The sequence below is a fragment of the Sphingosinicella sp. genome (assembly GCF_013911755.1).
GTDB lineage: Bacteria > Pseudomonadota > Alphaproteobacteria > Sphingomonadales > Sphingomonadaceae > Sphingosinicella.
Genome location: NZ_JACESP010000006.1, coordinates 56,015 through 157,194, shown reverse-complemented (window position 1 = coordinate 157,194; position 101,180 = coordinate 56,015). Strand labels below are relative to the sequence as shown.

The 101,180-nt window shown below is 65.8% G+C and carries 102 protein-coding genes, 1 tRNA gene and 2 riboswitches (1 of these 105 cut by a window edge); of the genes, 57 read left to right on the top strand and 46 right to left on the bottom strand.

From position 1 onward, the window contains the following. The coding region (locus H2052_RS06630; RefSeq protein ID WP_293779380.1) for an amidohydrolase at nt 1-1,220 on the bottom strand (1,220 nt) is incomplete at its 3' end. Nucleotides 1,221-1,363: 143 nt separating this feature from the next. Here H2052_RS06630 and H2052_RS06625 point away from each other — a divergent pair. Beyond that, nucleotides 1,364-2,368 (top strand): beta-eliminating lyase-related protein, encoded by a 1,005-nt coding sequence (locus tag H2052_RS06625; protein WP_293779378.1) that lies wholly within the window; start codon nt 1,364-1,366, stop codon nt 2,366-2,368. Continuing rightward, nucleotides 2,365-3,300, top strand: coding sequence for a DMT family transporter (locus H2052_RS06620; RefSeq protein WP_293779376.1), 936 nt, complete (start codon nt 2,365-2,367; stop codon nt 3,298-3,300). Before H2052_RS06625 ends, H2052_RS06620 begins: the two co-directional genes overlap by 4 nt. Here H2052_RS06620 and H2052_RS06615 read toward each other — a convergent pair. The 3 genes from H2052_RS06615 to H2052_RS06605 all read right to left on the bottom strand — a co-directional run bounded on the left by H2052_RS06615 (nt 3,297) and on the right by H2052_RS06605 (nt 8,090). After that, complete coding sequence (locus tag H2052_RS06615) at nt 3,297-4,961, bottom strand: MFS transporter (RefSeq protein WP_293779402.1); 1,665 nt, start codon at nt 4,959-4,961, stop codon at nt 3,297-3,299. The genes H2052_RS06620 and H2052_RS06615 overlap by 4 nt on opposite strands. Before the next feature lie 61 nt (nt 4,962-5,022). Next, on the bottom strand, nt 5,023-7,296 hold the full coding sequence (locus tag H2052_RS06610; RefSeq protein WP_293779374.1) for a xanthine dehydrogenase family protein molybdopterin-binding subunit: 2,274 nt from the start codon (nt 7,294-7,296) through the stop codon (nt 5,023-5,025). Then, nucleotides 7,293-8,090: an SDR family NAD(P)-dependent oxidoreductase gene (locus tag H2052_RS06605; RefSeq protein ID WP_293779400.1), complete on the bottom strand. Its 798-nt coding sequence runs from the start codon at nt 8,088-8,090 to the stop codon at nt 7,293-7,295. The genes H2052_RS06610 and H2052_RS06605 overlap by 4 nt, the downstream gene beginning before the upstream one ends. Nucleotides 8,091-8,264: 174 nt before the next feature. Between H2052_RS06605 and pepN the strand changes: the two genes are divergently transcribed. Further along, nucleotides 8,265-10,856: an aminopeptidase N gene (pepN, locus tag H2052_RS06600; protein ID WP_293779372.1), complete on the top strand. Its 2,592-nt coding sequence runs from the start codon at nt 8,265-8,267 to the stop codon at nt 10,854-10,856. On the opposite strand, the gene H2052_RS06595 is transcribed toward pepN, so the two are convergent. Further along, nucleotides 10,853-11,680: a methyltransferase gene (locus H2052_RS06595; protein ID WP_293779371.1), complete on the bottom strand. Its 828-nt coding sequence runs from the start codon at nt 11,678-11,680 to the stop codon at nt 10,853-10,855. The genes pepN and H2052_RS06595 overlap by 4 nt on opposite strands. 23 nt (nt 11,681-11,703) lie before the next feature. Between H2052_RS06595 and H2052_RS06590 the strand changes: the two genes are divergently transcribed. After that, entirely contained in the window at nt 11,704-11,934 is a 231-nt protein-coding gene (locus H2052_RS06590; protein ID WP_293779369.1) for a hypothetical protein, read from the top strand. A 4-nt stretch (nt 11,935-11,938) separates the two neighbouring features. Here H2052_RS06590 and H2052_RS06585 read toward each other — a convergent pair whose 3' ends face one another. The 5 genes from H2052_RS06585 to H2052_RS06565 form a co-directional block, all read right to left on the bottom strand. Continuing rightward, nucleotides 11,939-12,193: a hypothetical protein gene (locus H2052_RS06585; RefSeq protein ID WP_126494480.1), complete on the bottom strand. Its 255-nt coding sequence runs from the start codon at nt 12,191-12,193 to the stop codon at nt 11,939-11,941. Then, nucleotides 12,190-13,704, bottom strand: coding sequence for a CpaF family protein (locus H2052_RS06580; RefSeq protein ID WP_293779363.1), 1,515 nt, complete (start codon nt 13,702-13,704; stop codon nt 12,190-12,192). The genes H2052_RS06585 and H2052_RS06580 overlap by 4 nt, the downstream gene beginning before the upstream one ends. 69 nt (nt 13,705-13,773) lie before the next feature. Then, nucleotides 13,774-14,193 (bottom strand): acyl-CoA thioesterase, encoded by a 420-nt coding sequence (locus H2052_RS06575; protein WP_293779398.1) that lies wholly within the window; start codon nt 14,191-14,193, stop codon nt 13,774-13,776. Further along, nucleotides 14,193-16,247: a S9 family peptidase gene (locus H2052_RS06570; protein WP_293779361.1), complete on the bottom strand. Its 2,055-nt coding sequence runs from the start codon at nt 16,245-16,247 to the stop codon at nt 14,193-14,195. The genes H2052_RS06575 and H2052_RS06570 overlap by 1 nt, the downstream gene beginning before the upstream one ends. Before the next feature lie 67 nt (nt 16,248-16,314). Beyond that, nucleotides 16,315-18,693, bottom strand: coding sequence for an EAL domain-containing protein (locus H2052_RS06565; RefSeq protein ID WP_293779359.1), 2,379 nt, complete (start codon nt 18,691-18,693; stop codon nt 16,315-16,317). Between the two features lie 110 nt (nt 18,694-18,803). Between H2052_RS06565 and H2052_RS06560 the strand changes: the two genes are divergently transcribed. Both H2052_RS06560 and H2052_RS06555 read left to right on the top strand, forming a co-directional pair. Continuing rightward, complete coding sequence (locus H2052_RS06560; RefSeq protein WP_293779357.1) at nt 18,804-20,591, top strand: aminopeptidase P family protein; 1,788 nt, start codon at nt 18,804-18,806, stop codon at nt 20,589-20,591. Nucleotides 20,592-20,829: 238 nt separating this feature from the next. Next, nucleotides 20,830-20,904: transfer RNA gene (locus H2052_RS06555), tRNA-Thr, on the top strand. A 162-nt stretch (nt 20,905-21,066) separates the two neighbouring features. On the opposite strand, the gene H2052_RS06550 is transcribed toward H2052_RS06555, so the two are convergent. Next, complete coding sequence (locus H2052_RS06550) at nt 21,067-21,579, bottom strand: nuclear transport factor 2 family protein (RefSeq protein ID WP_293779355.1); 513 nt, start codon at nt 21,577-21,579, stop codon at nt 21,067-21,069. A 370-nt stretch (nt 21,580-21,949) separates the two neighbouring features. Between H2052_RS06550 and H2052_RS06545 the strand changes: the two genes are divergently transcribed. Beyond that, nucleotides 21,950-23,869: an NAD(P)-binding protein gene (locus H2052_RS06545; RefSeq protein ID WP_293779353.1), complete on the top strand. Its 1,920-nt coding sequence runs from the start codon at nt 21,950-21,952 to the stop codon at nt 23,867-23,869. Between the two features lie 86 nt (nt 23,870-23,955). Here the strand turns inward: H2052_RS06545 and H2052_RS06540 are convergent, their stop codons facing one another. Next, nucleotides 23,956-24,615 (bottom strand): TetR/AcrR family transcriptional regulator, encoded by a 660-nt coding sequence (locus tag H2052_RS06540; protein ID WP_293779351.1) that lies wholly within the window; start codon nt 24,613-24,615, stop codon nt 23,956-23,958. A gap of 419 nt (nt 24,616-25,034) precedes the next feature. Between H2052_RS06540 and H2052_RS06535 the strand changes: the two genes are divergently transcribed. The 3 genes from H2052_RS06535 to H2052_RS06525 all read left to right on the top strand — a co-directional run bounded on the left by H2052_RS06535 (nt 25,035) and on the right by H2052_RS06525 (nt 26,609). Then, a complete protein-coding gene (locus tag H2052_RS06535) occupies nt 25,035-25,385 on the top strand; it encodes a hypothetical protein (protein ID WP_293779349.1) in 351 nt (116 codons plus the stop codon). 91 nt (nt 25,386-25,476) lie between these two features. Continuing rightward, on the top strand, nt 25,477-26,352 hold the full coding sequence (locus tag H2052_RS06530) for a hypothetical protein (protein ID WP_293779347.1): 876 nt from the start codon (nt 25,477-25,479) through the stop codon (nt 26,350-26,352). 2 nt (nt 26,353-26,354) lie between these two features. Further along, on the top strand, nt 26,355-26,609 hold the full coding sequence (locus H2052_RS06525; protein WP_293779345.1) for a sulfurtransferase TusA family protein: 255 nt from the start codon (nt 26,355-26,357) through the stop codon (nt 26,607-26,609). Here the strand turns inward: H2052_RS06525 and H2052_RS06520 are convergent. After that, entirely contained in the window at nt 26,563-26,940 is a 378-nt protein-coding gene (locus tag H2052_RS06520; RefSeq protein WP_293779343.1) for a VOC family protein, read from the bottom strand. The two genes, H2052_RS06525 and H2052_RS06520, sit on opposite strands and share 47 nt — an antisense overlap. A gap of 50 nt (nt 26,941-26,990) precedes the next feature. Between H2052_RS06520 and H2052_RS06515 the strand changes: the two genes are divergently transcribed. From H2052_RS06515 to H2052_RS06495, 5 genes are all read left to right on the top strand, one after another. After that, nucleotides 26,991-28,919, top strand: coding sequence for an alkyl sulfatase dimerization domain-containing protein (locus H2052_RS06515; protein ID WP_293779341.1), 1,929 nt, complete (start codon nt 26,991-26,993; stop codon nt 28,917-28,919). Nucleotides 28,920-29,011: 92 nt separating this feature from the next. After that, on the top strand, nt 29,012-29,455 hold the full coding sequence (locus H2052_RS06510; protein ID WP_366484303.1) for an Hpt domain-containing protein: 444 nt from the start codon (nt 29,012-29,014) through the stop codon (nt 29,453-29,455). A gap of 55 nt (nt 29,456-29,510) precedes the next feature. Beyond that, nucleotides 29,511-30,179: a hypothetical protein gene (locus tag H2052_RS06505; protein ID WP_293779339.1), complete on the top strand. Its 669-nt coding sequence runs from the start codon at nt 29,511-29,513 to the stop codon at nt 30,177-30,179. Between the two features lie 86 nt (nt 30,180-30,265). Next, nucleotides 30,266-31,468, top strand: a complete 1,203-nt coding sequence (locus tag H2052_RS06500) for a P1 family peptidase (RefSeq protein ID WP_293779337.1) — start codon at nt 30,266-30,268, stop codon at nt 31,466-31,468. A gap of 50 nt (nt 31,469-31,518) precedes the next feature. After that, entirely contained in the window at nt 31,519-32,793 is a 1,275-nt protein-coding gene (locus tag H2052_RS06495) for a DUF5677 domain-containing protein (protein ID WP_293779335.1), read from the top strand. A gap of 110 nt (nt 32,794-32,903) precedes the next feature. Here the strand turns inward: H2052_RS06495 and purL are convergent, their stop codons facing one another. Together purL and H2052_RS06485 are read right to left on the bottom strand one after the other, a co-directional pair. Continuing rightward, on the bottom strand, nt 32,904-35,078 hold the full coding sequence (gene purL / locus H2052_RS06490; RefSeq protein WP_293779333.1) for a phosphoribosylformylglycinamidine synthase subunit PurL: 2,175 nt from the start codon (nt 35,076-35,078) through the stop codon (nt 32,904-32,906). A 28-nt stretch (nt 35,079-35,106) separates the two neighbouring features. Then, entirely contained in the window at nt 35,107-36,369 is a 1,263-nt protein-coding gene (locus H2052_RS06485) for a type VI secretion protein ImpB (protein ID WP_293779331.1), read from the bottom strand. Nucleotides 36,370-36,396: 27 nt separating this feature from the next. Here H2052_RS06485 and H2052_RS06480 point away from each other — a divergent pair, with 27 nt between their 5' ends. Genes H2052_RS06480 through H2052_RS06470 form a run of 3 tightly spaced genes read left to right on the top strand, consistent with a single transcriptional unit; the run spans nt 36,397 to nt 38,714 of the window. Beyond that, entirely contained in the window at nt 36,397-37,143 is a 747-nt protein-coding gene (locus H2052_RS06480; protein ID WP_293779394.1) for a queuosine precursor transporter, read from the top strand. 24 nt (nt 37,144-37,167) lie between these two features. Next, on the top strand, nt 37,168-37,671 hold the full coding sequence (locus H2052_RS06475; RefSeq protein WP_293779329.1) for a MarR family transcriptional regulator: 504 nt from the start codon (nt 37,168-37,170) through the stop codon (nt 37,669-37,671). A gap of 26 nt (nt 37,672-37,697) precedes the next feature. Continuing rightward, nucleotides 37,698-38,714, top strand: a complete 1,017-nt coding sequence (locus H2052_RS06470; RefSeq protein WP_293779327.1) for an aminoglycoside phosphotransferase family protein — start codon at nt 37,698-37,700, stop codon at nt 38,712-38,714. Nucleotides 38,715-38,748: 34 nt separating this feature from the next. Here the strand turns inward: H2052_RS06470 and purQ are convergent, their stop codons facing one another. Beyond that, complete coding sequence (gene purQ, locus H2052_RS06465) at nt 38,749-39,417, bottom strand: phosphoribosylformylglycinamidine synthase subunit PurQ (protein WP_293779325.1); 669 nt, start codon at nt 39,415-39,417, stop codon at nt 38,749-38,751. Nucleotide 39,418: 1 nt separating this feature from the next. Beyond that, nucleotides 39,419-39,649 (bottom strand): phosphoribosylformylglycinamidine synthase subunit PurS, encoded by a 231-nt coding sequence (gene purS, locus H2052_RS06460; RefSeq protein WP_293779323.1) that lies wholly within the window; start codon nt 39,647-39,649, stop codon nt 39,419-39,421. Between the two features lie 10 nt (nt 39,650-39,659). Between purS and H2052_RS06455 the strand changes: the two genes are divergently transcribed. Beyond that, on the top strand, nt 39,660-39,947 hold the full coding sequence (locus H2052_RS06455) for a hypothetical protein (protein WP_293779321.1): 288 nt from the start codon (nt 39,660-39,662) through the stop codon (nt 39,945-39,947). Continuing rightward, on the top strand, nt 39,947-40,111 hold the full coding sequence (locus H2052_RS06450) for a hypothetical protein (protein WP_293779319.1): 165 nt from the start codon (nt 39,947-39,949) through the stop codon (nt 40,109-40,111). Before H2052_RS06455 ends, H2052_RS06450 begins: the two co-directional genes overlap by 1 nt. Before the next feature lie 156 nt (nt 40,112-40,267). Here the strand turns inward: H2052_RS06450 and purC are convergent, their stop codons facing one another. Next, on the bottom strand, nt 40,268-41,056 hold the full coding sequence (purC, locus tag H2052_RS06445) for a phosphoribosylaminoimidazolesuccinocarboxamide synthase (RefSeq protein WP_293779317.1): 789 nt from the start codon (nt 41,054-41,056) through the stop codon (nt 40,268-40,270). A 158-nt stretch (nt 41,057-41,214) separates the two neighbouring features. Next, nucleotides 41,215-42,360, bottom strand: a complete 1,146-nt coding sequence (locus H2052_RS06440; protein ID WP_293779315.1) for a DUF3667 domain-containing protein — start codon at nt 42,358-42,360, stop codon at nt 41,215-41,217. A 157-nt stretch (nt 42,361-42,517) separates the two neighbouring features. Here H2052_RS06440 and H2052_RS06435 point away from each other — a divergent pair, with 157 nt between their 5' ends. The 4 genes from H2052_RS06435 to H2052_RS06420 are packed head-to-tail and all read left to right on the top strand — an operon-like array spanning nt 42,518 to nt 44,187. Next, nucleotides 42,518-42,841, top strand: a complete 324-nt coding sequence (locus tag H2052_RS06435) for a DUF1476 domain-containing protein (RefSeq protein ID WP_293779313.1) — start codon at nt 42,518-42,520, stop codon at nt 42,839-42,841. Nucleotides 42,842-42,851: 10 nt separating this feature from the next. Continuing rightward, nucleotides 42,852-43,085: a BolA family protein gene (locus H2052_RS06430; protein WP_293779311.1), complete on the top strand. Its 234-nt coding sequence runs from the start codon at nt 42,852-42,854 to the stop codon at nt 43,083-43,085. 21 nt (nt 43,086-43,106) lie between these two features. Continuing rightward, on the top strand, nt 43,107-43,436 hold the full coding sequence (gene grxD / locus H2052_RS06425; protein ID WP_293779309.1) for a Grx4 family monothiol glutaredoxin: 330 nt from the start codon (nt 43,107-43,109) through the stop codon (nt 43,434-43,436). Nucleotides 43,437-43,467: 31 nt separating this feature from the next. After that, nucleotides 43,468-44,187, top strand: coding sequence for a hypothetical protein (locus H2052_RS06420; RefSeq protein ID WP_293779307.1), 720 nt, complete (start codon nt 43,468-43,470; stop codon nt 44,185-44,187). On the opposite strand, the gene hemF is transcribed toward H2052_RS06420, so the two are convergent. Both hemF and H2052_RS06410 read right to left on the bottom strand, forming a co-directional pair. After that, nucleotides 44,184-45,038: an oxygen-dependent coproporphyrinogen oxidase gene (gene hemF / locus H2052_RS06415; RefSeq protein ID WP_293779305.1), complete on the bottom strand. Its 855-nt coding sequence runs from the start codon at nt 45,036-45,038 to the stop codon at nt 44,184-44,186. The genes H2052_RS06420 and hemF overlap by 4 nt on opposite strands. Beyond that, entirely contained in the window at nt 45,035-45,484 is a 450-nt protein-coding gene (locus H2052_RS06410; protein WP_293779303.1) for a tRNA (cytidine(34)-2'-O)-methyltransferase, read from the bottom strand. The genes hemF and H2052_RS06410 overlap by 4 nt, the downstream gene beginning before the upstream one ends. Nucleotides 45,485-45,642: 158 nt before the next feature. Between H2052_RS06410 and petA the strand changes: the two genes are divergently transcribed. Genes petA through H2052_RS06385 form a run of 5 tightly spaced genes read left to right on the top strand, consistent with a single transcriptional unit; the run spans nt 45,643 to nt 49,767 of the window. Continuing rightward, entirely contained in the window at nt 45,643-46,206 is a 564-nt protein-coding gene (gene petA / locus H2052_RS06405) for a ubiquinol-cytochrome c reductase iron-sulfur subunit (protein WP_293779301.1), read from the top strand. Nucleotides 46,207-46,212: 6 nt separating this feature from the next. Beyond that, nucleotides 46,213-47,502: a cytochrome b/b6 gene (locus H2052_RS06400; RefSeq protein WP_293779299.1), complete on the top strand. Its 1,290-nt coding sequence runs from the start codon at nt 46,213-46,215 to the stop codon at nt 47,500-47,502. 13 nt (nt 47,503-47,515) lie between these two features. Then, complete coding sequence (locus tag H2052_RS06395) at nt 47,516-48,349, top strand: cytochrome c1 (RefSeq protein ID WP_293779297.1); 834 nt, start codon at nt 47,516-47,518, stop codon at nt 48,347-48,349. Between the two features lie 15 nt (nt 48,350-48,364). Further along, nucleotides 48,365-49,231 (top strand): S-methyl-5'-thioadenosine phosphorylase, encoded by an 867-nt coding sequence (gene mtnP, locus H2052_RS06390; protein ID WP_293779295.1) that lies wholly within the window; start codon nt 48,365-48,367, stop codon nt 49,229-49,231. Further along, entirely contained in the window at nt 49,228-49,767 is a 540-nt protein-coding gene (locus H2052_RS06385) for an adenine phosphoribosyltransferase (protein WP_293779293.1), read from the top strand. The genes mtnP and H2052_RS06385 overlap by 4 nt, the downstream gene beginning before the upstream one ends. A gap of 4 nt (nt 49,768-49,771) precedes the next feature. Here the strand turns inward: H2052_RS06385 and H2052_RS06380 are convergent, their stop codons facing one another. The 6 genes from H2052_RS06380 to H2052_RS06355 all read right to left on the bottom strand — a co-directional run bounded on the left by H2052_RS06380 (nt 49,772) and on the right by H2052_RS06355 (nt 54,946). Next, entirely contained in the window at nt 49,772-50,218 is a 447-nt protein-coding gene (locus H2052_RS06380; protein WP_293779392.1) for a MaoC family dehydratase, read from the bottom strand. Between the two features lie 53 nt (nt 50,219-50,271). Further along, nucleotides 50,272-51,516, bottom strand: a complete 1,245-nt coding sequence (locus H2052_RS06375; protein WP_293779390.1) for an ectonucleotide pyrophosphatase/phosphodiesterase — start codon at nt 51,514-51,516, stop codon at nt 50,272-50,274. 37 nt (nt 51,517-51,553) lie between these two features. After that, on the bottom strand, nt 51,554-52,654 hold the full coding sequence (ychF, locus tag H2052_RS06370) for a redox-regulated ATPase YchF (RefSeq protein WP_293779291.1): 1,101 nt from the start codon (nt 52,652-52,654) through the stop codon (nt 51,554-51,556). Nucleotides 52,655-52,658: 4 nt separating this feature from the next. Further along, the gene (pth, locus tag H2052_RS06365; protein WP_293779290.1) at nt 52,659-53,240 is read right to left on the bottom strand and encodes an aminoacyl-tRNA hydrolase; all 582 of its coding nucleotides are present in this window, start codon (nt 53,238-53,240) and stop codon (nt 52,659-52,661) included. A 42-nt stretch (nt 53,241-53,282) separates the two neighbouring features. Further along, complete coding sequence (locus tag H2052_RS06360) at nt 53,283-53,900, bottom strand: 50S ribosomal protein L25/general stress protein Ctc (RefSeq protein ID WP_293779288.1); 618 nt, start codon at nt 53,898-53,900, stop codon at nt 53,283-53,285. A gap of 119 nt (nt 53,901-54,019) precedes the next feature. Further along, a complete protein-coding gene (locus tag H2052_RS06355; protein ID WP_293779286.1) occupies nt 54,020-54,946 on the bottom strand; it encodes a TraB/GumN family protein in 927 nt (308 codons plus the stop codon). Nucleotides 54,947-55,138: 192 nt separating this feature from the next. Between H2052_RS06355 and H2052_RS06350 the strand changes: the two genes are divergently transcribed. Beyond that, a complete protein-coding gene (locus H2052_RS06350; RefSeq protein WP_293779284.1) occupies nt 55,139-55,915 on the top strand; it encodes a PEP-CTERM sorting domain-containing protein in 777 nt (258 codons plus the stop codon). 50 nt (nt 55,916-55,965) lie between these two features. On the opposite strand, the gene H2052_RS06345 is transcribed toward H2052_RS06350, so the two are convergent. Further along, nucleotides 55,966-57,480, bottom strand: coding sequence for an AMP-binding protein (locus tag H2052_RS06345; protein WP_293779282.1), 1,515 nt, complete (start codon nt 57,478-57,480; stop codon nt 55,966-55,968). Nucleotides 57,481-57,716: 236 nt separating this feature from the next. On the opposite strand from H2052_RS06345, the gene H2052_RS06340 reads away from it, so the two are divergent. From H2052_RS06340 to H2052_RS06315, 6 genes are all read left to right on the top strand, one after another. Further along, entirely contained in the window at nt 57,717-60,842 is a 3,126-nt protein-coding gene (locus H2052_RS06340; protein WP_293779280.1) for an autotransporter domain-containing protein, read from the top strand. A gap of 79 nt (nt 60,843-60,921) precedes the next feature. Beyond that, nucleotides 60,922-61,788 carry a glycine--tRNA ligase subunit alpha gene (locus H2052_RS06335; RefSeq protein WP_293779278.1) on the top strand — a complete coding sequence of 289 codons (867 nt, stop codon included), beginning with the start codon at nt 60,922-60,924 and terminating at the stop codon, nt 61,786-61,788. Then, nucleotides 61,788-64,067 (top strand): glycine--tRNA ligase subunit beta, encoded by a 2,280-nt coding sequence (glyS, locus tag H2052_RS06330; RefSeq protein ID WP_293779388.1) that lies wholly within the window; start codon nt 61,788-61,790, stop codon nt 64,065-64,067. The genes H2052_RS06335 and glyS overlap by 1 nt, the downstream gene beginning before the upstream one ends. Nucleotides 64,068-64,116: 49 nt before the next feature. Further along, nucleotides 64,117-66,783 carry a pyruvate, phosphate dikinase gene (gene ppdK / locus H2052_RS06325; protein ID WP_293779277.1) on the top strand — a complete coding sequence of 889 codons (2,667 nt, stop codon included), beginning with the start codon at nt 64,117-64,119 and terminating at the stop codon, nt 66,781-66,783. 40 nt (nt 66,784-66,823) lie between these two features. After that, a complete protein-coding gene (locus H2052_RS06320) occupies nt 66,824-67,399 on the top strand; it encodes a DUF1214 domain-containing protein (protein WP_293779275.1) in 576 nt (191 codons plus the stop codon). Then, nucleotides 67,396-67,890 (top strand): DUF1254 domain-containing protein, encoded by a 495-nt coding sequence (locus H2052_RS06315; protein ID WP_293779273.1) that lies wholly within the window; start codon nt 67,396-67,398, stop codon nt 67,888-67,890. Before H2052_RS06320 ends, H2052_RS06315 begins: the two co-directional genes overlap by 4 nt. On the opposite strand, the gene H2052_RS06310 is transcribed toward H2052_RS06315, so the two are convergent. From H2052_RS06310 to H2052_RS06300, 3 genes are read right to left on the bottom strand one after another with little or no spacing between them, the layout of a single operon-like run. Then, the gene (locus H2052_RS06310; RefSeq protein WP_293779271.1) at nt 67,891-68,520 is read right to left on the bottom strand and encodes a glutathione S-transferase family protein; all 630 of its coding nucleotides are present in this window, start codon (nt 68,518-68,520) and stop codon (nt 67,891-67,893) included. Nucleotides 68,521-68,524: 4 nt separating this feature from the next. Beyond that, a complete protein-coding gene (locus H2052_RS06305; RefSeq protein ID WP_293779269.1) occupies nt 68,525-68,926 on the bottom strand; it encodes a hypothetical protein in 402 nt (133 codons plus the stop codon). After that, nucleotides 68,926-69,549 carry a hypothetical protein gene (locus H2052_RS06300; RefSeq protein WP_293779267.1) on the bottom strand — a complete coding sequence of 208 codons (624 nt, stop codon included), beginning with the start codon at nt 69,547-69,549 and terminating at the stop codon, nt 68,926-68,928. The genes H2052_RS06305 and H2052_RS06300 overlap by 1 nt, the downstream gene beginning before the upstream one ends. Nucleotides 69,550-69,623: 74 nt before the next feature. Between H2052_RS06300 and H2052_RS06295 the strand changes: the two genes are divergently transcribed. After that, nucleotides 69,624-70,844, top strand: a complete 1,221-nt coding sequence (locus H2052_RS06295; RefSeq protein WP_293779265.1) for a CaiB/BaiF CoA-transferase family protein — start codon at nt 69,624-69,626, stop codon at nt 70,842-70,844. 7 nt (nt 70,845-70,851) lie between these two features. Here H2052_RS06295 and H2052_RS06290 read toward each other — a convergent pair whose 3' ends face one another. Genes H2052_RS06290 through H2052_RS06255 form a run of 8 tightly spaced genes read right to left on the bottom strand, consistent with a single transcriptional unit; the run spans nt 70,852 to nt 79,427 of the window. Beyond that, a complete protein-coding gene (locus tag H2052_RS06290; protein ID WP_293779263.1) occupies nt 70,852-71,832 on the bottom strand; it encodes a type II secretion system F family protein in 981 nt (326 codons plus the stop codon). Then, nucleotides 71,832-72,806, bottom strand: coding sequence for a type II secretion system F family protein (locus H2052_RS06285; RefSeq protein ID WP_293779261.1), 975 nt, complete (start codon nt 72,804-72,806; stop codon nt 71,832-71,834). Before H2052_RS06285 ends, H2052_RS06290 begins: the two co-directional genes overlap by 1 nt. Beyond that, complete coding sequence (locus H2052_RS06280; protein WP_293779259.1) at nt 72,803-74,506, bottom strand: CpaF family protein; 1,704 nt, start codon at nt 74,504-74,506, stop codon at nt 72,803-72,805. The genes H2052_RS06285 and H2052_RS06280 overlap by 4 nt, the downstream gene beginning before the upstream one ends. A gap of 53 nt (nt 74,507-74,559) precedes the next feature. Beyond that, nucleotides 74,560-75,825: a pilus assembly protein CpaE gene (locus H2052_RS06275; protein ID WP_293779257.1), complete on the bottom strand. Its 1,266-nt coding sequence runs from the start codon at nt 75,823-75,825 to the stop codon at nt 74,560-74,562. A 16-nt stretch (nt 75,826-75,841) separates the two neighbouring features. Next, nucleotides 75,842-76,498, bottom strand: coding sequence for a CpaD family pilus assembly lipoprotein (locus H2052_RS06270; protein ID WP_293779255.1), 657 nt, complete (start codon nt 76,496-76,498; stop codon nt 75,842-75,844). 14 nt (nt 76,499-76,512) lie between these two features. Beyond that, the gene (locus H2052_RS06265) at nt 76,513-77,931 is read right to left on the bottom strand and encodes a type II and III secretion system protein family protein (RefSeq protein WP_293779253.1); all 1,419 of its coding nucleotides are present in this window, start codon (nt 77,929-77,931) and stop codon (nt 76,513-76,515) included. A 1-nt stretch (nt 77,932) separates the two neighbouring features. Further along, the gene (gene cpaB / locus H2052_RS06260) at nt 77,933-78,916 is read right to left on the bottom strand and encodes a Flp pilus assembly protein CpaB (RefSeq protein WP_293779251.1); all 984 of its coding nucleotides are present in this window, start codon (nt 78,914-78,916) and stop codon (nt 77,933-77,935) included. A 37-nt stretch (nt 78,917-78,953) separates the two neighbouring features. Beyond that, nucleotides 78,954-79,427: a prepilin peptidase gene (locus tag H2052_RS06255; protein ID WP_293779249.1), complete on the bottom strand. Its 474-nt coding sequence runs from the start codon at nt 79,425-79,427 to the stop codon at nt 78,954-78,956. Between the two features lie 49 nt (nt 79,428-79,476). On the opposite strand from H2052_RS06255, the gene H2052_RS06250 reads away from it, so the two are divergent. After that, entirely contained in the window at nt 79,477-80,418 is a 942-nt protein-coding gene (locus H2052_RS06250) for an alpha/beta hydrolase (RefSeq protein ID WP_293779248.1), read from the top strand. Beyond that, complete coding sequence (locus tag H2052_RS06245; RefSeq protein WP_293779246.1) at nt 80,415-81,527, top strand: FAD-binding oxidoreductase; 1,113 nt, start codon at nt 80,415-80,417, stop codon at nt 81,525-81,527. The genes H2052_RS06250 and H2052_RS06245 overlap by 4 nt, the downstream gene beginning before the upstream one ends. 3 nt (nt 81,528-81,530) lie before the next feature. On the opposite strand, the gene H2052_RS06240 is transcribed toward H2052_RS06245, so the two are convergent. The 4 genes from H2052_RS06240 to ispH all read right to left on the bottom strand — a co-directional run bounded on the left by H2052_RS06240 (nt 81,531) and on the right by ispH (nt 84,829). Beyond that, nucleotides 81,531-82,337, bottom strand: a complete 807-nt coding sequence (locus H2052_RS06240) for a PEP-CTERM sorting domain-containing protein (protein ID WP_293779244.1) — start codon at nt 82,335-82,337, stop codon at nt 81,531-81,533. A 138-nt stretch (nt 82,338-82,475) separates the two neighbouring features. Then, nucleotides 82,476-82,928, bottom strand: coding sequence for a ribonuclease HI (gene rnhA / locus H2052_RS06235; RefSeq protein ID WP_293779242.1), 453 nt, complete (start codon nt 82,926-82,928; stop codon nt 82,476-82,478). Next, the gene (thrB, locus tag H2052_RS06230; RefSeq protein WP_293779240.1) at nt 82,925-83,866 is read right to left on the bottom strand and encodes a homoserine kinase; all 942 of its coding nucleotides are present in this window, start codon (nt 83,864-83,866) and stop codon (nt 82,925-82,927) included. The genes rnhA and thrB overlap by 4 nt, the downstream gene beginning before the upstream one ends. A gap of 3 nt (nt 83,867-83,869) precedes the next feature. Continuing rightward, nucleotides 83,870-84,829 carry a 4-hydroxy-3-methylbut-2-enyl diphosphate reductase gene (ispH, locus tag H2052_RS06225; RefSeq protein WP_293779238.1) on the bottom strand — a complete coding sequence of 320 codons (960 nt, stop codon included), beginning with the start codon at nt 84,827-84,829 and terminating at the stop codon, nt 83,870-83,872. Between the two features lie 113 nt (nt 84,830-84,942). Between ispH and H2052_RS06220 the strand changes: the two genes are divergently transcribed. The 8 genes from H2052_RS06220 to H2052_RS06185 all read left to right on the top strand — a co-directional run bounded on the left by H2052_RS06220 (nt 84,943) and on the right by H2052_RS06185 (nt 92,097). Beyond that, complete coding sequence (locus H2052_RS06220) at nt 84,943-85,560, top strand: hypothetical protein (protein WP_293779236.1); 618 nt, start codon at nt 84,943-84,945, stop codon at nt 85,558-85,560. Between the two features lie 236 nt (nt 85,561-85,796). Continuing rightward, nucleotides 85,797-86,186 carry a hypothetical protein gene (locus tag H2052_RS06215; RefSeq protein WP_293779234.1) on the top strand — a complete coding sequence of 130 codons (390 nt, stop codon included), beginning with the start codon at nt 85,797-85,799 and terminating at the stop codon, nt 86,184-86,186. Between the two features lie 138 nt (nt 86,187-86,324). Beyond that, nucleotides 86,325-86,419: riboswitch (glycine riboswitch) on the top strand. A 2-nt stretch (nt 86,420-86,421) separates the two neighbouring features. Beyond that, a riboswitch (glycine riboswitch) is annotated at nt 86,422-86,529 on the top strand. Nucleotides 86,530-86,577: 48 nt separating this feature from the next. Further along, a complete protein-coding gene (gcvT, locus tag H2052_RS06210) occupies nt 86,578-87,693 on the top strand; it encodes a glycine cleavage system aminomethyltransferase GcvT (protein WP_293779232.1) in 1,116 nt (371 codons plus the stop codon). Next, on the top strand, nt 87,693-88,064 hold the full coding sequence (gene gcvH / locus H2052_RS06205) for a glycine cleavage system protein GcvH (protein ID WP_293779230.1): 372 nt from the start codon (nt 87,693-87,695) through the stop codon (nt 88,062-88,064). The genes gcvT and gcvH overlap by 1 nt, the downstream gene beginning before the upstream one ends. Nucleotides 88,065-88,068: 4 nt before the next feature. After that, nucleotides 88,069-88,830 (top strand): class I SAM-dependent methyltransferase, encoded by a 762-nt coding sequence (locus H2052_RS06200; RefSeq protein ID WP_293779228.1) that lies wholly within the window; start codon nt 88,069-88,071, stop codon nt 88,828-88,830. 3 nt (nt 88,831-88,833) lie between these two features. Continuing rightward, complete coding sequence (gene gcvPA / locus H2052_RS06195; protein WP_293779226.1) at nt 88,834-90,204, top strand: aminomethyl-transferring glycine dehydrogenase subunit GcvPA; 1,371 nt, start codon at nt 88,834-88,836, stop codon at nt 90,202-90,204. Continuing rightward, a complete protein-coding gene (gene gcvPB / locus H2052_RS06190; RefSeq protein WP_293779224.1) occupies nt 90,198-91,763 on the top strand; it encodes an aminomethyl-transferring glycine dehydrogenase subunit GcvPB in 1,566 nt (521 codons plus the stop codon). The genes gcvPA and gcvPB overlap by 7 nt, the downstream gene beginning before the upstream one ends. Nucleotides 91,764-91,803: 40 nt before the next feature. Then, nucleotides 91,804-92,097 carry a DUF1294 domain-containing protein gene (locus H2052_RS06185; protein ID WP_293779222.1) on the top strand — a complete coding sequence of 98 codons (294 nt, stop codon included), beginning with the start codon at nt 91,804-91,806 and terminating at the stop codon, nt 92,095-92,097. Here the strand turns inward: H2052_RS06185 and H2052_RS06180 are convergent. Continuing rightward, on the bottom strand, nt 92,094-92,927 hold the full coding sequence (locus H2052_RS06180) for a hypothetical protein (protein ID WP_293779220.1): 834 nt from the start codon (nt 92,925-92,927) through the stop codon (nt 92,094-92,096). The two genes, H2052_RS06185 and H2052_RS06180, sit on opposite strands and share 4 nt — an antisense overlap. 126 nt (nt 92,928-93,053) lie before the next feature. Between H2052_RS06180 and H2052_RS06175 the strand changes: the two genes are divergently transcribed. From H2052_RS06175 to H2052_RS06140, 8 genes are all read left to right on the top strand, one after another. Then, entirely contained in the window at nt 93,054-93,305 is a 252-nt protein-coding gene (locus H2052_RS06175) for an exodeoxyribonuclease VII small subunit (protein ID WP_293779218.1), read from the top strand. Nucleotides 93,306-93,313: 8 nt separating this feature from the next. Beyond that, nucleotides 93,314-94,210: a polyprenyl synthetase family protein gene (locus H2052_RS06170; protein WP_293779216.1), complete on the top strand. Its 897-nt coding sequence runs from the start codon at nt 93,314-93,316 to the stop codon at nt 94,208-94,210. A 23-nt stretch (nt 94,211-94,233) separates the two neighbouring features. Next, complete coding sequence (gene coaD, locus H2052_RS06165) at nt 94,234-94,728, top strand: pantetheine-phosphate adenylyltransferase (RefSeq protein WP_293779214.1); 495 nt, start codon at nt 94,234-94,236, stop codon at nt 94,726-94,728. Between the two features lie 80 nt (nt 94,729-94,808). Then, complete coding sequence (locus H2052_RS06160; RefSeq protein WP_293779212.1) at nt 94,809-95,522, top strand: peptidylprolyl isomerase; 714 nt, start codon at nt 94,809-94,811, stop codon at nt 95,520-95,522. A gap of 1 nt (nt 95,523) precedes the next feature. After that, nucleotides 95,524-96,549, top strand: a complete 1,026-nt coding sequence (gene queA, locus H2052_RS06155) for a tRNA preQ1(34) S-adenosylmethionine ribosyltransferase-isomerase QueA (protein ID WP_293779210.1) — start codon at nt 95,524-95,526, stop codon at nt 96,547-96,549. A 47-nt stretch (nt 96,550-96,596) separates the two neighbouring features. Next, nucleotides 96,597-97,130 (top strand): hypothetical protein, encoded by a 534-nt coding sequence (locus tag H2052_RS06150; protein ID WP_293779208.1) that lies wholly within the window; start codon nt 96,597-96,599, stop codon nt 97,128-97,130. 39 nt (nt 97,131-97,169) lie between these two features. Further along, nucleotides 97,170-98,294, top strand: a complete 1,125-nt coding sequence (gene tgt, locus H2052_RS06145; RefSeq protein ID WP_293779207.1) for a tRNA guanosine(34) transglycosylase Tgt — start codon at nt 97,170-97,172, stop codon at nt 98,292-98,294. Then, the gene (locus H2052_RS06140; protein ID WP_366484296.1) at nt 98,294-99,076 is read left to right on the top strand and encodes an enoyl-CoA hydratase; all 783 of its coding nucleotides are present in this window, start codon (nt 98,294-98,296) and stop codon (nt 99,074-99,076) included. The genes tgt and H2052_RS06140 overlap by 1 nt, the downstream gene beginning before the upstream one ends. Here the strand turns inward: H2052_RS06140 and H2052_RS06135 are convergent. Further along, nucleotides 99,063-99,875 carry an enoyl-CoA hydratase-related protein gene (locus H2052_RS06135; RefSeq protein ID WP_293779205.1) on the bottom strand — a complete coding sequence of 271 codons (813 nt, stop codon included), beginning with the start codon at nt 99,873-99,875 and terminating at the stop codon, nt 99,063-99,065. The genes H2052_RS06140 and H2052_RS06135 overlap by 14 nt on opposite strands. 101 nt (nt 99,876-99,976) lie before the next feature. After that, nucleotides 99,977-100,231 (bottom strand): PepSY domain-containing protein, encoded by a 255-nt coding sequence (locus H2052_RS06130; RefSeq protein WP_293779203.1) that lies wholly within the window; start codon nt 100,229-100,231, stop codon nt 99,977-99,979. Nucleotides 100,232-100,340: 109 nt separating this feature from the next. Between H2052_RS06130 and H2052_RS06125 the strand changes: the two genes are divergently transcribed. Together H2052_RS06125 and H2052_RS06120 are read left to right on the top strand one after the other, a co-directional pair. Beyond that, complete coding sequence (locus H2052_RS06125) at nt 100,341-100,688, top strand: PepSY domain-containing protein (protein ID WP_293779201.1); 348 nt, start codon at nt 100,341-100,343, stop codon at nt 100,686-100,688. Continuing rightward, nucleotides 100,688-101,180, top strand: the 5' portion of a protein-coding gene (locus H2052_RS06120) for a response regulator transcription factor (RefSeq protein WP_293779199.1). It continues 170 nt past the right edge of the window; 493 of the gene's 663 nt are visible here — the first part of the coding sequence; the start codon lies at nt 100,688-100,690; its stop codon lies beyond the right edge, outside the window. The genes H2052_RS06125 and H2052_RS06120 overlap by 1 nt, the downstream gene beginning before the upstream one ends.

Genomic DNA, 101,180 nt, shown 5'->3' with positions numbered 1-101,180 from the left:
ACCGCCTGCCAGCTGTGCGCGGGGGTGCCCGGCACCCATGTCGCGGTGGAGAAGCCTGCGGTGGGCACCGTCCATGACACGTCGCCCACATCAGTGGAGCCCGCGCCGTGGTCTTCCTTCATCGGTTCGACGATGGCGGCGTCGGAGAGCTTCGCCTTCGTCTGGCCGAGCGTCGGGATGATCTTCTGCGCGAACGCAGTGTCCTCGGTCGTGTAGAGCACGCCGCCGACCTGGCTCAGCTTCGCGTGGACGAGCGTTTGCAGCGTGCGGTTCGGGAGCAGCGGCAGCGCGCCGTGGATCACTTCGTAATCCACCGTGGTGCCCGTGCCGAGCGCGGCGCCTTCTGCTGTCTTCACCAGCCGCTCAAAGGTTTCGCGCACCACTTCGGCGTCCGGGTTGCGCACGTAGTAGAAGGATTCGGCGAAATCCGGCACCACGTTCGGCGCATTGCCGCCCGCTGTGATGACATAATGCATCCGCGACTTTTCGGGCATGTGCTCGTGCATCATGTTCGCCATCATGTTCATCGCTTCGACGCCGTCGAGCGCCGAGCGGCCGCGTTCGGGCGCGCCCGCGGCGTGCGCGGAGATGCCGTGGAAACGGAACTTGCCGGACTTGTTGCTGTTCGTGGTCGCAATGTCGGCGCTGTTTTCGGCGGCCGGATGCCAGTGCAGCGCGATGTCGACATCGTTGAAGAGGCCGTCCCGCACCATGTAGACCTTGCCCGCGCCGCCTTCCTCGGCGGGCGTGCCGTAGAAGCGGATCGTGCCCTTCGTGCCTGTCGCCTTCATCCAGTCCCGAACCGCGATCGCGGCGGAGGCGGAGGCGACGCCGAACAAATGGTGCCCGCAGCCGTGCCCGGCGGAGACATCGGTTCGTATGGTTTTGGCGGGGTCGGCGGTCTGGCTGAGGCCGGGGAGCGCGTCGTATTCGCCCATGATGCCGATCACCGGGCCCGCGCCGTTCGTCCAGGTCGCCGTGAAGGCGGTGGGGGCTTTCGCGACCCCGGCTTTCACGTCGAAGCCCGCGTCTTTCAACCGCTTTTGCAGCAGCGCGGACGAGCGCGCTTCCTGATAGCCGACCTCGGCAAAGCCCCAGATCGCCTTCGCGGCGGCTTCGTTGGCGGCGCGGTCGGCATCGATGCGGGCGAGCGCCGTGTTGGTTTCGGCGTAGGCGGGCGTGGCGGCGAGGAGTGCGGCGGCGAGGATCGGTTTCAGCATGGCTTTCCTTTTCTGGTCAGCGCCAGATTTCAATTTTGAATTCATATTCTATTTCATTTTTGGTTGCCGAACGCGACCATAATCGACTGGCTGGGGAGTGCCAGTGTTGACCGAGCGCAAAGAGCGGCTTAGCCGCTCGGAGCATGTATTTCGTCTCCGACAACGCCGCTGCCGCCTGCCCCGAGGTGATCGAAGCCGTCCTCGCCGCCAACAGCGGCATCGAGGGGACATATGACAACGATACGCTGACGCAGCGCCTCGACGGCGTGTTCGGCGACTTCTTCGGACGTGAATGCCGCGTCTTTGCCGTGGGATCGGGAACCGCGGCGAACTGCCTCGGCCTTGCCGCGATGGTGCCGCCGTGGGGGGCGATCGTCTGCCACCGCGAGGCGCATATCCAGGTCGACGAGGCCGGGGCGCCCACCTTCTTCAGCGGCGGCGCAGCGCTGATCCTCGCCGAGGGAGACGCCGCCAAGCTGACGGTCGAGGGCGTGCGCGCGGCGGTGGCCGAGATGCGCGGCGACGTGCATCAGGTCGTCCCTTCCGCGCTTTCGATGACGCAGGCGACCGAATACGGCTGCGTTTACACGCCCGCCGAGGTCGCGGCGCTTGGCGATGAAGCGAAGCGGCGGGGGTGGCGCCTGCAGATGGACGGCGCCCGCTTCGCCAATGCGCTCGTGCATCTTGGCTGCGCGCCCGCCGACATCACATGGCGCGCGGGTGTCGATATGCTGAGCTTCGGCTTCATCAAGAACGGCGGCATGTCGACGGAGGCGATCGTGGTGTTCGATCCCGCGCTCGCCGAAACGCTGCCGCACAGGAAGAAGCGCGCGGGGCAGATGCCTTCGAAGGGGCGCTATGCCGCCGCGCAGCTGCTCGCCATGATCGAGACGGGCGCGTGGGAGCGCAACGCCCGCGCCGCGAACGCTGCCGCATCGCGTGTCGGCGCAGCGGCGGGCGACCGGCTCATCTATCCCGTGGAGGCGAACGAGGTGTTCGTGCGCGCTTCGCCCGAGGACTCCGCTGCGCTGCGCCAGAAAGGCTTCCAGTTCTACGACTGGGCGCCGGGCGAGATCCGGCTGGTGACGGCGTGGGACACGCCCGAGACGCATGTGCAGGCGCTCACCGCCGCACTCGCCGGGCTGTGACGCGCGCCGGCGTTTTCCGCGTCGTCCTGCCGTTCGCGGCGGTCACGCTGATCTGGGGGACGACCTGGTATGTGATCAAGACGCAGCTTGGCGTCGTGCCGCCGCAATGGTCCGTCACCTACCGGTTCGCCGTTGCCAGCCTGCTGATGTTCGGGGCCTGCCTCGTCATGCGGCGGACGCTGCGTTTCCCGCTGTCCGCGCACGGATTTTTCCTTCTGCTCGGCCTCCTTCAATTCGCGGGCAATTTCAACTTCGTCTACCAGGCAAGCCGCAGCATCACCTCGGGGCTGATCGCGGTCGTCTTCGCGCTGCTGGTGGTGCCGAATACGCTGTTCGCGTGGCTGTTCCTGAAACAGCCGATCAGCGGCCGTTTCATGATCGGCGCGGGGCTCGGCATCGTTGGCGTCGCGCTGCTGTTCGAGCGGGAACTGACGGAAACGGGCTGGAGCGGCGCATTCACGACCGGCCTCGTGCTTACCGGCTGCGCCGTCATCGTCGCTTCGATTTCGAACGTCATGCAGGGGACCGTGCGTGCACGCAGCTATGACATGTTCGGAATGCTCGCGTTTGCGATGGCCTATGGCACGATCATCGATGCGGCCGCTGCCTGGGCGACGAGCGGGCCGCCCGTCGTGGAATGGACGCCCGTCTATCTCGGCGGCGTCTTCTACCTCGCGGCCTTCGCCTCGGCGCTTGCGTTCGTGCTCTATTTCAACGTCATCCGCATCATCGGGCCGGCGTGGGCCGGTTATACGAACGTGCTCGTCCCGTTTATCGCAATGACGATCTCGACGTTTCTGGAAGGCTACAGCTGGACGCCGGTTGCCGGGGCGGGGGCAGTGCTCACCGTCATCGGCCTTGTCATCGCGCTTGGGGCACGCAGCGTGCCTGCAGGGACCGCCGCGGCGGGCGGCACGACGGGGCGTAGTTAGCCCGACTGCGATGGGTCCGTGATCGGCCCGGCGAGTTCGCGTGCGCTCGGCAGGCGGAGACCGGGCAGAACGGCGGTCTGGCGCTCGATCATGCGGCGCACTCGCGGGGGTTCCGCGCCCGTGTGCAGCGCGCGCAGGCGATGGAAATTGTCAGCATCCGCATTCGTGCGGCGCTGGTTGTGGCGGATGTAATCGAGCCATGTCGGCACGTGATAGCGCTCGATCCAGAGTTCAGGATCGGCGAGATCGCGCAGCAGCGTCCAGTGCCGGGCGCCGTCGCGCATACGGATGCGCCGCCGCTCGTTCATCACGGTAAGGAATGCGGGGATGCTCGCCTCGGGAATGCGATAGTCGATCGTCACCACCACCGGGCCGGTGCGGGGCTCGACCGGCACCGCGACTTCCGGTTCCGTCCAGCGCGCGATGGGATCGAGATCGAGGTCTTTCACCTCGGGAAGCGGGCGTGCCCAGCCGAGGAGGAGGCCGAGAAGGAGGAGCATCGCGGAAACCATCAGCGACGTGCGCACGTCCGCCATTCCGGCGAGCTCGCCGAACATCCAGCTCCCGATCGCCATGCCGCCGAACGCCCACATCTGATAAAGCGCGAGCGCGCGCGCCACGACCCAGCGCGGCGCCGACATCTGCACGGTGACGTTGAACGTCGACAGCGCGAGCACCCATCCGCCGCCGGCGAGGAACAGCCCCACCATGGTGAGCGGCATCGCCGGGCTGAATGCGGTGATCGCCGTTCCGGCCGCAAACGCGGCGATGGCGATGCGGACGATCCATTCGCTCGAATGCGTGCGGCGCAGGCGCCCGGTCGAAAGCCCGCCGCCGATCGCGCCGATGCCGAAGGCGCCAAGCAAAAGCCCGTAGGTGAAGGCGCCGCCCGAAATCAGGTGACGCGCGACGACGGGCATCAGCGCGGGAATGGCGCTCGCCGCGAGCCCGAACACCGCTGCGCGCAGCAGCACGGCGCGCAGCGTGGGCGACATGGCGACGTAGCGGATGCCCGCCGCCATCGCGTCGACCAGCCCTTCGCGCGGCAACGTTCGTGGCGGACGCTGCGGCCGCCAGCGGGCCAGCACGGTGATGAGGCCGATATAGCTGAGCGCGTTCACGGCGAAGGCGGCCGCTGCGCCTGCCGCCGCGACGATCGCACCGCCGATCGCGGGGCCGAGGCTGCGTGCGATGTTGAAGTTCATCGCATTGAGCGCGATCGCACCGGGAAGCGCGGCGCGCGGCACCATGTCGCCGACCGAAGCCTGCCATGCCGGGCCGTTCAGCGCCGTGCCGCACCCGATGAGGAAGGTGAAGCCGAGCAGCAGCCACGGCGTGATGAGGCCCGCCCATGTGCAGACGGCGAGGCCGACGGACACGACGAGCATGAAACCCTGCGCAACAAGCATCACAAGCCGCCGGTCGCGATTGTCGGCGATCGCGCCTGCCGCGAGCGACAGCAGTACGATCGGCAGCGTTACCGACGACTGCACGAGCGCGACCAGCGCGGGGGAGGTGGTGAGCGTCGTCATCATCCACGACGCGCCGACCGACTGGATCATGCCGCCGAAATTGGACACGATGCTCGCGATCCATACCGTCCGATAGATCGGAACGGCGAACGGGCGCGCGGCGGTTGGATCGTCGAGATTGTCAGGCATGATGCTGGGCGCGACCACTATGGACGCCTAACGCATGTGCCGACAATGTCTAAGTGCGTGATCAGGCCGCCGTACGGTGGCTGAGTTCGCGACAGATGCGCCAGAGCTTTTCGGGGGTGGCGGGCATGTCGATGTGGGTGCCGTCCAGCGCGTCGACGATGGCGTTCATGACGGAAGGCATGGCGCCGATCGTGCCCGCTTCGCCGCAGCCCTTGGCGCCGAGCGGGTTGTTCGGGTTCGGTACGGGCTGCGAGGCGAAGGCGATGTTGCGCGGCATGTCGTCGGCGCGCGGGATGCCGTAGTCCATGAAGCTGCCCGTGAGGAGCTGGGCGTTTTCGTCGTAGACGACGTTTTCGAGAAGCGCCTGCCCCAGTCCCTGCGCGATACCGCCGTGGACCTGGCCTTCGACGAGCAGCGGGTTCACCAGCGTGCCGAAATCATCGACGATGCTGTAGCGCGCGACACGCACGCGGCCGGTATCGGGATCGATTTCGACCTCGGCGACGTGGCAGCCGTTGGGGAAGGTCGGCGCAGGCTTTTCCTTCGCGTAGCGGGCGCGTGTGTCGAGCGACTGCGGGTGGCGCGCGGCGAGTTCGGCGAGGCTCATCGTCGTATTCGAGCCGCGTGCCCGCAAAACGCCCGCGTCGAAATCGACATCCTCGCCGAGATCGGCGCGGGCGAGATCGCGCGCCTTCTCGATGATCGTGTCCGCCGCTTCTATGAGCGCGCCGCCGCCCCACACCATCGAGCGCGATCCGCCGGTGCCGCGCCCGACCTCCAGCCGCGCCGTGTCGCCCTGCACGATGCGCACCTGCTCCATCGGCACGCCAAGCCGTTCGGCGAGCACCTGCGCATACGATGTCTCATGGCCCTGCCCGTTGGACTGGGTGCCGACTGCCGCTTCGATGGTTCCATCGGCGAGGAAGCGCACGTCCGCGAATTCATCAAGATCGCCGCCGCCCGCGATCTCGACATAATAAGCCGCGCCGCGTCCATAGCGCAGCCCGCGCGCCTCCGCTGCCGCGCGGCGGGCGGGAAAACCGGTCCAATCGGCCTTTTCGAGCGCGGCATCGAGCAGCGCCGGGAAATTGCCGACATCAAAGGTGAGGCCGAGACCGTTGGCGTGAGGCAGCTCGTCAGGGCGCAGAAGATTGCGGCGTCGCAGCGCGCCCGCGTCGCGGCCGGTCTCCCGCGCCGCCGTTTCGATGAGACGCTCGACCAGATACGTCGCCTCGGGGCGCCCGGCGCCGCGATAGGCATCGACGGGCGCGGTGTTGGTGACGACGCCGTGGACGTGGTTGTGGATCGCCGGGATGCGATAGACGCCGCCGATGATTCGCCCGCCCGCCATCGTCTGGATCGCCGGGCCGAACTGCGCCTGATAGGCGCCGAGATCGGCCCAGCTTTCGACCGCGAGCGCGAGGAAATTGCCCTCGGCATCGAGCGCCAGCGCGGCCTCCGAAACGACGGCGCGGCCGTGCGAATCGGTCTGGAACGCATCGGAGCGCTCACCGGTCCACTTCACCGGGCGTTTCAGATGTTCGGCGGCGTGGAGGACGAGGCCATATTCGGGGTAGAGGAAGACCTTGAGCCCGAAGCCGCCGCCGACATCGCCGGTGATGACGCGCAGCCGCTCCGGCGGGCACTTCAGGATCTCGCGGCTGAGCGTCTTGTGCATGGCGGCGACGCCCTGACTGCCGACGGTGAGCGTGAGGCCGCTCTCGTCCGACCATTCGGCGAGCGCTGCGCGGACCTCCATCGAGGTGGGGGCGACGCGGTTCTGCACGAGCCGCAGGCGCGTGACGTGGGCGGCAGACGCGATGGCCGCGCGCGCGCCGTGTTCATCCCCGACACGCCAGTCGAAAACGCGATTGCCCGGGGCGTTTTCCCAGATCGCGGGCGCACCGGGTGCGAGCGCGGCGTCGATTGTCGCGGCGGCGGGCAACTCCTCGTAATCGACGACGACGGCCTCAGCAGCGGCGCGCGCGGCCGCGCGCGTTTCGGCGACCACGAACGCGACGCCATCGCCGACGAAGCGCACGACGTCCTTCGTCAGCAGCGCCCGGTGCGTTTCTATGCGGCCGGGGAGGGGTACGAGGCAGGGGATCGGGCCATACTGCGCGATGTCTTCCGCGGTGTAGACCGCGAGCACGCCGGGCATGGCGCGCGCGTCGGCGGTGTCGATGCCGAGGATGCGCGCATGGCCGTAGGGCGATCGCACCGTTACGCCATAGGTCGTGCCCTCGGGCTGGAAATCGTCGGTGTAGCGGCCGCGCCCGGTGAGCAGCCGTTCGTCTTCCACCCTGCGAGGCGATTGGCCGACGCCGAATTTCATGGGCACTCCTCCCGAAGACAGGCGCGAAGGCCGGATCGATAATCAGGATAGCGAAGCCGGAGACCGAGGTCGCGCTTCATCTTGCCGTTCGCGACGCGACGGCTTTCCGAATAGAAGGCGCGCGCCTGCGGCGAGAGTGCGGCCCCGGCGAGCGGCACGAGCGGCGGTAGCGGCGCGCCCGCGAGCGCACAGGCGAACGCGGTGACGGCGTGGCCGGGCGCGGGTTCGTCGTCCGCGATGTTCCACACGCCGGGCGGGGCAGCGAACGCGGCGATGACGCCGGCCACGATGTCGTCGACATGGATGCGGCTGAACACCTGTTCTCCCGCGTCGATGCGCTGTGCCTTGCCCTCACGCACGCGGCCCAGCGCCGAGCGGCCTGGGCCGTAGATGCCGGGCAGGCGCAGCACGCGTGCGCCGATCTTCTGCCACGCAAGATCGGCGGCGGTGCGCGCGCTGCGGCGGCCATGTCCGACGGGCGCGGTTTCATCCACCCACGCGCCGCCGGTGTCGCCGTAGACGCCGGTGGAGGAGAGGTAGCCGAGCCACGCGCCGGAGGCGGCGAGCGCCGCGCCGTGCCGCGCGAGCACCGGGTCGTGATCGGCTTCGGGAGGCACGGAGGACAGGATGTGCGTTGCGGTGGCGATGGCGTCCGCCACGCGCGCGTCATCCGCCGCGAGAATGCCGGGCCGTGCGGTGCGCGCCGTGCCGGTCACGGTCCAGCCTTCGCGCTCAAGCGCCGTGCGCAGGCGCGATCCGGTGTAACCCTGGCCGAGGATCAGGAGGTGAGGCATCGCGTGTATCATGGCGGGGATCATGTCGGCTGTCATCGGGTTGTGCGTCCCTCGACTTCGCTCGGGATGCTGATCGTCGCGCGAAAAGGGTTTTCATCCAGAGCGGAGTCGAGGGACGCACGACACACGCGAACCTGCTGGCGATTCGCCTTTCCGCTCACTATGTCGGCTCCCATGGAAGCACGAAGCGAAACCCCCACGATCACCCGCCGCGAGGATTATGCACCGCCCGCGTGGCGCATCCCCGACATCAGCCTTGCCTTCGATCTCGATGCGGACCGCACGCGCGTTCGCGCGGTGTTGAAGGTGGAGCGCGCGGGCGACGGACCGCTCGTGCTCGACGGCGACGACCTTGATCTGAAATCCGTTGCCGTGGACGGGCGGGTGCTCGGGGTGGCCGATTACACGCTGGCGGACGGCAAGCTCGTGATTCCGATCTCGGGCGATACCGCGACTGTGGAAACGCTCGTGGAAATCGCGCCTGCCGCGAACACCAAGCTGATGGGTCTCTATGCCTCGGGCGGCAATCTCTGCACGCAGTGCGAGGCGGAAGGCTTCCGGCGTATCACCTTCTTCCCGGATCGGCCCGACGTGCTCAGCCGCTATTCGGTGGAACTGAAGGCGGACAAGGCGCGCTATCCGGTGCTGCTTTCGAACGGCAATCCGGTCGCGGCGGGCGATCTTGCCGACGGCCGCCACTTCGCGCGGTGGGACGATCCGTTTCCGAAGCCCTGCTATCTGTTCGCGGTCGTCGCGGGCGATCTCAGCGCGCTTGAAGACAGTTTCGAGACGATGTCCGGCCGTCACGTGAAGCTCGGCATCTGGGTTCGCCCGGGCGATGTGGAAAAGTGCCGCCACGCGATGCAGGCGCTGAAGGATTCGATGCGCTGGGACGAGGTTCACTACGGGCGCGAATATGATCTTGATGTGTTCAACATCGTTGCCGTCGACGATTTCAATTTCGGCGCGATGGAGAACAAGGGCCTCAACGTCTTCAATTCGAAATACATCCTCGCCGACGCCGAAACCGCGACCGACGCGGATTTCGATGCCGTCGCGGCGGTGGTGGCGCACGAGTATTTCCACAACTGGACCGGCAACCGCATCACCTGCCGTGACTGGTTCCAGCTGAGCCTCAAGGAAGGCCTCACCGTCTTCCGCGACCAGAGCTTCAGCGCCGACATGGGCAGCCCCGCGGTGAAGCGCATCGAGGACGTGCGCGCGCTGCGCGCCGCGCAGTTCCAGGAGGACGCCGGGCCGCTTGCGCATCCGGTGCGGCCTGAGAGCTACATCGAGATTTCGAACTTCTACACGGCGACCGTCTACAACAAGGGCGCCGAAGTGATCCGCATGGCGGCGACGCTGCTGGGGCCGGAGAATTATCGGAAAGGCACCGACCTTTATTTCGCGCGCCATGACGGCGAGGCGGCGACGGTCGAGGACTGGGTGAAGGCGCTGGAAGATGGCGGCGGCACCGATTTCGGACAATTCCGCCTGTGGTATTCGCAGGCGGGGACGCCGACCGTGACGGCGGACCTTGCCTATGATGTGGCGGCGAAATCCGCGACGCTGACGCTTTCGCAGACTGTGCCCGATACGCCCGGCCAATCGAAGAAGGCGCCGATGCACATTCCGCTGAAGATCGCGCTGTTCGGGCGGGAGTCGGGGTCGCTGCTCGGGCCTGAGCAGCTCTTCCAGCTCCGCTCGGCGAGCGCGACGATGACGTTCGAGAATATTGCCGAGCCGCCGGTGCTCTCGATCAACCGGGGCTTTTCGGCGCCGGTGACGGTCGAGACGAAGCGGAGCGCCGCCGATTTCGCGTTCCTCTCCGCGCACGACGACGATCCGTTCGCGCGCTACGAGGCGATGCAGCAGCTGATGATGGACCGGCTGGTGGATGCCGTGCGGAACGGGCGCACCGATGCCGCGCCGCTTGTCGAAGCGGTGAGCCGGACGATCAGGAACCAGGCGCTCGATCATGCCTTCATCGGCGAATCGATCCTGCTGCCGACGGAGACGATGGTCGCGGAGCGGCTGTCGGCGAATGTTGACCCCGATGCCGTGCATATCGCGCGCGAGGGGTTGCGCCGCGCGCTTCTGGAGGGCGTTGGCCGCCAGACGTGGGCAGCACTGCACGCCAGCCTTTCGGACGGCGTCTACGACCTGTCGGCCGACGGCAAGGGTCGGCGTCGCCTGAAGAACGTCGCGCTCGGCTATTTGTTCGCCGATGCGGACGATGCCGCGGTCGCGGCGGCGGAGGCGCAATATCAGGCAGCGACGAACATGACGGATCGCATCGCCGCGCTCGGCCTGCTCGTCTATACGGATGCCCCGGCGCGGAAACGCGTGCTGCAGGACTTCTACGATCGCTTCAAGGGCGATGCGCTGGTGCTCGACAAGTGGTTCACGGCGCAGGCGTTGGCGACGGGGGACGGCGCACTTGAAAAGACTATCGCACTTGCCGCGCATCCGGACTTCACGATCCGCAACCCGAACCGCTTCCGATCACTCGTCGGCGCGCTTGCGATGAACCAGTTCGTGTTCCACCGGAAAGATGGCGCCGGCTATCGCTTCGTGGCGGACAAGCTGCTGGAGGTGGATGCGATCAATCCGCAGACGGCGGCGCGCTTCATCGCGCCGTTCGGTCGCTGGCGGCGCATGGAAGACGCGCGCGCCGCGCTGATGCGCGCCGAACTCGAACGCATCGTCGCGGCGCCGGGCGTCTCGCGCGATACGTTCGAGATGGCGTCGAAGAGCCTCGCTTAAGACGCAGGCTTCACGAACTTGAGCGTCATGCGGTCGGATTCGCCGATCGCCGTGTATTTGGCGCGGGTCTCGTCGCCCTCGCGGAAATTGGGCGGCAGCGTCCACACGCCCTTCGGCCAGTCGGCGCTGTCCTTCGGGTTGGCATTCACGTCGGATTCGCCGGCGAGTTTGAAGCCCGCAGCTTCGGCAAGCGCGACGATAGTCGAGCGCTTCATGTAGCCGGAGGACTTCATCGCCTCGTCGGGCCGATCTTCGGGCAGGCGATGCTCGACGACGCCGAGCACGCCGCCGGGCTTCAGCGCCTTGTAGAACGCCTTGAAGGCATCGCCCGCGAAATCGCCCATGTACCAGTTATGGACATTGCGGAAGGTGAGCACCATGTCGGCGCTGCCCGCGGGCGCGAGGCCGTCGTAGTGGCCCTTGCCGAACTTCGTGACTTCAACAGCCTTGTAGATCGGGTCCGACGCCAGCTTTGCCTGATATGCCGCGAGCGACTTCGCGGCATATTCGCTCGCTTCGGGGATGCCGTGCGCGGCGTAGAGCTTGCCGTGACCTGAAAGGATCGGGGCGAGAACCTCCGTATACCAGCCGCCGCCGGGCGCGACCTCGACCACGGTCATGCCCGGCTGGAGGCCGAAGAAGGCAAGCGTTTCGGCCGGGTGGCGATACGGATCGCGCGCACGGTTCGCCTCGCTGCGGTGCACGCCTGCGAGCGCGGCGGCATAGTTCGGCGCGGCATGTGCGGCGTGGTGGCTGTGGTCTTGTGCGATTGCGGGAACCGCGATCGCCGATACCAGAGCGGCGGCAAGAATGGTGCGGATCATTGGATTCTCCCTCGTTGGCCCACATGGACCTGTTCTATACGCAGGCGACGCACTATCTGCCCCGCATGACATTCGAGATCACGCTGAAGATGATGCTGGTCGCACTTGCGTTCGGCCTCCTCAGCCTCTGGCAAGTGCGGCGCAAACGCAAGCCCGGGGTGCTGCCCTGGGTGCCGTGGCACGGTGTGATGTTTCTGGCGCTGCTCGCGCTGATCGCAGGCGCGGCGCACCTGCCGGCGGTCTGGCCGGCTTAAGAGCTCAGTCTTCGAGCGGTCGGCAGGCGGCGATCTTGAGCTTGGCGACGATCAGCATCGTGCCGTCGGACTGCAGGAAGGGGAGGAACGGCCGCGCGTCGTTCAGGCATTCGAGCACGCGCTCGTCAGGCCCCACGAACATGTGGCCGGCAAGGCTGGTGCCGTCCTCCAGAACGAGCTCCACCGCCGCCTTGCGCTTGGTGCGCAGGCGCGATTTCACCAGCGGCGGCGTTACAGGGATGAGAGCTTCCACGGTCACAGGCAGGCCTCCAGCAAGGCCTGGTCGAAGCCGAAGGCCTTGGCTTTTTCGAACGTGTGCGGGCGCAGGCCCATAGAACGGTATTCACCGATGATGCGGCCGTCTTCGGCCTCGTCGAGATACTCGAACTTGAACAGTTCCTGCGTCACGATCACCGGGCCTTCCATGCCGACGACCTCGGTGATGTTCGTCACGCGGCGCGAACCGTCGCGCAGGCGCTTCACCTGCACGATCATGTCGACCGAATCGGCGATCTGACGGCTGATGGCTTCCTTGGGGATCTTGATGTCGCCCATCATCACCATGTTCTCCATACGCGCGAGGCATTCGCGCGGAGAGTTCGAGTGGAGCGTCGCCATCGATCCGTCGTGGCCGGTGTTCATGGCGGCGAGCAGGTCGAAACACTCCTGCCCGCGGATTTCGCCGAGGATGATGCGATCCGGGCGCATACGCAGCGCGTTGATGACGAGGTCGCGAATGGTGATCGCGCCCTTGCCTTCAAGGTTCGCGGGGCGGGTTTCCAGCGTCAGCACGTGCGGTTGCTGGAGCTGAAGCTCGGCCGCGTCCTCGATGGTGATGACGCGCTCGCCGGGGTCGATCATCTTCGACATGGCGTTCAGCATCGTCGTCTTGCCCGAACCCGTACCGCCCGAGATGACGACGTTGAAGCGGCAGGCGCCGGCGATCTTCAGGACCGTCGCCATCTTCTCCGACATCGACTCGCCCTTTTGCATCATGTCGATGGTGATGGGCTTGGCGGAGAATTTACGAATCGAGATGGCCGTGCCGCGCAGGCTGAGCGGGGGCACGATCACGTTGACGCGGCTGCCGTCGGGCAGGCGGGCGTCAGCGAGCGGCGTGGTCTGGTCGATGCGGCGACCGACACGGTTCACGATGCGCTGCGCGATCTGGAACAGGTGCTCCTCGTCGCGGAACACGATGCTCGCGAGCTCGAGCTTGCCCTTGCGTTCGATGAAGGTCTGGTTGGGGCCGTTCACCATGATGTCGGAGACGGCCGGATCGGCGAGCAGCACTTCGAGCGGCCCGAGGCCGAGGAGCTCGTCGACGAGAACCTTTTCGAGCGCGATCTGCTCGCGGCGGTTGAGCGTCAGTTTCAGCTCGGCGAGCACCTCGCCGATGATCGGCCGGAATTCCTCGCTGAGCTCGTCCTTGGAAAGCGTCGCGGCGGCTTCCGGATCGACACGTTCCAGAAGACGCGGGAGCACCTGTTCCTTGATCTTGTGGATCGAGGCTTCGAAGCCTTCCTGCTGGGAGTTTACCGAACCGGCAGCGCCGCGCTCGCGCGCGCTGAGGCGCTGCATCGCATCCTGGACGCGGTCGCCCGTGAGTTCGAGCGCGGGCTCGGCGCTCTCCGGTACGTCTTCAATTTCGGGAAGCGGCTCCACGGCCGGGGCGCTGCGCGGTCCGCGCATCGGCGCCGCGTTGCCGAAGCCCCGACGCGGCGCGCTCAGTGCTGCCCCAATTCCAGCCTTTTTGCCGAATGCACTCATCATGATCCCCTCGGCCGAAACCGTCGGCCGCTGAGGGAAACTAGCGCGGCAAGCTTAGCAAACTCCTAACTATACCGACTTTTTCGGAACGAAAGGCGCGGTGAATTCCGCCGTGACCCGCATCGGGCGGCGGCTTTCGCGGTCGAGAAGCGCCCATGTCGTGAGCGCGCGCACGCGCACCTTGCCGTCCGGGCCGACCACTTCGACGAAGCGGTCGTAGCGCGCCCCCTTGGGCGCATCGCCGACCCATGTCCGCAGCGTCAGCGTTTCGCCGAGGTGGCTCGGCGCGCGGTAGTCGATCTCGTGACGGACGACGACCCATACGACGTTCGCTGCGAGATCGGCGGGCGCTACAGAATACCAGTGCGCCACCGCGATATCCTGAATCCAGCGGACGTACACGGCGTTGTTGACGTGCCCCAGCTCGTCGATGTCCTCCGGCGCTGGGGCTTTCTGCTGCGTGAAGACGGAAATCTGCGCCTCCGCCATCATCGGCCGATCTGACTGATCAGGAACGCATATTCCTCGGCGTCTTCCTCCAGTGAGACATAACGCCCCGACTTGCCGCCGTGGCCCGCGCCCATGTTGGTCTTTAGGAGGAGGACATTGTCGTCGGTTTTCGCCGCGCGCAGCTTTGCCGCCCACTTCGCAGGCTCCCAGTAGGTGACGCGCGGATCATTGAGCCCGCCGGTGATGAGCATGGCGGGATAGGCCTGAGCCTTCACGTTGTCGTAGGGGCTGTAGCTGCGGATAAGCTCGAATGCGGCCTTGTCCGCGATCGGATTGCCCCATTCGGGCCATTCGCCGGGGGTGAGCGGCAGCGTGTCATCCAGCATCGTGTTCAGCACGTCGACGAACGGCACGTGCGCGGCGACCGCGCCGTAAAGCTCCGGCGCCTGGTTGACGATCGCACCCATCAGCTCGCCGCCCGCCGAACCGCCGGACGCGGTCACTCGGCCAGGGGACGCGAAGCCCTGATCGATCAGAAAGCGGGTGACATCTATGAAATCGTTGAAGGTGTTGGCGCGCTTCTGCAGCTTGCCGTCGAGATACCACTGGTAGCCCAGATCGTCGCCGCCGCGAATGTGCGCGATGGCGTAGGCGAAGCCGCGATCGAGCAGCGAGAGGCGATTCGCCGAGAAGCCCGGCGGGAAGGCGAAGCCATAGGCGCCGTAGGCATAGACGTGGAGCGGCCCGCGCCCGTCTTTCACGAAATCCCGGCGGTAGACGACGGACACGGGAACCAGCGTGCCGTCGCGCGCGGGCGCCATCAGCCGCTCGGTCGCGTACTGCGAGGGGTCGTAACCGCTCGGAATCTCGCGCACCTTTAGGGTTTCCAGCCGGTCGTCTGCGAGGTGGTAGTCGTACACCGTGTTGGGCGTGACCATCGACTGGTAGTCGATGCGCAGGCGGTCGACGTGGTATTCCGGATTGGTGGAGAGGTTCACGACGAAGCTGGCTTCCGGGAAGGCGATGTAGCGCTCGCTGCCATCTTCATAGCGGTGCAGCCGGATTTGCGAGAGACCCTCGACGCGCTCCTCAATGGTGAGGAGGTTTTCGAAGCTGGTGAGTGACTGGAGGTAGTGCCGGTCGCTGCCCGCAACCAGTTCGCTCCACGCGTCTGGCGCCGAAACGGGCGCGGTGACGATGCGGAAATTCGGGTGCGTGTCGTTGACGCGGATGTAGAGCGTGCCTTCGCGCTCATCGACGTCGTATTGCCGGTCGGCCTTGCGCGGCGACACCAGCATTGGCTCCGCAGCGAAATCGTCCGTCGGCAACAGGCGCACCTCGCTTGTCGCGTGGTCTCCGGTTTGGAGCACCGCGTATTTGCGCGATTGCGTGCGGCCGAGCTGGACGCCGAATTCTTCGGCCTCCTCGGTGTAGACGGCGCGATCGGCGGACTGCGCGTCGCCGAGCCTGTGATGCCAGATTACCTTGGAGCGCCAGTTCTCGTCGGCATCGGTATAGAGGAAACTCTGCGAATCGGCGGCCCAGACGAGGCCATAGCGCCAGTTTTCGATCACGTCGGGAAGTTCCGCGCCGGTTTCGAGGTCGCGCACGCGCAGCACATAGCGCTCGGAGCCGTTCGTATCGACGGCATAGGCGAGCAGGCGGCCGTTCGGGCTGACGGCAAGGCCGCCGAGCCGGAAATAAGCGTGGCCTTCAGCGAGCTTCGGCTCATCGACGATTACGCTGTCCTCGCCGCCCGCAACGGGCCGGCGATACCACTTGCGGTATTCGGCACCCGCATCGAAGGCGTACCAGTAGAGGAAGTCGCCGTCGCGCTGCGGAACGCTCGAATCGTCGTCCTTCACGCGGCCCTTCATCTCGGTGAAGATCGTTTCAATGAGCCCCTTCTGCGGGGCCATCACCGCCTCGAAATAGGCATTTTCAGCATTGAGGTAGGCGAGGACGTCGGTGTCCGTCACCTCCGGATAGCCGGGATCGCGAAGCCACGCATACGGGTCTTCGATCGTGACACCGTGGTGCGTGAAACTGTGCGGCTTCAGGGCAGCAACGGGCGGCTTCGGAATCTCGGTCATGGCACTCCGGTCGATCTGGGCGAAGGTCCGGTGTGTTTGCGCGAGCGGCAGCGCCGCGGTCAACCGTTCAGGAGGCCTGCGCGACCTGGTCGTCCTCAAGCCCCGGCACGCCGGGGTTCGACGGTGTCACGAGGCCGGCGTGCATATCGATGTGCTCGGGGCGGCCGATCAGGAAGCCCTGCACCTGATCGCAGCCTTCGCGGCGCAGGAATTCGAGCTGCGTTTCGGTCTCGACGCCTTCGGCGGTGATCGGCACGCCAAGGCTGTGGCCGAGGCTGACGATGGCGCGAACGATCTTTTCGGCCTGCGGCGAGCGGCTGATCTCATCGACGAAGCTGCGATCGATCTTGATGCGGTCGAACGGGAAGGCGTTCAGCGTGGAGAGCGACGAATAGCCGGTACCGAAGTCGTCCATCGCGATGCGCACGCCGAGTGCCTTGAGGCGGCGCAGGTTCGAAAGCGCGCGCGCCTGATCAAGGAACAGCGCCGATTCGGTGATCTCTATTTCAAGCCGCGCCGGCGAAAGCCCGCTGTTGACGAGGATTTCGTGCACGCGGCTGACGAGCGAATTGTCCTGCAGATGCAGCGCCGAAAGGTTCACGGCGACGCGGAACGGACGTTCCCATTTCGCAGCCTCGAAACACGCCTGCTTCAGCACCCAGTTGCCGAGCGCGATGATGAGGCCGTTTTCCTCGGCGACGAGGATGAAGTCGTCGGGCTGCAACAGGCCCCTTACCGGATGCTGCCAGCGTACCAGCGCCTCGAAGCCGACGATGCGGCCGTCCGCCATCGCGGCGAGCGGTTGATAGCTGAGCCGAAGCTCGCCCGCATCGATGCCCTTCTTGAGATCGCGTGCGAGGCGGCGGCGGTCGCGGATCGCTTCGTCCATGTCGCGGCTGAAGAAGCAGGCGGCGTTGCGCCCGCCGCGCTTCGCCCGATAAAGCGCCATGTCGGCAAAGGCGACGAGGTCGGACGCGTTGCCCGCGTCCGCCGGATAAAGGCTGATGCCGACACTGCCGGAAATCTCGACCTTGTGCTCCTCGTAAGGCACGGGTTCGAGCAGCTTTTCAAGCAGGCTGTGCGCGCATTGCGCAGCTTCGGTCGGCTGCGTGCCGCCGTAGAGCGCGATGACGAACTCGTCGCCGCCGATGCGCCCCAGAAGGCTCGATCCCTTGGCCATGCCGCGAAGGCGATTGGCGACCTCGGCGATCACGAGATCGCCGGCACGGTGGCCGTGGACGTCGTTGATGTGCTTGAAGAGATCGAGATCGATGAACAGCAAGGCGACCGGCTCGCCCTCCTGCGCGGCGCGCTCCAGCAGTGCGTCGAGACGCGCCATGAAGGCGTTGCGATTGAGAAGGCGCGTAGCGCTGTCGTGCTGCGCGAGGTAGCGGATTTCTTCCTCCGCCTTGCGCTGCGCGCGCAGGTCGCGGATCGCGTAAACCGCCTCAGCCTTGTCGTCGGACAGGCTGCGCGTGCGGACTTCGACCGGGATCGCCTCGCCGTGATCGAACGGAGAGAGCAGCGCGTCTTCGTTGCCCGACTGGCTGTAGCCGCGCTCGAGGAGGTTCTTGTCGACCGAGCGGCCGACGACATCGTCATGGTCGGCGCGGACGAGGTTGAGGAAGCTGGTGTTCGCGTCGACGATCTTGCCGTGCGCGGTGATCACGATGCCCTCGAAGGCGCCGTTCGCGAGCCGGCGCAGGCGCTCGACCGCGCGCTCGGCGCCTTTGGCGTCGACCAGCGCGGCGCCGAGGCCGGTTGCGATGACGATCAGCGTGACGGCGGCGATGGCGCCCGCGATGGCGAACTCCGAGATGATGAGGCTGTCCGTTTCGCCCTTGCCCGGAACGATGGTGAGCGCGGCCATGGCAATGAAATGGAAGGTCGAAACCGCAAGACCAAGGGCGATGCCGCCGATGGCCTGTCGCGGCACTGTGCGCGCCGGACCGGTAATCGCGAAGCCCGCTCCCGCAAGCAGCGCGCAGGCGATGAAGGCCACGGCCACGAGGTCGCGGTCGACATTGAACACGCCGTCGACACGGAAATCCTTGAGGCTGGAGAAGTGCATTACCGTCACCGCGAAGGTTAGGATGACGCCGCCGAAGCCCGGGCGCACCCAGCCGTCGAGGTTCGCGGCGGCATAGAAGGCCGCGATCGCCATCGGCAGCACGAGGATCAGCGACGTGAGCAGCCCGACCGGGCCATGCCCGGTCGGCACGCCCGGGTTATAGGCCAGCATGGCGAGGAAATGCATCGCCCACGCGCCGAAGCCGGCGGAGATGCCTGCAAGCAGCAGCCACGTGGGCCGCGCCTCGCCGCGCGCCACGAAGCCACGGGAGAAAAGCCGCACGGCGGTAAGCATCGACATCACGCAAATGATTACGGCAAGTGCCGTGAAATTCGGGTCGAACTGGCCGCCCAGTGCCAGTATGCGGTCCATCATTGCGATTGTTCCAGTCTCGATCACGCGCCATATTGGCACGCGAAATTTAACAAAGCCTTGGCGCAGCGGCACAGAAGCGGCCGCAAGGACCGCCTTTTGAGGAGTTTTCGATGTCGACTTACCGCGATCGGCTGGCTGCGCTGCGCCGCACGCTGGCGGAAAACCGATACGACGGCTTCGTCGTGCCGCTCACCGACGAGCATATGAGCGAATATGTCGGTAGCTACGCGCAGCGGCTGGCGTGGCTCACGGGTTTCGAGGGTTCTGCGGGGTCCGCGGTGGTGCTCAGCAGGGAGGCCGGCATATTTGTCGACGGGCGCTACACGCTGCAGGTCCGCGATCAGGTGGATGGGACGCTTTACCAGCACCTCGGCGTGCCCAAGGTGCAGATCGCCGACTGGTTGGAGGAAAAGGTCGGGCCGGGGCAACGCATCGGCTTCGATCCGTGGCTCCACACGCGCGGCTGGGTGGAGGCGACGGGAAAGCGGCTCGCGGCGAAGGGCGCCGAACTCGTTCCGGTGCCGGAAAACCCCGTCGATCGTGTCTGGACCGATCGCCCTGCTCCCTCCGCCGAGCGCTTCGAGGTGCATGGTGAGGAACTGGCGGGGCGGTCCTCTGCGGAAAAGCGCGCTGAAATTGCGCGATGGCTCGGTGAGAAGAAGGCGGACTGCGTGGTGATCGCCGCGCTCGATTCGATCGCATGGCTGTTCAACGTGCGTGGGCGCGACGTTTCACGCACGCCCGTCGCGCTCGCCTTCGCGATCGTTTCGGCGGACGGCAAGGCGCAGCTGTTCACCGCGCCTGCGAAGATCACGCCCGAAGTCGCCGCCCATCTGGGGCCGGATGTGGCGATCCTGCCCCCGGAGGCGTTCGTGGAGGCGCTCACGGCGCTCGGCAAGGCTGGCAAGACCGTGGCGGCCGACCCGGCAACGTGTGTAGCGGCGATCTTCCAGGCGTTGGAGGCCGGGGGCGCCCGCATTGTCGAGGCCCGTGACCCCTGCATCCTTGCAAAGGCGATCAAGAACCCGGTCGAGATCGCGGGCACGAAGGCCGCACACGTGCGCGACGGCGCGGCGCTTTCAAGGTTCCTCGGCTGGTTCGATGGCGAGGCGCCCAAAGACACGCTCGACGAAATTACTGTCGCCGAAAAGCTCGAGGATTTCCGCCGCGAATCCAACCTGCTGAAGGATCTGTCGTTCGATACGATCTCGGGCGCGGGGCCGAACGGGGCGATCGTCCACTACCGCGTTTCGCCCGAAACCAACCGCAAGGTGGAGCAGGACAGCATCTTCCTGCTCGATTCGGGCGGCCAGTATCTCGATGGCACCACCGACGTGACGCGCACGATGATCGTCGGCACGCCGAGCGCGGAGATGAAAGACCGCTTCACGCGCGTGCTGAAGGGCCATATCGCGCTTGCAACGGCGCGCTTCCCGGCCGGCACGCGCGGCAGCCAGCTCGATGTGCTCGCACGCCAGTTCCTCTGGCAGGCGGGGCTCGACTATGCGCACGGCACCGGCCACGGCGTCGGCAGCTTCCTCTCGGTCCACGAAGGCCCGCAGCGCATCGCCACCTTCGGCGGCGGCGACGAGCCTCTTGCGGCGGGTATGATCGTTTCGAACGAGCCCGGCTATTACAAGACCGGCGAATACGGCATCCGCATCGAAAACCTCGTGCTGGTCGTGCCGGTCGAGGTGGAGGGCGCGGAACAATCGCTGCTCGGATTCGAAACACTGACGCTGGCGCCGATCGACCTCCGCCTCGTCGACATTGGGCTGCTTGGCGATGAGGAACGGGCCTGGCTGAACGCCTACCACGCCCGCGTCCGCGAGACGCTGACGCCGATCGTACCCGAAGATGTGCGCGGCTGGCTCGCCGAGGCGACGCGCGCGATCTAGGCTGGGTCCGGTTCGGGTTCCGGCGTGGGCTTGTCCGGTACTTGCCCCTCAGCACGGGCAGCTGCCTTCCGGCGACGTAGATTCTGCCGCAGCGCCGCGGCGAGGCGGGCCTTGCGGGCGTCGGCGGGCGTGCTGGTCATCGGCCGATCTCTATCGGGTTTCATGCGCTTTCGCCAAGCACCTTGCTTGACAAGGCGCCGCGTGCTCGCCCATAGGACGCCGCCCGCATGAATGGCAGGCTGCCGTAGCTCAGTGGTAGAGCGCATCCTTGGTAAGGCTGAGGTCGTGAGTTCAATCCTCACCGGCAGCACCATTCAGTCTTAGGCTCCCTGGCCTGAGAACGGGTTTCGCTCCGAGCCTGTGAGAATCCTGCGTTTCCGCGCCATTTTCGGGGAGGGCGAGCGGAAACCGCGCGCCACAAAATCCGAAGTGCGATGGCGAAGCGCGGGAAAATCTCCGCGCTTCGCCATCGATATCAACGGCTCGGGCTAAACTCGCCCACCGTGTAGGCATCGCCGCCCGACACCCACTGGCCGTCCTTTTTCGCGAAAACGAACAGCATGATGAAGGTGAAGGGTTTCTGGGTTTTATCCTTCGGGAAAGCGCGAAAGTTGACCCATTCCCAGCCGGCATCCTTGCCCACGTGCGTGGCGACCGGTTCCACCTTCACGGTCGCGATCTTCACGATGTTGCGATAGTCCTCGCGAAAAGCGTCGCGTCCGATGACGGGCTTGCCTTCCGGCCCGAACGTGATCGCGTCGCGCGTGTAGAAGCGGTCGACGATCGTATCCGCATCTTCTTTCGCGAAGGCCTCCTCCTTCATCCGGTACAGCGCATCGACCTGGCGGCGGAACTCGGCAAGATCGGCGGCTTCGGCCTGGGGCAGGTCGCCGACCGCAGGAGCGGGCGCGGCCGCGACCACGGGCGACGCCGCGACGGCGGAAAAGCCCAGCATCACGGACGCCAGCAAAGCAACGGTTTTGGACATCTTCTTCCTCTCTCCTTGGGGGGCCATTTGTAGAAAGAGATCGGCGCCACCCGATTTCTCTGATCGTTTCTCGAATTGAATCGAGTATCTATCGCCCGTTGCCCCGTGTCAATCATGCGGAGCGGCGATACTGGGGCGGCGCTAATTCACCACGAGGTTCGCCTGCCATCGTGTTAAACTGCCGTAAATGTTGCCGCCAACCGTATAAACCACGAGAAAGCCGAGTGAATTAGATAGTCAATCTCAATCGAGAATCTCGATTGCCAGTGGCTCCAAGCTTTGGCACTGTGCCAGCGTGACCGGCGACGAGCCGGGCAGGGAGGAACGACCGAAAATGAACGAGAATGGGGACGACAAAGCCGTACCATCAGTGACACGCCGCGACTTCGTAGGCGGGACGATGATCGGTTCGGGCGCGGCGTTGCTGACCATGGCCGCCCCAAGCATGACGTCGAGCGCCGGGGCGCAGACGGTTCCCAGCCCGCTCACGGATCTTGGTCCCGACTGGACCGGCCCCGGCGGGGTGGGGGACTATGCCGGCAAGAACGGCAACACCCACGAGGTCGTTAACGCGTCGCATGGCCATATCCGCAACGGCGACCTCGACAAGCGCGTTGCCAACGCCCCGCTGGTCGACGATCTCTATGACGTGATCATCGTCGGTGCAGGTATTTCCGGTCTTACCTCCGCCTTCGTCACCGCCCGTGACAATCCCTCCGCGAAAATCCTGATTCTCGACCAGCATGCCATCTTCGGCGGAGAGGCCAAGCAGAACGAGTTCGAAGTCGATGGCTATCGCCTCACAGCGCCTCAGGGATCGACCGGCATCGTCGTTCCCTTCGCCCCGGCCGAGAAGTTCGGGTTCGGCAGCCCTTTCCTGAAGGAACTCGGCTATCCTGAGGAGTTTGTCTATCAGGAGCCGAAGAACCTGTCCCAGCCGATCCTGGTGCCGCGCGATGCCTGGGGCCCCATGCACATATCTTGGGAGATGGCCGATACTGCCTTCTATTATGAGGGCAAGGGCATGGTGAAGAATCCGTGGCGAGACGGCTTCCGCGACGCCCCCATTCCGGAAAAGGTCAAGAAGGCGCTGGTAGACCTCGAGCTCTATCGCACCCCACCGGTCCGCGACGACTGGGCCGAATGGCTCGACACAATGACCTACAAGGAATTCCTGCTCAACGTCTGCGAAGTGCCGGCCGACTGCATCGACAGCGTGCTCGACGTGCTCAGCCCGGTGATGGCCAGCATGGGCTGCGGCCAGGGCGGCGATGTTATTTCGGCTTACTCTGCCTATAATTATCTGATGCCGGGCGTGATCGGCTATTATCGCTACCAGCATGGCGGCGCTGACCCGACCGACACCATCTATCTGGCGACTTTCCCCGGCGGCAACACGGTCGCCGCGAAGCGTTTCCTGAAGCTCGCCAAGCCGGAGGCGCTCGACGGCGATGAAAGCCTTTACGGACTGATGGAAAGCAATGTCCGTTGGGACCAGCTCGACCTGCCGGGCCAGAAGGTGCGGCTACGCCTGTCGAGCACGGTCCTCTCTGTGGTCCATGAGGGCAAGCCCGCGAAGGCGAAGGCGGTGCGCGTCACCTATGACAAGGACGGGCGGTTGGTGAGCGTACGCGGCAAGGCCGTGATCTGCGCGGGGCAGCAGCATGCCAATCGCCGCATCTGCCACGATGTCGACGCCACCTATCGCACGGCGATGCAGGAGTTCCACCATGCGCCCATGCTGGTCATCAACGTGGCGCTCAGGAACTGGAAGTTCCTGGACAAGCTGGGCGTGGCGGGCGTCCGCTGGTTCGAAGGGCTCGGCTGGTGGACGAGTCTCCGCCGCAACCTCGTCGTCGACGGCCATGATCCACAGCCGCTCGATCCGAACAAGCCGGTGGTGCTCACCCAATATATCCCCTTCCTGCTGCCGGGCGTCGCATGGCCCGACCAATGCACGCAGGCGCGGATGATGCTCTTCTCCATGTCCTATGCCGATATCGAGGCGCAGGTCCGCGATCAGTTCACCAAGATGTTCGGCCCTTATGGTTTCGACGCCGACAAAGACATCGCCGGCATCATTACCAACCGACAGGGCCACGCCTACATGGTCGCCCCGCCCGGTTTCCATTTCGGCCGCGAAGGCAGGAAGGCGGGCAAGGACGTCCTGCGCGATCCTTACCATCGCATCGCCTTCAGCCATTCCGAACTGTCGGGCGCGCAGATGTGGGAGACCGCCGTGATGGAGGGGGAGCGCGCGGCGAAGCAGATCCTGGCCATGAAGCTTTGAATCCGTTCGGCGATAGGGATCATTGGACCCCCTTCTCCCCGATCACCGATCGAGGGCGCCGGTGCCACGCTTTCGGAGATCAATGATCAGCGGCTGCGCTTGGACTGCAGGACAGGCGGCAGGTAATTGCCGAGATAGGCGGTGGCGCCGCGAACCGCTTCATCCAGCATGTGGCGCGTGATTACGCCGTCCTCCAGCACCGACAAGGCGAAGAAAGCGTCGGCGATGACGATCGCGCGGTAGAAGATGGCGACCGGCTCGGCCAGTGAGGGCAGGTGGAAACGCTCGCTTAGCGCCGCGTGGAGCTGCACGCCAAAGCGGAAATCATCATGGCACCCGGCTTGCCGGATGTCGGGTGTCGTGCGTGGGCCCAGGATAAGTTGCCGGGCCGAGGCGTCGGCGTTGAAATAGTCAGCCGAGGCGGAGAGGAAGGTGCCGATGATCGCCTGCCATGAGGCGTCGGCGTCGATGACGGGCTCTCTGCTTACCATCTCATTGGAGATCGTCCGCGCCAGTTCCTTGAAGAGCTCCCGCAGGTCTGGAAAGAAATGATAGGTCGAGCTCGACGGAATGCCGGCCGTTTCCGACACCATCGGCAGGGTGATATCGTCGATCCCGCGCTCTTGAAGTAACTCGCGCGCTGCCTGAAGCAACGCCTCGCGCCGCGCACGACCCCGCGCCTGCGTATACCGACGCGGTTCAGGGGTGAGTACGATCGTTTGAGACTCGTTGGTGCGGTCGTTCACTGAGATGAATTGTCCTGTTCGAACGGATTGGGACCAATATGGTCGACGATCTTGTCAGCTGCCGTTTCCGTTATAACAGCTTCCATTTGTCATGTCGTTTATGTTGCCGACACGCCGGCGACCGCCCGAAGCGACGTTTGCAAAGTCGCGAAACGCCATGCCTGTCGATCATATGCTCGTCGACAAGGCAGCGCCATAGCCGTTCGCGCTCTCGGGAGGCTGTATCTGCTGCACTTACTCGAAAACCATCGCCATATGCTTTGCGATCGACAAGAAAGATCGCGCTTGAGACAGCAATGCGATACGAGAGCCATCCCATGCGAACGGCCCGTCGTGTTTGTCGCCCGGGAGATCGGAGGGGGGGCTTATCCGCGTGCGGCGGTAGCCTTATCTGACCGAAGTATCCATTGGGGGCGCGTATGAGTTCCGAAGCATTTGCCGATCAGATCAACGCCATGGTGCTGGCCGGAACGCTTCTCACAAGGCGCGCGGATGTGATCCTGCAGGCGACCTCGCAGGCGCACGTCACCGACCCTGACGCGTTCAATGCCATCGTGAAGGCGATTTCCGAGGGGCAGCTCTCGGAAGATCAACTGCGCGTCCTTACCGAACGGGCGCCCGCCCTCGTCGATATGCTGCGCACGGGCCTGCGCCCCCTTCTCGGCCCCGCGACCGAGGCGCGGCTCGTCGGGCTTGCGCGGCATGGACACATCACCACGTCAATTCTGGACCGGGCGCTCTGCAACGTGCTGCGGGCGAAAGCAGCCTAGGCGCGGCTTACTCTCGCGTATCGTTGCTGTTCCGTGCTGACAGAGGGCTGCGGCATCGGTATCTATCAGCGCCATGCCATCTGCGGTTCTCTTGACGATTGCGCTGATGCTCGCGCCGACTGTGGCGACGGGCGAGCCTCCGGTCGTTCCCGAAGCCGTGCTGGATGGTGACCCGGAGACGCTGGAACCCGCGCAGCCTGCCGGGCCCGCCGCGGAAACCCAGCCGGACCCCAGCCTCCTTGCGCTGCAGCCTGCAACGACGCGGCTTTTCCATGCGCTGAAAGGCGGAGCCGCGGACGAGGAACTCGAAAAGCTTGTTTCGGCGACGGTTATCGAACTCGACGTGAACTGCCCGCGTGTTCGCGAGTATCAGGTGTTCCGCTCGTCGGCGCGCGCGCGGACGCTCAAGGTGAAATGCACCGAGCGGCCGCTCTATGCGATCACGGTGGGCGCGTCGGGCGAGGGCTTCGTATCGGGCGGCGACGGCACGATCGATCAGATGCGCCTCGCGGACGGCCCGATCAAGCCGGTGATGGGGCTTCGCGTCGAGGAGTATCTGGCGCACGAACAGGCCGAAGCGCGCGGAGCGCAAAACCCCGAGGACGAGGAAGAGGCGCTGCCCGACGAGCCGGTCGCCGCGCCGCGCGAGGTGGAAACGCACGAGGGCCGTCAGTGGCTCGCGGGCCTTGCGATGGGTGTCGGCCTTGCGGCAGGCGGCGGGCTGCTCTGGCTGGTGGTGCGCGAGCGGCGTCGGCAGCGCCGCATCTACTCGCGCTGGCGCGGGCTCGACAGTGCCGCGAAGGACCAGCTCGTCGAAGAATCCGAAGAGGTCTATCCCAACCTCTACAGGCATCCCGAGGGCGTGTTCATCGCGCGTGGACGGCGCGGCAAGCGTCGTCTCTTTTCCTCGCTCGTCCTCGCCTATCTCTACGCGAGCCGGAGCATCAAGCTGTTCGAGATCCGCTGAGCGTGACCGACGCGGCGGTCGTGCGGGTGGATGCGCGCGGGATGCGCTGCCCACTGCCCGTGCTCAGGCTCGCGCGGGCGCTCCGCGAGCATCCCGAGGCAGCCGATTTCGAGCTTTTCGCCGACGATCCCGCTGCGGCGCGCGACGTGCCGGCCTTTGCGGGCGAGCAGGGCGTCGTGGCCGAGGAAACGGGCCCGCTCGAATGGCGGATCAGGCGGGCGGTGCCGGGCCAATCTGTTCCCAAAGCTCGATCTTGATGCCGTTGGGGTCGATCACCCACGCGAACTTGCCGTAGTCCTCGTCCTTGCGTTCGACAGCGACGCCGCCCGCTTCCAGATGTGCCTGCAGCCCGTCGAGATCATCGACGCGCAGGTTGATCATGATGCCGTGTGGGGAGGGGTCGAGGTAGGCCGTGTCCGCCTTGAACGCACTGACGATCGCGAAGGCCTCGTCGCCGGCATCGGCGTAGCGAAGCACGCCGCCGAAATCGCCCATGTCGAGGCCGAGCTTGTCGCGATACCAGGCCTGCGTCGCGGCGACGTCCGTCGCCTTGAAGAACACACCGCCGATCCCTGTCACCTTCGCCATTTGCGCCGCCTCCCGATTCGTGCAGCATAACGCAAAACGGGGAGGAATGGATGATGCGCCTTTGGATTCTGGCGGCGCTCGCGGTAGCGCACCCTGCGGCGGCGGAAGCACCGAGTGCACCGACAAAGGCCGCGAACAGCGCGGCGGCGGCGGCCTTGCCGTTCGGCGATACCGAGGATTTCGCGTTTGCGCGGCGGGGCCTCCTTGCACGGCCGGATGGCGACGTGATGGGGCCTGATGGCCGCGCGATCCGATCGTTCGCCGACGATGCGAAGGTCGCTGGCCCTGCGCCCGATACGGTGAACCCCGGCCTGTGGCGGAATGCGCAGCTCGTGAGCGAGGCGGGGCTGTTCGAAGTGGTGCCCGGCATCTGGCAAGTGCGCGGCTTCGACCTTGCGAACATGACGCTGATCCGCGGCAAGGCCGGGCTCATCGTCGTCGATCCGCTGACGACCGTGGAAACCGCGCGCGCGGCGATGGCGCTGGCGCGCAAACAGATCGGCGACCTGCCGGTGACGGCGGTGATCTACACGCACAGCCATATCGACCACTTCGGCGGGGTGCGCGGCATCGTGGACGAGGCGGACGTGAAGGCCGGGAAAGTGCGGATCTATGCGCCGGACGGGTTCATGGAACATGCCACCTCCGAGAACGTGATCGCGGGCGCTGCGATGAGCCGGCGGGCGGCGTTCATGTTCGGCAGCATGCTGGAACGCGGTCCCGAAGGGATCGTCTCTGCCGGGATCGGCCCGGTGGTGGCGGGGGGGACGTATAGCCTGATCGCGCCGACGGACGTGATCCACGCTGGCGGCGAGGCCGTGCGGATCGACGGGCTCGCCTTCGAATTCCAGCTGACGCCCGGCACCGAGGCGCCTGCCGAGATGAACTTCTACCTACCGCACCTGCGCGCGCTCTGCCTTGCCGAGAACGCGAACGGGGCGATGCACAACGTGCTGACGCCGCGCGGGGCGCTGGTGCGCGACGCGAAGGTGTGGGCGGACTATCTGACGGAGGCGCTCACGCGGTTCGGACCGAACAGCGATGTGGTGTTCACCTCGCACTTCTGGCCGCGCTGGGGCGGCGAGACGCTGCGGCGCTATATGGCGCTCCACCGCGACGCCTACAAATACCTGCACGACCAGAGCGTGCGCATGATGAACGCCGGGCTGACCGGAAATGAGATCGCCGAGGCGATCCAGCTTCCGCCCGAGCTTGGGCAGGCGTGGTTCAACCGGCCCCATTACGGATCGCTCAAATTCAACGCTCGCGCCGTCTACCAGCGCTACATGGGCCATTACGACGGCAACCCCGCGCACCTCGATCCACTGCCCGACATCGAACGCGGCAAGCGCCTCGTGGCGGCGATGGGCGGCGCCAAAAAGGTGCTCGCCGAGGCCGCGAAAGCGCGCAAAGCGGGCGACGAGCGCTGGGCGGCGGAACTCCTCTCCCACCTCGTGATGGCGGAGCCCGAGAACGCGCGGGCGCGTGAGCTGCTCGCCGCCAGCTTCGAGCAGATGGCATGGCAGACGGAAACCGCGCCGTGGCGCAACATCTACCTGTCCGGCGCCCGCGAGCTGCGCGGGCTCGCCACGAGCGGGGGCGGCGCGAACACATCCGAAATCGCGATGTCGACACCGCTTGCCGACCTGCTCGACCTGATGGCGGTGCGCCTGTCGCCCGAAAAGGCGGCGGGCGCGGAGCTTTCCATCGGCATCGTCCTTGCCGACAGCGGCGAGCGCCGCCTCGTGAGCGTGCAAAACCGTGTGCTCGTGCATCAGCCGTGGATGGAAGGCGCGGCCCCGGCGGTGACGCTCACCAGCCCGCGCCGCGTGTTCCTCGGTCTGGTCGGCGGACAGGTGAAGGCGGCGGAGGCCGTTCAGAAGGGCGTGCTCAGGATCGACGGCGACGCCGCGCAATTGCAGCGCTTTACCGGCCTTTTCGAGCCCCCGCCGGCGAGCTTCGGCCTCGCGCTTCCATAGCCATCGTAACCCCTCGGCAAGCATTGGCGGAAACCAAAACTTTACCCGCGTGGCTGATGATCCTCGCGCAGAGTAAGGTAAGGATCGCGCGCGTGGAAAAGCTGGACATCACCGACCCCGGTTTGCCGGTCGTCGACATCGAGGTCTTCGAGAAGACGCGGGCCACGATGGGTGCCGGATTCATCAAGATCATCACCTATTTCGGCGAAGACGGTGGCAAGGCCGTCGCCGAGATCGAGGCCGCGCAGCGCGAAGGCAATGCCGCGCGCATGGTGATGCCCGCGCACACGATGAAATCCGAAGCCCGCCAGTTCGGCGCGATGACGCTTGGCGAGCTGACCGAACGCATCGAGATGGGCGCGCGCCGCTGCGTGGAGCATCAGGAGGCGCCCGATGAACTGCTCGTGCTCGTTGCGCGGCTGAAGCCGCTGTTCCGCCGCACGATGGAGGTGCTGGAGCGTGAGACGAATCCGCTCGTGCAGCGCCGCGGCGAGGTGCGCACCGCTGCGGGCAACCAGAGCTTCGGGCGCATCTGACCGCGAGACGCACGACTCTGCGCGTGCTAATCTGCAAGCGATGGGGAAACGGGGCATGATCCGGTCGTCGCTGCTTTGCGCAGCGCTTTTGCTCGTGGCCGCGCCTGCGATGGCCGAAGGGCCTTTGTGCGACACGAGCATCCGCGTGCGCGGCTGCCGGGCTGAACTGCTGACCGAGGGCAGTACGCTCACCATCCGCGCCGCGACCGAGCAGTGCGCGGTGGTGGACTGGACGCTGGACGGCGCGCCGCGCTCCACGATGGTGACCGACGGCGAGGCGAAGATCGACCTTGGCGCGCCGGGAGGCACGGCCGTGCTGAAACAGTGCGGCATCGTGAAAGACCTGCGCGGCGTCGCGGCGCGCGAATTCGGCACCAGCGATGCGAGCGTGATCGGCAAGCCCCCCGAAGGCGGCGGTGAGACGATTGCCTGCAAGACCCTGCGTGAAGCGGCGGTCGCGGCGCAGCAGCGCACGGTGGCGGTCTCCAATTTCGACACGCGCAAGGCCTATCCCGACAAGCAAACCGCCTGCACGGAGATGCTGGCGAATTTCGATGCGCTGAACGCCGTGCTGCCTTCCTTCATGGATGCGGCGCTGAACTACGCCCGCCAATGTCAGCCCCCCGGACGCGCCGACGCGCTGCGCACCGAATTCTCCCGCCGCGAGAGCGCCACGCGTGCGCAGCACGAGAAGGTGCGGCGGGCGTGTATCAACGGCAGCTAGCCGCCGCACACCAGAGGGCAGCGATCCGGTTTCCTTCCGCGATCAAGGCGTTATGCTCTGCCCGTATCGAGGGCGGGGGAAGCGACATGCACTATCGGCGATTTGCGGCGATCATCGCGGCGGGCTTGGCTCTGGCAGGTGCACCGAGCGCTGCGGCGAGCGCGGACACCGTGCGCGCGCGCGACCTCGGCGTGCCGTTCGCGGGGAAACCGGGGGCGAACAACGCGATCACGGACGTCGCGGGCGTCGAGGTCGGATACGTCAGCCTGATTTCGGGCGAAGGCAAGCTCGAGCGGGGCAAGGGGCCGGTGCGCACAGGCGTCACCGCCGTGCTGCCGCGCGGCAAGGATTCGCGCACGCCGGTTTACGCGGGCTGGGAAACCAGCAATGCCGCCGGGGAGATGACCGGCACGGTGTGGCTGGAGGAGCGCGGCTATTTCGATGGGCCGGTGATGATCACCAACACGCACAGCGTCGGCGTGGTGCGCGACGCGGTGGTGGGGTGGCTTGCGGACGTGAAATGGCCGGGGGCGTGGTTCACGCCGGTGGTGGCCGAAACCTACGACGGGATGCTGAACGACATCAACGGCTTCCACGTGAAGCCCGAGCACGCGATGCGCGCGATCCAGACCGCCGCAAGCGGCCCGGTGGCCGAAGGCAATGTCGGCGGCGGTGTCGGGATGCAGTGCTTCGGCTTCAAGGGCGGCACGGGCACGGCCTCGCGCGTTATCGAGATGGATGGGAAGAGCTACACAGTCGGCGTGCTCGTGCAGTGCAACTTCGGCATGAGGCCGTGGTTGCGCGTGGCGGGCGCGCCCGTGGGCGAGGAACTCGCAGGCAAATATCTGCCCGAAACACGCGGGACGCAAACGGCGGCGACGAACACCGGCGTCGCGCCGGGCGACGGCTCGATCATCGTGGTGATGGCGACGGATGCACCGATGCTGCCACACCAGCTGAAACGCCTCGCCAAGCGCGCGGCGGCGGGCATGGGCCGCACGGGCGATGCGGGCAGCAACGGCTCGGGCGACATCTTCGTCGCCTTCTCGACCGCGAACGCGAATGTGCAAAGCGTGGGCGGCACTGTGATCAGCGTCGAAACGATGCCCAACGACAAGCTGACGGTGATCTTCGAAGCGGCGACGCAGGCGACCGAAGAGGCCATCACCAACGTGCTGGTTGCGGCCGACACGCTGACCGGCGTCAACGGCTACACCATCCAGCGCCTGCCGCACGCGGAGCTGCGGGCGATCTTGAAGAAGTATGGGCGGTTGGTTGCGGCGAAGTGAGATGACGCAGAATCAGAATTTAGTGCGGGCTCAAAATGAGAGGGCGAAACATGGGCGCGCTACATCAGTCATTCGAAGACAGCTTAGAAAAATTTCCTCTATTAGTAATCGAGAACATCATCGCCGAAAAGCTCGCGGCGGTTAACGTCGATGATCCCGTACTTGTGCGCCAAATCGCCGAGGCGCTTATGGCAAATGAAGGGAAAATAATAACTATCAAATCTCCGGTCGGCAGAAGCCTCGACTTCACCGAGGAAGACATGAAGCAGTTTGAGAAGGCCATGTCGGGCTTCATGGACGAGCTCCCCGACTTTGTAGACAAAGTCGCCGAAATGGCTGCCCAACAGCTGGTTGAAGAATATCGGAGTCAATGGAAGGATAGCCAGCCTTCCGTCGATGAGGCCGCCAAAATCCAAACGCGGATTGCCAAAACGTGGGGCGGCGCACTCGATGCTTTGCGCCTAGTTGTCGCACTTTGCTGTGAGGAGGGTGAGACCTTCAACTTCGCGCAGATGAAATCGAATCTGAAGCGCGATGCTGCGCGCAATGTGGCACTCGCCCGCTTGCATATTCGAGCCTGCCGGATAGCTGAAGAGATTATCCTGCTCGTCTCGAACGGCCATACCGAAGGAGCGCAAGGCCGATGGCGCACGTTGCATGAGGTGGCAGTGACCGCAACGCTGATCGCGGCAGGAGGGGATGCGATAGCCGAGCGTTATTTCGCACATGAGGCGATCGAGCGTAAGAAAGCGCTGAATGATTATCGCCGTGCGGCGGCCACCCTCGGCGTTGCCAAAGTTTCGGGCAAAGAAGCAGACACGATTGAACGTGAATGTGATGCGGCTGTTCGCAGGTACGGCCGCCATTTCCAAAGTCCGTATGGCTGGGCTGGTGGGATGTTGGGTCTTCCGGATGCGCCGCAATTTCACAATTTGCAGGAAGTAGCCGGTAAGCTTGGTGAAAAGCTTCGGTTTCGCCTTGCCTGCTTCGACACCCATGCCAGTCCGCAAGCACTGCGTCAGCCAATTCACGGCTGGGACCCGACGACGCATATCTCCGGCATGTTTTCGGCGGGTTTTGAGGCGCCAATAGGCGACACAGCGCAAAGCATTGTCCAGATTACATTACTGTTGTTTCGTGAGCCTTGGAATCTCGATCGGATCGCATGGGTACTGACTTTGGCGCGGCTCCGGGATGACCTGATCGACGACGTCGATCGGATCGCGCGACGCATTGAGAAGGACGAGCAGCGTTCAATTGAGCGCGCGATGCGGCGCCCAGGGCGTACATTCGGCTATGTGAAGCCGCGACCGATTCGGCGATAGCTGGATGACTATGCGCCTCACGGGGTGAGGGCGACTGACAAACGCGAGTGATGAAAACCCGCTTATCAGGATACCGTGACTCTTCGTCAAAGATTGGCGAACGGAAACCTCTATGTGTCCCGCCCCATCAGCGTTGGGAAGAAGCCCTCGTAGGCGTCGCGGAGCGCGGCGAGGGTGACGGAGGTGCTGCCCACGGTGACGGCGTCGCCGCCGGTCGTGCCGATGCGCTTCACTGGCACCGCCGCGCCACCCAGCGCGCCCTCGGGTGCCGTGATGACGTAGAGGCCCTGGTCCTCGCCGAAGGCTTCGGCGGTGGTGAGGGCTTCGAGCTTCGCGCCCGTGCCGCCTGCGAGCGCCATTTCGGCGATGGTGACGAGGAGGCCGCCGTCGGAGATATCGTGGACGGCGGTTGCCTTGCCGTCTGCGATCAGGCTGCGGACGTATTCGCCCGCTGCGCGCTCGGCGGTGAGGTCCACCGGGGGCGGGGGGCCGTCTTCGCGGCCGTGGATTTCGCGGAGCCAGATCGACTGGCCGAGGTGGCCGTCACCGCTACGCGTGCCGACGAGCCAGATCGGCTCGCCTGCGCCCTTGAAGGCGATCGTCGCGCTTTTCGTGTAGTCCTTCAGCAAGCCCACACCGCCGATTGCGGGGGTGGGGAGGATGCCGACGCCGTTCGTTTCGTTGTAGAGGCTGACGTTGCCCGAGACGACGGGGAAGTCGAGCGCCTTCGACGCCGCGCCCATGCCGGAGACGCAGCCGACGAACTGGCCCATGATCTCGGGACGCTGCGGATTGCCGAAGTTGAGGCAGTTGGTGATGGCGAGCGGCGTCGCGCCGACCGCCGAGAGGTTGCGATAGGCTTCGGCGACCGCCTGCTTGCCACCCTCGAACGGGTCCGCGAAGCAGTAGCGCGGCGTGCAGTCCGTCGTGATGGCGAGGCCCTTTTGGGTTCCGTGCACGCGCACGACGGCGGCGTCTCCGCCCGGGCGCTGCACGGTGTCGGCGCCGACCATGTGGTCGTACTGCTCCCACACCCAGCGGCGGCTGGCGATGTCCGGCGAGCCGATGAGCCTCACGAGATCGGCGGCGAGGTCGGTGCTTTCGGGCACGTTCGTCAGCGGTGCGCGCTTCGGAGTCTCGACGTGCGGACGGTCGTAGAGCGGCGCCTTGTCGGCAAGCGGCGCGAGCGGGATGTCGGCGGCGGTCTCGCCCTTGAACTTGAGGACGAGGCGGCCGGTTTCCGTGACCGTGCCGATCACAGCGAAATCGAGCTCCCACTTGCGGAAGATCGCTTCAGCCTCGGCCTCGCGGCCGGGCTTCAGGATCATGAGCATCCGCTCCTGGCTTTCGGAGAGCATCATCTCGTAGGGGATCATGCCGGTTTCGCGGCAGGGCACGGCATCGAGGTTGAGTTCGAGGCCGACGCCGCCCTTCGAGGCCATCTCGACTGACGAGGAGGTGAGGCCGGCCGCGCCCATGTCCTGAATCGCGACGATGGCGTCGGACGCCATCAGTTCGAGGCAGGCTTCGATGAGGAGCTTTTCGGTGAAGGGGTCGCCGACCTGAACGGTGGGGCGCTTCTCCTCCGAGTCGTCGGTGAATTCGGCGCTCGCCATCGTGGCGCCGTGGATGCCGTCGCGGCCGGTCTTGGAGCCGACGTAGACCACCGGATTGCCGATGCCAGCGGCGGCGGAATAGAAGATCTTGTCGGTCTTCGCGACGCCGACCGTCATGGCGTTCACGAGGATGTTGCCGTTGTAGGCCGGGTGGAAGTTCACTTCGCCGCCTACCGTGGGCACGCCCACGCAGTTGCCGTAGCCGCCGATGCCGTGGACGACGCCCGCAACGAGGTGGCGGGTCTTGGGGTGGTCCGGCGCGCCAAAGCGCAGCGCGTTCATGTTTGCGACCGGGCGCGCGCCCATGGTGAAGACGTCGCGCAGGATGCCGCCGACGCCTGTCGCCGCGCCCTGATAGGGCTCGATGAACGAGGGGTGGTTGTGGCTTTCCATCTTGAAGATGGCGGCGTCGCCGTCGCCGATATCGATGATGCCCGCGTTCTCGCCCGGGCCGCAGATCACCCACGGTGCCTCGGTCGGCAACGTCTTCAGGTGGATGCGGCTCGATTTGTAGGAGCAGTGCTCCGACCACATCACCGAGAAGATGCCGAGCTCGGTGCGGTTGGGCGTGCGGCCCATCGCGGCGAGGATGGTTTCGTACTCGTCTGGCGTCAGGCCGTGCTCGGCGACGATCTCGGGCGTGATGATATCGGTCATGGCCGCGCTCATAGCGAGGCGGCGCGCGCGGTTCCAGCGCCTATTCGTGGAACTCCGCCATGTCGGGGATGCGGTGGAAGGCGATCTTCGCGCCCACCTGGTCGATGCGGCCGCCGATCAGCGGCCCGAGCGTGACGGCGTTGCGGCCGAACTTTGCGTTTGCCTTGTCCATCGCCTCGCTGAGGCGGAGGCCGCGCGCCTCGCGAGCGAGCGCGTGGTCGATGTCGTCGCGGTCGAAGAGGGCGCCCTGTTCGTGCCCGGCGGGCGCAATCTCGGCGAGCGTGACGCCGACCATGCGGATGCGCTGTTTCTGTGCCGCGAGGCGGGGCCAGAGCGCATCGAGTTCGCGCAGGAAGCTGAAACTGTCCTGCGTCAGCGGCAGGCGCTGGTGCGCGGCGAATTTGCCGCCGTCCTCCAGCCGGGCGTGGAGCAGCAGGCTGCGCGCGGCATAGCCTTCGCGGCGCAGGCGACTCGCGGCCTTCAGGCACAGGCGCCGCGCGGTGGCGAGCGCGGCGGCGGGATCGCGCTTCGAAGGCGAGAGCACCTGGCTGTGGCCGATTGAGCGGTGCTGCGTTTCCACGTCCGGTACCTCGTGGCCCGTTAGCGACCACCACAGCCGGTCTCCGTTCACCGCGCCCCATGCCTCGCCCGCACGCTTGGGGCCGCGCGCGATGAGGTCGCGGATCGTGAGCACGCCCTTTATGGCGAGGCGGCGCTCCATCTTACGGCCGATGCCGGGGATGTCGGTGAGCTTCAGCACGTAGAGCCGCTCCGGCAGCTCGTGCGCCTCGATGACGGTGAGGCCGTCGGGCTTCTGCATGTCGCAGGCGATCTTGGCGACGAGGCGCGTCGGCGCGACGCCGATCGAGCATTTCAGATATTCGCCGACGTTCGCGGCGATCCCCGCCTTGATGCGCCGCGCGAGGTCGCGGACGAACGCTGGGTCGTTTTCATTGTCCATCAGGCGGCAGGCGACCTCGTCGATCGAGCAGACCTTCGTGACGGGGATATGCCGGTCCACCTCCGCGACGATGCGGTTGTGGTAGTCCACATAGGCGCCGTGGCGCGCGGGGGTGACGATGAGGTCGCGGCAGAGGCGCTTTGCCTCCCAAATGGGCGTGCCCGTGCGGATCCCGAAGGCCTTCGCCTCGTAGCTCGCGGCAATCGCGCTCGTTGTGTCCGTGTCCACGGGCGAGACGACGACGGGCTTCCCGCGCAGCGCCGGCTGCAACTGCTGCTCGACACTGGCGAAATAGCTGTTCAGATCGAGAAACAGCCAGCGGAGCGGCGAATCGGAGCGCATGGGGGGAGTGTAGCGCATGGAGAACAAATTGTGAACAACGCGCACACACCCCGCGCCGTGGAGGCGGAGTCGCTGCACGGCCGGCCGCTGCGCTACTTCGATTTCGTGATGGCGGCATTCGTCACCATCCTGCTGCTCTCGAACGTGCTCGGTGCGGGCAAGGTGGCGGTGGTGGACCTGCCCGGCATAGGCGACTGGCCGTTCGGCGCAGGCATATTGTTCTTCCCCGTCGGATATGTGCTCGGCGACGTGCTGACCGAGGTTTACGGATATGCGCGGGCGCGGCGCTGCATCTGGGCGGGGTTCGCCGCGCTCGTTTTCATGGCGTTCATGGCGTGGGTGGTGGTTGCGTTGCCGCCCGCCGCCGACTGGACCGGGCAGGCGAGCTACGAGGCGGTGTTCGGGCAGGTGCCGCGCATCGTCTTCGCCAGCATCGTCGCCTTCTGGGCAGGCGAATTCACCAACTCCTACGTGATGGCGAAGATGAAGGTGTGGACGGGGGGCAAGCACCTCTGGACGCGCACGATCGGCAGCACGGTGGCGGGGCAGGGTGTAGACAGTCTGATCTTCTACCCGCTGGCGTTTCTTGGCGCGGCGGGCTGGACGAACGATCTTGTGCTGAAGGTGCTGATCACGCAGTGGGTGCTGAAGGTGAGCTGGGAGGCGATCCTCACGCCGGTGACCTATGCGGTGGTCGGCTTCCTGAAGCGTCGCGAAGGCCTCGACGTCTACGACCGCAAGACCGATTTCACGCCGTTCAAGGCGAGCGTGTAGAGCCGGCACAGGGAGAGTTTTACGGTGTCGAAATCCAAAGCCACGCGTCAGCCCGCAGCGTATTACAGGCTGCCGGAGAACAGCATCGGCTATCTTTCCCGGGTGATGTTTCGCTCTTTTTCGCGCGCGCTTGAGCGGCGCACGCTGGAGCACGGCGTTTCGGCGGGGCAGTGGCGCTTCCTGCGGCAGCTCTGGCGGGAGGACGGCATCACGCAGCGCGAACTCAGCGCGCGCGTGGGGATGCGCGAGCCGACCACGGTGGTTGCGCTGAAAAGCCTAGAGGCGGCGGGTCTGGTGCGGCGCGAAAAGAGCAAGATCGATCGCCGCAAGATCTATATTCACCTCACGGATCATGCGAAGGCGCTCGAAGACGTTCTCGTGCCGATGAATGCGGAGGTGCATGATCTCGCGACGGCGGGACTGTCCGACGCGGAGGTGGACGCACTGCAATCGCTGCTGCGCCGCGTGATCGCCAATCTGGCCGAGGAAGCGAAGGACGCGCCGACGTTGAGCGACGTTAGAGCTTAGTGCCCGTGAAAGGACGCCTGGGCGCCGTGCAAGACGAAGCCGTTATCGAACACCTGCGCGCCTGCGGACTTGTCGCACCCGGAGAGACGCCAAAAATGACGCCGCTGTCGGGCGGCGTGTCGTGTGATGTGTGGCGCGTCGATACGGCGGGCGGGCCGATTGCCGTGAAGCGCGCGCTTCCCAAGCTGCGCGTGCAGGCGGAATGGTTCGCGCCCGTCGAGCGCGCCGAGAGCGAGGTGCGCTGGCTGCGGCGCGTCGGCGCGTTCGCGCCCGGAATCGTCCCCACGATCGTCGCCGAAGTGCCCGAAGAGCACCTCTTCGCAATGCGCTTTCTGGAGCCGGCGCAGCACCCGGTCTGGAAGGACGAACTCATCGCCGGGCGTGTCGATCCGGGCTTCGCCGCGAAGGTCGGCAAAGCGCTCGTCGGCATTCACGCCGCGACGGCAAACGACCCAGCCATCGCGCGCGATTTCGATACGGGCGCGATGTTTCATGCGCTCCGCGTGGAACCGTTCTTGCTCCATGTCGCACAGCACGATGCGGAGGTCGCGCCGCGCCTCAGGGCGCTCGCGGCCGATCTTGAAGCGCGGCATGTCGCGCTCGTCCACGGCGATGTCAGCCCGAAGAACATCCTCGTCGGTCCCGGCGGCCCCGTGTTCCTGGACGCCGAATGCGCGGTGTACGGCGATCCGGCATTCGACCTTGCGTTCTGCACCACGCATCTTCTGCTGAAGGCGGTGTGGCTGAGGCCGCACGCCGCCGCGCTGACGGCGTCCGCCACGCGCATGGCGGAGGCCTATCGCGCGGGCGTCGTCTGGGAGGATGCCAATGCGCTGATGCGGCGCGCAGGGGCGCTCACGGGAGCGCTACTGCTGGCGCGCATCGACGGCAAGTCACCCGCGCCGTATCTGACGGACGCGGCGCACCGCACCGAGATTCGCACGCGTGCGAAGCGTTTGCTCACGGGTCCGGACGCAGAACTATGCGCGGGACTGGAACAGCTGATTGCCGGATGGCAGGGGCGCCCGAGCGGCGGTCAGTAGCCGAACAGCTTGCCGACGCCGGAACCCGCCGCGTTCACGCGTCGATGAAAGCCTGCACGAGCCCTTCGAACAGGCGGCGACCGTCGGTGCCGCCCTGCGCCGCCTCGATGGCGCGCTCCGGGTGCGGCATCATGCCGAGTACGTTGCCGGTTTCGTTGACGATGCCCGCGATGCGGCGCTGCGCGCCATTCACGTCCTCGGCGTAGCGGAAGACGACGCGGCCCTCGCCCTCGATCCGGTCGAGCGTGGTGGCATCGGCGAAGTAGTTGCCGTCGTGGTGCGCGACCGGAATGCGGATCGTCTCGCCCGCCGTGTAGGCCGACGTGAACGCGGTCTGCGTGTTCTCGACCGTCAGCGGCACGTCGCGGCACACGAAATCGAGCCCGGCGTTGCGCATCAGCGCGCCCGGCAGCAGCCCGGTTTCGGTGAGAACCTGGAAGCCGTTGCAGACGCCGAGGACAAAGCGGCCCTGCTCGGCGGCACGCTTCACCGCCGCCATGATCGGCGACTGCGCCGAAATCGCGCCGGTGCGCAGATAGTCGCCGTAGGAAAAGCCGCCCGGAAGCGCGATGACGTCGACGTCGGGCAGCGCGGTTTCGCGGTGCCAGACCATCGCGGGTGCGCGGCCCGTTACCTCGCGGAGCGCAACCGCCATGTCGCGGTCGCAGTTGCTGCCGGGGAAGACGATGACCGCGCTCTTCATCTCAGGCGATCTCGATCCGGTAGTTTTCGATCACGGTGTTGGCGAGCAGTTTGCGGCACATCTCCTCGATGCGCGCCTCGCTGGTGCCGTCGGCGAGTTCAAGCTCGATGAACTTGCCCTGCCGCACGTCCTGCGCTTCGCCGAACCCGAGGGATTCGAGCGCGTGGCAGATCGCCCTGCCCTGCGGATCGAGGACGCCGTTTTTCAGCGTGACATAGACTTTGGCTTTCATGGCGCGCCTTATGGCGTTCCCTGCGCCGCGCCGCAACGCCCAAATGGCGCACGCCCGGGCGCATGTGAGGGTTTTGTTAAGCCTGCGCGCCTATGGTTATGCCGGGTCATTCTCAGTTCGGGGTCTGGGGCACGTGGACTATCTTGCCATTGCCTTGTTCGTGGTGCTGTTCGCGACCGCCGAGAATTTCGTCGGCGGGTACATCTTTCCGTGGCTGACACACGATCAGGAAATACAGCTCGCGCTTGTCGCGTCGTTCCTGTTCGGCATCATTTCCGCTTGGCGAAAGGACGGCTGATGGGGCTTATCGCCGCCTCCATGTTCGTGGCGCTGTTCGTCTATTACGAGGACATCCTCGGCCAGATGCGCGGCTCGAACCTGCACATCGCGCTGTTCTGCGCGTTCCTTTTCGGCATCATCTGCGGCTATCAGGTAAAAAAGAAGCGCGCCAAGCGCCGCTGAACGGGCCCTGTTTTTCGCTTAGACCGGGCTGCAAACGGCGGCTTTCTGCGCCCCCCAGTGCTCAGGTACCTTTAGGTACGCTTCCGCGCCGGTTCTCGAAATCCACCATTTTCGCCACGGCCTGACCGAAAATCAGACCCGTTCAGGGGTACGCCGTCAGCTGTCTTTCTTGCCGCGGGCCTTGCGGTGCTCGTCGAGGTCCAGGACCGTGGAGACGGAGCCTTCGGGGAGCAGGCCGAAGCGGCGGGCGACTTCCTGGTAGGCTTCCACCTCGCCGCCGAGATCGCGGCGGAAGCGGTCCTTGTCCAGCTTCTCGTTCGTGGTGCTGTCCCACAGGCGGCAGCCGTCTGGGCTGATCTCGTCGGCAAGGATGATGCGGCTGTAGTCGCCGTCCCACAGGCGGCCGAACTCCAGCTTGAAATCGATCAGGCGGATGCCGACACCCGCAAACAGGCCGCACATGAAGTCGTTGATGCGGATCGCCATGTCGGCGACGTCGTGCATCTCTTCCTGCGTCGCCCAGCCGAAGCAGGCGATGTGCTCGTCGGTGATCATCGGATCGCCAAGTGCGTCGTCCTTGTAATAATACTCAAGGATCGTGCGGGGCAGCGGCGTGCCTTCCTCGATACCGAGACGCTTCGAGATCGAGCCGGCGGCGACGTTGCGCACAACGACCTCGACCGGGATGATCTCCACCTGCCGCACCAGCTGCTCGCGCATGTTTAGGCGGCGGATGAAGTGCGTGGGGATGCCGATCTGGCCGAGCAGCGTGAAAATATGCTCGGAAATCCGGTTGTTGAGCACGCCCTTGCCGCTGATAGTGCCCTTCTTCTGGGCATTGAACGCGGTCGCGTCGTCCTTGAAATACTGGATGATGGTGCCGGGTTCGGGCCCTTCGTACAGGATCTTGGCCTTGCCTTCGTAGATCTGGCGGCGGCGGGACATCGGCGGACCTTCTCGATTCGGAGTTCTTAAAAAAGCACCGCCCCGGTTCGCACCGGGGACTGGCGCGTGCCCGAGGCGGGGAAACACACCACCCGCCATAGCGGAAGCCTGACGGGCTGACAATGCAAGCACTCGGGGGAAGCGCCGGGTGGAAGCGGTCACACCGCGCCGAGCGCAACGATGATGACCGTGAACAGGCTGAGCACGATGACCGCGAAGATGGAGAGCAGGAAGGTCCGCGCGAGCGCGCCGGCGACGGTGAGCCCGTAGGCGCCCTTCAGCTGCGCGAACATGTGGATGGGCGGCACGAACATGCTGATCATCATGGCGTTGCTGAAGCTGATGAGGCCGAAGCGGGCGAGCAGAACGGCAACTACAAACAAAAGCGACATGAACGACAGCGAATAGAGCGTGAATACCGCGTGATCATAAAGGTGCGTGCTGCGCCGAAAGGGGAACAGCAGCCACACGAACGGCAGCGACAGCGGCACCAGCAGGAACGAGAACTTATAAGCGGACTGCTGCATCTTGTAGAACAACAGTTCAGGGTTCTTGAGCGCCTTGCTGAGCTTCGCATTGAGACCCGGATTGCCGGTATCCACGTCGAGCGAATTCTTGTCGGCCGCCTTCGCAAGCGCCTCGCGCCAGTCCGGCGGCTGCGGCGCGTCGGGATTTTCGGGATCGCGCGGCACCACGCCCATCGTTCCGAGCGTCGCCTTCATGATGCCGATCTCGGTGCGCAGTTCGGTGATCTGCCCTTTGATCTCCGCGGCCTCGCCGGGCACGGGCACCGGCTTTGCCTTCGCCGCGGCGAGCTTCGCCTCGAGTGTTTTCAATCTTTCGGTTTCGGCGACGAGTTCCTGCTGCGCCGCCTCGACGCTCTTGGGATCGAGCTGCACTGCGTCCGCGAGGTTCACGTCGGGCCCGCCGACCATGGCGAAGGTGAAATACATCAGGAATACGGTGAACAGGAACATCGGGAAGGGGGCGACGTAGCGGGCGCGCTTACCCTCCACATAATCTCGGGTCAGCGTGCCGGGGCGCGTCACCAGCATCGGCAGGGTGCGCCAGCCCTTGCTGTCGAAGTGCAGCACGCCGTGCACGATGTCGTGGAAGATGTGCCCGATCGAGCGCGGCAGGTGTGTGCTTTGCCCGCATTCGTGACAATAATGGCCGACGACGGCGGTACCGCAGTTCGGGCAGACCGTCTGCACGTCGCCCGCCCGGGCGTCCTGTTTATCCAGTTCCGCCGCCACGAGTCCGCCCGCCGCTAGCGTGCCCGCCGCATCGATCTCGCCGCTCATCACGTACCGCCCCGCCTGCCTGAATGTCCGCCCGGCAAGTTTCGACGCAAAAGCTGCGACGATCAAGCGTGCTGCTTGCAGTTGAACCGGGTGCGGTGCCTCTCTATCTAGGCCCCGATAACCCGGCTTGCCCGCCAAGGAAGGACACACGCCCGTCATGACCAATCTCAACGACCGCGAGAAGGCTTTCGAGAATCGCTTTGCGCGCGATGCCGAGCTGCAGTTCAAGGTCACGGCGCGACGCAACCGCCTGCTCGGTAACTGGGCGGCGGAAAAGCTGGGGCTGAACACCGCCGAGGCCGACGCCTATTCGCGCGAGGTGGTGGCCGCCGACTTCGAGGAAGCGGGCGACGACGACGTGTTCCGCAAGGTCTACGGCGACCTCACCGCCAAGGGTGTTGAAGTCACCGAGCACGAGGTGCGCCGCGCGATGGAGGAAAAGCTCGTCGAGGCGCGCCGCCAGTTCATCGAAGAAGTTTGAGGGCCGCGCCATGCCGATGGATGCAGGCGCGATCGAAGGCATGATCCGGGCCGCGCTGCCCGACGCGGTCGTGGAGATCACCGACCTTGCCGGCGACGGCGATCACTATGCCGCGCGCGTGGTTTCGGAGGCGTTCCGGGGTCTGCCGCGCGTTCGCCAGCACCAGATGGTCTATGCGGCGCTCGGCGGCCGCATGGGCGGCGAACTGCACGCCTTGCAGCTGACAACCGAGGTTCCGGCCTGAACCGGACGAGGAGCAACACACATGACCGACATCAACACCCGAATCGCCGAAAAGGTGAACGGCAGCGACGTCGTGCTGTTCATGAAGGGCACGCCGCTGTTTCCGCAGTGCGGCTTTTCGAGCCGCGCCATCGCCATCCTTGAGCATCTCGGCGTCGAATACGACAGCGCCGACGTGCTGCAGGACGCCGAATTGCGCCAGGGCATCAAGGCGTTCAGCGACTGGCCGACGATCCCGCAGCTTTATGTGAAGGGCGAGTTCGTGGGCGGCAGCGACATCATGATGGAAATGTTCGAATCGGGCGAGCTGCACGAGCTGCTCGCCGAAAAGGGCGTTCCGCACGCCGCCTGAACCGGCGTTTTCAGTAAAAGGGGGATGTTGCGTGGCGCTAGCGATCGGCAAGGCCTGGACCGACACGATCGCTGACGTGCAGCGCCGCTTTGGCGAGTTCGCGCTGCCGGCGGCAGCCTTCGTGTTCATGCCCTCGCTGCTGATTGCGCGCTTCGCCGATGGAAAGGCGCTCGGCGAGCAGAACGCGCAGCTCGCGCAGGCTGTGGGCGGGCTCATCGGCGTGATCGGACAGGCCGCCATCGTGCTGCTCGTGCTGTTTCCCAATATCGACGCCGGGTCGGCGATTCGCCGCGCCGTGGGTCTTACGCCCCGCATCGTTCTTGCGAGCCTTGCGGTCGTCGTCATCTTCATGCCGGTTGGCGTCCTTTACCTCGCGAGCGCGCAGCAGGCCTCGGTGGCGACGAGTACGCTTCTGCTGCTGCTGACGGGTGTCGCCGTCTATTTCGCCCTGCGCCTGTCGCTGCTGGCGGCGATCATCGTCGGCGAAGATGCGCGCGCGATCGATGCGCTGCGGCGCAGCTGGGCGATGACCGCCGGCAATGTCGGGCGCATTTTCGCGATCTTCGCCGTGTTCGTGCTGATCTTCGCGATTCTGAGCGGGCTTGTCGGCGCCATCGGGATCGCCGCGACGGGCGGCACGCCGGAAGATCCGTCCTTCCTCACCGAGCTTCTGATCTCGATCGTCGGCGCCGTGTTCAGCGTCTTCGTCTCGGTGCTCTCCGCCAATATCTACCGTCAGCTCGCCGCTTAGCTCCAGGTAGCCACCGGCGGCAGGCTCATCAGGATCGCGTCGATGTTGCCGCCGGTCTTGAGGCCGAACAGCGTGCCGCGGTCGTAGACGAGGTTGAACTCCGTGTAGAGCCCCCGGTAGGCGAGCTGCCGCGCGCGGTCTTCCGCCGTCCAGTTGTCATGCATGTGGCGGCGGACAAGCGCTGGGTAGGCGCTCAGGAACGTCTCGCCCACGTCGCGCGTGAAGGCGAAGTCCGCGTCCCAATCGCCGCTCGCCAGCTGGTCGTAGAAGATGCCACCCTGCCCGCGCGCCACGTTCCGGTGCTTGATGAAGAAATACTCGTCGCACCACGCCTTGAAGCGCGGGAAGTATTCGGGGTCGTGCCGGTCGCAGCAGGCCTTGAAGGCGGCGTGCCAGTCGGCGGTGTCCGCTTCCACGGGAATCGGCGGGTTGAGGTCCGCCCCGCCGCCGAACCAGGCTTTCGTTGTGACGAGATAGCGCGTGTTCATGTGAACGGCGGGCACATGCGGGTTCACCATGTGCGCGACGAGGCTGATGCCTGTGGCAAAAAAGCGCGGGTCTTCCGCCGCGCCGGGGATCGTTTTGGCGAACTCGGGATCGAACGCGCCGTGGACGGTGGAGATGTTGACCCCGACCTTTTCGAACACGCGGCCCTTCATCACCGACATGGTGCCTCCGCCTCCGGGCGCGCCTGAATGATCCGCGCGGTCCCAGCTCTTGCGTTCGAATCGGCCAGGCGCGGCGTCGCCGCCGAGATCGTCCTCAAGTGCTTCGAAGGCGGCGCAGATACGGTCGCGAAGGGTCCGGAACCAGTCGGCGGCGGCGGTCTGGCGGGCGTCGAAACTCGTCATTGCGGAGAAAATCCTGTCTGTCTGAGGGCCTCTCCCGCCACCATCGCGGCGGCGAGCGCCACGTTCAGCGAGCGGAGGCCGGGCTTCATCGGGATACGGACACGAAGCGCGGCGGCATCATGCACGAAATCGGGTGCGCCCACCGATTCCTGCCCCACCACCAGCACATCGTCCGGGACGTAGCGCGCGTCCGTGTACGGTACAGACGCCTTGGTTGTCAGCAGAACGCGGCGGCCGGGCACGCTGTCCTGAAATGCGGCCCAATCGGCATGGATGTGGATGTCGGCGTGCTCGAAATAGTCCATCGCACTGCGGCGAAGCGCCTCACGTCCCAGCGGAAAGCCGCAGGGACGTATGATATCCACGGGAAGGCCGAGACACGCGCCCATCCGCACCAGCGTGCCGACGTTGGGCGGCAGATCGGGCTGGAAAAGGGCGATGCGCATGGCGCATTGCGCTAGCCCAGCCATGCTTCCACAGCAATGCGCCAATTTTGCCCATTGCGGCCAAGGGGTGTCGGCGGCTATCAGGCGCCCAAGCATCGAACCTAAGGGGGCGTTCGGGCGGAGCCTGCCCGAATATCTCCCGCTCGCGGGGTTAGTGAATGACGACAGTCGAAGACACCACCGGTCATCCGATCACCGATGAAGGCGTGCGCCGCCGCGACTTCATCCATGTGGCAACGGGCGCTTTTGTCGGCGTTGGCGCTGCGGCGGCCGCCTGGCCGCTCGTGGACCAGATGAACCCGTCCGCCGACGTGCTGGCGCTCGCCTCGATCGAGGTTGATCTCGCGCCGGTCGCGGTCGGGCAGGCCATCAAGGTCAACTGGCGCGGCAAGCCGGTGTTCGTGCGCAACCTGACGCCCGCGGAGATCGCCGAAGCCAACAAGGTGCCGGTTTCGGACCTGCGCGACCCGCAGACGCTTGCGGAGCGCACCAAGGAAGGCAAGGCGAACTGGCTGATCACGCTCGGCGTCTGCACCCACCTCGGCTGCGTGCCGCTCGGCGCCGCGGAAGGCGAGAATCGCGGCGACTACGGCGGCTACTTCTGCCCTTGCCACGGTTCGCACTACGACACCGCGGCGCGTATCCGCAAAGGCCCGGCACCGAAGAACCTCGAAGTGCCTGAGTACGCCTTCACGTCCGACACGCGCGTTCAGATTGGATAAACGGCGATGAGCTTTCCCTGGGCAAACCACTATCAGCCGAAGAACCCGTTCATGCAGTGGCTGGATTCGCGCCTGCCGCTGCCACGTCTCGTCTACAACAGCGTGGGCGCAGGCTATCCGGTGCCGCGCAACATCAACTACTTGTGGAACTTCGGCGTCCTGTCCGGCCTCGCGCTGCTGATCCAGATCGTCACTGGCATCGTGCTCGCCATGCACTTCGGCGCGAACACGCTCGTCGCTTTTGATTCGGTCGAGCACATCATGCGCGACGTGAACTACGGCTGGCTGCTGCGCTACGCGCACGCCAACGGCGCGAGCTTCTTCTTCATCGTGGTCTACATCCACATCTTCCGCGGGCTCTACTACGGCAGCTACAAGGCGCCGCGCGAGCTCGTGTGGATGCTCGGCGTTGTTATCCTGCTGCTCATGATGGCCACGGGTTTCATGGGCTACGTGCTCCCGTGGGGTCAGATGAGCTTCTGGGGCGCGACCGTCATCACCAACCTGTTCTCGGCCATTCCGGTGGTTGGGGACAGCATCGTGACGCTGCTGCTCGGCGGTTTCGCGGTCGATAACGCCACGCTCAACCGCTTCTTCAGCCTGCACTACCTGCTGCCGTTCGTGATCGCGGGCGTCGTCATCCTGAAGATCTGGTCGCTGCACATTCCGGGTTCGAACAACCCGACCGGCATCGACGTGAAAGGCCCGGCCGATACGCTGCCGTTCCACCCGTATTTCACCGCGAAGGATCTGTTCGGCGCGTGCGTCTACCTGATCATCTTCTCGGTGTTCGTGTTCTTCCTGCCGAACTATCTCGGCCACCCGGACAACTACATTCCGGCGAACCCGATCTCGACCCCGGCGCACATCGTTCCCGAATGGTACTTCTGGCCGTTCTACGCGATCCTGCGCGCCTTCACGATCGACTTCATCCTGCCGGCGAAGCTCTGGGGCGTGCTCGCGATGTTCGCGGCGATCCTGCTGCTGTTCTTCCTGCCATGGCTCGATGGTTCAAACGTCAAGTCGAACCGCTTCAAGCCGGTCTCGAAGCAGCTGTTCTGGGTGCTGATGCTCGACCTGCTGATCCTCGGCATCTGCGGCGGCAAGCCGGCCGAAGAGCCGTGGGTGCGGATCAGCCAGATCGCGTCGATGTATTACTTCGCGCACTTCCTCATCATCCTGCCGATCGTCTCGCGCATCGAGCGGCCGCTCCCGCTGCCCAACTCGATCGCCGAAGCCGTACTCGGCAAGTCTGAACCCGCGCCCGCCACGGCGGCGGCGCAGCCGGCCGAATAAGGGACACGACGTCATGGTTCGTCTTTTCGGAATCGCCATCGGCGCCGTTTTCTGCGTGGTCCTGCTGTTCGCGGCGCTCGCACCCCGTGAAGCCACGGAGGTCGATCCGACGCTCGCCTTCCACGAGCACCCCAAGCAGGTGCACTGGTCGTGGGACGGCCCGATCGGGCTCGGCGTGTTCGGCGGCTACGACCGCGTGCAGCTGCAGCGCGGCTTTCAGGTCTACAAGGAGGTCTGCTCCTCCTGCCACAGCCTGAACCGCATCGCCTTCCGCAATCTCACTGAGATCGGTTTCTCCGAACCCGAGGTGAAGGCGATCGCCAAGAACTGGGCGGTCGAGGTTCCGACGATCAATTCCGAGACGGGTGAAGCGGCGACGCGCCCCGCCATCGCGTCGGACAGGATTCCGCTCGTCTATGCGAACGAGATCGCCGCGCGCGCCGCGAACAACAACGCGCTGCCGCCCGATCTTTCGCTCATCACTAAGGCGCGCCACGACGGTTCGAACTACGTCTACTCGCTCATCAGCGGTTATGCGGACGTTCCGGCGAACTTCCCGGCGGACCGCCGCCCCGAAGCGCCGCTTCACTACAACCCGTATTTCCACAGCCTCGCGATCGCGATGGCGCCGCCGCTCAGTGCGGGCCAGGTGACGTATGCCGAAGGCCAGCCCGAACCGACCGTCGACCAGATGGCGCAGGACGTCGCGGCATTCCTCACCTGGGCGGCTGAGCCCAAGATGGAATCGCGCAAGCGCGCCGGTCTGGGCGTGCTCGCCTTCCTGCTGATCCTGACGACGCTGGCCTATCTCAGCTATCGCAGGGTCTGGGCGGGCATCAAGCACTAGGCCCGGCACCGGGCGATGGGGGGCAAGCTCGGCATCATCGGCGGCAGCGGGCTCTATGCCCTGGGTGCGCTCACTGATGTCGCATGGCGCGCCGTCGATACGCCCTTCGGTGCGCCGTCCGATGAACTGCTGTTCGGGCGCCTCGGGCGGGCGGACCTCGTCTTCCTGCCCCGCCACGGCCGCGGCCACCGGCTGACGCCGTCGGAGGTTCCCTACCGCGCCAACATAGCCGCGCTGAAGGCGGCGGGCTGCACGCATGTGCTGTCGCTATCGGCCTGCGGCTCGTTCAAGGAAGCGCTCAGCCCCGGCACGTTCGTGCTCGTCGACCAGTTCGTCGACCGGACGCGCGGGCGGGTGAAGTCCTTCTTCGGCGATGGCATCGTCGCGCATGTCAGCCTTGCCGATCCCGTCTGCAATCCGCTCGGCGCGCGGGTCGCGGAAGCAGCGAAGGCGCTCGGCATCCCGTTCGTTTCGGGCGGCACCTACCTTGCGATGGAAGGCCCGCAGTTCTCCACGCGCGCCGAATCGCGCGCCTACGTGGCGGCGGGCTTCGACGTGATCGGCATGACGAACATGCCGGAGGCCGCGCTCGCGCGCGAGGCGGAGCTTTGCTACGCGAGCGTCGCGATGGTGACGGATTACGACAGCTGGCGCCCGGCCGAGGAAGGCGCGAATGTTGCCGACATTCTTGAAGTGATGCACGGCAACAGCGCCAACGCTCGCGCGCTCGTCGCGGCAGTCGCAGCGGCGTGGGCGCCGTCTGCTGCGTGTTCGCAGGGCTGCGACCGTGCGCTGGATCATGCCATCATCACCGATCCGGCGCTCTGGCCGGCGCCAGTGGTGGAAAAGCTACGCGGCGTGGCGGGACGCGTGCTGAAGTGAGCGAGCGGAACGCAGACCTTCGTGCGCTCGTCCGTACGATTCCCGATCATCCGAAGCCCGGCATCCTGTTCCGCGACATCACCACGCTGCTGCTCGACCCAGCGGGCTTTGCGGCAACGATCGATCGGATGGCGGAGGCGGTGGCGGGACCCTTCGATCTCATCGCCGGCATCGAGGCGCGCGGGTTCGTGTTCGCGGCCGCGCTCGCGCCGCGTTTGGCCGCTGGTGTGCTGCTCATCCGCAAGCGCAACAAACTTCCGGGCACGGTGATCGGCGTCAATTACGCGCTTGAGTACGGCGAGGACCGGGTGGAGATGCACGCCGATGCGTGCGCGCCGGGCGCACGCGTGCTGCTTGTCGATGATCTGATCGCGACCGGCGGCACCGCTATCGCGGGGGCTGAACTCATCCGCCGTGCAGGCGGCGTCGTTGCGCAGGCGGCATTCGCGATCGATCTACCCGATCTCGGCGGCGCGGACAGGCTACGTGCGGCCGGCGTGGAGCCCGTGACGCTGATGGCGTTCGCGGGGCATTAGGCCTTTACGCGGGCCGCCGCCGCACGAGCCCGATCGACTTCATCGTCATTACAGGCCTGTCGTTCTGGTTGAACACGGTGATGTCGCTGTGCACCGATCCGATATCGGGCTTGCTGCGCGAGGGGCGCACTTCGGTGACGATGGTTTCGACGCGCAGCGTGTCGCCCGGGTAGACGGGTGTCAGCCAGCGGATCTCGTCAACGCCCGGCGAGCCAAGTCCGGCGTGACCGCCGACGGTGAGGTTTTCCACCATCATGCGCATCGTCATCGCGCACGTATGCCAGCCGCTCGCGGAAAGACGCCCGAAGTGTGTTTTCGCGGCAGCAGCGTCGTCGAGATGGAAAGGCTGCGGATCGAACTTCGAGGCGAAGTCGATCACGGCCTCACGCGTCACCGGATAGCTGCCAAAGGCGGCGCGATCGCCGACGTTCATGTCTTCAAGATATTTCACGGCATCCGTCATAACGCGCACGTCCTTCCGGCAAATTCACACTTTGGAGGGGTTTAGTTCGCTGGCCGCAGCACGGGCGCCAGTGTCTCGGCGCGGCCATCAATGGCGGATACCGGCGTGATGCCGACAAGGCGGGTGAGCAGCGGATAAACGTCGACGTTGTCGAAGACCGGGAGCGCGGCGCCGCTCGCGATCCCGGGGCCGGCCGCGATGAACACTGCCGCCATGTCGGGCTCTGCCGGATCGTAGCCGTGCATACCCTTCAGGATAGATTCGCGGTCGCGCGCCTGGATTGCCCAGCCGCGTGCCGCGAGACACAGGAATTCCGGAACACGCGGGTTTTTGCCGTAGGCGAAACGCGCAGGGAACGCACCCTTGCGCCAGCACTGCATATGGTCGTGCGGGGCGAGCAGCGCAGCGGCAACGTCGCTGTCCTTGCCGGGCAGGGCATTGACGCCGGAGAGCGGCCCTTCGGTGACGACGGTGCCGACATCCGGCGCGATCATGCGGTCGATGCGGATGACGCGATCGTCGGCAGTGGCGCCCATGCCGTGGTCGGAGACGAGCACGACGTTTGCCGGTTGCCCGATCGCGTTGAGCCCCGCGACGAGATCGCCGATGAGCCGGTCGACCTCGGCGAGCGCGGTGGTGGTTTCGGGTGCGTCGGGTCCGAGCTCATGGCCCACGGTGTCCACCGTGTCGAAATAGAGCGTGACGAAGCGCGGGCGGATCGCCGGCGGGCGGCGCATCCAGTCGAGCACGGTGTTTATGCGCTGCGTGCCGCTCACCGCCTTGTCGTAGCGCAGCCAGTCCTGCGGGCGCGTGCCGTGGATGGCGACTTCCGAGCCCGGCCAGAACATCGTGCCGGTGCGCACACCCGCTTTCTCGGCGGTCACCCAGATCGGCTCGGCCTCATCCCACCAGAATGGGTCGAGCGATTGTCGCGCGTCGCCAAGCGTGAAGCGCACCTCGGGACGGCGCGGATCGACCATCGTGTTGTCGACGATGCCGTGCCGGTCCGGACGCAGCCCGGTGACGACGCTGTGGTGGTTCGGAAAGGTGAGCGAGGGGAACGACGGGCGCATCAACGCCTTCACGCCGGAAGCCGCGAGCGCGTTGATGTTGGGGGAGACGCCGCGATCCAGATAGTCGGGCCGCAGCCCGTCGATGGAGATGAGGATCGTGACGGGCGCGCGCGCTTCTGCGGCAATCGTCGTGGCGGGAGGCTGCGTGCCCGCGCAGGCGGAGAGGATGAGGACGGAGAGCGCGGCGAACAGGGTGCGGAGGTGATTTTGCATCATGTGCATCTCCTTTGTTCCCGTGACCGGCCGATGACTAGACGTTGAAGCGGAAGTGGAGGACGTCGCCGTCCTTCACCAGATACTCCTTGCCTTCGAGGCGGAGCTTGCCCGCTTCCTTCGCGCCTTGTTCGCCGCCCAAGTTTACGAAGTCATCGTAGGCGATGGTTTCCGCGCGGATGAAGCCTTTTTCGAAATCGGTGTGGATGACGCCGGCCGCGTTGGGGGCGGTGGCGCCCTTTTCGACGGTCCAGGCGCGGGCTTCCTTGGGGCCGACGGTGAAGAAGGTGATAAGATGAAGCAGGTCGTAGCCGGCGCGGATCACGCGCGCGAGACCGGTTTCGGTGAGCCCGAGGTCGGCGAGGAAATCGGGGCGGTCGGCCGGATCCATCTGGCTGATCTCGGCTTCGATGGCCGCGGAGATGACGACGCTTGCAGCGCCCTCGGCCTTTGCCTTGGCGGCAACCTCCTGCGAAAGCGCGTTGCCGGTCGCGGCTTCGTCCTCGCCGACATTGCAGACGTAAAGCACGGGCTTCGCCGTCAGAAGCTGCGCCTGCGCGAGAACGCGAGCCTCCTCCTCGTCCTTCGGCTCCACCATGCGGGCGGGCCTGCCTTCCTGCAGCACTTCGAGCGCGCGGCCGAGCACGGCGCCGGCGATTTTCGCTTCCTTGTCGCCGCCCTGCCCCTTCTTGACGAGGGCGGGGACGCGCCGTTCAAGGCTCTCGATGTCGGAGAGCATCAACTCGGTCTCGACGGTTTCTGCGTCTGCAATGGGGTCGACGCGGCCGTCGACGTGTGTGATGTCGCCGTTTTCGAAACAGCGCAGCACGTGGACGATCGCGTCCACCTCGCGGATGTTGCCGAGAAACTGGTTGCCGAGCCCTTCGCCCTTCGAGGCGCCGCGCACGAGGCCCGCGATGTCGACGAACGCCAGCTGCGTTTCGATGATCTTCTGCGATCCGGCGATCTCGGCGAGCTTGTAGAGGCGGGGGTCCGGGACGGGCACCTGCCCGACGTTGGGCTCGATCGTGCAGAACGGGAAGTTCGCGGCGGCGGCGGCGGCCGTTTCGGTGAGCGCATTGAACAGCGTCGACTTGCCGACGTTGGGCAGACCCACAATACCGCACTTGAAACCCATCAGATCAGGCCTTTCCGTTCGTTTGCATGGCGAGCGCCACGTCGCTCATGAAGCGCGCATCGTCGCCGGCCGCCAGCCACTTCGCCTCGCGCGCGATGGCGCCGAGCAGGTCCGCAAGCGGTTCCATTTCCGTCTTCGCATAGTTGCCGAGCACGTATCCCGTCACCCGCGCCTTCTCGCCCGGGTGACCGATGCCGATCCGCACGCGGCGGAAATCCTCGCCGATGTGCGCGGCGATAGAGCGGATGCCGTTGTGGCCCGCCGCGCCGCCGCCCGTTTTCACCTTCACCTTCATCGGCGCGAGATCGAGCTCGTCGTAGAACACCGTCACGTCGTCAGGCTCAAGCTTGTAGAAGCGCATTGCCTCGCCGACGCTGCGGCCGCTGTCGTTCATGAAGGTTTGCGGCTTCAGCAGCAGGACACGCTCGGTGCCGATGCGGCCATCCGCGATCAGGCCCTTGAACTTCCTCGTCCATGGGCCGAAGCGGTGGGCGTCGGCGATCGCATCGGCAGCCATGAAGCCGACGTTGTGCCGGTGGAGCGCATAGTCGCTCCCCGGATTGCCGAGGCCGACGAACAGCTGCATCGCGTTAAGAAACGCCCGGCGCAAAGGCCGGGCGTCTTAAGGTCAGGCCGCTTCGCCCTCGGTGGCGGCTTCCGCATCCTCGCTCGAACGCAGCGCCGACGGCGCAACGATCGTGGCGACGGTGAAGTCGCGGTCGTCGATCACCGGCTTCAGGTTTGCCGACAGATTGAAGGCGGAGATGTGCAGCGACTCGCCCACATCGAGACCCTTCAGCGAGGCTACGATCTCGTCCGGGATCGCGTCGGCGGGGCAGACCAGCTCGACTTCGTGGCGGACGATGTTGAGAACGCCGCCGCGCTTGATGCCGGGCGATTCTTCGTCGTCGGTAAAGCGCACCGGAACCGCGACCGTGACGCGCGCATCCTTGGACAGGCGCAGGAAGTCGACGTGGATCGGACGGTCCGTGACCGGGTGAAACTGGACATCGCGGGGGAGCGTGCGCTCCGTCTTGCCGCCAACTTCCAGCTCGACCACGGAGCTGAGGAAGTGTCCGGTCTGGAGCAGCTTCACGAGGGCCTTCGCCTCGACGTGGACCTGCACGGGTTCCTTCTTGTTGCCGTAAATCACGGCGGGTACGCGGCCTTCGCGACGGATTGCACGGGAGGCTCCCTTGCCTGCCCGGTCGCGCGCTTCAGCCGCGAGCTTCAGCGCTTCACTCATCTGTATATCTCCATTCGTTCAATCCCCGCGGCCGCCTCCAGGGATGACCAGCCGCTCGGGAAGCGGTGCCCGTACACGCCGAAGCGCGGAAACGCAAGGGATTCGGGGCTACCGCAGCGCTAGTTCAGCCGCTCGACCTTCAGGCCCTTCGCTTCCAGCATCGATTGTACGCTGTCCTTGCCCGCGAGGTGCCCGCTGCCGACGGCGACGAACACCGTGCCTGGAGTGGATTCGAGGCGCTTTTCGATCCAGTTCGCCCAGCTGAGGTTGCGGTCGGTGAGGAGGCGCTTGGCGAGGCCGGGCGAATCGCGCGTGTCGTCTTCGAGCAAATCGGCGACGGCGTCGATGTCGCCCACGACCCAGCTGTTCACGGCGTTTTTGATCACGGCATCGATATCGTCGATGTCGTCAAGCGAGTTGACGAGCAATGTGCGCTGCTCCGCCTCGGGCAGCGTATCGAAGAAGCCGAGTTGCTCGGCCATCGTTTCCAGCCCCTCGATGCGCTTCCTCTGCGCAGCGGCGCGCGTGGAAAGCTGGTATTCGACGCCGCCTTCGATGCCGTAGCCGAGCTTCTGGATGCGCGCGGTTGAGAGCGACATGGTGGCGAGCCAGGTTTCCATTGCGTCGAGCGCGGCGACAGGGACACCGGCGTGCGTGATCGCTGCGGCAAGCTCGTCCCGCTCGCCCGCTGGCACGCGCTCGGCGAGCGGGGGCAGTCCGGGCGTGTAGCCCATCTTCAGAATAACGGGGGTCGTCGCCTTCGCGTCGTTGGTGCCAAGCACTTCGAGTACGAGCGTGTCGGAGGCGTCAAAGGCTTTGGCGATGGCGGGCCGCATCCAGTCGGTGCCCTCGGGCAACATATGGATCGTGCCGAACAGATAGATCGTCGTATCGGCATCCTTTACCGCCCAGAGCGCGGGGCCCGCTGCCGCCACGACGGTGCCCGGCGTGCTTGCCGGCGTTTCGTTCCGTGCACTGCCGGGGGCTTCTCCCGTGCAGGCGATCAGGATGAGGGCGCCGAGAGCCGCGCAAAGTCTTGATAGCATGGTGCGAACATAGGAGCAGGCTTTGCGTTACGCCAGAAGGTGTCGAAATTTCTTACATTACGGAAATAAATTTCCTTCTGGAATATTATTTGCGCTTTGAAAATATGTGAGAATTAATCCTTGGCACCAATCCTGCATCCCCTCGTCCGGTGGCGTGAAACAGGTTCGCGTCCGTAACGAAGGGGACGGAAAATGCGTTTGGTACTTCTCGCCGGAGTGGTGACACTTGCGGCAACGCCCGCGCTGGCTGCGCCGGTGGACCTGTCAGACTGGCAGTGGGACACCCTGAACAACAGCAGTTCGGCGAACTGGGTGGTGCAGGCCGGCAATGACGCCGTGCTGCAGACCATCAACGGTGAGCCGACAATCTTCTTCAAGGACGGCGCCAACGCCCAAGGCACGGCACTTTCGGGAACAATCAAGGTGGGCGCCGACGGTGATAATGATTTCGTCGGCTTCGTGCTCGGCTACAGCGACGGCGAAATCAACTCGGCATCGGCCGATTTTATCCTGATCGACTGGAAGCAGGGCGATCAAGGTCTCGCGAGCGACGGCCTCGCGCTTTCCCGCGTGACCGGCGCCGGAGCGAGCACGCCGAGCGATGACTATTGGAACCATGATGGTGTCGTCTCGGAGATCGCGCGGGGCGCGAATCTCGGCTCGACGGGCTGGGTCGATAATGTCGAGTATACGTTCGACCTCGTGTTCCTTCCGAACCTCATTGAGGTTTACGTCAACGACATTCTCGAGATCAGCGTAACGGTGCTCGATGCGGGCATTGGGGCGTTCAGCAATGGCTCGTTCGGTTTCTACAACTATAGCCAGAGTCAGGTGCTTTACGCCGGTCTCACCGAGGACGTCGTGATCCCCGATCCCGACCCGCCCGTCGACGTGCCCGAACCGGCGATTCTGGGCCTGTTGGGCCTTGGATTCGCAGGGGTAGGCGCGCTGCGACGCCGCCGCAAATAGGCGCAGACGGTCGTTGTGAAAAAGGGGGCGCGCCTTCGGCCCCCCCTTTTTCACTGGACCTGACTGTAACGGTCCTTCAGCAGGCGCTTGTAGAGCTTGCCCGTATCGTGCCGCGGCAGCTCCTGTTCGAAATCGACCGAGCGCGGGCATTTGACATGGCTGAGGTGGGCGCGGGCGAAGGCGATGAGCTCGGCTTCAAGGTCCGGCCCCGCATCGGCCCAATCGCGCGGCTGCACCACCGCCTTCACTTCCTCGCCCATCTCCTCGTGCGGGATGCCGAACACAGCAACGTCGGCCACCTTGGGATGCATGACGAGCACGTTCTCGGCTTCCTGCGGATAGACGTTCACGCCGCCCGTGATGATCATGTAGGCGGCGCGGTCGGTGAGGAAGAGGTAGCCGTCCTCGTCGATGTAGCCGATGTCGCCGAAGGTGGCGCCGTGCTCCTCGTGCTGGGCGCTTTTCGTCTTCTCGGGATCGTTATGATAGGCGAACTCGCCGCCGCCCGCGAAATAGATGCGGCCTTCGCGTCCCGGCGGCAGCACATTGTCTTCCTCGTCGAGTATGCGAATCTCGCCGAGCAGCGAACGGCCGACCGTGCCGGGCTTCTTCAGCCATTCCTGCGGGCTCACCGCGCAAAAACCGGTGCCTTCGGTGGATGCATAATATTCGTAGATCGTCTCCCCCCACCAGTCGATCATCCGGCGCTTGACCTCCACGGGGCATGGCGCCGCGGCGTGGATCGCCACCCGGAGGCTGGAGAGGTCGTACCGCGCGCGGATTTCGTCAGGCAGCTTCAGCATCCGCACGAACATCGTCGGCACGAGCTGTGTGTGCGTGACACGGTGCTGTTCGACGAGCGCGAGATAGCGCTCCGGATCGAACTTCTTCATCACGACGAGCGTACCGCCCACGCGGTGCACCGACATTGAATAGCGCAGCGGTGCTGCATGATAGAGCGGCGCGGGCGACAGATAGATCATGTTCTCGTCGAAACTGTAGATCATCTTCGTCAGCATGAAGAGCGGGCTCACCTCGTCGACAGGCCCTTCGGGGAGCGGCCCGATGACGCCTTTCGGGCGGCCGGTGGTGCCGGACGAATAGAGCATGTCGCGGCCCTGCGATTCGTCGGCGATGCGCGTGTCCGGCATCGCCGCGACGGCAGCGCCGAAGTCTTCGAAGCCGGAAATCGCGCCGCCCACCGAGAACCGTGCACCGGGTACCTCGAGCCTTGCGGCAACGTCGGCGAGGCCGGGGCTTGCGAACAGCATTCTCGCCCCTGAATCGGCGATGATGTATTGCGCCTCGTCGAACCCGAGCCGGGTCGAAATCGCTGTAAAGATAATGCCCGACCGCTGCGCGCCCCAGCAGATCGGAATGAACTCCAGGCAGTTTTCCATCATCAGCGCGATCACGTCGCCGCGCTTCAGACCGTGCGCGCGGATCAGCTGCGCGACCCGGTTCGAAAGCGCCTCGAGCGCCCGATAAGTGAGCGCTTCGCCGGTTTCGGCGATGATGATCGCGGTCTTGTCCGGGGTCTTTTCGGCAAAAACATATGGATGCATGGTGGTTCTGCTCCTCCCGCGGCAACGCTACCAAAAGCTGTTGCACAAAGACACGCTGACGGCTTCGTCAGGTAGGCGGGCAGGGGCCGGACCATTGACGACGACAGGGCTTGGCCCTATCCGCCACTAAGCGTTTCAAAGCGCCAGGGAGGCGGTATCGTGCGGCGTTCCGGTGGCCCGAGTGGGGTGGGCTACTGGTCATGCGTGGTGCTGCTGGCAGTATCTGAAAGGGCCCCATGAACACGTCCCGCGTCACCTCGTCTTTCATCGCCAACATTTGCACCGGCGTCTCCCTGATCGCGCTTGCCGCCGGACCGGCGACCGCGGCGGACCTGACCGTCACGGGCACGCGCAACACGGCGATCACCACATCGAACGCGAACAGCGGCCCAGGCAACGTCATCGTCGACGGCACCGTCGACGTTTCGAGCGGCACGGCGATCACGGTCGATTCCAGCAACAGCGTGACGGTGAACGCCTCGCGCACGGTAAAGACGACGACGCAGTCGAACGGCACCGGGGTAGCGGTGGTGACGCCGGGCGGCGGGCTTTCGGGCACGATCACCAACAACGGCACGATCCAGGTGACGGGCACAGGCGCGAGCGACGCCGTCGGCACCAACAACGTCGGCCTGCTGATCGGCGGCACGGGCACGTTCACCGGCAACGTGGTGAGCGGCAGCGCCAGTTCGATCACGGTGGGCGGCACGGACTCCTACGGCGTTTCCGTGACCTCGCGGCTCAACGGCAACCTCGGCGTGAACGGCGTTTCGGTGACGGGCGCGCGCTCCACTGCGGTTTCCGTGTCGGGTGAAGTCACCGGCAACGTGAAGGTGACGGGCGGCGTCTCCGCGACCGGCGCGGATGGTACCGGGCTCGCGATCACCGGCGCGGTCGGCGGGGGCATTGCGAACGCGGGCACCATCGGCACCGGCGTCGCGCAGACGACGGAGTCGGACGGCGACATCGTACCCGCAGTCTCAGGCAAGGCGAGCGTGCTCATTTCCGGCACGGTCGGCGGCGGCTTCGTCAACGACCGCTACTACGTGGATGCGAACGGCAACCGCGTCGCGCCGGCCGATGTCGATACCACCAAGCACACGCTCGTCGCGGGCACCGTGGCGGCGCTCGGCGGCGCGCCGGCGATCCTCGTGTCGCCCGGCGCGACCGGCACGGCGAACACCGTCGTCGGCAATGTCGGCACGGGCGCAGACGCCTACGGCATCGTCAACCGCTCGACGATCACGGCGAGCGGCAGCACATCGGGCCGCGAGACGGATGCGATTCGCGTGGTGGGCGGCAACGGCTTCACGGCGAGCGTCGGCGGCGGCATCAACAACCAGTCGGGCTCCAGCATCACCGCCTCCGCGATCGATGCGGCGGCAAGCGGCATCCGCGTTGGCGACGGCGGCATCGCGCCCGATATCGTGAACGGCGGCCGCATCACCGTGCGCGGCAATCGCACCGCGAACAGCGACGGCAGCTTCGGCGTGGGCGGCAACGCCTACGGCATCCGCGTCGATTCGGGCGCGGCGGTGACTTCGGTGACGAACAGCGGCACGATCGAGGTTACGGCGAACGGCAACAACCGCACCGCCTACGGCATCTATTCGGCCGGAAACGTCTCCGCGATCACCAACAGCGGCACGATCGACGCGACAGGCTTCAGCGGCGACAACGTTGCCGCCTACGCGATCGACACCTTGGCGAACGCAGGCGCTGTCACGCTGAACAATTCGGGCACGATCGATGGTGCGGTGCGCCTTGGGGCGGGCAGCGACACGATGAACGTCTCAGGCGGGACGATCACCGGCGCGATCAGCTTCGGCGGCGGCAGCAACGCGCTGAATATCAGCGGCGGCACGGTTTCCGGCGGGCTCTCCGCGACCGGCGGCACGCTCGCGCTCGGCATGACCGGCGGCACGCTTGACCTTTCGGGGCAGGACAGCCTCGGCCTGCAGAGCCTGAACGCGTCCGGCGCCTCGAAGATCGTCCTCGACGTCGGCACGGATTTCACCGGCATCAATGTCGCGGGCGCGGCGAGCTTCACGGGCACGAGCGCGATCGAGCTCAACATCACCGATCTGCTGGCGGGCGAGCGGACGATCAACGTCGTCACCGCAGGCGGCGGCCTCACGACCGACCATCCGGACACGATCCTTACCGCCGACAGCGTGCCCTATATCTACGCCGTCGACGACGTGACCGTGGACGCCGACTCGATCAGCATCGACCTTCGGCGCAAGGGTGGCGGCGAGCTTGGCCTCAGCACCGAATACAGCAAGGTCTACGAAGCCTCGATCGGGGCGCTCGCCGAGGAGCAGGCGCTGACGAGCGCGGTCAATGCGCTTCGCGACGAAGCCGCTGTGCAGGCCGCCGTGCGCCAGATGACGCCGACGACGTTCGGCAGCGCGGCAGCACGCGTGCTCATCGCCAATCAGGACGCCGGCTTCGGCGTGCTCGGCCACCGGATGCAGACGATCCGCCAGTCGTTCCACGGTGGCGGCATCGACGCGGTGGAGCGCGCACGCTTCGGCGTGTGGATCCAGCAGACCGGCAACTTCTTCAGCAAGAAGGAGCGGGACAACGACCCGGCCTTCGATGGCAACTCCTACGGCCTCACCGTCGGCGGCGACCTGCTCATGGGCGAAAAGGCCGCAGTCGGCGTCGGTCTCAGCTACATTTCGAGCGAGGTCGATCCGGACGGGCTTGCGGACAGCCCGCTCGTCGTGAAGAACCTGCAGGGCGACATCTACACGACGATCCGCTTCGGCCGCCTGTTCGTGGATGCGACCGCCGGCTATGCGATGAACGACTATCGCAGTCGCCGCGTCATCACCTTCGGCGGGCTGGACCGCGAGGCTAAGGCGAAGTTCTCGGGCTCGCAGCTTTCGGGCAACCTCACCGTCGGCTACGAGATGCCGCTCGGCAAGCGGCTTCGCGTTACGCCCAGCAACAACATCAATTTGCTGAAGGTGAAGCAGGACGGCTACACCGAGGACGGCGCCGACGCGCTCAACCTCGATATCGAAAGCGTTTCGTTCGACCTCGTGCGCGGCACCTCGAAGCTTGCGCTCGGCTACGGCATCCCGCTCGGCGACGGCGAGCTGTGGCTGGAGATGCGCGGCGCCTACATCTACCGGCTCGCCGGCGATCAGGTGATCGGCACGAAGGGCCAGTTCGTGGCGACGGGCGCGGCGTTCTACCTCGAATCGAAATCCTCGCTCGACAGCGGGTGGCGCGCGGGCGCGAGCGCGAACTACGTCGGCGGACGCACGGCGCTCGGCGTCAACTACGACCGCGAGGGCGGCTCGGGCTACGCCAACGACGCGCTCACCATGTCGCTGGCGATGCACTTCTGAGGACCGTGATGCTTGCCGGAAGGGCCTGCGCCCGTTAGAGCCGTCCCGACTTTTTTGCACCTGCGAAGGGCGGACGCGCGTGGCACTCAGTTTTCAGGAGATCATCCTTACGCTCCAGCGTTTTTGGGGTGACCGGGGCTGCGTGATCCTGCAGCCCTACGACATGGAAATGGGTGCGGGCACGTTCCATCCGGCAACGACGCTGCGCGCGCTCGGGCCAAAGCCTTGGAACGCCGCCTATGTGCAGCCCTCGCGCCGGCCGACCGACGGCCGCTACGGCGAGAACCCGAACCGCTTGCAGCATTATTACCAGTTCCAGGTGATCCTGAAGCCGAGCCCTGCGGACATCCAGGACGCGTACCTCGATAGTTTGCGCGAGATCGGCGTTGACCTCGCGAAGCACGACATCCGCTTCGTGGAGGACGACTGGGAAAGCCCGACACTCGGCGCATGGGGCCTCGGCTGGGAGGTCTGGTGCGACGGCATGGAGGTGACGCAGTTCACCTATTTCCAGCAGGTCGGCGGCTACGATTGCAAGCCGGTTGCGGGCGAGATCACCTACGGGCTTGAGCGCCTCGCCATGTATATTCAGGGCGTCGACAACGTCTACGACCTCGATTTCAACGGGCGCGGCGTGACCTACGGCGACGTGTTCCTGCAAAACGAACAGCAGCAGAGCGCGTACAATTTCGAACACGCGGACACCGAGGCGCTGCTCCGCCAGTTCAAGGACGCGCAGGCCATGTGCCGGACGCTGCTGGATAATGATCTGCCGCTCCCTGCCTACGAACAGGCGATCAAGGCGAGCCACATCTTCAATCTTCTGAATGCGCGCGGCGTCATCTCGGTCGCCGAGCGTCAGGCCTACATCGGCCGCGTGCGCGACCTCGCCAAGGGGGCGTGCGAAAGCTGGATGAAGGTCAACCACTGGCTGGAGACGGCATGATGGCCGACTTCCTGCTCGAACTTTTCAGCGAGGAAATCCCGGCGCGGATGCAGCGGCAGGCCGCCGCCGACCTCGCGCGGCTGCTTGCCGCCGAGATCGCGGGCGCGGGGCTGAAGGCGCAAGCGATCGAAACCTTCGTGACGCCGCGCCGCGTCGCGCTCATCGCGCGTGGGCTCCCCGCCGAGACCGAGGCGGTGTCGGAAGAGCTGAAAGGCCCGCGCACCTCCGCGCCGCCGCAGGCGCTCGAAGGTTTCCTCCGCAAGACCGGCCTGACGCAGGACCAGCTCGAAGAGCGGGACGGGGTCTACTTCGCGGTGATCGCCAAGCCCGGCCGCAAGACGGCGGACGTGCTCGCGCAGGCCGTGCCCGCCGTGGTGCGCGCCTTCCCGTGGCCGAAATCGATGCGCTGGGGCGAGGCGAGCCTCTCCACCGAATCGCTGCGCTGGGTGCGGCCGCTGAAGGGCATCGTTGCGCTCTTGGGCGGCGAGGTGGTGCCGTTCGAGATCGCGGGCGTCGCTTCGGGCCGAACGACGCTCGGCCACCGCTTCATGTCCTCCGGCGCGATCGAGATTGCGGACGCGGACGATTACGCGCCGAAGCTCCGCGCCGCACACGTGATCGTGTCGTCGGAAGAGCGCGCGGGGATCATCGCGGACACCGCCGAGCGGCTTGCGGCGGACGCGGGGCTGCAGCTGGTGGCGGATGCGGCGCTTGCCGAGGAGAACGCGGGCCTCACCGAATGGCCGGTGCCGCTGCTCGGGCGCTTCGATCCGGCGTTCCTCGATGTGCCGCCGGAGGTGATCCAGCTCACCGCCGCGAAAAACCAGAAGTATTTCGTGTGCCGCGACATGGCGGGCAAGCTCGCTCCGGCATTCGTCTGCACTGCGAACATTGTCGCGAGCGACGGCGGTGCGTCGATCGTCGCGGGCAATCAGAAGGTGCTTGCCGCGCGGCTTTCGGATGCGCGTTTCTTCTGGGAGCAGGACAAGAAGAAGACGCTGGAGAGCCATGCGGCGAAGCTCTCCGAGATCGTGTTCCACGAAAAGCTTGGCACGGTCGCGGACAAGGTGGAGCGCGTGGCGAAGCTCGCGCGCTGGCTGGTCGAGGAAGGCATCGTCAAAGGCGCGGATGCTGACCTCGCCGAACAGGCGGCGCGTCTGTGCAAGGCCGACCTCACCACCGGCATGGTCGGCGAGTTCCCCGAACTGCAAGGCCTGATGGGCGGCTACTACGCCCGCGAAGAGGGACTGCCGGATGCCGTCGCCGACGCGATCCGCGATCACTACAAGCCGGTCGGGCAGGGCGACGACGTGCCGACCGCGCCAGTGACGGTGGCGGTGAGTTTGGCGGATAAGCTGGACAGTGTCGGAGCGTTCTTTGGTATTCTAGAAGAGCCAACCGGTTCAAAGGATCCTTTCGCGCTTAGGCGGAGCGCACTTGGCTCTATCCGTTATATTGAGCGCGGGTTACGGTTCTCATTGAAGAGGCTTTTCGATCGGCACATTCGTCATTGGATTGATGTGACTTATGAACGTGGCCTGTTTGCGTATAGGCTTGAGCTGGATCATTCCGCTTTAGAGCAAGATAGAATTTTCTATAAGACGTCGCCAATTTCATCCCCGGAAAACTACGAAGGGCGCTTCGACAATGAGTTGTTCGTGGCTCTGCGAGAACCCGTTCCTCGGGATTGTTCATTTGCACTGAGTGATTTGGTAGGAAAAATTGCCTTTTTCTTGCCGCAGCCAGTGGTCTTTCCGGAAAACGCTGTTGAATTCTTTGCTGACCGTCTCAAAGTCCAGCAGCGTGAGGCCGGTGTCCGCCACGACCTGATCGATGCCGTGTTCGCGCTCGGCGGGGAGGACGATCTCGTCCGCCTGCTTGCGCGTGTGAAGGCGCTTCAGGCCTTCATCGGCACGGACGACGGCGCCAATCTGCTCGCAGGCTACAAGCGTGCGGCGAACATCTTGAAGGCCGAGGCGAAGAAGGGTGAGCTTCCTTCAGCGCCCGACGCGCCCACTTACACGCCCGAACCCGCCGAAGCTGCGCTGATCGCGGCGCTCGGCGTTGCCGCGCCGAAGGCCGAGGCTGCCGTCGCCGCCGAAGATTTCGAAGGCGCGATGGCGGCGCTCGCCTTGCTGCGTGCGCCGATCGACGCGTTTTTCGAGGACGTGACCGTCAACGATGCCGATCCCGACAAGCGCGCGTTCCGTCTCGCGCTGCTTGAGCGGGTGCGCGCCGCGGTGCACCGCGTTGCCGATTTTTCAAGGATTGAGGGGTAGCGGCGGGCGTCTCCCCTCCCGCCGACGATAAACAAGGAAGCGAGCGATCATGACGCAGTGGGTTTACAGGTTCGGTGGCGGCGTTTCCGATGGCGGAAAGGGCGACAAGAATCTGCTGGGCGGCAAGGGCGCGAATCTCGACGGCATGGCCTCGATCGGCCTGCCCGTGCCTCCCGGCTTCACCATCTCCACGGCGATGTGCACGCATTATTACGAGGCGGGCGAGAGCTTTCCGGATTCGCTGCGCGAGCAGGTCGCGAAGGGCCTCGCGCATATCGAAGGCATTACCGGCAAGCGCTTCGGAGATAGCGGCGATCCGCTGCTGGTCTCGGTGCGCTCGGGCGCACGCGTTTCGATGCCGGGCATGATGGATACCGTGCTCAACCTCGGCCTCAACGATGCGACGGTCGAGGGGCTGGCGGCGTCTTCGGGCGACGCGCGCTTCGCGTGGGACAGCTACCGCCGCTTCATCCAGATGTATTCGGACGTCGTGCTCGGCATCGACCATTACATCTTCGAAGACGCGCTGGAGATCGCCAAGGAAGACAAGGGCGTCAACCTCGATACCGATCTTGCCGCCGAAGACTGGCAGCGCCTCGTCGGTACCTACAAGGCGAAGGTGGAAGAGGCGCTTGGCCGCCCATTCCCGCAGGATCCGATGGATCAGTTGTGGGGTGCCATTTCGGCGGTGTTCGGCTCGTGGCAGTCCGAGCGCGCCAAGGTCTACCGCCGCCTCAACGACATCCCGGCGGACTGGGGCACGGCGGTGAACGTGCAGGCGATGGTGTTCGGCAACATGGGCGATACTTCGGCAACGGGCGTCGCCTTCACGCGCGATCCCGCGATCGGCACGCGCGCCTACTACGGCGAATATCTCATCAACGCGCAGGGCGAAGACGTCGTCGCGGGCATCCGCACGCCGCAGTACCTGACGAAGGCCGCGCGCGAGACGGCGGGCGCGAAGGCGGCTTCGATGGAAGAGGCGATGCCCGAGACGTATCAGGAACTGGCGCGCGTCTTCGACCTCCTCGAAACGCACTACCGCGACATGCAGGACATCGAGTTCACCGTGGAGCGCGGCAAGCTGTGGATGCTGCAGACGCGCAGCGGCAAGCGCACCGCGAAGGCGGCGCTGAAGATCGCGGTCGATATGGCCGAAGAAGGCCTCATCACGCAGGAGGAGGCGATCCTTCGCGTCGAGCCGGGCGCGCTCGATCAGCTCCTGCACCCAACGCTCGATCCCGCCGCGTCGCGCGACGTGGTGACGACGGGGCTTCCGGCGAGCCCCGGCGCGGCATCGGGCATCATCGCCTTCGATGCGGACGAGGCGGAGCGGCTCGCCGCGCTTGGCGAGGACGTGATCCTCGTGCGCGTCGAAACCTCGCCTGAGGACATTCACGGGATGCACGCGGCGCGCGGCATCCTGACGGCGCGCGGCGGCATGACCAGCCACGCGGCGGTCGTGGCGCGCGGCATGGGGCGGCCCTGCGTTTCGGGCGCGGGTGCGCTCAGCATCAACATGGAAGAGCGCGTGATGCGCATCGGCGGTCGCAGCTTCAACGAAGGCGACACGCTCACCATCGACGGCGGCACCGGAGAGGTGATGGCGGGCAAGGTCGCCACGATCCAGCCGCAGCTCGCGGGCGATTTCGGCACGCTGATGGTGTGGGCCGACAAGGTCCGCCGCATGAAGGTGCGCACCAACGCGGAAACCCCCGCCGACTGCGCGGTGGCGCGCGAGTTCGGCGCGGAAGGCATCGGGCTCTGCCGCACCGAGCACATGTTCTTCGATCCCGCGCGCATCACGGCGGTGCGCCAGATGATCCTGTCGGAAAACGAAAAGGGCCGCCGCGCGGCGCTTGAACGGCTGCTTCCCGAGCAGCGCAGCGACTTCGCGGAAATCTTCCGCATCATGGCGGGCCTGCCGGTGACGATCCGCCTGCTCGATCCGCCGCTGCACGAATTCCTGCCGCACCGCGAGGAGGATTACCAGGAGGTGGCGCAGGCCTCCGGCGTCTCGATCGACGTGCTGAAGCGCCGCGTTTCGGAGCTGCACGAGTTCAACCCGATGCTCGGCCATCGCGGCTGCCGCCTCGGCATCACCTACCCCGAAATCTACGAGATGCAGGCGCGCGCCATCATCGAGGCGGCGCTCACCGTCGCCGACGAGACGGGCGAAGCGGTGGTGCCGGAGATCATGATCCCGCTCGTGATGACGACACGCGAGTTCGAGCTGATGAAAGCCGTGGTCGACAAGGCAGCAGAGGCAGTGTTTGCCGCGAGCGGCAAGCGGCTCGACTATCTCGTCGGCACGATGATCGAGCTGCCCCGCGCCGCGCTGATGGCGGGCGAGATTGCGGAGCAGGCCGAGTTCTTCTCGTTCGGCACCAACGATCTGACGCAGACGACGCTCGGCATCAGCCGCGACGACGCGGGCAAGTTCCTCTCGGCGTACGTCGACAAGGGCGTGCTGCCGAAGGATCCGTTCGTCAGCATCGACGTGGACGGCGTCGGACAGCTCGTGAGCATGGCGGCTGAGCGCGGCCGCGCGGCGCGGACGGAGCTGAAGCTCGGCATCTGCGGCGAGCATGGCGGCGATCCCGCGTCGATCGCGTTCTGCGAGAAGACCGGGCTCGATTATGTCAGCTGCTCGCCATACCGCGTGCCGATCGCGCGCCTTGCGGCGGCACAGGCGGCGCTTCGGGCCAGCAAATAAGCGAGTTGGCATAGCGCCGCCGTGTGTCATGCTTGGCGGCATGAAGCGGTGGGGCAAATGGCTGCTGGCAATTGTCGCGGGGCTCGCGCTGGGTCTCGGCGGCGCGTGGCTTTCCGTGCGCGGCGGGCTTGGCGCCGGATCCGCGAAATCGGGGCCGTGGGCGACGTCCGCCGTCACCGGCTCCGCCGATGCCGACCTCAGAACACGTGCGACCGTTGCCATAGCGGGTCTGCTCGCGCTTTCCGCGAAGGAAGCCATCTACTTCAACGCCGAGGAAGACAGCGCTGGCGCGCCGCTCGACGGGCGGTGCCGCTACCGCGTGAGCGGCGTGGACCCGAAGGCGCGCTGGTGGAGCATCACGCTTTACGGCGCAGACCATTTCCTCGTGGCGAACGCGGCGCAGCGGTTCAGCTTCCATATGCGGAATGTGCCCCGCACGGGACCGGGGGCGTTCGCCTTCGATGTCGGACCGTCGGGCGAGGGGGAGGACTGGCTGCCGACCGGCGGGCAGGGTCACTTCGCGCTCACGCTGCGCGCCTATAATCCCGCTCCCGCGATCATCGGCCGCCCGGACCCTGCGCATTTGCCGACGATCGAGAAGGTCTCGTGCGCATGAGGTGGCTCGGTCCGATCCTCCTCGCCGCGCTCGTTGCCGCGCTCGCCTATGTGGCGGCGCTGTGGGCGACGCCGCATGTCATCATGGCGAAGGCGATGGAGACGCTCGGCGCGGGCAGCGTCAACGTGATGCGGCATCAGGGGCTTCCGAACGCCGAAAGCCGATTCGTGGTGCGCCCCAGCCCCGATCTCGCCTACAGCATCTGCGTGTTCGATCTGGCGAAGGGGCCGGTCGCGATCGATGCGTTCGTGCCGCCGCAGCGCTACTGGTCGCTTTCGGTTTTCGATGCGAACACCGACAACATCTTCTCGGTGAACGACCGCACCGCCACCGGGCGCTACGCGCTGACGCTCTCGAAAGACGGCACAGGCGGATCGCTCGCCGTCCCGGGCGGCAAGGGCATCGCCCTCATCCGCATCCTCGTCACCGACGCCGAAGACCTTGCGGCGATCGATACACTCCGCCGCCGCAGCACCTGCGCACCCGCATAATCAGGAAATGAAGAGCTTCGCCCCGGCTTCCCGCGTGATCGCCCGCTGGTAACCCTCCCGCGCCTGCATCCGCGCCCAGTAGGCCGCGACGTTTTCGGGGAAGGCGCCGAGCTGCAGGATTTCGGCAAGCCGCAGCGCGTAGGCGAAGCCGATGTCGGCGATGGTGAAGCGGTTCGCCGCAACATAGTCGCTATCGCCGAGCAGCCGCGCGGCGCCCTTCAGGCGCGAGAAGAACCAGCGCGTGTAGTCCTCCACCGCCTGCGGCAACCGCCGCTCTTCGGACTCGAACACGCCGTAGCGCAGCACGAGCGTCTGCGGGAAGGTGAGCGTTGAGTCGGACTGGTAGAGCCAGTTGAGATAGCGACCGTAGTCGGGCTCATCCGATCGCACCGCGAGCGGCGTGGGGCCGTAGCGCTCGGCGAGGTAGTGGCAGATGCCGGTCGACTCGGTCATCAGCGTCTCGCCGTCGGTGAAGGTCGGCACGGTGCCGAAAGGGTTGAGCTCCAGATAATCGGGCTCGGTAAAGCGCGGCGGGAACGCCATCAGGCGGAGGTCGTAGGCAAGCCCCATCTCCTCCAGACACCAGAGCGGCCGGAAGGAGCGCGCACCCGCGCAGTGCCACAGTTTCATCGGGTCAGCATTTCTTCAAGGTGATCGGGGCGCCACCATCGCGCGACACCGTCATCGTGTCTGCTGCCGGGTAGGCGAGGGCCCATTCCTCGCGCGACCACTTGCCTTCAGACTGGCAGACCATGCGGCGCTTCTCGTCGGCGCTCGCCGCATCGGGTGGAAGGATGTCGCAGCGCAGGTCGGCCTTGGTGAGCAGTTCGTCGTTCCAGAAACGCCACCAGCCCTCGGTGCACTGGTCGGCGCTTTCCGCCCAGCGCCCCACGTAGCGCGGCGGTGGCGGCAATGGCACGGCGGGTTCGGCGGCAGGCTGCGGCGTTGCCGCCGCAGTCTTCTCTGCGGGCGCGGATTCGGGGGCGCTGCCGCACGCCGCGAGGGTGGTGAGAAGGGCGATCAGGGCGGTGCGCATCACTCGCTGCCGAGCTTGCCGAAACGGGCTTCGTATTCGGTGAGACGGCCGCTCGCGAGCAGCTTCGCCTGCTCGATCAGATGGTCCTTTTCGATGCGGCCGCGGAAGTTGTCGAGCTTCGCGTCGACGAGCTTCACCTCTTCGGGGCTCCAGTCCGCGATCTGCGCGAAATAGAAAATGCCGATCTCGCGAAGCCGCGCGGCGAGGCGCGGGCCGACACCTTTCAAGAGCGAGAGGTCGTCGGTCGGGCCGATCGGTGCTTCGAGGAAAGTCGGCAGCTTGCGGCCCGGTTTCCAGCCAATTCCGGGGAGCGGCGCCGTGCTTGGCGCACTGTCGGCGGGCGGCGGGGTGCCCGCGCTTTCAGCCTTGCGTGCGGCCTTTTCGCGGCGCAGCCGGTCGACCTCGTCGGCAAGCGGTTTCACCTGATCGCGGGCGGAGGCGAGGTCCTTTTCCAGCCGCGCGATCTCCGCGCCGGCGCTTGCCAGCCGGGATGCTGCCTGATCGTGTTGGGCCTGCAGCAGCTCCAGCTTTGCCGTGCCGCGGAATAGTGCCCAGCCGAGCGCGAGACCGACGACAAGGCCGGGCAGGCCGAATGTCAGCAGCGCGGTGATGTCGATGGCCATGATCCTGTCCTTGCTTGGCGTCGCCCTTCCGAACTGATAGCGCGGTCGCCGCCGAATCCAAGGAGACAATGTCGATGGGACCGCTTTCGGGCCTCAAGATTCTCGATCTTTCGCGCGTGCTCGCGGGGCCGTGGGCGACACAGATTCTCGGTGACCTTGGCGCCGAGGTGGTGAAGGTGGAGCGGCCGGGCGCGGGCGACGATACGCGAAGCTGGGGGCCGCCGTTCATCGCGGGCGAGGACGGAACCGCGGGCGACGCCGCATACTATCTCGCGGCGAACCGTAACAAGAAGAGCCTTGCCATCGATATCGCCGATCCGCGCGGCGCGGCAATCGTGCGAAAGCTCGCCGAAAGTGCGGACGTGGTCGTCGAGAACTTCAAGGCGGGCGGGCTCGCGCGTTACGGTCTCGACTATGCGGGGCTCGCCGCCGTGAAGCCCGACATCGTCTATTGCTCTGTCACCGGCTTCGGGCAGGACGGGCCGAATGCCGAGCGGCCGGGCTACGACTTTGTCATTCAGGCGATGGCCGGGCTGATGAGCATCACCGGTGCTGCCGGTGGCCAGCCGACCAAGGCGGGCGTCGCCATTGCCGACATCACGACGGGGCTCTACGCGACGATCGCCATCCTTGCCGCGATCCGCCACCGCGACGCGACCGGAGAGGGCCAGCACATCGATATGGCGCTGTTCGACACCACGCTCGGCTGGATGGCGAACCAGGCGATGAACTATCTCGTCTCGGGCAAGGTGCCGCGCCCGATGGGGAATGCACATCCCAACATCGTGCCCTATCAGGATTTCCCCACGGCGACGCGCCGCATTGCGGTCGCTGTGGGCAACAACGGCCAGTTCCGGGCGTTCGCGAAGGCGCTGGGGCGGCCCGAATGGGGCGAGGATGAGCGCTATGCCTCTTCCCCGGCCCGCGTTGCCAATCGCGAGGCGCTGGTCGGGGAGATCGAGGCCGTGCTGCTGCGAGAGCCCGCAGAGCGCTGGCTTGCGGCACTCGATGCGGCGGGGGTTCCTGCCGGGCCGGTCAACGATCTCGCACAGGCCTTCGCTGAGGAACAGACAAAGGCGCGGGGACTCGTGATCGAGCAGGCGCACCCGCTTGCGGGCACTGTGCGGACGATGGCGCAGCCGATGCGCTTTTCGAAGACGCCGCCTGACTATGCGAAGGCGCCGCCGGAACTTGGCGCGGACAGCATTGATGTGTTGCGCGCCGCCGGGCTTTCGGCGGACGAGATCGCGGCGCTGGTGGCGGCGGGCGTCGTCGAAACGAACGCCCGCACCTGAACCCGGATCAGCTCGTGAAGTTATCGGCGATCGCGCAGGCCGCCGGCCCGAGGATCACGACGAACAGCACTGGCAAGATGAACAGGATGAGCGGCACGGTCATGATCGCCGGGAGCCGCGCAGCCTTTTCCTCGGCGCGCATCATGCGCTCGTTGCGGAATTCCGCCGAGAGCACGCGTAGGGACGAGGCGAGCGGCGTGCCGTATTTCTCGGTCTGAATCATCGTCGTCACGACGCCGCGCAGCGCTTCGAGATCAACGCGATTGGCAAGGTTCTCGAAGGCCTGGCGGCGATCGGTGAGGAAGCCGAGCTCGATCGCGGTGAGCGCGAATTCGTCCGCGAGTTCGGGATAGCCGTTGCCAAGTTCCTTCGCGACGCGGTTGAACGCGGCATCGACGGTAAGACCGGCCTCGGCGCAGATCACGAGCAGGTCGAGCGCATCGGGAAGGCCCTTGCGGATCGCATCCGAACGCTTCGTGATGAGATTCTTCACATAGATGTCGGGCGCCTTGTAGCCAATGAGCAATGCGCCACCCACGATCATCGCCTTCGTCGAGGAGGCGTAATCCGGGAACATGCCGAGACCGTAGATATAGAACGCGGCGATGGCACCGAGCGCGAAGGGCGCGATCAGGCGACCGAACATGAACACGACGACCGCGTCCTTGGAGCGGATGCCGGCCTGCACGAGCTTGGTTTCGGCGAGCTTCGTCTGCTCGTCCTGCATCACCGACATCTTCTTGAGGATGCCGCGCATGAAATCGGTGGCTTCAGTCTTCGCCGCAAGGCTGGAGCGCCGCCGCGGCGCGACGATGCCCGCCTTCAGCTGTTCGCGGCGGTCCTGAAGCGCTTTCACGCGGCCGCGCATCGGATCGCGGACGGTCGCCACCGACCAGACCGCAACCATCATGGCGAAGACACCGAGTGCTGCGAGCAGCGTGGCGAGATCGGTCCCGGTCATGCCGAGAAGAAGGGTTTTCTCTTCCATCAGATTTCGAAGCTCACCATCTTGGCCATGATAAAGGCGCCGATTGACATCCAGATAAGGCCGCCGATGCCCGCCACCATCAGGCGCGGATCGACGAAGAACGGATTCAGATAGGAGGGGTTCATCATGTACACGAGCGTGAACACAATGAACGGCAGTGAGCCGACGATATAGGCCGACGCTTTCGATTCAGACGACATCGCCCGGATCTTCAGCTTCATCTGCGCGCGCTTGCGCAGCACTTCGGCAAGATTGTTCAGCGTTTCGGCAAGGTTGCCACCGGTCTCGCGCTGGATCGACAGCGTGATGACGAAAAACTGGAATTCGGGGGTTGTCAGGCGGTTCGCGGTTTCCTGCAGCGCCTGCTCCATCGTACGGCCGATGCGGATCTTGTCGGAGACCTGGCGGAATTCGTATCCGACCGGATCCAGGATTTCCTTGCCGACGACACCGATCGATTCGGAGATCGGCAGACCCGACCGGAGACCGCGTACGAGAAGATCGATCGCGTCCGGGAAGCGGTCGTTGAAATTCTTGATGCGCTTCTTGATGAAGAAGCTGACCACCATGTGCGGCAGGAACAAGCCGAAGAATAAACCTGCCAGCGCGGCGAGCGCCATCGGCGCGCCGGTGCTCGAGATGGCGATGAAAGTGAGCGCGAGAATGGCGAGGCTCGCGACCGCATACTGCCCAAGCGACCAGGACTTGCCCGTGCGATCCAGACGCTGGCGAAGCAGCGCGCGGTTCGGGATCAGGCCCTGGAACATGTTGTCGAGCCTGCTCTCACGCGAGGCGAGGATGCGGCGCATCTGCACCTGCGCAAGCACTTCGCGTGAGGACGAATGCCGCTCGCGGAGCTGCTCCAGCCGCTTCGCGCCGCGCTTCGCATTGCCATCGCCGCTCATCAGAATGATCAGCGCCAGCGCCACAAAGACACAGCCGAAGATCACGGCGATCATCAGGTCACGGCTCATCCCATGCACTCCATCAAGGCGCGGCCAAGGCCGAAGTATTCCGCGCGTTCGTAGCAATTCGGGCGCAGGCCCGTGCTGATGTATTCACCCTTCAGCTTCCCGGTCTCATCCTCGCCGTTGTAGCGGTAGAGGAACAGGTCCTGCATGGTGATGACGTCGCCTTCCATGCCGACCACTTCCGAGATGTGCGTGATGCGGCGGCCGCCGTCGCGCATACGGCTGATCTGCACGACGAGGTTCAGCGCGTCGGAAATCTGCTGGCGGATGGCGTTCGGGCTGAGATTGAGCCCGGCCATGTTGATCATGTTTTCAAGACGCGTCAGCGCCTCGCGCGGGCGGTTCGCGTGCAGCGTGCCGAACGAGCCGTCGTGACCCGTGTTCATGGCGGCGAGCAGATCAAACGCTTCGGGTCCGCGAACCTCGCCGAGGATGATGCGATCGGGACGCATACGCAGCGCGTTCTTCACGAGGTCGCGCATCGTGACCTGTCCATTGCCTTCGAGGTTCGCGGGGCGCGTTTCCAGGCGCACGACGTGCGGCTGCTGCAATTGCAGCTCGGCTGCGTCCTCGATCGTGACGATGCGTTCGCCCGGATCGATGTTGCGCGAAATCGCGTTCAGCATCGTCGTCTTGCCGGAGCCCGTGCCCCCCGAGATCAGGATGTTGAGACGGCAGCGGCCGGCGATGTTGAGGAACTTGCACATGGCCGGCGACATCGATCCGCCTTCCATCATGCGATCGAGCGTCAACTTGATCTTCGAGAATTTACGAATCGAGATCGAGGTGCCATCGATGGCGAGCGGCGGGATGACGACGTTGACGCGGCTGCCATCAAGAAGGCGCGCGTCGCAGATCGGCGAGGTCTCGTCGACGCGGCGGCCGACGGCGCTGACGATGCGCTGCGCGATGTTGAGGAGATGCGCGTCGTCGCGGAACTTGACGTCGGTCTGCGCGAGCTTGCCCTTGCGTTCGGCGTAGACGACGTTCGGTCCATTGACCATGATTTCGCTGACTTCGTCGTCGTTGAGCAGCGGTTCAAGCGGTCCGAGGCCGAGCATGTCGTTGAGGAGCAGCGTGACGAGATCGCGCTGCTCGCGCTGGTTGAGGCCGATCTTCTCCTGAACGAGAATTTCGGAGATGACGTCGGAAATCTGCTCGGCGAGTTCGCCGCGTGAGAGATCGGCGATGACGCTCGCGTCGATCCGCTCCATCAGAATGGGGTGGACGCGCTCCTTGGCGGCAAGCACGCTCTGGGTGCTCGCACTCGCGGCGCGCGCACTCCGCTCGGCCGTTTCCGCGCTGGCGGACGGCTTCAGGCCGCCGACGAGATTGATGAGTTCGTTGAGAAGAACGGTGACGGTGTCGCGCACCTGCCCATCATCGATCGTCATGCCCTGGATGTCGGCGAGACGTTTGATGGTGTCTTCCATCTGGGCGGCGAGTTCGCCGCGGCGGCGCGTGCGGGTCTTCGCGGGCGGAAACAGTTCGGAAAGCTGCGGCGAGAGGATCGCGTGCAATTCCCACACGCAGTTTTCGGTGCTGCGCCCGCGCGGCGCTTCAACAGGCTTCGAAAGGCCAAAATCCCCGGAATCGGCAACAAGCGGCCGCCTGCCGGTGCTGGCGGCGGGGCTCTGCCCGAACCCGTCGCCAACAACCTGCAGTCCTGCGCCGCTTCGTTTTCCGAACCCCTTGGGCTGCATACCTTACCCCGTTTTACGCAGTGCGGCCCGGCCGGTTGCCCAGCCGGAAAGCATTACTTTTTACCCGAAGCCTTGGCGGCGCCCTTGTTGGGCAACAGGCTCCGAACCTTGCTCATCAACGTCTTCGCTTCGACCTCGGCAGCGATTTCACCGGCAAGCTGGACGGCGAGCGTTTGAAGGGCGCTGCCGACCTTGCCGGTCGCGACCGCAGCGAGGGCACGCCCCTGCTTCGCGGCGCCGACGGCCTGCTTGACGTCGAGCGGAATGACGATGTCGATCTTGCGTTCGATCGATGCTTCGAAATCCTTGCGCGCGACTTCGGGCGGCGGATTCGTGCCGACGCGATTGGCGACCATCGTGACCCGGGCGTGCGGTGCGTTTGCTTTCAGGAAACCGAGCAGGCGGATCGCATCGCGCGTCGAGGCCAGCGTCTGTTCGGTCACCACGACAACATGGTTGACGTCGCTGAGCAGGTGTGGGTGCTGCACGGCAACGGTGCGCGGCAGGTCCACGATCACCGTTTCGAAGGCATTGCGCATCTCTTCCTGAAGCTGGAACAGCGCACTGCCGTCAGCGATCAGCGGCTGGCTGATCGGCGCTTCAGCGGAAAGCACGGCGAGCTTGTCGCCCACGCGCACCATCGCACGCTCGATGAAGAGGCCGTCGATGCGGCTCGGGTTTTCGAGCGCGTCCGTAAGGCCGCGGCCCGGTTCGAGGTCGAACGAAAGCGCCCCCGTGCCGAACTGGACATCAAGATCGAGAAGCGCCGTGGAGCGGCCCTGGCTCTCCGCTGAGAGCCATGCGAGCGAGCTTGCCACGGTGGATGCGCCGACGCCGCCGCGGGTGCCGATCACCGCGATCGTCGTGCGCGGATGGGCGCTGGCATCGACCTCCACATGCTTCGGACCCTGCAGCGTGACCTGCGCGTGCATGAACGCTTCGCGCATCGCGTCGGCGGAAAGCGGCTTCAGCAGATAATCCTGCAGGCCGCTCGCGACGAGATCGCGGTAGAGTTTCACGTCGTTGATCATGCCGACCGCGATCACGATCGTCCCCGGCTCGCAGACTTCGGCAAGCGCGTTGATGTCGTTCAGCGGATCGCCCGACTCCGACAGATCGACGAGCAGCACCATCGGGCTCGACGAGACCGAGAGCGTCTGCACGGCGTTGCGAAGGCCACCTTTGTTGACCTTCTCGACAGCCCAGCCGAGTTCGGCTGCCACGACCTTGACGGCATCAGCGGTTTCGTCGTCGCAGACGAAGGCGTTGAAGGCGTCGCGTGCACCGACGCCGGTTTTCGGATTCCAAGGCGCGTTCATACCTGCATCCCCTCGTTTAATTGCTGCCGGCCTGGCCGACGGTGCTCTTCACCTTGTTGGTGCCTGCGCCGGCCTTGCTCCGGTAGATTTCGATCGCCTTCACGGTGGTGAGCGCGTCGGTGCCAATGTAAGGCTTGCCCGACACAAGGTCGTTCGCGTCGACCACCATCGCGGCGATGTTGCTCTCGCTGGCGCAGCCGTAGTTGCTCATCGTCGAAGCTTCGAATTCGAGCTGCGACGGACGCGACCAATCCGGACAACCCGGGACGCTGGCGGTCGCGCGCATCACGACAACGCGTGGGCCGCCGCTGCCCGCACCGACCGTGACCGGCACCTGATCGTTCAGAAGCAGCCCGTATCCGGCCAGCACCGATGCGATCGCCGCACGGCGAGCACCCGAGCCGCCGCCGCTGTCGTCGACGCTGACGCGGTCGCCGTAGCGAATTCCGATGCCCTCGAACCACTCCGCAAGCGACTTGCGCTGGTCGCTGGAAAGCCCGTCCGCACCGGCATAGCCGAGATCGTGGACGAGGATTGTCTGCGCGACGACCGGAGCCTTCGCTGACGCCATCCCCGGATTGGGAGCGGTGCCGCCGCAGGCGCCGAGCGCGAGAGATGCGGTGAGAAGGGTGCCCGCTGCGAGGCGGCGCATCGTGATGGTCTTCATGGTCATGGTGCCCCTCTCCATCAATTGTTCGAGAAGCCGGGCGCGGCCGAGCCGGCGACCGTGGGCGGTCCGGCTGTCTTCGCTTCGGCGACCGGCGCCTTGGCGCCCTTGAATGTTTTGCCCAGCAGCCAGCGCTCCGCATCGTTCGGAACAGCAAGGCCGTCCGTCGGCAGCGTAAGGCGGGTGTTGGTCGGCTTCACGAGATAGGGTGTCACCACGATCACGAGTTCCGATTCGTCGCGCGCGAAGCGATCCGATTTGAACAGTGCGCCAAGGATCGGCAGATTGCCGAGCAACGGCGTTTTTTCCTGGGTGGTGCCCACGCGATTGCGCAGGAGCCCGGCGATCATGAAGCTCTGGCCCGAGCCGAGCTCGATCGAGGTCTCGGCTCTGCGCGTGGTCAGCGCCGGGATCGAGATATTGTCGAGGCGGATCGCTCCGGCTTCCGAAAGCTCGGAAACTTCAGGACGAACGCGCAGACTGATCCTTCCCCCGTCGAGCACGGTCGGCGTGAAGGCGATGCCCACGCCGTATTCCTTGAATTCGACGCTGATGCCACCGTTGCCATCGCTCACGGCGATCGGGAACTCGCCGCCCGCAAGGAAGCTGGCCGTCTCGCCCGAAAGGGCCGTCAGGTTCGGTTCTGCAAGGAGGGAGACGAGGCCATCTTGTTCAAGCGCGTCGATCGCTGCGCCGACGTCCAGCCCGAACAGTGAAGCGACGCCGCCGATCGTCGTCGACCCAGAGCTTTGATTCAGCGTCCACGTTCCTGCGACCGCATCATAGGTGAGCGCTCCGGTCCCCCGTCCGCGCGCCATGCCGAACAGGAAGCCGCCTGTGTTGTCGATTGTCGTCAGGTTGACGCCCAGCTCCTTCACCAGGCTGCGGCTCACCTCCGCGAACTTCACGCGGAGGTTCACCTGCGCGGGCGTTGCCGTCTGCAGCTTGTTGACGATGGCCTGTCCTTCGCCGACGAAGGTCTTGACGAGGCGCGTGGCCTCCTCGACCTCTTCGGCGCTGGCGACGGTGCCCGTGAGCAGCGTCATGCCGTTCATCGAATTGACCGTGATCGCGGCGCCCGGCATCGCAAGACCCAGCATCGTGCGGATCTGGTCGATGTTCTGCGCGACGCGGACGTTCGCGGAATAGACGATGCGACCGGCACCGTCCGTCGCGTAGATCGTTGTTTCACCGGCGCCGACGCCGTAAACGTAGAGCAGGCGGTCGGACCGGACCTGCACGTCTGCGATCTTCTGGTTGGCGACGAACACGTCGCTCATCGACCGTTCAAGCCGGATCAGCGTGCCCTTGTTGACGCCGACGTTGAGCGTGGACGCTGCCGACGTGATCGTCGTGTCCTGCGCCTGTGTCGCCGGCGTGGCCATGGCGGCCAGCGACAGTGCGGCGGCGCAGCCGCACAGAATTGCCTTGAGCTTCATGTTATTCTGCCCCCACGGAAACTTCGGTGGCCTTGCTGCCGCGGAACACGCGGACGCTCGGACCCGCCGGCTTGCCAGACTTCACGGCCACAGGACGCGGATCGAGGTTGGATGCGAAGCGCGAGACCTCGCCGCCGGTGGTGAACGATGGATTGCGATCGTTCGGCTGCGTCTGGAGTGCAATCTGCATGTGCTTTTCCTGCGTGGCATTCAGGTCGTCGCCGACCTCCACCTCGCCGGTCGCGATCATCTGTTCCAGCTCCTGCGTATTCTCCGCGAGCGGGCGCAGGCTGAGCGAGATCTGGCCGAGCGTTTGTGCGACCGCGATCTTTTCCACGAACTTCGGCGGCACTTCGAACGTTACGGTGCGACCCGTCTTGGGGCCGGATTCTTCACCGCCAAGTTCGTCGGTGCGCTGGTCGATGGCGAGCACGCGCACGTTGCGCATGATCGTCTCGGAAACGCGCAGCGCCGGGGCAGGCGTGCCTTCCTCGGTATCGCCCTGATAGCTGATACCGTGCGTCAGCACCATGTCGACGCGGTCGCCCGGGAAGACAAAGCCGGCGACGCCGCTTTCGGCGTTGATAGAAACCGTAACGGCGCGCATCCCGGGCGTCAGCGCTGCGGCAAGGAAACCGCGCTCACCCGGCCCGACGATCGAGCCCTTGGTGAGCGGCTGTCCGGCCGGAACCGAAACGCGCACAACTTTGCCGTTCAGGCTTTCGAGGTTGGTCTCGCCTTCAAGGAAGTAGACGTTTTCCACGAGATCTTTGGGCCACGGCTGCAGCTTGAACATCTCGGCGTTGAGGATGGTGCCGAGCGGTAGCGGCTTGGTGGCGACAAGCACCTTCGGGCCCTTATGCTCGACCTCGCCGGCCTGCACTTGCTGTGTGCCGCTGTCGCTGACAAGCGCGCGCACGAAGAAGGCCGAGATACCCGCTATAACGAGCGCACCGACCAGCAATATGATCTTCTTTACGTCCATGACCCCTGTAGCCTCCAGGCGAAAACCCCTGCGTGCACTATCCAGCCAATTGCTTAACAATCGGTTCGCCAAGCGCGACGAAGGTCGCGAGGCAGATTGCGCACCCGTATGGAATCTCCGGATTGCCCGCTTTTCTACGCTTGCGGTGCCAGACGAGGTAGGCGAGCGTGAGGACGCCGCCGATGATCGACATGAGCACGAGCATCCGCAGATACGGAATTGCAGGTAGCCAGAGTGCGAGCGCGGTGAGCAGCTTGACGTCACCGCCGCCCATGGCGCCCAATGCGAAGATTCCGGCGAAAACGGCAAACACGCCAACGGCCAGCAAGAGCTGCCAGCCGACGAGCGGCCACAGCGCCTCGCCCGACCCTAGCCAGAAGGGAACGGCGAGCAGCGCGACGGCGGCATTGACGGTGTTCGGAATGATACGCCGGGTTACGTCACTGTAAATGACATAGGCGAGCAGCGCGAAAAGCGCTCCGACGCTGATGATCTGAAGTGTCCCGGCCATGTCGACCGGTCCTAGACGTCATGACTGAAAAAAACGTAACCATGCGCCCGTGACGCCCGACCCGACCCCCGATGATGCGCTGATCCGGCGCCGTTCGCTGCCGCCGAATGCGCGCTGGGTGGACTGGATCGCCGTTGACGGCTGGCACATCCGCACAGTGAGCTGGGCGCCGATGCCGGGCAAACCTTCGATCCTGTTCCTGAACGGGCGCGCGGATTTCATCGAGAAATACTCGGAAAGCTACTGGCACTGGCGGGACCAGGGCTATGGCCTCTTCACCTTCGACTGGCGCGGACAGGGGGCTTCCGGACGTTTCCCGACCGGGGCGGGGGGATATTTCGACGCGTGGCTCGCTGACCTCGCCGGGCTTGCGGACCAATGCGCAGCGCTGCTCGGCGGGCCGCTGGTGCTTGCGGGGCATAGCATGGGCGGGCATCTCGCGCTCCGGCACCTCGCAGCCGGGAACGCACACGGCTATCGCCGTGCCGTGCTGTTTGCACCGATGGTGGGCATCGCCGCTCAAGGGGTGCCGCCGCGCGTACTGTCCTGGCTTGCGCAGGCGCGCGTGAACGCAGGCGCGGGCGATACCTATCCGCCGCTGCAGGGGCCGTATGGCGCGCGCTCGCGCGGTGTTCATCGCCAGCGCATCCTGACCGGCGACCCGGAGCGGTTCGCGGACGAAGCGTGGTGGATCGACGGCAATGCCGCGCTGGCGTTTGGCGGGGCGAACTGGCGCTGGGTGTTCGAGGCATCGACCTCGTGCCGCGCGCTGGCCGCACAGGGCGTGCCGGAGGCGATCAAGCTGCCCGTCGACGTATTCATCGGCATGAACGAGCGGTTGGTGGACGCCGCGGCGGCGCGGCGGCTCGTTCAGCGGTTGCCGGATGGGCGTCTGCACGTCATTGCGGGCGCGGCGCACGAATTGCTGCGCGAGCGGAGCGCGGTGCAGGACAGCCTGTTCGCGGCGGTTGACGGGCTGGTGGCGTCATGACGGGTCGGTACGACGTTGTTGTCGTTGGGGCGGGTATCGGGGGCGCGAGCCTCGCGTGGTTCCTGAGCGAACGGGCCTCCGTGCTGCTGATCGAGGCCGAAGCGCATCCGGGCCTGCACAGCACCGGCCGCTCGGCCGCCTTCTTCGCCGAAACCTACGGCGGGCCCGGTGTGCAGCCGCTGACGACCGCGTCGAAAGCCTTCATGCTCCAGCCTCCGGAGGGTTTCGCGGAGGGCCCGCTCGTGACACCGCGCGGCGCGCTGCATATCGCCGGGCCGGGTGCGTACGATGCGCTCGATCAGATGGAACGCGCGTTCCGGGCCTCGGGTGTCGCCATCGAATGCCTCGATGCCGAAGGGACGACTGCACGGGCGCCGCTGCTCTCCCCCGCCTGGCAGCAGCGGGGGCTTTGGGAGCCCGGGTGCAGCGATATCGAGGTAGCACGCCTGCATCAGGCGTTCCTAGCCGGTGCGCGGCGGCGTGGCGCTGCACTCGTTACGAACGCGCGCGTGCGCAGCTTTGATCGCAGCGGCGGGCGGTGGCGGATCGAAACCGGGGCGGGGTGCTTCGAAGCCGATGTCGTGGTGAATGCCGCGGGCGCGTGGGCCGACGATGTCGCCGTGCTGGCGGGCGCGCGGCCACTGGGCGTGCAGCCTTTGCGGCGGACGATGATCGTGGCGGATCTCGGCGGGCCTGTGGAGCCTGAACTGCCGGTGGTGCTCGATGCGGCGGGCAGTTTCTACTTCAAGCCCGACGCCGGGATGATGTGGGTGAGCCCCCACGACGAAACACCGGTGCCGGCGAGTGATGTGCAGCCTGAGGAGCTGGACATTGCGATTGCCGTGCACCGGTTCGAGACTGCGACGACCGAGACGGTGCGTCGAGTGGTGCGGTCGTGGGCGGGGCTGCGGAGCTTCGCGCCGGACCGGCTTCCGGTGTACGGTTTTGCATCGGACGCACCGGGCTTCTTCTGGTGCGCGGGGCAGGGCGGGTTCGGAGTGCAGACGTCGCCCGCAGCGGGCGCGATGGCGGCGGCGCTGATTACCGGGACGACCTGGGACGCGCCCGGAGTCGACCCCGAACGCTACTCACCCAAGCGGTTCAGTTGAAAATCAGACCTTGCGGCGGCGGGCTGCGCCGATGCCGAGAAGCCCGAGGCCGAACAGGCCGAGCATCGCCGGTTCGGGAACTTCGTTCGTGTAGAAGTTGAGCTCAGCGAGCTTGAAGGCATCCGGGCTGTCGCCCTTCCGGCCGGCGTAATAGAGGTCCGCGGCGATGATGATGACGTTGCCGTAGTGGCCTGTCGCGTCGATCCCGACGTAAGAACTCGTCGAGTCGCGATTGATGCGGATTTCGTGCAGGTCGGTCGAAAGGTTGTCGAGCACGTCCGAAGCGTTCAGGAACTGATCCCAGCCCGTCGTGACCGTACCGATCAGGATGGTTGCGTCATTGTCCTTGTACCATGCGCCGCCGACTTTGTGATCGTAGGTATTGAGGACCACCGAAGAGGGCGAAACAAGCTGGTCGAACTGAAGAACGATATAGTCTTTGGTGCCGGCATTGTCGGCCTGGTGTGCGCCGTTGCCGCCGCCGCCGTCCGCGTCCGAGGTGGCGCCGAGACCGCCGCCGGCATACTGGCCGAGAAACGCCTGATTGTGCGTGCCGTCGTCCCACGGGTTTGAACCGCCGCCCGTGATCGACCACGCGGTGGCGCGGGCACGGACGATGCTGCCGTCCGAAGCGGTTGCGGTGAAGACGCGCGCATTGCCGTTGGTGCCGTCCGAGCCGCAGCTGACGGAGCAGCTGGCATCAAGGTCGAAGCTGCCGATGGCGACCGCGAAGGCCGGCGATGAAGCCAGGGCCGCAGCGGAAAGCGCGAGCGCGCCCAGCACTGCGCGGCTTGAATTCGACCTGATCACTATAAATCCCCTGTACGAACGTCCTGCGCCGAAGCACATCCAGCCATTCCCAAGCAATATATGTACCAGACGAGAAAAAGGCTTTGGATTCAATGCACGCCGCGATTTCTGCGGGCGCGTATGTAAAATCTGCCGACGCTATTTGCTCGCGGAGAGCTCGGCGACCGCAAGATTGGCGAGCTGGTCGGCGCGCTCGTTCTCGGCGTGGCCGTTGTGTCCTTTTACCCAGTGCCATTCGACACGGTGGGGCGCCGCCGCGGCGACCAGTGCCTGCCACAGATCAGCGTTCTTCACCGGTTTCCGGTCGGCGGTGCGCCAGCCGTTCCGCTGCCAGCCGTGCACCCATTTGGTGATGCCATCCCGCACGTAGACCGAATCGGTGGTCAGCCGAACGCTGCACGGGCGCTTCAACGCCTTCAACGCTTCGATCGCCGCCGTGAGTTCCATGCGGTTGTTGGTGGTCAGCGCCTCCGCGCCCTTGAGCTCCCGTTCCTGGCCCTTCGCGCGAAGGATGGCGCCCCAGCCGCCGGGCCCTGGGTTGCCTTTGCAGGCGCCATCGGTGAACACTTCGACATCAGGTGCAGCGCTCATCCGGCCTCGCGGTAGTGAAAGAGCCGCCGCGCGAAGGCCATTGGATCCTTGCGGGTGACGAGCGCGCCCGCCGGTGTGTTCAGCCAGTCCCACGCGCGTGTAAGCAGGAAGCGTAGCGCCGACGCGCGGCGCAGCACGGACATGGCCGCCGCTTCGCCCTCCGTGATCGGGTGCGCGGCGCGGTAGCCCGCCTCCAGCGCTTCGGCGCGTTCGGGGTAGAAAACCGCGCCGTCGTTGCTGAAGCACCACGCGCCGTGCATCACGGCAAGGTCGTAGGCGCGCGCGTCCGTGCAGGCGAAGTAGAAGTCGATGATGCCGGTGACGGTATCGCCCAGCGCAAGCACGTTGTCCGGAAACAGATCGGCGTGGATGGTCGCCTGCGGCAGATCGGCCGGCCAGTGCGCCTTCTGAAATACCACCTCGCTCTCGATGAGCGCCGCGAGGCCGGGATCGATCTCGCCGGCACGCGGCAAGCACTTCGCGGCAAGCTCCAGCCGCCCCTCGTGGCCGAGTGTGTTGGCGCGAACGCCGCTGAAATCGGCGGTCGCCGCATGCAGGCGTCCAAGCGCTTCCCCGGCGGCGTGGCAAAGCGCGGGGGTAGGTTCCGTCACCGAGATGCCGGTCAGGAATTCGATCACGCACGCCGGGCGGCCGGCAAGCTCTTGCAAGGGTTCACCCGCCTTGTCCTCGATGGGCTTCGGCACAGGCAGTCCCCTATCCGCGGCATGGCGCATCAGAGCGAGGAAATAGGGCAGATCGGCCGTGTCGACGCGCTTCTCGTAGAGCGTCAGGATGTAGCGTCCGCGCGTCGTATCGATCAGGTAGTTCGAATTCTCGACGCCTTCGGCGATGCCCTTGGCAGCGACGAGCGCGCCGATGTCGTAGCGCGCGACGAACGCGGACAGATCCTCCGCGGGAACATGGGTGTAGACAGCCATGGGTTATTCCGTGAGCACGCGCGGCAGTTTGAAGGCGACGTCCTCGACGGCGGTCGTGACCTGCTCGACATTGAGCCGGCGGCGCGCCGCGAGCGCATCCAAAAGCTCCTGCACCAGCACTTCGGGCGCGGAGGCGCCGGCGGTGATCCCCACGGTGTCGGCATCGCCGAGCCAGGCCCAATCCATTTCGGCGGCACGCTGCACCAGATAGGCGCGGGCGCCGCAGCGCTCGGCGACCTCGCGCAGCCGCAGCGAGTTCGACGAGTTGGGCGCCCCGATCACGAACACGACGTCGCATTGCCCGGCGATGGCCTTCACCGCATCCTGCCGGTTTGAGGTGGCGTAGCAGATATCCTCGCCGCGCGGCGCCTGGATCGCCGGGAAACGGCGGCGCAGCGTCTCGACGATCTCGTGCGTGTCATCCACCGAAAGCGTCGTCTGCGTAAGGAAAGCGATGGCCGAAGGGTCGGCGACGGCGATGGTTTCGGCGTCCTCGACCGTTTCCACGAGCGTCATCGCGCCCTGCGGCACCTGCCCGAACGTGCCGATCACTTCCGGATGCCCGGCGTGTCCGACGAAGATGATGTGCCGCCCCTGCTCGATCAGCCGCTCGGCCTGACGGTGCACTTTCGAGACGAGCGGGCAGGTTGCATCGACATAGACCATCTTGCGCGCCTCAGCGGCCTTGGGCACGCTTTTAGGAACGCCGTGCGCGGAGAATATCACCGGCACGTCTTCCGGCACCTCTTCCAGCTCCTCGACGAAGACGGCGCCCTTGGCGCGCAGGCTATCGACCACGAAGCGGTTGTGGACGATCTCATGGCGCACGTAGACGGGGGCGCCCCACTTCTCGAGCGCGAGCTCGACGATGCGGATGGCGCGGTCCACGCCCGCGCAGAAGCCGCGCGGGCCTGCCACCAGCACCCGGAGCGGGCGCTTCAGTTCTGGATCGATGTCCGCCATGATGGCGCTCCCTCTACGCGATTGCTTGCCGCTTCAAAAGCCGCTTCCTATAGAGACGGGCGACAGGGGCGCCAACGGGCGCCTTGAGCCCGATGCGGGAAGGACCGTCACACGTGCGCCAGTTTTTCGTTGTTGTGCCTGCGCTCCTCATGCTGGCGGCCTGCGGTGGCGGCAATCCGCTGAAGATCACGCGCAGCCCTTGCCCCGCGGCCGGCACGCTCCAGTATGCAAGCGAAGTGACCTTGTTCTCGCCCGAGACGAGCCGCGACGCAAACGCCATCGATGTGACCGCCGTGATCACCAACGTGCGCGCCACCTGCGCCGAATCGGCGGAGCGGCTGAACAGTCAGCTTTCGTTCGATGTCGTGGCGCAGCGCGCGAACGCCAGCGGTGCGCGCGAAGTGACACTGCCCTATTTCGCCGTTGTGCTGCGCGCGGGCGACCAGCTGCTCTCCAAGCAGCTCGGCAGCGTGACGCTTCGCTTCGACGACGGCCAGCTGCGCACGCGCACGACTGGCTATGCCCGCAGCGACATCAGCCGCGCCGCTGCCGCGCTGCCGGAAAACATCGCGCGCGAGCTTGCCCGTGAGCGCAAGCCGGGTGACGCCGACGCCGCGATCGACCCGCTTGCGGCACCCGAAGCGCGCAGCGCATTGAAGAACGCCAGCTTCGAACTGCTGGTCGGTTTCCAGCTCGACGACGCCGCGCTCGCCTACAACGTTGGAAAATGAAAGCGCGGTTCCGGCGCATCCGGGGCGTTGTTTCCAGGATAAACATTGAGAAATGCGGTGATCGGGGGTACATCCAGCCCACGATACCGAGTTGCCATCATTTGCTTCCCGCTTTGATTAATTTGCTTGGCTTCCTGCCGACAACAAAGCTGTAGTGGGGAGAGATCATGAACATATTGATGGTTGGAGTGGCTGTTACCTTGACGATAACAGCCGCCAGTGGCGCCAGCGCCCAGATGTTTACCTTTGAATCGCAAAATGATGCGCCTGCGACGGTTGGCGGCGTCGGAGCGGACGGTGCGCCCTTCGGCGGCGCTTACTGGACAGGCAAAAGCAACGCGACATTCGCGGACGGTCGCAAGACCACGAGCACGACGAAATGCATATCGATGAGCCAGCCGCCGCGCGACTCGATCTTCATGATGCATGGCGCGTGCGACATCGTTTCGAACGACGGCACGTTCAGCGCGCTGATGGGCTGCAACTTTGTCGACAAGGCCGGCACGGAAACGAGTTGCGTGGGCGGCCTCGTCGGCAAGACGGGCGCCTATGCCGGGCGGCGCGGTACGCTGACGCTGCATGGTAAGGGTGCGGCGGCGAAGGGCACGGGGCAGTGGCTCCAGTAGTGCAGGCGCTCACCTGATAGTCCTGGTACGAAGGGGCGGCTCGGCGACGTGTCGCCCTTTTCATGCGCGTTCCGATCAGCCCCGTTGACAGAATCCCTGCCGCCCCGCATGGAGACCGGGCCGTCGGTGCTCCGGCATCGGTGACGCGCGGGAGAGTCCGCATTCTTCGGGATGCGGCGCCGAAGGAGCAACCGCCCCCGGAATCTCTCAGGCCCATGGACCGCGCGGCCACCTTGTACGGCGCTCTGGAAAGCGGATGCGCCCTCGGGTTCATCCCACCGACGGGGTAAATGCGGGCTCATCCCCGCGTGAAACTCTCAGGTTCCGTGACAGATGGGGGCGGCCCGGCGCGGCTTTGCGTCGGGAATCTGTGTCACGATCGGAGCCTTCGATGTCCACATCCGACGAAACTGTTCTGGCGCTGCCGCTGGACGCACTGCACCGCGAACTTGGCGGGCGCATGGTGCCGTTCGCGGGTTATGCCATGCCCGTACAGTTCGAGGGCATCATGGCCGAGCACAACTGGACGCGCGAAAGCGCGGGTCTGTTCGACGTGAGCCACATGGGCCAGCTGGAATTCCGAGGGCCGGGCGTCGCGGCAGCGCTCGAAAGCCTGATGCCGGGCGATTTCCTGGCGCTGCGCGAAAACCGGATGCGCTATTCGCTGCTGCTCGATGACAACGGGGGCATCATCGACGACCTGATGGTGACGAACCGCGGCGATCACTTCTACGTGGTCGTGAACGGTGCGACGAAGCATGGCGACATCGCGCACATAATGGCGCGCTTGCCTGTCGGCGTATCGCTCGTTCACCGCACGGACCTCGCGCTGCTTGCGCTGCAGGGGCCGAAGGCGGCGGATGCGCTGGCTCGCGTCGCCGGCGAAGTCTCGACACTGGTGTTCATGAAGGCGGGGGCGTTTCGCATCGCGGGCATCGACGTGTGGGTTAGCCGGTCGGGCTACACGGGCGAGGACGGATTCGAGATTTCAGTGCCCGCAGAGCACGTCGAAGCCGTTGCCCGCACGCTGCTGGCGCAGCCCGAAGTGAAGCCGATCGGCCTTGGCGCGCGCGATTCGCTGCGGCTGGAGGCGGGGCTGCCGCTCTATGGCCATGACCTTTCCACGGCTTCGACGCCGATCGAGGCCGATCTCGGCTTCGCGATTTCCAAGCGCCGCAAGATGGAAGGCGGCTTTCCGGGTGCCGAGCGGGTGCTCGGCCAGCTGCTCAACGGCGCGGCGGTGAAGCGCATCGGGCTTCGCGTCGAGGGCAAATTGCCGGCGCGCGAGGGTGCGGAGATCTTCGCAGGTGCCGAGAAGGTCGGCGTCGTCACCTCGGGCGGGTTCGCGCCCACCGTCGGCGCCCCGATTGCGATGGGCTTCGTTTCGTCCGCGCACGCTGCCGACGGTACAGCGCTTGAAATCGATGTTCGCGGACGGCGGATCGCCGCCGTTGCCGCGCCCATGCCGTTCGTTCCGCACCGTTATGTCAGACAGGGAGGCCAGTGATGACCGTCTATTATTCGAAAGAGCATGAGTGGGTCCGCGTCGAGGGCGATACCGCCACCGTGGGCATCACCGACTATGCGCAGGGCCAGCTGGGCGACGTGGTGTTTGTCGAGCTTCCCGCCGTGGGCAAGGCGCTCGTGCAGGGTAAGGACGCCGCCGTCGTCGAGTCGGTCAAAGCGGCGAGTGAGGTCTATGCGCCGATCTCGGGCAGCGTCAGCGAAGTGAACGACGCGCTTGAAGCCGATCCGGCGCTCGTCAACAGCGCGGCGGAAACCGACGGCTGGTTTTTCAGGATGAGCATCGGCAACGCGGCCGAGCTTTCCGGCCTGATGGATGCGGACGCATACGCGGCCTTTTGCGCGGACCTCTAGGGCGATGGCGCGGCGGCATAACTTTGACCCGGCCGAGTACGCCGCCCACGCGGCGTTCGTGCCTGCGCTCGGGGCTGCTGTTCTGGGTCTGCTTGCGCCGAAGGCTGGCGAGCGCATCCTCGATCTCGGCTGCGGCGACGGCGTGCTGACGCTCAAGCTGGTCGAGGCGGGAGCGGACGTGCTCGGAACCGATGCCGATCCGGCGATGGTGGCTGCCGCGCGCGCCAAGGGCCTAGACGCCGAGGTGATGGACGGCCAGAAACTGACGTTCGGCGCCGAATTCGACGCCGTGTTCTCGAACGCCGCGCTACACTGGATGCCCGATACCGCCGCCGTCTTCTCGGGTGTGTGCCGCGCGCTGAAGCCGGGCGGGCGGTTCGTCGCGGAGTGCGGCGGCTTCGGCAACATCGCCGCGATCCGCGCCGGGCTGCGCGGCGTGCTGAAGGCGCGGGGCTATGCCGTGCCGGATCGCGAAGACCAGGTCTACATGACGGCGCCGCAAGCGCGCACCGCGCTCGAAGCGGCGGGGTTCGCGGTCGAGTCCTGCGACATCATTCCGCGCCAGACGCCGCTCGCCAGCGGCATGGCGGCGTGGCTCACCACCTTCCGCACCGGTTTCCTCGACGTGCTGAAGGTCCCCGATGCAGACCGCGAGGCCGTCATCGATGAAACCGTGGCGCTGCTGCGGCCGATCCTCTGCGACGCGGACGGCAACTGGATGGCGGATTACGTGCGGCTGCGCTTCGCAGCCACAAAACCGGAGTAGCGAATGCGATACCTGCCCCTCACTGCCGACGACCGCGCCGCGATGCTCGGCAAGATCGGCGCTGCCAGCGTCGACGATCTGTTCCGCGACGTTCCTGCCGCCGCGCAGCTTTCCGGCCCGGTGGAAGGCCTGCCGCTGCACATGAGCGAGATGGAAGTGGAGCGCGCACTCTCCGCGATGGCGCGGAAGAACCTGACCGCGACGCACGTGCCGTTCTTCCTCGGTTGCGGCGCCTACAAGCACCACGTGCCGGCGAGCGTCGATCACCTGATCCAGCGCGGCGAGTTCCTGACCAGCTACACGCCCTATCAGCCCGAGATCGCGCAGGGCACGCTGCAGTATCTGTTCGAGTTCCAGACCCAGGTCGCGCGCCTCACCGGCATGGATGTGGCGAACGCCTCGATGTACGATGGTTCCACCGCCTGCGTGGAGGCGATCTTCATGGCGCGGCGGGTGACGCGCCGGGCGAAGGCGCTGCTCTCGGCAGGGCTGCACCCGCACTATGTTTCGGTTGCGAAGACGCTGACGCACTTCACCGATGATGAGGTGGTCAGCACCGTGCCGTCGCTCACCGACGGCGCACCTGGCGATGATGTCGCTGCGCTCATCGCTGCGATCGATGACGAGACGAGCTGCGTCGTCGTGCAGAACCCGAACCTCTTCGGCCATGTCGCCGACCTCTCGGAGCTTGCTGCGCGCTGCCACGAGAAGGGGGCGCTGCTGATCGCGGTGGTAACGGAGGCCGTCGCCTTCGGCGCGGTCCGTTCGCCGGGCGCGATGGGCGCGGATATCGTGGTTGGTGAAGGTCAGTCGATCGGCGGCGGGCTCAGCTTCGGCGGTCCGTACCTCGGCCTCTTCGCCTGCAACCACAAGCACGTCCGCCAGATGCCGGGGCGGCTGTGCGGCGAGACCGTGGACGCCGAAGGCAAGCGCGGCTTCGTGCTGACGCTCTCGACGCGCGAGCAGCATATCCGCCGCGAGAAGGCGACCTCGAACATCTGCACCAACTCGGGGCTCATCAGCCTTGCGTTCACGATCCACATGAGCCTGCTTGGCGAGAAGGGGCTGCGCGACCTTGCGGCGCTCAACCACGCCCGCGCGGTGCAGGTGGCGGAGCGGCTGGCGGCGATCCCGGGGGTCGAGCTTCTGAACGGGCCGTTCTTCAACGAGTTCACGCTGCGGCTTTCCGTCGAGGCGCGGCCTGCGATCCGGCGCATGGCGGATGCGGGCGTTCTCGGCGGTGTGGCGCTCGGGCGGCTTTATCCGGGTGAGGCGAGCCTTGCGAACGGGGTCGTTGTCGCGGTGACGGAAACGCAGACGGACGAGGATGTAGACAAACTAGTCGCAGCGTATGAGGAGGCCGTGTCATGCTGAACCGTCAGGGACGTGAGACGGGGCCGGGCGCGGTGGAGGCGAAGGTGGATACTTTCACCGGAAACCGGGGCCTTGCGCTCGAAGAGCCGCTCATCTTCGAGATCGGCGACAGCGACCGCACCGGAGTCGACCTGCCGGCGCCGCCGAAGCTCGCATCGCGCCTCGGCGGGCTGGAACGCGAGGCGATCGGGCTTCCCGGCCTGTCGGAGCCCGAGGTGGTGCGCCACTACACGCGGCTCAGCCGCCAGAACTTCGCGATCGACATGGGCCTGTTCCCGCTCGGCTCGTGCACGATGAAGCACAACCCGCGCCTCAACGAGAAGATGGCGCGACTGCCCGGCTTTTCGGACATCCACCCGCTGCAGCCGGTGGACAGCGTTCAGGGTGCGCTCGAACTGATCGACAGCCTGGCGCATTGGCTGAAAACGCTGACCGGGATGCCCGAAGTCGCCATGAGCCCGAAGGCGGGCGCACATGGCGAGCTGTGCGGGATGCTCGCGATCCGCGCAGCGCACGAGGCGCGCGGCGAGACGCGCAAGGTGGTTCTGGTTCCCGAATCGGCGCACGGCACCAACCCGGCCACGGCGGCCTTCTGCGGCTATGAGGTCGAGAATATCCCGGCGACGCCCGCGGGCCGCGTCGATCTGGCGGCGCTGAAGGCGCGGCTGGGGGCTGACGTGGCGGCGGTGATGATCACCAACCCCAACACCTGCGGGCTATTCGAGCCGGACATGATCGCGATTTCGGAAGCGACGCACGCGGCCGGCGCCTACGTCTATTGCGACGGCGCCAATTTCAACGCCATCGTCGGCAAGGTGCGGCCCGGAGACCTCGGCATCGACGCCATGCACATCAACCTCCACAAGACCTTCTCGACACCGCACGGCGGCGGCGGTCCGGGCGCGGGGCCGGTGGTGTTCTCGGCGGCGCTCGCGCCGTTCGCGCCGCTGCCGTTCGTGCGCCACACGGGCACGCATTTCGAGCTGGTCGAGGAAGAGCAGGCGCACGGCAAGGGCGATGGGCACGCGCGGAGCTTCGGCCGCATGGTCGCCTTCCACGGGCAAATGGGCATGTTCGTGCGTGCGCTCAGCTATATCGTGAGCCACGGCGCCGACGGCCTGCGGCAGGTTGCCGAGGATGCGGTGCTGAACGCGAACTACGTGCTGCGCAGCCTCGACGACGTGATGACCGCGCCGTTCGGCGGCTCTGGCCCGTGCATGCATGAGGCGCTTTTCGACGATCATTTCCTCGACGGCACCGGTGTCACCACGATCGACATCGCCAAGGCGCTGATCGACGAGGGCTATCACCCGATGACGATGTACTTCCCGCTCGTCGTCCACGGCGCGATGCTGATCGAGCCCACGGAAACCGAGAGCAAGGCGGCGCTCGACCAGTTCATCGCGACGCTGCGCCATCTCGTGGGCCGCGCGAAGGCGGGCGAAGTGGAGCACTTCAAGGCCGCGCCGCACCTCGCTCCGCGCCGACGCCTCGACGAGACGCTGGCTGCAAGGAAGCCCGTGCTGAGCTGGGTGCCGGAGAGTGTCGCAGCAGAATAGGCGCACGGTCCGTTAACTGCCGGCGCGGCAGAAAGCGGCGATGGACTCGATCGCTTCTTATCTGATTGCGGTGAACCTCGCGGCCTTCGCCGCCTATGTCTGGGACAAGCACCTCGCCGAAACGGGCGGGCGCCGGATCTCGGAGCAGACCCTGCTCGGACTTGCCTTCTTCGGCGGTTCGCCCGGAGCATGGGCGGCGATGCGGCTGGCGCGTCACAAGACCCGGAAGGCGTCGTTTCAGGCGAGTTTCCGCGTGACGCTGGCAGTGCAGGCGGTGCTTCTGTTCGTCGTATCCACCGAGCGTGGACGGGCGTTCCTGATGGCGCTCGCCTAACCCTCCGGGTCGGCGGTGAATTCGCTGAAGCGCCAGCCTTCGGCGCCTTGATCGAAGTAGAAGACATAGGGCGCGCAGAACACGACGAAGCGAGTCTCCTCGGGTTGCGGCTGCGCGCGGCCCATGCATTCGCGGACGGCGGGGGTGAACAGGCCCATCCAGATCGAATCGAAGCGATCGGCGGTGAGTTCCCGGCTTTCGAACAGGAAGGGGAAGCGGGTCAGCGCCTTGACGGTCGCGGCGTCGCCGGTGGCGGCGGCGGTGGCGAAGCGGGTCCAGTCGGGGGCGAATGAGACGACGGCGCCGCCCGCGCTGCCGCTGGCGCCTGCCGCCGGACCGAGTTCCAGCTTCAGGATGCGCTTGTCGTCCCACTGTTCGTGATAGGTGACGCGGGCGCGCAATCCGTTTTCGATTGCGACGGGCGGCTTGCCACGGTTCGTGAAGCTGGCACCCGAAGGCTGGAAGCCGCGCCAGTAGCCGAACGTGACGCCGCCGACGGTGAAGCCTTCCCATGTGCGATAGCGATAGCCGATGTCGCCCCGGCTGCGAGCTTCGCGGTGTTCCCGTGTCCAGGCATCACTGACGATTCCCTCCGCGACCTTGACATCGCCATCGGCCATCACGCCTTTCATCGCGTGATAATCCCAGAGCGGAATGAGCATCACCAGGAACGTGAGCGCGGCGAACACCAGCAGCACCTTCGACCAGCGCTGCGTCTTGCTGCGCCAGCGCCCGATGGCCGCCAGCGCGACCAGCGCCAGCGGAATCGCGAAGAACACCCATTCCTCGTAGCGCGTGTTCGCGATGTCGAAGACCGTCTGCATCATCATGTGCCTGCCCCGTACCCGATGCTGCGGCGTTTCGGTGCGCCGCGCAAGCCATCAGCCCAAACCCCTGTTGACCGCCGCGCATCGCCCGTCCAAAACGCCCTGCATGGATGGAAGGCAGGGAGTCTGATGACCGGCGCGGATACGGCATCGCTGGATGGGCTGAGCTTTGAAGCTGCGCTCGCGCGGCTTGAGAAGATCGTGCACCAGCTCGAGGCCGGCGAGGTCGATCTCGAAGCCTCGATCGGGCTTTACGAACAGGGCCAGCAGCTGAAGGCCTATTGCGAAGCGAAGCTGAAGGCGGCGCAGGCGCGCATCGAGCTTATCCAGGTCGGCCCCGACGGCGAACCGAAGGGCACGCGGCCCTTCGATGCCGAATAGGCGCGCCGGTGTACGCTTCGCTCAGCCTGAAGCCCGCGCTCGACGCCATCGGGACCGCGATCGACCAGCGTTTCGACAAATTGCTGCCGATTCCCGCCGATCCGCGCCGGCGCCTCGTGGAAGCGATGCGCTATGCGGCGATGGGCGGAGGCAAGCGGATGCGGCCGCTGCTCGTGGTCGCGGCGTGCGACCTGTTTCATGTCGACAAGGAGCGCGCGCTGCGCACTGCGATCGCCACCGAATGCGTACATGTCTACAGCCTTGTCCACGACGACCTGCCGTGCATGGACGACGACGACACGCGGCGCGGCAAGCCGACGCTGCACAAGGCGTTCGACGAGGCGACGGCAGTGCTTGCGGGGGACGCGCTGCAGGCGCTCGCCTTCGAGGTGCTTGCCGACGAGGCCACGCACGAAGACCCCTATGTGCGTTCCGAACTGGTGCTTGAACTCGCGCGCGCCAGCGGCCCCACCGGCATGGCGGGCGGGCAGATGATGGATCTCGTGGCCGAGGGGGAAACGTTCGACCTGCCCACGACGACGCGGCTGCAGCAGCTGAAGACGGGCGCGCTCATCGGCTTCGCGATCGAGGCGGGCGCGATCATGGGCAAGGCGAGTGCGGACAACCGGGTGAAACTGCGCGGCTATGCGCGCGACCTCGGCCTTGCCTTCCAGATCGCCGACGATCTGCTCGACGCCGAGGGCGACAGCCGCCGCACGGGGAAGGCCGTGCGCAAGGATGCGGGCGCGGGCAAGGCGACCTTCGTGTCGCTGCTCGGCATCGAACGCGCGCGCAAGCAGGCCGAAATGCTGATCGACCAGGCGATCGGGCATCTGCACGGCTTCGGCCAGTCCGCCGATCTCTTGCGCGCCATCGCGCGCTTCGCGATCGAACGCGACCGCTAGAAAAATCAGCAGGGGGACACGTCATGCGTATCGGCGTTTATCCGGGGACGTTCGACCCGATCACGCTCGGTCATATCGACATCATCCGGCGCGGCGCCAAGCTCGTCGACAAGCTGATCATCGGCGTGTCCACGAACCCGTCCAAGTCGCCGATGTTCACATTGGAGGAGCGGCTGGAGCAGGTGCGCCGCGAGACGGCGGACATCGCGAACGGCACGATCGAGGTCGTCTCGTTCAACGCGCTGCTGATGGATTTCGCCGCGAGCCAGGGCGCGAGCATGATCGTGCGCGGCCTGCGCGCGGTTGCCGATTTCGAGTATGAATACCAGATGGCGGGCATGAACCAGCAGCTGAACAGCGAAATCGAGACGGTGTTCCTGATGGCGGACGTCGCGCTGCAGCCGATCGCTTCGCGGCTGGTGAAGGAAATCGCGGTGTTCGGCGGCGAGATCGGCAAGTTCGTGACGCCGTCGGTGGCGGCAGCGGTGAAGACGAAGGTCGCCGCGGGCAAATCATGATGTTCAGCGGCATGACATTCAGCGCCGATGCAGCTTTCCGGGGCTACGGCGTGCAGCAAGGTGGAAATCGAGGGTTCGGCATGAAACGCGTATTGATGACACTGCTTGCAATGCTGGCCTTTGCGACTGCGGTGCCCGCATCGGCCCAGCAGGCGGACAAGTTGTCGCCCGAACAGGCGATGAAGGTGCAGCAGGCGTTGTCGGCCCCGTCCGCGCCGATTGCCGCGCCGACCGCGCAGGACCCCGAGAATATCCTTTATCTCGACCTTTCGACGGGCGGGCGTGTCGCCATATTGATGCGGCCGGACATGGCGCCCGGCCATGTCGAACGCATCAAGACGCTGGTGCGCCGCGGCTTCTATGACGGCATCATCTTCCACCGCGTGATCGAAGGCTTCATGGCGCAGACCGGCGACCCGCAGGGCACCGGGCAGGGCGGCTCCGACCTTCCCGACCTCAAGGCGGAATTCAACGCGCTGCCGCACCTGCGCGGCACCGTTTCGATGGCGCGCACGCAGGAACCGGACAGCGCGAACAGCCAGTTCTTCATCATGTTCATGCCGATGACCGGCACGATGGACGGCAATTACACCGGCTGGGGCCGCGTGATCTCCGGCATGGAATTCGTGGACAAGATCGCGCGCGGCGAACCGCCCGCGAACCCCTCGCGCATCGTCAAAGCCTCGATCGCTGCCGACAACGTGCCGCCGCCGCCGCCCGCGATTGCCGCGCCCGAACCCGCACCGGCGGAGCAGCAGGCCGCCGCGCAAACCCCGGCGCCGCCGCAGAACTGACTTGCGCGTCGACGATTTCGATTTCGAACTCCCGCAGGACCTGATCGCGCTTCGCCCGGCCAGCCCGCGCGATGCGGCGCGGATGCTCGTCGTGCGCCCCGGCGGTCTCGACGATCGGGTGGTGCGGGATTTGCCTGCGCTGCTGGCGCCCGGCGACGTGCTCGTCTTCAACGACACGCGCGTCATCCCCGCGCAGCTTTTCGGCCGCAAGGGCGAGGCGAAGATCGGCGTCACGCTCCACAAGCGCGAGGGGCCGTATGAATGGCGGGCGTTCGTGCGCAATGCCAAGCGGCTGAAGGCGGGCGACCGTGTCGATTTCGGCGCGGGGTTGGCGGGGGTCGTATCGGACAAGGCGGCGGACGGCAGCATCCTGTGGCGCTTCGAATGCGAGGGGCCGCTGGAGGCGGCGCTGCACGCGGCGGGCACGATGCCGCTGCCACCCTACATCGCAGGCAAGCGCCCGGCCGACGCGCGCGATGCCGAGGATTATCAGACGATGTTCGCGGCGCGCGAAGGCGCGGTCGCGGCGCCGACGGCTGCATTGCACTTCACGCCCGAACTGATCGCGGCGCTCGATGCGCGCGGCGTGCGGCGCGAGACGCTGACGCTGCATGTCGGCGCGGGGACGTTCCTGCCGGTGAAGGTGGATGACACGCGCGACCACCGGATGCACGCCGAATGGGGCGAGGTGAGCGCAGAGGCGGCGGCGCGCCTCAACGCCGCGCGCGCGGCGGGCGGGCGTATTATCGCCGTGGGCACCACCTCGCTGCGCCTCCTTGAAAGCGCGGCGCGCGAGGATGGCGAAATCGTGCCGTTCAGGGGCGATACCGACATCTTCATCACGCCCGGCTATCGGTTCCGCGCGGTGCAAGGCTTGATGACCAACTTCCATCTGCCGCGCTCGACGCTCTTCATGCTGGTGAGTGCGCTGATGGGGCTGGAGACGATGCGCGGCGCCTATGCGCACGCGATCGCGGGCGGATACCGCTTCTACTCCTATGGCGATTCGAGCCTGCTCTTGCCGTGATGTGGCCGCTGCTGTATTATTTGCGTAATACGGTTAATGAGGTGGTCATGATGAAGCTGATGATACCCGCGCTTGCCGTGCTTGGCCTTGCGGCGTGTGATGAACCCGCCGATCAGCCCGAAAAGGGCGCGGACGTGGCGATCGTCGCGGCGAACGATCAGGGCAAGCGCGTGTTCGAGGCGGCGGCGGACGGCAAGACGGGGGCGGTGACGGTGACGACGCCGGGCTTCGACCTTAATCTCAAGCTGCCGAAGATGGCGCTCGGTGCGGACGATTTCGATATCGACGGGGTGAAGCTCTACCCCGGCTCGACGATCGGGGAGATCCGGGTGGACGCCGGCGCCAAGGACAAGGAAGGCGACAGCGCGGTCGATGTCGGCTTCACCGCACCTGCCAACGCGAAGACCGTGGCGGGCTGGTTCGCGCGGCGCTTCACGCAGAAGGGCATCACGTTCGAACGCGAAGGCGATACGCTGACCGGCGAGACCGCGGACGGCGACGCCTTCGTCGTCGAACTCGTCGACGAGACCGTGGACGGGGCGGCGGGCGCTAAGGGCAGCATCCACATCGTCAGCGGATAAACGTTTCCAGCGCGCGCGCTTCGCTTTATGCGGCGCGCCATGACGCGTTTCGACTTTTCCATCCACGCGCGCGACGGCAAGGCGCGCACCGGCAGGATCCGCATGATGCGCGGCGACATCCGCACGCCCGCGTTCATGCCGGTCGGCACCGCCGCGACCGTGAAGGCGATGAAGCCCGCGGACGTGCGCGCCACCGGGGCCGACATCATCCTCGGCAACACCTATCACCTGATGCTGCGCCCCGGCGACGAGCGCATGGCGCGCCTTGGCGGGCTGCACCGCTTCATGGGCTGGGACCGGCCGATCCTGACCGATTCGGGCGGCTATCAGGTGATGAGCCTTTCGGACCTCACCAAGGTGACCGAGGAGGGCGTGCGCTTCGCCTCGCACCTCGACGGTTCGCGGCACCTGCTGACGCCCGAACGCTCGATGGAGATCCAGCGCAACCTCGGCAGCGACATCGTGATGGCGTTCGATGAGTGCACCGCGTTTCCGGCGCCGCACGCGGTGGCGGCGAAGTCGATGGAGATGTCGATGCGCTGGGCGAAGCGTTCGCGCGAGGGCTTCGACGGGCACGAGCACGCGGGCCGCGCAGCGCTGTTCGGCATCCAGCAGGGATCGATGTTCGAGGACCTGCGCCGCGCCTCCTCGCAGGCGCTGACCGAGATCGGCTTTGACGGGTACGCGATCGGCGGCCTCGCGGTGGGCGAAGGCCAGCCGCAGATGTTCGAAGTGCTCGACTATGCGCCGGGGCTGCTGCCGGAGGACCGGCCGCGCTACCTGATGGGCGTCGGCAAGCCCGACGACATCGTGGGGGCGGTGCAGCGGGGCATCGACATGTTCGACTGCGTGCTGCCGACGCGATCGGGCCGCAACGGGCAGGCGTTCACGCACGATGGGCCGATCAACCTTCGCAACGCGCGCTTCGCGGAGGATACAGGCCCGCTCGATCCCGATTGCAGCTGCCCGGTGTGTCACGGCTGGAGCCGCGCTTACATCCACCACCTGATCCGCTCAGGCGAAATCCTGGGCGCGATGCTGATGACCGAGCACAATCTCTCCTTTTATCAACAGTTGATGGCGGGGCTTCGGCAGGCCATCGCGGAGGGGCGGCTGGAGGCGTTCGCGCAGGCGTTCGTCGGCCGCTACCGGAAGGATGGCTGATGGCGGTTGTCGAGATCGAGCGCTGCGGGGGTTACGCCGTCGTCACGATGAACCGCCCGGAAGCGATGAACGCGCTTTCGAAGGCGCTGCGCAGCGAACTCGCGCGCAGCTTCGACGCGCTTGAGGCTGATCCCGACATCCGCGTGGCGATTCTGACTGGCGCGGGAGACCGGGCGTTCACGGCTGGCCTCGATCTCAAGGAACTGGGATCGGGCGCGTCGAACCTCGCGGACGCGGTCGCCAAGGAAGACCCCGTGAGCGCGCTCGGCCGCTTCTCCGGCCCCGTGATCGCGGCGATCAACGGCGTCGCCATCACCGGCGGCTTCGAACTGGCGCTTGCCTGCGACGTGCTGATCGCGTCAGAGACCGCACGCTTCGCCGACACGCACGCGCGCCTCGGCCTGATGCCCGGCTGGGGCCTCAGCCAGCGACTGAGCCGTGCCATCGGCATCTCGCGCGCCAAGGAACTGTCGCTGACCGGCAATTTCATCGACGCCGCGACGGCGGAACGCTGGGGCCTTGTGAACCGGGTCGTTGCGCCCGCCGAACTGATGCCGGCGGCACGGCGCCTTGCAGAGGACATGATCTCCGCCGATCCCGAGACGCTGAAGGCTCTGAAGGCGCTCATCGACGACGGCTTCGCGCTTCCCTTCGGCGAGGCCATGGCACTGGAGAGCGAACGGTCGGCGGGCAATAGCGCGATCGGCGCCGAGGCGGTAGAGGCGCGGCGAAAAAGTCCGTTCTGGAACGCGGGCGTTCGCAGGCCTCCTAACGCCCTTTGAAGTTGGCGGGGCGCTTTTGCAGGAAGGCGGCCACGCCTTCCGCGAAATCCTCGGTAAGTCCCGCGAGCCGCTGGTTGCGGCGTTCGACCATCAGCCCTTCGCTGAGCGGCTTGTCGAGGCATTGGCGCAGGCCCTGACGGATGAGCGCATAAGCCTTCGTCGGTCCCTTCGCGAGCCGCGCGGCGAGCGCGCCCGCCTCGGTCATCAATGCATCATCGTCGACCACCTTGTAGATCATGCCCCAGTCGAGCGCCTGCGCGGCCGGCACCTTCTCGCCGAGCATCATCATCGCCTGCGCCCGTGCGCGACCGGCGAGGCGCGGCAGGATCCATGTCGAGCCGACATCGGGCACGAGGCCGATGTTGACGAAGGCCTGCAGGAAATAGGCGGAGCGGGCGGCGATCACGATGTCGCCCGCAAGCGCGATCGATGCACCTGCGCCGGCTGCGGGGCCATTCACGGCGGTGACGAAGGGGACGGGCAGATCCATCAGCCGCTCGAGCAGCGGGTTGAAATGGCTTTCGAGCACCTTGCCCGTATCCATCGGGCCTGCAGGGAGCCCGCTGCTGTCCGGCGCCGCGCCCGCATTGCCGCCCGAAAGATCCGCGCCCGAGGAAAAGCCGCGGCCCGCGCCGGTCATCAGCAGCACGCGGGCCGTGCCGCGATCCCGCACGGCATCGATCGCGTGGATCATCTCGCCGACCGAATGGGTGCTGAGGCCATTCAGCACATCCGGCCGGTTTATGGTCAGCGTCGCGATGCCGTCCCGTTCATCGAGCAGGATGTGATCGTAGGCCATGTGCAACTCCCCATATCCAGTTCGGGGGATGCTTAGCCTGATGCGACGGGATGGGAACCGATCAATTGAAAGGGGTCGTCGCCTGACCGGTTCCCGCCCGGTCAGTCGTCGAAGCGCCGGTCGAGCACTTCGCCGGTCCGCCGATCGAGCACGAGTTCCACCTTGCGATTCCGGTCGTCGCGGCCTTCCACCTTGATCGTGGAGCGCTTGATCTTGATCTCGTCAGCACGCACGCCTTGCTTCGCGGCGTGCTTTTCAGCGGCGCCGAACGACTTCGGCTTGGCAGCGGGTGCCGCGCAGGCGGTGAACGGTGCGGCGAGAGCGAGGACGGCGGCGGGGAGAACGTATCGGTTCATGGGCAATCTCCTTGGGTTCGATATCGCCGCCGGATAGCCGCCCGCGCCTGACATGCGATCGTCTGTGGTCGTCAGCAAAGCGTCAGCCCCGGCGTGCTAGGTGCGGCGGATGCAGACGATCCTGAAATCCGGCGTTCGCTGGGTCTTTCTGACGGTTTTCGCTTTGGCGACGACGCTTGCGCTCGCCTCGGGGGCGCCCGCGAAAGACAAGAAGGCGAAGAAGGCCGAGGAAGCGAATTCGATTCGCGCCGCCGTCGAGCGCGGCGATCTCCTGCCGCTGCCCCGTATCCTCGCGCTTGCGCAGGCGCGTGTTAAAGGGGAAGTGCTGAAGATCGAACTCGAGCAGGATGACGGCGTGCTCAGCTATGAGGTCAAGATCCTGACCAGGAAAGGCCGCGTGCGCGAGGTCGAACTCGATGCCCGCACGGGCGCGCTCATCAAGATCGAGGATGATTGATGCGCCTGCTCGTGGTGGAGGACGATCCCGATGTGGGGGACGATCTCGTCCGCGCGCTCGGTGAAGCGGGCTTCGTCGTCGATCTTGCCGTGACCGGCGATGACGCGTGGTATCGCGGCGATACCGAGAACTATGCCGCCGTCATCCTCGATCTCGGCTTGCCGCGCCTCGACGGGCTCAGCGTGCTGCGGCGATGGCGGAGCTCGGGGCGCAACTTCCCGGTGCTGATCCTCACCGCGCGCAGCGAATGGACCGAGAAGGTCGAGGGCATCGATGCGGGCGCAGACGATTATCTCGCCAAGCCCTTCGCGATGGGCGAACTCGTGGCGCGGGTGCGCGCGCTGCTGCGCCGGGCGGCCGGACACGGATCGTCGGTCATCCGCATCGGCCGCCTGGCGCTCGATACGAGCCGTATGTCCGCGCATGTCGATACCCACACGATCCGCCTGTCACCGCTCGAATACCGTTTCCTTGAATTCCTTGCGCACCAGC

Excerpts from the sequence above, each read along its gene's own strand:
- H2052_RS06290 (WP_293779263.1), bottom strand. The coding sequence starts at position 71,832 with ATGGAAGAGAAAACCCTTCTTCTCGGCATGACCGGGACCGATCTCGCC.
- ychF (WP_293779291.1), bottom strand. The coding sequence starts at position 52,654 with ATGGGTTTCAAGTGCGGTATTGTGGGTCTGCCCAACGTCGGCAAGTCG.
- H2052_RS06410 (WP_293779303.1), bottom strand. The coding sequence starts at position 45,484 with ATGCGCATCGCCCTTTTCCAGCCCGATCTGCCGCCCAACGTCGGCACG.
- H2052_RS06345 (WP_293779282.1), bottom strand. The coding sequence starts at position 57,480 with ATGCATCCATATGTTTTTGCCGAAAAGACCCCGGACAAGACCGCGATC.
- H2052_RS06265 (WP_293779253.1), bottom strand. The coding sequence starts at position 77,931 with ATGAAGCTCAAGGCAATTCTGTGCGGCTGCGCCGCCGCACTGTCGCTG.
- H2052_RS06150 (WP_293779208.1), top strand. The coding sequence starts at position 96,597 with ATGATGAAGCTGATGATACCCGCGCTTGCCGTGCTTGGCCTTGCGGCG.
- H2052_RS06185 (WP_293779222.1), top strand. The coding sequence starts at position 91,804 with ATGGACTCGATCGCTTCTTATCTGATTGCGGTGAACCTCGCGGCCTTC.
- H2052_RS06550 (WP_293779355.1), bottom strand. The coding sequence starts at position 21,579 with ATGTCCAAAACCGTTGCTTTGCTGGCGTCCGTGATGCTGGGCTTTTCC.
- H2052_RS06535 (WP_293779349.1), top strand. The coding sequence starts at position 25,035 with ATGAGTTCCGAAGCATTTGCCGATCAGATCAACGCCATGGTGCTGGCC.
- hemF (WP_293779305.1), bottom strand. The coding sequence starts at position 45,038 with ATGACGAGTTTCGACGCCCGCCAGACCGCCGCCGCCGACTGGTTCCGG.
- H2052_RS06305 (WP_293779269.1), bottom strand. The coding sequence starts at position 68,926 with ATGCGCACCGCCCTGATCGCCCTTCTCACCACCCTCGCGGCGTGCGGC.
- H2052_RS06435 (WP_293779313.1), top strand. The coding sequence starts at position 42,518 with ATGACCAATCTCAACGACCGCGAGAAGGCTTTCGAGAATCGCTTTGCG.
- H2052_RS06270 (WP_293779255.1), bottom strand. The coding sequence starts at position 76,498 with ATGACCATGAAGACCATCACGATGCGCCGCCTCGCAGCGGGCACCCTT.
- H2052_RS06130 (WP_293779203.1), bottom strand. The coding sequence starts at position 100,231 with ATGAACCGATACGTTCTCCCCGCCGCCGTCCTCGCTCTCGCCGCACCG.
- H2052_RS06615 (WP_293779402.1), bottom strand. The coding sequence starts at position 4,961 with ATGCCTGACAATCTCGACGATCCAACCGCCGCGCGCCCGTTCGCCGTT.
- coaD (WP_293779214.1), top strand. The coding sequence starts at position 94,234 with ATGCGTATCGGCGTTTATCCGGGGACGTTCGACCCGATCACGCTCGGT.
- H2052_RS06590 (WP_293779369.1), top strand. The coding sequence starts at position 11,704 with ATGGACCTGTTCTATACGCAGGCGACGCACTATCTGCCCCGCATGACA.
- H2052_RS06625 (WP_293779378.1), top strand. The coding sequence starts at position 1,364 with ATGTATTTCGTCTCCGACAACGCCGCTGCCGCCTGCCCCGAGGTGATC.
- H2052_RS06300 (WP_293779267.1), bottom strand. The coding sequence starts at position 69,549 with ATGGCCATCGACATCACCGCGCTGCTGACATTCGGCCTGCCCGGCCTT.
- H2052_RS06580 (WP_293779363.1), bottom strand. The coding sequence starts at position 13,704 with ATGAGTGCATTCGGCAAAAAGGCTGGAATTGGGGCAGCACTGAGCGCG.
- cpaB (WP_293779251.1), bottom strand. The coding sequence starts at position 78,916 with ATGGACGTAAAGAAGATCATATTGCTGGTCGGTGCGCTCGTTATAGCG.
- pepN (WP_293779372.1), top strand. The coding sequence starts at position 8,265 with ATGGAAGCACGAAGCGAAACCCCCACGATCACCCGCCGCGAGGATTAT.
- thrB (WP_293779240.1), bottom strand. The coding sequence starts at position 83,866 with ATGGCTGTCTACACCCATGTTCCCGCGGAGGATCTGTCCGCGTTCGTC.
- gcvH (WP_293779230.1), top strand. The coding sequence starts at position 87,693 with ATGACCGTCTATTATTCGAAAGAGCATGAGTGGGTCCGCGTCGAGGGC.
- H2052_RS06355 (WP_293779286.1), bottom strand. The coding sequence starts at position 54,946 with ATGCTATCAAGACTTTGCGCGGCTCTCGGCGCCCTCATCCTGATCGCC.
- H2052_RS06280 (WP_293779259.1), bottom strand. The coding sequence starts at position 74,506 with ATGCAGCCCAAGGGGTTCGGAAAACGAAGCGGCGCAGGACTGCAGGTT.
- H2052_RS06215 (WP_293779234.1), top strand. The coding sequence starts at position 85,797 with ATGTTTACCTTTGAATCGCAAAATGATGCGCCTGCGACGGTTGGCGGC.
- ppdK (WP_293779277.1), top strand. The coding sequence starts at position 64,117 with ATGACGCAGTGGGTTTACAGGTTCGGTGGCGGCGTTTCCGATGGCGGA.
- H2052_RS06360 (WP_293779288.1), bottom strand. The coding sequence starts at position 53,900 with ATGAGTGAAGCGCTGAAGCTCGCGGCTGAAGCGCGCGACCGGGCAGGC.
- glyS (WP_293779388.1), top strand. The coding sequence starts at position 61,788 with ATGGCCGACTTCCTGCTCGAACTTTTCAGCGAGGAAATCCCGGCGCGG.
- H2052_RS06595 (WP_293779371.1), bottom strand. The coding sequence starts at position 11,680 with ATGATCCGCACCATTCTTGCCGCCGCTCTGGTATCGGCGATCGCGGTT.
- H2052_RS06455 (WP_293779321.1), top strand. The coding sequence starts at position 39,660 with ATGGCGTTCCCTGCGCCGCGCCGCAACGCCCAAATGGCGCACGCCCGG.
- H2052_RS06275 (WP_293779257.1), bottom strand. The coding sequence starts at position 75,825 with ATGAACGCGCCTTGGAATCCGAAAACCGGCGTCGGTGCACGCGACGCC.
- H2052_RS06135 (WP_293779205.1), bottom strand. The coding sequence starts at position 99,875 with ATGGCCTACGATCACATCCTGCTCGATGAACGGGACGGCATCGCGACG.
- petA (WP_293779301.1), top strand. The coding sequence starts at position 45,643 with ATGACGACAGTCGAAGACACCACCGGTCATCCGATCACCGATGAAGGC.
- H2052_RS06495 (WP_293779335.1), top strand. The coding sequence starts at position 31,519 with ATGGGCGCGCTACATCAGTCATTCGAAGACAGCTTAGAAAAATTTCCT.
- gcvPB (WP_293779224.1), top strand. The coding sequence starts at position 90,198 with ATGCTGAACCGTCAGGGACGTGAGACGGGGCCGGGCGCGGTGGAGGCG.
- purC (WP_293779317.1), bottom strand. The coding sequence starts at position 41,056 with ATGTCCCGCCGCCGCCAGATCTACGAAGGCAAGGCCAAGATCCTGTAC.
- H2052_RS06200 (WP_293779228.1), top strand. The coding sequence starts at position 88,069 with ATGGCGCGGCGGCATAACTTTGACCCGGCCGAGTACGCCGCCCACGCG.
- grxD (WP_293779309.1), top strand. The coding sequence starts at position 43,107 with ATGACCGACATCAACACCCGAATCGCCGAAAAGGTGAACGGCAGCGAC.
- purL (WP_293779333.1), bottom strand. The coding sequence starts at position 35,078 with ATGAGCGCGGCCATGACCGATATCATCACGCCCGAGATCGTCGCCGAG.
- H2052_RS06485 (WP_293779331.1), bottom strand. The coding sequence starts at position 36,369 with ATGCGCTCCGATTCGCCGCTCCGCTGGCTGTTTCTCGATCTGAACAGC.
- H2052_RS06160 (WP_293779212.1), top strand. The coding sequence starts at position 94,809 with ATGAAACGCGTATTGATGACACTGCTTGCAATGCTGGCCTTTGCGACT.
- H2052_RS06295 (WP_293779265.1), top strand. The coding sequence starts at position 69,624 with ATGGGACCGCTTTCGGGCCTCAAGATTCTCGATCTTTCGCGCGTGCTC.
- H2052_RS06575 (WP_293779398.1), bottom strand. The coding sequence starts at position 14,193 with ATGGCGGAGGCGCAGATTTCCGTCTTCACGCAGCAGAAAGCCCCAGCG.
- H2052_RS06505 (WP_293779339.1), top strand. The coding sequence starts at position 29,511 with ATGATCCGGTCGTCGCTGCTTTGCGCAGCGCTTTTGCTCGTGGCCGCG.
- H2052_RS06515 (WP_293779341.1), top strand. The coding sequence starts at position 26,991 with ATGATGCGCCTTTGGATTCTGGCGGCGCTCGCGGTAGCGCACCCTGCG.
- H2052_RS06340 (WP_293779280.1), top strand. The coding sequence starts at position 57,717 with ATGAACACGTCCCGCGTCACCTCGTCTTTCATCGCCAACATTTGCACC.
- H2052_RS06140 (WP_366484296.1), top strand. The coding sequence starts at position 98,294 with ATGGCGGTTGTCGAGATCGAGCGCTGCGGGGGTTACGCCGTCGTCACG.
- tgt (WP_293779207.1), top strand. The coding sequence starts at position 97,170 with ATGACGCGTTTCGACTTTTCCATCCACGCGCGCGACGGCAAGGCGCGC.
- gcvT (WP_293779232.1), top strand. The coding sequence starts at position 86,578 with ATGTCCACATCCGACGAAACTGTTCTGGCGCTGCCGCTGGACGCACTG.
- H2052_RS06350 (WP_293779284.1), top strand. The coding sequence starts at position 55,139 with ATGCGTTTGGTACTTCTCGCCGGAGTGGTGACACTTGCGGCAACGCCC.
- ispH (WP_293779238.1), bottom strand. The coding sequence starts at position 84,829 with ATGGCGGACATCGATCCAGAACTGAAGCGCCCGCTCCGGGTGCTGGTG.
- H2052_RS06320 (WP_293779275.1), top strand. The coding sequence starts at position 66,824 with ATGAAGCGGTGGGGCAAATGGCTGCTGGCAATTGTCGCGGGGCTCGCG.
- purQ (WP_293779325.1), bottom strand. The coding sequence starts at position 39,417 with ATGAAGAGCGCGGTCATCGTCTTCCCCGGCAGCAACTGCGACCGCGAC.
- H2052_RS06125 (WP_293779201.1), top strand. The coding sequence starts at position 100,341 with ATGCAGACGATCCTGAAATCCGGCGTTCGCTGGGTCTTTCTGACGGTT.
- H2052_RS06175 (WP_293779218.1), top strand. The coding sequence starts at position 93,054 with ATGACCGGCGCGGATACGGCATCGCTGGATGGGCTGAGCTTTGAAGCT.
- H2052_RS06605 (WP_293779400.1), bottom strand. The coding sequence starts at position 8,090 with ATGCCTCACCTCCTGATCCTCGGCCAGGGTTACACCGGATCGCGCCTG.
- H2052_RS06180 (WP_293779220.1), bottom strand. The coding sequence starts at position 92,927 with ATGATGATGCAGACGGTCTTCGACATCGCGAACACGCGCTACGAGGAA.
- H2052_RS06245 (WP_293779246.1), top strand. The coding sequence starts at position 80,415 with ATGACGGGTCGGTACGACGTTGTTGTCGTTGGGGCGGGTATCGGGGGC.
- H2052_RS06440 (WP_293779315.1), bottom strand. The coding sequence starts at position 42,360 with ATGAGCGGCGAGATCGATGCGGCGGGCACGCTAGCGGCGGGCGGACTC.
- rnhA (WP_293779242.1), bottom strand. The coding sequence starts at position 82,928 with ATGAGCGCTGCACCTGATGTCGAAGTGTTCACCGATGGCGCCTGCAAA.
- H2052_RS06285 (WP_293779261.1), bottom strand. The coding sequence starts at position 72,806 with ATGAGCCGTGACCTGATGATCGCCGTGATCTTCGGCTGTGTCTTTGTG.
- gcvPA (WP_293779226.1), top strand. The coding sequence starts at position 88,834 with ATGCGATACCTGCCCCTCACTGCCGACGACCGCGCCGCGATGCTCGGC.
- H2052_RS06520 (WP_293779343.1), bottom strand. The coding sequence starts at position 26,940 with ATGGCGAAGGTGACAGGGATCGGCGGTGTGTTCTTCAAGGCGACGGAC.
- H2052_RS06310 (WP_293779271.1), bottom strand. The coding sequence starts at position 68,520 with ATGAAACTGTGGCACTGCGCGGGTGCGCGCTCCTTCCGGCCGCTCTGG.
- H2052_RS06610 (WP_293779374.1), bottom strand. The coding sequence starts at position 7,296 with ATGAAATTCGGCGTCGGCCAATCGCCTCGCAGGGTGGAAGACGAACGG.
- H2052_RS06565 (WP_293779359.1), bottom strand. The coding sequence starts at position 18,693 with ATGATGGACCGCATACTGGCACTGGGCGGCCAGTTCGACCCGAATTTC.
- H2052_RS06255 (WP_293779249.1), bottom strand. The coding sequence starts at position 79,427 with ATGGCCGGGACACTTCAGATCATCAGCGTCGGAGCGCTTTTCGCGCTG.
- H2052_RS06395 (WP_293779297.1), top strand. The coding sequence starts at position 47,516 with ATGGTTCGTCTTTTCGGAATCGCCATCGGCGCCGTTTTCTGCGTGGTC.
- H2052_RS06315 (WP_293779273.1), top strand. The coding sequence starts at position 67,396 with ATGAGGTGGCTCGGTCCGATCCTCCTCGCCGCGCTCGTTGCCGCGCTC.
- pth (WP_293779290.1), bottom strand. The coding sequence starts at position 53,240 with ATGCAGCTGTTCGTCGGCCTCGGCAATCCGGGGAGCGACTATGCGCTC.
- H2052_RS06400 (WP_293779299.1), top strand. The coding sequence starts at position 46,213 with ATGAGCTTTCCCTGGGCAAACCACTATCAGCCGAAGAACCCGTTCATG.
- H2052_RS06500 (WP_293779337.1), top strand. The coding sequence starts at position 30,266 with ATGCACTATCGGCGATTTGCGGCGATCATCGCGGCGGGCTTGGCTCTG.
- H2052_RS06570 (WP_293779361.1), bottom strand. The coding sequence starts at position 16,247 with ATGACCGAGATTCCGAAGCCGCCCGTTGCTGCCCTGAAGCCGCACAGT.
- H2052_RS06450 (WP_293779319.1), top strand. The coding sequence starts at position 39,947 with ATGGGGCTTATCGCCGCCTCCATGTTCGTGGCGCTGTTCGTCTATTAC.
- H2052_RS06375 (WP_293779390.1), bottom strand. The coding sequence starts at position 51,516 with ATGCAAAATCACCTCCGCACCCTGTTCGCCGCGCTCTCCGTCCTCATC.
- H2052_RS06560 (WP_293779357.1), top strand. The coding sequence starts at position 18,804 with ATGTCGACTTACCGCGATCGGCTGGCTGCGCTGCGCCGCACGCTGGCG.
- mtnP (WP_293779295.1), top strand. The coding sequence starts at position 48,365 with ATGGGGGGCAAGCTCGGCATCATCGGCGGCAGCGGGCTCTATGCCCTG.
- purS (WP_293779323.1), bottom strand. The coding sequence starts at position 39,649 with ATGAAAGCCAAAGTCTATGTCACGCTGAAAAACGGCGTCCTCGATCCG.
- H2052_RS06430 (WP_293779311.1), top strand. The coding sequence starts at position 42,852 with ATGCCGATGGATGCAGGCGCGATCGAAGGCATGATCCGGGCCGCGCTG.